104 protein-coding genes, 5 tRNA genes and 3 pseudogenes (1 of these 112 running past the window's edge) are annotated in these 113,699 nt (G+C 63.9%); 64 read left to right on the top strand and 48 right to left on the bottom strand.

The genetic code is table 11. The features are described 5' to 3' along the window. The 9 genes from AC13FW_RS07550 to AC13FW_RS07510 all read left to right on the top strand — a co-directional run. On the top strand, positions 1-444 hold the end of the coding sequence (locus tag AC13FW_RS07550) for a sensor histidine kinase (protein WP_482988703.1). 819 nt of this gene lie to the left of the window's left edge; the window shows 444 of its 1,263 coding nt (coding positions 820-1,263); the start codon falls outside the window, past its left edge; the stop codon is at positions 442-444. Positions 445-592: 148 nt separating this feature from the next. Then, complete coding sequence (locus AC13FW_RS07545) at positions 593-973, top strand: diacylglycerol kinase (RefSeq protein ID WP_282273051.1); 381 nt, start codon at positions 593-595, stop codon at positions 971-973. Between the two features lie 54 nt (positions 974-1,027). Further along, positions 1,028-1,777 carry a TerC family protein gene (locus tag AC13FW_RS07540; protein WP_482988702.1) on the top strand — a complete coding sequence of 250 codons (750 nt, stop codon included), beginning with the start codon at positions 1,028-1,030 and terminating at the stop codon, positions 1,775-1,777. Positions 1,778-2,046: 269 nt separating this feature from the next. Beyond that, positions 2,047-2,679, top strand: coding sequence for a LemA family protein (locus AC13FW_RS07535; RefSeq protein ID WP_482988701.1), 633 nt, complete (start codon positions 2,047-2,049; stop codon positions 2,677-2,679). Positions 2,680-2,689: 10 nt separating this feature from the next. Further along, a complete protein-coding gene (locus tag AC13FW_RS07530; RefSeq protein ID WP_482988700.1) occupies positions 2,690-3,592 on the top strand; it encodes a TPM domain-containing protein in 903 nt (300 codons plus the stop codon). Next, on the top strand, positions 3,592-4,083 hold the full coding sequence (locus tag AC13FW_RS07525; protein ID WP_482988699.1) for a TPM domain-containing protein: 492 nt from the start codon (positions 3,592-3,594) through the stop codon (positions 4,081-4,083). Before AC13FW_RS07530 ends, AC13FW_RS07525 begins: the two co-directional genes overlap by 1 nt. Before the next feature lie 66 nt (positions 4,084-4,149). Beyond that, entirely contained in the window at positions 4,150-5,058 is a 909-nt protein-coding gene (gene lgt, locus AC13FW_RS07520; RefSeq protein ID WP_282270821.1) for a prolipoprotein diacylglyceryl transferase, read from the top strand. Beyond that, the gene (locus AC13FW_RS07515; RefSeq protein WP_482988698.1) at positions 5,055-5,849 is read left to right on the top strand and encodes a thymidylate synthase; all 795 of its coding nucleotides are present in this window, start codon (positions 5,055-5,057) and stop codon (positions 5,847-5,849) included. The genes lgt and AC13FW_RS07515 overlap by 4 nt, the downstream gene beginning before the upstream one ends. After that, a complete protein-coding gene (locus tag AC13FW_RS07510) occupies positions 5,849-6,340 on the top strand; it encodes a dihydrofolate reductase (RefSeq protein WP_296247156.1) in 492 nt (163 codons plus the stop codon). Before AC13FW_RS07515 ends, AC13FW_RS07510 begins: the two co-directional genes overlap by 1 nt. A gap of 42 nt (positions 6,341-6,382) precedes the next feature. Here the strand turns inward: AC13FW_RS07510 and AC13FW_RS07505 are convergent, their stop codons facing one another. The 12 genes from AC13FW_RS07505 to AC13FW_RS07450 form a co-directional block, all read right to left on the bottom strand. Further along, on the bottom strand, positions 6,383-6,991 hold the full coding sequence (locus AC13FW_RS07505; protein ID WP_482988697.1) for a LysE/ArgO family amino acid transporter: 609 nt from the start codon (positions 6,989-6,991) through the stop codon (positions 6,383-6,385). Beyond that, complete coding sequence (locus AC13FW_RS07500) at positions 6,988-7,926, bottom strand: fatty acid desaturase family protein (protein WP_482988696.1); 939 nt, start codon at positions 7,924-7,926, stop codon at positions 6,988-6,990. Before AC13FW_RS07500 ends, AC13FW_RS07505 begins: the two co-directional genes overlap by 4 nt. Positions 7,927-8,314: 388 nt before the next feature. Continuing rightward, entirely contained in the window at positions 8,315-8,956 is a 642-nt protein-coding gene (locus tag AC13FW_RS07495; protein WP_482988695.1) for a DUF1287 domain-containing protein, read from the bottom strand. Beyond that, entirely contained in the window at positions 8,953-9,996 is a 1,044-nt protein-coding gene (locus AC13FW_RS07490) for a symmetrical bis(5'-nucleosyl)-tetraphosphatase (protein WP_482988694.1), read from the bottom strand. Before AC13FW_RS07490 ends, AC13FW_RS07495 begins: the two co-directional genes overlap by 4 nt. Next, positions 9,996-10,379, bottom strand: coding sequence for a Co2+/Mg2+ efflux protein ApaG (gene apaG / locus AC13FW_RS07485; protein WP_282270811.1), 384 nt, complete (start codon positions 10,377-10,379; stop codon positions 9,996-9,998). The genes AC13FW_RS07490 and apaG overlap by 1 nt, the downstream gene beginning before the upstream one ends. A 49-nt stretch (positions 10,380-10,428) precedes the next feature. Continuing rightward, positions 10,429-11,235 (bottom strand): 16S rRNA (adenine(1518)-N(6)/adenine(1519)-N(6))-dimethyltransferase RsmA, encoded by an 807-nt coding sequence (rsmA, locus tag AC13FW_RS07480; RefSeq protein ID WP_482988693.1) that lies wholly within the window; start codon positions 11,233-11,235, stop codon positions 10,429-10,431. After that, entirely contained in the window at positions 11,232-12,212 is a 981-nt protein-coding gene (gene pdxA / locus AC13FW_RS07475; RefSeq protein ID WP_482988692.1) for a 4-hydroxythreonine-4-phosphate dehydrogenase PdxA, read from the bottom strand. The genes rsmA and pdxA overlap by 4 nt, the downstream gene beginning before the upstream one ends. Positions 12,213-12,215: 3 nt before the next feature. Beyond that, on the bottom strand, positions 12,216-13,577 hold the full coding sequence (locus tag AC13FW_RS07470; protein ID WP_482988691.1) for a peptidylprolyl isomerase: 1,362 nt from the start codon (positions 13,575-13,577) through the stop codon (positions 12,216-12,218). Continuing rightward, positions 13,574-16,009, bottom strand: coding sequence for an LPS-assembly protein LptD (gene lptD / locus AC13FW_RS07465; RefSeq protein WP_482988690.1), 2,436 nt, complete (start codon positions 16,007-16,009; stop codon positions 13,574-13,576). The genes AC13FW_RS07470 and lptD overlap by 4 nt, the downstream gene beginning before the upstream one ends. 97 nt (positions 16,010-16,106) lie before the next feature. Then, on the bottom strand, positions 16,107-17,030 hold the full coding sequence (locus AC13FW_RS07460) for a histone deacetylase family protein (protein ID WP_482988689.1): 924 nt from the start codon (positions 17,028-17,030) through the stop codon (positions 16,107-16,109). A gap of 57 nt (positions 17,031-17,087) precedes the next feature. Further along, complete coding sequence (locus AC13FW_RS07455) at positions 17,088-17,642, bottom strand: cob(I)yrinic acid a,c-diamide adenosyltransferase (RefSeq protein WP_282270799.1); 555 nt, start codon at positions 17,640-17,642, stop codon at positions 17,088-17,090. A 14-nt stretch (positions 17,643-17,656) separates the two neighbouring features. Further along, positions 17,657-18,238: a hypothetical protein gene (locus AC13FW_RS07450; RefSeq protein ID WP_481534181.1), complete on the bottom strand. Its 582-nt coding sequence runs from the start codon at positions 18,236-18,238 to the stop codon at positions 17,657-17,659. A gap of 114 nt (positions 18,239-18,352) precedes the next feature. Between AC13FW_RS07450 and ubiH the strand changes: the two genes are divergently transcribed. Together ubiH and AC13FW_RS07440 are read left to right on the top strand one after the other, a co-directional pair. After that, the gene (ubiH, locus tag AC13FW_RS07445; protein WP_482988688.1) at positions 18,353-19,564 is read left to right on the top strand and encodes a 2-octaprenyl-6-methoxyphenyl hydroxylase; all 1,212 of its coding nucleotides are present in this window, start codon (positions 18,353-18,355) and stop codon (positions 19,562-19,564) included. Then, complete coding sequence (locus AC13FW_RS07440; RefSeq protein WP_482988687.1) at positions 19,561-20,739, top strand: UbiH/UbiF family hydroxylase; 1,179 nt, start codon at positions 19,561-19,563, stop codon at positions 20,737-20,739. Before ubiH ends, AC13FW_RS07440 begins: the two co-directional genes overlap by 4 nt. Positions 20,740-20,905: 166 nt before the next feature. Here AC13FW_RS07440 and AC13FW_RS07435 read toward each other — a convergent pair whose 3' ends face one another. The 9 genes from AC13FW_RS07435 to AC13FW_RS07395 all read right to left on the bottom strand — a co-directional run bounded on the left by AC13FW_RS07435 (position 20,906) and on the right by AC13FW_RS07395 (position 31,198). Continuing rightward, complete coding sequence (locus tag AC13FW_RS07435) at positions 20,906-21,307, bottom strand: EF-hand domain-containing protein (RefSeq protein WP_482988686.1); 402 nt, start codon at positions 21,305-21,307, stop codon at positions 20,906-20,908. A gap of 90 nt (positions 21,308-21,397) precedes the next feature. Further along, the gene (locus tag AC13FW_RS07430; protein WP_482988685.1) at positions 21,398-22,120 is read right to left on the bottom strand and encodes a hypothetical protein; all 723 of its coding nucleotides are present in this window, start codon (positions 22,118-22,120) and stop codon (positions 21,398-21,400) included. A gap of 63 nt (positions 22,121-22,183) precedes the next feature. Then, positions 22,184-23,089: an SMP-30/gluconolactonase/LRE family protein gene (locus AC13FW_RS07425; RefSeq protein WP_482988767.1), complete on the bottom strand. Its 906-nt coding sequence runs from the start codon at positions 23,087-23,089 to the stop codon at positions 22,184-22,186. 238 nt (positions 23,090-23,327) lie between these two features. Further along, positions 23,328-24,383, bottom strand: coding sequence for a 23S rRNA (cytidine(2498)-2'-O)-methyltransferase RlmM (rlmM, locus tag AC13FW_RS07420; RefSeq protein WP_482988684.1), 1,056 nt, complete (start codon positions 24,381-24,383; stop codon positions 23,328-23,330). Between the two features lie 159 nt (positions 24,384-24,542). After that, a complete protein-coding gene (locus tag AC13FW_RS07415) occupies positions 24,543-25,103 on the bottom strand; it encodes a nucleoside deaminase (protein WP_482988683.1) in 561 nt (186 codons plus the stop codon). A gap of 267 nt (positions 25,104-25,370) precedes the next feature. After that, a complete protein-coding gene (locus AC13FW_RS07410; RefSeq protein ID WP_482988682.1) occupies positions 25,371-27,647 on the bottom strand; it encodes a TonB-dependent receptor in 2,277 nt (758 codons plus the stop codon). A 232-nt stretch (positions 27,648-27,879) separates the two neighbouring features. Then, positions 27,880-28,620: an acetoacetyl-CoA reductase gene (phbB, locus tag AC13FW_RS07405; protein ID WP_482988681.1), complete on the bottom strand. Its 741-nt coding sequence runs from the start codon at positions 28,618-28,620 to the stop codon at positions 27,880-27,882. Positions 28,621-28,651: 31 nt separating this feature from the next. After that, on the bottom strand, positions 28,652-29,980 hold the full coding sequence (locus tag AC13FW_RS07400) for a CitMHS family transporter (RefSeq protein ID WP_482988766.1): 1,329 nt from the start codon (positions 29,978-29,980) through the stop codon (positions 28,652-28,654). A 42-nt stretch (positions 29,981-30,022) separates the two neighbouring features. Then, positions 30,023-31,198, bottom strand: coding sequence for an OprO/OprP family phosphate-selective porin (locus AC13FW_RS07395; RefSeq protein ID WP_481615506.1), 1,176 nt, complete (start codon positions 31,196-31,198; stop codon positions 30,023-30,025). 186 nt (positions 31,199-31,384) lie between these two features. On the opposite strand from AC13FW_RS07395, the gene AC13FW_RS07390 reads away from it, so the two are divergent. Genes AC13FW_RS07390 through AC13FW_RS07380 form a run of 3 tightly spaced genes read left to right on the top strand, consistent with a single transcriptional unit; the run spans position 31,385 to position 34,495 of the window. After that, positions 31,385-32,074 (top strand): response regulator, encoded by a 690-nt coding sequence (locus AC13FW_RS07390; protein ID WP_482988680.1) that lies wholly within the window; start codon positions 31,385-31,387, stop codon positions 32,072-32,074. After that, positions 32,061-33,446 carry a sensor histidine kinase N-terminal domain-containing protein gene (locus tag AC13FW_RS07385; RefSeq protein WP_482988679.1) on the top strand — a complete coding sequence of 462 codons (1,386 nt, stop codon included), beginning with the start codon at positions 32,061-32,063 and terminating at the stop codon, positions 33,444-33,446. Before AC13FW_RS07390 ends, AC13FW_RS07385 begins: the two co-directional genes overlap by 14 nt. Further along, positions 33,443-34,495, top strand: coding sequence for an ABC transporter substrate-binding protein (locus AC13FW_RS07380; RefSeq protein WP_482988678.1), 1,053 nt, complete (start codon positions 33,443-33,445; stop codon positions 34,493-34,495). Before AC13FW_RS07385 ends, AC13FW_RS07380 begins: the two co-directional genes overlap by 4 nt. A gap of 170 nt (positions 34,496-34,665) precedes the next feature. On the opposite strand, the gene AC13FW_RS07375 is transcribed toward AC13FW_RS07380, so the two are convergent. After that, a complete protein-coding gene (locus AC13FW_RS07375) occupies positions 34,666-35,082 on the bottom strand; it encodes a hypothetical protein (RefSeq protein ID WP_482988677.1) in 417 nt (138 codons plus the stop codon). Between the two features lie 96 nt (positions 35,083-35,178). Further along, a complete protein-coding gene (locus AC13FW_RS07370; protein ID WP_482988676.1) occupies positions 35,179-36,954 on the bottom strand; it encodes a glutamine--tRNA ligase/YqeY domain fusion protein in 1,776 nt (591 codons plus the stop codon). A 103-nt stretch (positions 36,955-37,057) separates the two neighbouring features. On the opposite strand from AC13FW_RS07370, the pseudogene AC13FW_RS07365 reads away from it, so the two are divergent. The 4 genes and pseudogenes from AC13FW_RS07365 to AC13FW_RS07350 all read left to right on the top strand — a co-directional run bounded on the left by AC13FW_RS07365 (position 37,058) and on the right by AC13FW_RS07350 (position 39,199). Continuing rightward, positions 37,058-37,704 (top strand): annotated as a pseudogene (locus AC13FW_RS07365) (glutathione S-transferase family protein). A gap of 34 nt (positions 37,705-37,738) precedes the next feature. Continuing rightward, positions 37,739-38,005, top strand: a complete 267-nt coding sequence (locus AC13FW_RS07360; RefSeq protein WP_296247124.1) for a putative signal transducing protein — start codon at positions 37,739-37,741, stop codon at positions 38,003-38,005. 30 nt (positions 38,006-38,035) lie between these two features. Beyond that, positions 38,036-38,686 (top strand): peptide-methionine (S)-S-oxide reductase MsrA, encoded by a 651-nt coding sequence (gene msrA, locus AC13FW_RS07355; RefSeq protein ID WP_482988765.1) that lies wholly within the window; start codon positions 38,036-38,038, stop codon positions 38,684-38,686. 3 nt (positions 38,687-38,689) lie between these two features. After that, positions 38,690-39,199: a flavodoxin family protein gene (locus AC13FW_RS07350; RefSeq protein ID WP_482988675.1), complete on the top strand. Its 510-nt coding sequence runs from the start codon at positions 38,690-38,692 to the stop codon at positions 39,197-39,199. 152 nt (positions 39,200-39,351) lie between these two features. Here AC13FW_RS07350 and AC13FW_RS07345 read toward each other — a convergent pair whose 3' ends face one another. The 5 genes from AC13FW_RS07345 to ahpC all read right to left on the bottom strand — a co-directional run bounded on the left by AC13FW_RS07345 (position 39,352) and on the right by ahpC (position 44,526). Then, positions 39,352-40,320: a transaldolase gene (locus AC13FW_RS07345; RefSeq protein ID WP_482988674.1), complete on the bottom strand. Its 969-nt coding sequence runs from the start codon at positions 40,318-40,320 to the stop codon at positions 39,352-39,354. Between the two features lie 31 nt (positions 40,321-40,351). Continuing rightward, on the bottom strand, positions 40,352-40,777 hold the full coding sequence (rnk, locus tag AC13FW_RS07340; protein ID WP_282272444.1) for a nucleoside diphosphate kinase regulator: 426 nt from the start codon (positions 40,775-40,777) through the stop codon (positions 40,352-40,354). Positions 40,778-41,059: 282 nt separating this feature from the next. Then, positions 41,060-41,992, bottom strand: a complete 933-nt coding sequence (locus AC13FW_RS07335) for a LysR substrate-binding domain-containing protein (RefSeq protein ID WP_482988673.1) — start codon at positions 41,990-41,992, stop codon at positions 41,060-41,062. A gap of 153 nt (positions 41,993-42,145) precedes the next feature. Further along, entirely contained in the window at positions 42,146-43,738 is a 1,593-nt protein-coding gene (gene ahpF / locus AC13FW_RS07330; RefSeq protein ID WP_482988672.1) for an alkyl hydroperoxide reductase subunit F, read from the bottom strand. A 224-nt stretch (positions 43,739-43,962) separates the two neighbouring features. Beyond that, positions 43,963-44,526, bottom strand: a complete 564-nt coding sequence (ahpC, locus tag AC13FW_RS07325) for an alkyl hydroperoxide reductase subunit C (protein WP_282267071.1) — start codon at positions 44,524-44,526, stop codon at positions 43,963-43,965. 300 nt (positions 44,527-44,826) lie between these two features. Between ahpC and prmC the strand changes: the two genes are divergently transcribed. The 4 genes from prmC (at position 44,827) to pip (ending at position 48,432) form a co-directional block, all read left to right on the top strand. Beyond that, positions 44,827-45,669, top strand: coding sequence for a peptide chain release factor N(5)-glutamine methyltransferase (prmC, locus tag AC13FW_RS07320; protein ID WP_296250825.1), 843 nt, complete (start codon positions 44,827-44,829; stop codon positions 45,667-45,669). Positions 45,670-45,674: 5 nt separating this feature from the next. Next, complete coding sequence (locus AC13FW_RS07315; protein ID WP_482988671.1) at positions 45,675-45,851, top strand: hypothetical protein; 177 nt, start codon at positions 45,675-45,677, stop codon at positions 45,849-45,851. Between the two features lie 305 nt (positions 45,852-46,156). Next, the gene (locus tag AC13FW_RS07310) at positions 46,157-47,413 is read left to right on the top strand and encodes an erythromycin esterase family protein (protein WP_482988670.1); all 1,257 of its coding nucleotides are present in this window, start codon (positions 46,157-46,159) and stop codon (positions 47,411-47,413) included. Positions 47,414-47,487: 74 nt separating this feature from the next. Further along, positions 47,488-48,432 (top strand): prolyl aminopeptidase, encoded by a 945-nt coding sequence (gene pip, locus AC13FW_RS07305; protein WP_296250821.1) that lies wholly within the window; start codon positions 47,488-47,490, stop codon positions 48,430-48,432. Positions 48,433-48,777: 345 nt separating this feature from the next. On the opposite strand, the gene AC13FW_RS07300 is transcribed toward pip, so the two are convergent. Continuing rightward, complete coding sequence (locus tag AC13FW_RS07300; protein ID WP_482988764.1) at positions 48,778-49,665, bottom strand: LysR family transcriptional regulator; 888 nt, start codon at positions 49,663-49,665, stop codon at positions 48,778-48,780. Between the two features lie 105 nt (positions 49,666-49,770). On the opposite strand from AC13FW_RS07300, the gene AC13FW_RS07295 reads away from it, so the two are divergent. Together AC13FW_RS07295 and AC13FW_RS07290 are read left to right on the top strand one after the other, a co-directional pair. Continuing rightward, on the top strand, positions 49,771-51,204 hold the full coding sequence (locus AC13FW_RS07295; protein ID WP_482988669.1) for an MFS transporter: 1,434 nt from the start codon (positions 49,771-49,773) through the stop codon (positions 51,202-51,204). After that, positions 51,201-51,887, top strand: coding sequence for a DUF7716 domain-containing protein (locus AC13FW_RS07290; RefSeq protein ID WP_482988668.1), 687 nt, complete (start codon positions 51,201-51,203; stop codon positions 51,885-51,887). Before AC13FW_RS07295 ends, AC13FW_RS07290 begins: the two co-directional genes overlap by 4 nt. 275 nt (positions 51,888-52,162) lie before the next feature. Here AC13FW_RS07290 and AC13FW_RS07285 read toward each other — a convergent pair whose 3' ends face one another. The 4 genes from AC13FW_RS07285 to AC13FW_RS07270 are packed head-to-tail and all read right to left on the bottom strand — an operon-like array spanning position 52,163 to position 55,032. Continuing rightward, positions 52,163-52,993 carry an N-formylglutamate amidohydrolase gene (locus AC13FW_RS07285; RefSeq protein ID WP_482988667.1) on the bottom strand — a complete coding sequence of 277 codons (831 nt, stop codon included), beginning with the start codon at positions 52,991-52,993 and terminating at the stop codon, positions 52,163-52,165. After that, complete coding sequence (locus AC13FW_RS07280; protein WP_282267082.1) at positions 52,974-53,525, bottom strand: NUDIX hydrolase; 552 nt, start codon at positions 53,523-53,525, stop codon at positions 52,974-52,976. Before AC13FW_RS07280 ends, AC13FW_RS07285 begins: the two co-directional genes overlap by 20 nt. Continuing rightward, positions 53,522-54,469 (bottom strand): 5'-3' exonuclease, encoded by a 948-nt coding sequence (locus tag AC13FW_RS07275; RefSeq protein WP_296250839.1) that lies wholly within the window; start codon positions 54,467-54,469, stop codon positions 53,522-53,524. Before AC13FW_RS07275 ends, AC13FW_RS07280 begins: the two co-directional genes overlap by 4 nt. Continuing rightward, positions 54,457-55,032 carry a nitroreductase family protein gene (locus tag AC13FW_RS07270; protein ID WP_282267084.1) on the bottom strand — a complete coding sequence of 192 codons (576 nt, stop codon included), beginning with the start codon at positions 55,030-55,032 and terminating at the stop codon, positions 54,457-54,459. The genes AC13FW_RS07275 and AC13FW_RS07270 overlap by 13 nt, the downstream gene beginning before the upstream one ends. Positions 55,033-55,343: 311 nt before the next feature. On the opposite strand from AC13FW_RS07270, the gene AC13FW_RS07265 reads away from it, so the two are divergent. After that, on the top strand, positions 55,344-57,653 hold the full coding sequence (locus tag AC13FW_RS07265; protein ID WP_482988666.1) for a DUF1631 domain-containing protein: 2,310 nt from the start codon (positions 55,344-55,346) through the stop codon (positions 57,651-57,653). Positions 57,654-57,740: 87 nt separating this feature from the next. Continuing rightward, a complete protein-coding gene (locus AC13FW_RS07260; RefSeq protein ID WP_482988665.1) occupies positions 57,741-58,844 on the top strand; it encodes an NAD(P) transhydrogenase subunit alpha in 1,104 nt (367 codons plus the stop codon). 214 nt (positions 58,845-59,058) lie between these two features. Here the strand turns inward: AC13FW_RS07260 and AC13FW_RS07255 are convergent, their stop codons facing one another. The 3 genes from AC13FW_RS07255 to AC13FW_RS07245 are packed head-to-tail and all read right to left on the bottom strand — an operon-like array spanning position 59,059 to position 60,394. Then, positions 59,059-59,484: a DUF3106 domain-containing protein gene (locus AC13FW_RS07255; protein WP_296250807.1), complete on the bottom strand. Its 426-nt coding sequence runs from the start codon at positions 59,482-59,484 to the stop codon at positions 59,059-59,061. A gap of 5 nt (positions 59,485-59,489) precedes the next feature. Further along, positions 59,490-59,837, bottom strand: a complete 348-nt coding sequence (locus AC13FW_RS07250) for a hypothetical protein (protein ID WP_482988763.1) — start codon at positions 59,835-59,837, stop codon at positions 59,490-59,492. Between the two features lie 5 nt (positions 59,838-59,842). Then, positions 59,843-60,394 (bottom strand): RNA polymerase sigma factor, encoded by a 552-nt coding sequence (locus AC13FW_RS07245; RefSeq protein ID WP_482988664.1) that lies wholly within the window; start codon positions 60,392-60,394, stop codon positions 59,843-59,845. A gap of 138 nt (positions 60,395-60,532) precedes the next feature. On the opposite strand from AC13FW_RS07245, the gene AC13FW_RS07240 reads away from it, so the two are divergent. The 3 genes from AC13FW_RS07240 to AC13FW_RS07230 are packed head-to-tail and all read left to right on the top strand — an operon-like array spanning position 60,533 to position 62,762. Further along, a complete protein-coding gene (locus AC13FW_RS07240; protein WP_282267096.1) occupies positions 60,533-60,835 on the top strand; it encodes an NAD(P) transhydrogenase subunit alpha part 2 in 303 nt (100 codons plus the stop codon). After that, positions 60,832-61,329 carry a hypothetical protein gene (locus AC13FW_RS07235; protein WP_282267099.1) on the top strand — a complete coding sequence of 166 codons (498 nt, stop codon included), beginning with the start codon at positions 60,832-60,834 and terminating at the stop codon, positions 61,327-61,329. The genes AC13FW_RS07240 and AC13FW_RS07235 overlap by 4 nt, the downstream gene beginning before the upstream one ends. After that, positions 61,326-62,762 (top strand): NAD(P)(+) transhydrogenase (Re/Si-specific) subunit beta, encoded by a 1,437-nt coding sequence (locus AC13FW_RS07230; RefSeq protein ID WP_482988663.1) that lies wholly within the window; start codon positions 61,326-61,328, stop codon positions 62,760-62,762. Before AC13FW_RS07235 ends, AC13FW_RS07230 begins: the two co-directional genes overlap by 4 nt. A 16-nt stretch (positions 62,763-62,778) precedes the next feature. On the opposite strand, the gene AC13FW_RS07225 is transcribed toward AC13FW_RS07230, so the two are convergent. Next, the gene (locus AC13FW_RS07225; RefSeq protein ID WP_482988662.1) at positions 62,779-63,726 is read right to left on the bottom strand and encodes a helix-turn-helix domain-containing protein; all 948 of its coding nucleotides are present in this window, start codon (positions 63,724-63,726) and stop codon (positions 62,779-62,781) included. Between the two features lie 514 nt (positions 63,727-64,240). Then, on the bottom strand, positions 64,241-64,663 hold the full coding sequence (locus tag AC13FW_RS07220) for a hypothetical protein (RefSeq protein ID WP_482988661.1): 423 nt from the start codon (positions 64,661-64,663) through the stop codon (positions 64,241-64,243). 107 nt (positions 64,664-64,770) lie between these two features. Here AC13FW_RS07220 and sufT point away from each other — a divergent pair, with 107 nt between their 5' ends. The 6 genes and pseudogenes from sufT to AC13FW_RS07190 all read left to right on the top strand — a co-directional run bounded on the left by sufT (position 64,771) and on the right by AC13FW_RS07190 (position 71,775). Beyond that, positions 64,771-65,322, top strand: a complete 552-nt coding sequence (gene sufT / locus AC13FW_RS07215; RefSeq protein WP_282267108.1) for a putative Fe-S cluster assembly protein SufT — start codon at positions 64,771-64,773, stop codon at positions 65,320-65,322. A 98-nt stretch (positions 65,323-65,420) separates the two neighbouring features. Then, a complete protein-coding gene (locus AC13FW_RS07210) occupies positions 65,421-66,521 on the top strand; it encodes a branched-chain amino acid aminotransferase (RefSeq protein WP_282267110.1) in 1,101 nt (366 codons plus the stop codon). Between the two features lie 334 nt (positions 66,522-66,855). Beyond that, positions 66,856-68,589, top strand: a pseudogene (locus tag AC13FW_RS07205) (S8 family peptidase); the annotation flags it as partial. A gap of 24 nt (positions 68,590-68,613) precedes the next feature. After that, positions 68,614-68,955 (top strand): proprotein convertase P-domain-containing protein, encoded by a 342-nt coding sequence (locus AC13FW_RS07200; protein WP_296250836.1) that lies wholly within the window; start codon positions 68,614-68,616, stop codon positions 68,953-68,955. Positions 68,956-69,660: 705 nt separating this feature from the next. Then, positions 69,661-71,421, top strand: a pseudogene (locus AC13FW_RS07195) (S8 family peptidase); the annotation flags it as partial. Then, positions 71,401-71,775: a proprotein convertase P-domain-containing protein gene (locus tag AC13FW_RS07190; protein ID WP_482988762.1), complete on the top strand. Its 375-nt coding sequence runs from the start codon at positions 71,401-71,403 to the stop codon at positions 71,773-71,775. The pseudogene AC13FW_RS07195 and the gene AC13FW_RS07190, both read left to right, overlap by 21 nt. 67 nt (positions 71,776-71,842) lie before the next feature. Here AC13FW_RS07190 and ybaK read toward each other — a convergent pair whose 3' ends face one another. From ybaK to wrbA, 4 genes are all read right to left on the bottom strand, one after another. Continuing rightward, positions 71,843-72,319 carry a Cys-tRNA(Pro) deacylase gene (gene ybaK / locus AC13FW_RS07185; RefSeq protein ID WP_482988660.1) on the bottom strand — a complete coding sequence of 159 codons (477 nt, stop codon included), beginning with the start codon at positions 72,317-72,319 and terminating at the stop codon, positions 71,843-71,845. After that, positions 72,320-72,805: an asparaginase domain-containing protein gene (locus AC13FW_RS07180; protein ID WP_282267147.1), complete on the bottom strand. Its 486-nt coding sequence runs from the start codon at positions 72,803-72,805 to the stop codon at positions 72,320-72,322. A gap of 332 nt (positions 72,806-73,137) precedes the next feature. Continuing rightward, positions 73,138-73,482, bottom strand: a complete 345-nt coding sequence (locus tag AC13FW_RS07175; RefSeq protein ID WP_482988659.1) for a DUF2069 domain-containing protein — start codon at positions 73,480-73,482, stop codon at positions 73,138-73,140. Beyond that, positions 73,479-74,072: an NAD(P)H:quinone oxidoreductase gene (wrbA, locus tag AC13FW_RS07170; protein WP_482988658.1), complete on the bottom strand. Its 594-nt coding sequence runs from the start codon at positions 74,070-74,072 to the stop codon at positions 73,479-73,481. Before wrbA ends, AC13FW_RS07175 begins: the two co-directional genes overlap by 4 nt. 78 nt (positions 74,073-74,150) lie before the next feature. Here wrbA and AC13FW_RS07165 point away from each other — a divergent pair, with 78 nt between their 5' ends. Together AC13FW_RS07165 and AC13FW_RS07160 are read left to right on the top strand one after the other, a co-directional pair. Beyond that, the gene (locus AC13FW_RS07165) at positions 74,151-75,425 is read left to right on the top strand and encodes a YihY family inner membrane protein (RefSeq protein ID WP_296250782.1); all 1,275 of its coding nucleotides are present in this window, start codon (positions 74,151-74,153) and stop codon (positions 75,423-75,425) included. Beyond that, a complete protein-coding gene (locus tag AC13FW_RS07160) occupies positions 75,422-75,985 on the top strand; it encodes a TlpA family protein disulfide reductase (RefSeq protein WP_482988657.1) in 564 nt (187 codons plus the stop codon). Before AC13FW_RS07165 ends, AC13FW_RS07160 begins: the two co-directional genes overlap by 4 nt. A gap of 450 nt (positions 75,986-76,435) precedes the next feature. On the opposite strand, the gene ppk2 is transcribed toward AC13FW_RS07160, so the two are convergent. The 4 genes from ppk2 to hemA all read right to left on the bottom strand — a co-directional run bounded on the left by ppk2 (position 76,436) and on the right by hemA (position 81,591). Further along, positions 76,436-77,254 (bottom strand): polyphosphate kinase 2, encoded by an 819-nt coding sequence (gene ppk2 / locus AC13FW_RS07155; protein WP_482986363.1) that lies wholly within the window; start codon positions 77,252-77,254, stop codon positions 76,436-76,438. A gap of 41 nt (positions 77,255-77,295) precedes the next feature. After that, the gene (locus AC13FW_RS07150) at positions 77,296-79,008 is read right to left on the bottom strand and encodes an O-linked N-acetylglucosamine transferase, SPINDLY family protein (protein WP_482988656.1); all 1,713 of its coding nucleotides are present in this window, start codon (positions 79,006-79,008) and stop codon (positions 77,296-77,298) included. Positions 79,009-79,244: 236 nt separating this feature from the next. Then, the gene (gene prfA, locus AC13FW_RS07145) at positions 79,245-80,330 is read right to left on the bottom strand and encodes a peptide chain release factor 1 (RefSeq protein WP_482988655.1); all 1,086 of its coding nucleotides are present in this window, start codon (positions 80,328-80,330) and stop codon (positions 79,245-79,247) included. Further along, positions 80,308-81,591, bottom strand: coding sequence for a glutamyl-tRNA reductase (gene hemA, locus AC13FW_RS07140; protein ID WP_296252472.1), 1,284 nt, complete (start codon positions 81,589-81,591; stop codon positions 80,308-80,310). The genes prfA and hemA overlap by 23 nt, the downstream gene beginning before the upstream one ends. A 67-nt stretch (positions 81,592-81,658) precedes the next feature. Here hemA and AC13FW_RS07135 point away from each other — a divergent pair, with 67 nt between their 5' ends. The 8 genes from AC13FW_RS07135 to ychF all read left to right on the top strand — a co-directional run bounded on the left by AC13FW_RS07135 (position 81,659) and on the right by ychF (position 88,536). Continuing rightward, positions 81,659-83,341, top strand: coding sequence for a tetratricopeptide repeat protein (locus AC13FW_RS07135; protein WP_482988654.1), 1,683 nt, complete (start codon positions 81,659-81,661; stop codon positions 83,339-83,341). Then, complete coding sequence (gene lolB, locus AC13FW_RS07130) at positions 83,338-83,997, top strand: lipoprotein insertase outer membrane protein LolB (RefSeq protein WP_482988653.1); 660 nt, start codon at positions 83,338-83,340, stop codon at positions 83,995-83,997. The genes AC13FW_RS07135 and lolB overlap by 4 nt, the downstream gene beginning before the upstream one ends. After that, positions 83,976-84,872, top strand: coding sequence for a 4-(cytidine 5'-diphospho)-2-C-methyl-D-erythritol kinase (gene ispE, locus AC13FW_RS07125; protein WP_482988652.1), 897 nt, complete (start codon positions 83,976-83,978; stop codon positions 84,870-84,872). Before lolB ends, ispE begins: the two co-directional genes overlap by 22 nt. Positions 84,873-84,875: 3 nt before the next feature. Next, a tRNA-Gln gene (locus AC13FW_RS07120) sits at positions 84,876-84,952 on the top strand. A gap of 108 nt (positions 84,953-85,060) precedes the next feature. Next, positions 85,061-86,020 (top strand): ribose-phosphate diphosphokinase, encoded by a 960-nt coding sequence (locus AC13FW_RS07115; protein WP_282267136.1) that lies wholly within the window; start codon positions 85,061-85,063, stop codon positions 86,018-86,020. A 105-nt stretch (positions 86,021-86,125) separates the two neighbouring features. After that, the gene (locus AC13FW_RS07110) at positions 86,126-86,728 is read left to right on the top strand and encodes a 50S ribosomal protein L25/general stress protein Ctc (RefSeq protein ID WP_282267139.1); all 603 of its coding nucleotides are present in this window, start codon (positions 86,126-86,128) and stop codon (positions 86,726-86,728) included. A 53-nt stretch (positions 86,729-86,781) separates the two neighbouring features. Next, positions 86,782-87,360, top strand: coding sequence for an aminoacyl-tRNA hydrolase (gene pth / locus AC13FW_RS07105; RefSeq protein ID WP_296252462.1), 579 nt, complete (start codon positions 86,782-86,784; stop codon positions 87,358-87,360). Between the two features lie 84 nt (positions 87,361-87,444). Next, the gene (ychF, locus tag AC13FW_RS07100) at positions 87,445-88,536 is read left to right on the top strand and encodes a redox-regulated ATPase YchF (RefSeq protein WP_296252459.1); all 1,092 of its coding nucleotides are present in this window, start codon (positions 87,445-87,447) and stop codon (positions 88,534-88,536) included. A gap of 526 nt (positions 88,537-89,062) precedes the next feature. On the opposite strand, the gene AC13FW_RS07095 is transcribed toward ychF, so the two are convergent. Together AC13FW_RS07095 and AC13FW_RS07090 are read right to left on the bottom strand one after the other, a co-directional pair. Further along, entirely contained in the window at positions 89,063-89,284 is a 222-nt protein-coding gene (locus tag AC13FW_RS07095; protein ID WP_482988651.1) for a hypothetical protein, read from the bottom strand. Between the two features lie 35 nt (positions 89,285-89,319). Beyond that, positions 89,320-92,115 carry a TonB-dependent receptor plug domain-containing protein gene (locus AC13FW_RS07090; RefSeq protein WP_482988650.1) on the bottom strand — a complete coding sequence of 932 codons (2,796 nt, stop codon included), beginning with the start codon at positions 92,113-92,115 and terminating at the stop codon, positions 89,320-89,322. Between the two features lie 162 nt (positions 92,116-92,277). Between AC13FW_RS07090 and AC13FW_RS07085 the strand changes: the two genes are divergently transcribed. The 19 genes from AC13FW_RS07085 to tuf (AC13FW_RS06995) all read left to right on the top strand — a co-directional run. After that, on the top strand, positions 92,278-93,321 hold the full coding sequence (locus AC13FW_RS07085) for a cyanophycinase (RefSeq protein ID WP_482988649.1): 1,044 nt from the start codon (positions 92,278-92,280) through the stop codon (positions 93,319-93,321). A gap of 196 nt (positions 93,322-93,517) precedes the next feature. Next, positions 93,518-94,537 carry an isoaspartyl peptidase/L-asparaginase family protein gene (locus AC13FW_RS07080; protein WP_482988648.1) on the top strand — a complete coding sequence of 340 codons (1,020 nt, stop codon included), beginning with the start codon at positions 93,518-93,520 and terminating at the stop codon, positions 94,535-94,537. A 137-nt stretch (positions 94,538-94,674) separates the two neighbouring features. Continuing rightward, positions 94,675-94,760: transfer RNA gene (locus AC13FW_RS07075), tRNA-Tyr, on the top strand. Between the two features lie 28 nt (positions 94,761-94,788). Beyond that, positions 94,789-94,862 (top strand) — tRNA-Gly (locus tag AC13FW_RS07070). Between the two features lie 38 nt (positions 94,863-94,900). Further along, positions 94,901-94,976, top strand: a tRNA-Thr gene (locus tag AC13FW_RS07065). A 49-nt stretch (positions 94,977-95,025) separates the two neighbouring features. Then, on the top strand, positions 95,026-96,216 hold the full coding sequence (gene tuf / locus AC13FW_RS07060) for an elongation factor Tu (protein WP_481509898.1): 1,191 nt from the start codon (positions 95,026-95,028) through the stop codon (positions 96,214-96,216). 104 nt (positions 96,217-96,320) lie between these two features. Beyond that, positions 96,321-96,396 (top strand) — tRNA-Trp (locus tag AC13FW_RS07055). Positions 96,397-96,446: 50 nt separating this feature from the next. Beyond that, a complete protein-coding gene (gene secE, locus AC13FW_RS07050) occupies positions 96,447-96,857 on the top strand; it encodes a preprotein translocase subunit SecE (protein WP_482988647.1) in 411 nt (136 codons plus the stop codon). A gap of 10 nt (positions 96,858-96,867) precedes the next feature. Further along, on the top strand, positions 96,868-97,428 hold the full coding sequence (gene nusG / locus AC13FW_RS07045; protein WP_057630031.1) for a transcription termination/antitermination protein NusG: 561 nt from the start codon (positions 96,868-96,870) through the stop codon (positions 97,426-97,428). A gap of 193 nt (positions 97,429-97,621) precedes the next feature. Continuing rightward, a complete protein-coding gene (rplK, locus tag AC13FW_RS07040) occupies positions 97,622-98,050 on the top strand; it encodes a 50S ribosomal protein L11 (RefSeq protein ID WP_057630030.1) in 429 nt (142 codons plus the stop codon). Between the two features lie 4 nt (positions 98,051-98,054). Continuing rightward, a complete protein-coding gene (gene rplA / locus AC13FW_RS07035; RefSeq protein WP_481544868.1) occupies positions 98,055-98,753 on the top strand; it encodes a 50S ribosomal protein L1 in 699 nt (232 codons plus the stop codon). Positions 98,754-99,323: 570 nt separating this feature from the next. Continuing rightward, positions 99,324-99,860 (top strand): 50S ribosomal protein L10, encoded by a 537-nt coding sequence (gene rplJ, locus AC13FW_RS07030; protein WP_282270681.1) that lies wholly within the window; start codon positions 99,324-99,326, stop codon positions 99,858-99,860. Between the two features lie 63 nt (positions 99,861-99,923). Then, positions 99,924-100,289 (top strand): 50S ribosomal protein L7/L12, encoded by a 366-nt coding sequence (rplL, locus tag AC13FW_RS07025; protein WP_282270680.1) that lies wholly within the window; start codon positions 99,924-99,926, stop codon positions 100,287-100,289. A gap of 313 nt (positions 100,290-100,602) precedes the next feature. Continuing rightward, entirely contained in the window at positions 100,603-104,793 is a 4,191-nt protein-coding gene (gene rpoB, locus AC13FW_RS07020; RefSeq protein ID WP_482988646.1) for a DNA-directed RNA polymerase subunit beta, read from the top strand. Between the two features lie 89 nt (positions 104,794-104,882). Next, the gene (rpoC, locus tag AC13FW_RS07015; protein WP_481615107.1) at positions 104,883-109,106 is read left to right on the top strand and encodes a DNA-directed RNA polymerase subunit beta'; all 4,224 of its coding nucleotides are present in this window, start codon (positions 104,883-104,885) and stop codon (positions 109,104-109,106) included. A gap of 229 nt (positions 109,107-109,335) precedes the next feature. Then, positions 109,336-109,710 (top strand): 30S ribosomal protein S12, encoded by a 375-nt coding sequence (gene rpsL, locus AC13FW_RS07010; protein ID WP_004145320.1) that lies wholly within the window; start codon positions 109,336-109,338, stop codon positions 109,708-109,710. A gap of 10 nt (positions 109,711-109,720) precedes the next feature. Continuing rightward, positions 109,721-110,188, top strand: coding sequence for a 30S ribosomal protein S7 (rpsG, locus tag AC13FW_RS07005; RefSeq protein WP_057630019.1), 468 nt, complete (start codon positions 109,721-109,723; stop codon positions 110,186-110,188). Between the two features lie 135 nt (positions 110,189-110,323). Next, complete coding sequence (fusA, locus tag AC13FW_RS07000; RefSeq protein WP_482988645.1) at positions 110,324-112,465, top strand: elongation factor G; 2,142 nt, start codon at positions 110,324-110,326, stop codon at positions 112,463-112,465. 50 nt (positions 112,466-112,515) lie between these two features. Beyond that, positions 112,516-113,699, top strand: a 1,184-nt coding sequence (tuf, locus tag AC13FW_RS06995; RefSeq protein WP_482988644.1) for an elongation factor Tu, incomplete at its 3' end; no start/stop codon positions are given.

Here is a 113,699-nt window from a genome sequence, read left to right as displayed (position 1 = left end):
GTGGACGTGGAGCCGCAGTCGGAGCTGTTCGATGTCGGCGAAGTGGTGCGCTACGAGGCCGCCAACGTTGAGGAGCTGTTGCAGGGCAAGCAGGTCCAGCTGCGGGTGCTGGTGGAAGGCAACCAGATGCTGGTGGCGCCGCCACGGGTGATGCACGTGGTGGTGGCCAATCTGCTGCGCAATGCCTGTCTCTACACCGACGTGGGCGAGGTCGAGGTGCGGGTGATGCCGGGCCAGGTGGTTGTCCGCGACACCGGCATCGGCATGAGCAGCGAAGCGCTTGCGCGGGTCTTCGACCCCTTCTTCCGGGCCGACGGCGGCAGCCAGCTGGGTGTAGGGTTGGGCCTGCCGATCGTGCGCCGGCTATGTGAGCGCTGCGGCTGGCAGATCGAGATCGACAGCCGTGAGGGGCAGGGCACCACCGTGACCCTGCTCTATCGCTGAGATGGGGCTTGGCGGCTGCCTCGGTAAGCAAGGGGCAGATGTGGCAAAATTGGCGGCTAATCTCACGCTACCGGTGTCATCCCCATGAGCGGTTGTTCAGCCTTCAAGGTTCTGCCCGGCCGCACTGCGGCAACTGGCAGGGTGTCGCATGGCTGACCAGATCGGGCACCTGCCGCGCGGCCCGGGACGCATCCTCAAGGCCGCCAAGTGGTCCTGGCAGGGGCTTTGCGCTGCCTGGATGCACGAGTCCTCGTTCCGGCTGGAGGTCTGCCTGTTCGTGGTGCTGGCGCCGTTGGCGTTGTGGCTGGGCCAGAGCCCGGTCGAACAGGTGCTGATGATCGGCTCGATGCTGCTGGTGATCGCCATGGAGCTGGCCAACTCGGCCATCGAGGCGGTGATCGAACGCTACGGCCCGGAGTACCACGTGCTGGCGGGCCGCGCCAAGGACATGGGCTCGGCGGCGGTATTCGTGCTGATGATGAACGTGCTGCTGTGCTGGGGCCTCATCCTGCTGCCGCGCGTTTTCTGACAAGTCAGCCGCCGGGCGGCGCTGACGCAATGGTTTTATTGAAGGATTGTTCCCATGTCTCTTGAGTTTCTAGCCGACCCGAACGTATGGGTCACCCTGTTCATGCTCAGCGCACTGGAAATCGTGCTCGGTATCGACAATCTGGTCTTCATCTCCATCGCGGTCGGGCGCCTGCCCGAACACAAGCGCCCGCTGGCGCGCCGCGTGGGTATCGCGGTGGCCTGCATCACCCGCATCCTGCTGCTGATCTCGCTGGCCTATCTGGCACATATGGAGAGCAACCTGTTCAACGTGGCCGGCATGGGTATCTCCATCCGCGACCTGGTGTTGATCGTGGGTGGCCTGTTCCTGCTCTACAAGGGCGGCAAGGAAATCCGTGAGCTGGTCACCGGTGGCGAAGACGAAGACCCGACCACGACAAAGGTGGCATCGTCGTTCGGCATGGTGATCGCGCAGATCGCGGTGATCGACATCGTGTTCTCGCTGGACTCGGTGATCACCGCCGTCGGCATCGCCTCGCACGTCCCGGTGATGGTCTGCGCGGTGCTGTTGTCGGTAGCGGTGATGCTGCTGGCAGCCAACCCGCTGGGCCGTTTCATCGACGCCAACCCGACCGTGAAGCTGCTGGCGCTGGCCTTCATCCTGATGGTGGGTGCGGTGCTGGTGCTGGATGGCCTGGAGGTGCACGTGCCCAAGCCCTACATCTATGCGGCGATGGGTTTCTCGATCCTGGTGGAGTGGCTGAACCTGCTGATGCGGCGCAACGCCAAGGCCCACCACGTCCCGGGTTCGGACAACTGGTAAGTGTTTGATCGGCCGGCATCCCCGGCCGAGAACCTGACCTGAAAGGGCCGGCATTGTCGGCCCTTTCGTTTTTTGTGGGAGCGGCGTCAGCCGCGAAGCCGGTGCAGCTGTAGGTGCGGGGAGCCTGCAATCTGAAGGATGGTCAGCTTCGCGGCTTACGCCGCTCCCACAACAGCCTCGCTCGGGGAGCTTTGGCCGCCCCCGGTCTTTGCAGACCTTGAACAGGCAACGTGGCATGCTCGGCACTCCAGCCATCCAGGGCCCGACCCATGCGCCAGTACCTTCGCCTGATGTTGCTTGTCATCGCGGTGATTTCCGTTTCCGGCTGTGGCTACAACGCCATCCAGCAGAAGGATGAGGCGGTCAAGGCCGGCTGGTCCGAGGTGGTCAACCAGTACAAGCGCCGCGCCGATCTCATCCCCAACCTCGTCAATACCGTGCAGGGCTATGCCCAGCAGGAGCGGCAGGTGCTGACCGAGGTCACCAATGCCCGTTCCAGGGTCGGGCAGATCCAGGTCAATGCCGACGATGCCGATTCGCTCAAGCAGTTCCAGCAGGCCCAGGGCGAGCTGGGCAGCGCGCTGTCGCGGCTGCTGGTGGTCAGCGAGAACTACCCGACGCTGAAGTCGGACCAGAACTTCCGTGACCTGCAGGCACAGCTGGAAGGCACCGAGAACCGCATCACCGTGGCCCGCGGCCGCTACATCCAGCTGGTGCAGGACTACAACACCTACATCCGCTCGTTCCCGCAGGTGATCACCGCCAAGATGTTCGGCTACGCGGCCAAGCCCAACTTCACCGTCGACAACGAGGCGCAGATCGCACAGCCGCCGACCGTGAGCTTCGGCAGCCAGCCGGCAGCGCCGCAGCAGACGCCGCCGCAGCCCGCGCCGGCGCAGTGAGCCGCGCGCGATGAGCGCGTTGCTGCAGCGCTTGGGCTTGCTGCTTTGCCTGCTTGGCCTCGGCTGGGCAGGCCCGGCGCTGGCCCAGCAGCTGGCGCCGATCCCGCCGCTGGATTCGCCGGTGGTAGATACCACCGGCACCCTTGATGCGGCGCAGAAGCAGGCGTTGGAGCAGCAGGCCATTGCCCTGCAGCAGCGCAAGGGCGCGCAGCTGCAGGTGCTGATCGTGCCGACTACCCAGCCCGAGGACATCGCCCAGTACAGCACCCGCGTGTTCGACCAGTGGGCGATCGGTCGCAAGGGCGTGGATGATGGCGTGCTGCTGCTGGTGGCCAAGGATGACCGCAGGGTGCGGATCGAGCCGGGCTACGGTCTGGAAGGTGCCATCCCCGATGCCATCGCCAACCGGGTGATCCAGGAATACCTGGTGCCGCACTTCCGCCAGAACGACTACGCCGGCGGCATCACCGCCGCCAGCGGCGTGCTGGTCAAGATCATCGACGGCGAGGAGCTGCCGGCTCCGGTCAGCAGCAATCGCGATGGCGGCGGTGGCGGCGGTGATTCGATCTTTTTCTTCGCGATCATGATCGGTGTGTTTGCCTCCACCTTCATGCGCATGCTGCTGGCCAAGCTGCCGCGGCCGATCCGTGGCGTGGTCTCGGGCCTGATTGCCGGCGCGGCCGGTTGGCTGCTGCTGTCGGTGCTTGGTGGCGGTATTGCCGCGCTGGTGGCCTTCCTGTTGTCGCTGGGCAAGGGTTCCAGCGGTGGCTTTGCCAGCGGTGGTGGCTGGGGCGGCGGAGGCGGCTTCGGTGGAGGTGGTTTTGGCGGAGGCGGTGGAAGCTTCGGCGGAGGCGGCGGTTGGGGTGGTGGCGGTGGACGTTCGGGAGGCGGTGGCGCCTCGGGGAGCTGGTGATGCGCTGGTTACGACATTTCTTTGCTCCCTCCGCGCATGCCGCATTCCCGGAAACCAGCCTGGACCGGATCGCCCACGCCATTGCCGACGGCGAGCGCCTGCACAGCGGCCAGGTGATGTTCGCGGTCGAGTCCGACCTGCCGCTTGCCCTGCTGTGGAAGAACACCAGCCCCCGCGCCCGTGCCGAGCACGCCTTCGCGCTGCTGCGTACCTGGGACACCGAGGCCAACAACGGCGTGCTGATCTATCTGCTGCTGGCCGACCATGCCATCGAGATCGTCGCCGACCGGGGACTGCGGGCGCGGGTGGATGCGGCGCAATGGCAGTTGATCTGCGACCACCTGCGCGAGCAGCTGAGCGGGAATACACGCGAGGAGGCCGTGCTGGCGGCGGTGGCCGAAGTCTCGCTGCTGCTGTCGCAGCACTTCCCGCCCGACCCGGCAGGGCGCACCCGCAACGAGCTACCTGACCGCCCGCAGGTGTTCGGCTGAAGCATGGGTTGAGTGGCAAGGGCTGCTACCCCGAGAATAGGGGCTGGTTTGCCTGACAGTGCTCGCATGCTCTTTCTCCATGACATAGATCCCATCGCTTTCTCGCTGGGGCCGATCGACGTGCACTGGTACGGCGTCATGTACCTGCTCGGCTTCGCCGCCGCTTGGTGGCTGGGCCGTTCCCGCATCCTCGCCGGTCGCTTGCCGGGCGTGGACATGAACGGTTTCTCCGATCTGCTGTTCTACGCGATGCTCGGCGTGGTGCTGGGCGGACGCATCGGCTACATGCTGTTCTACGCAACCGCCGACTTCCTCGCCAATCCGCTGATCCTGCTGCGGGTCTGGGAAGGTGGCATGAGTTTCCACGGCGGCCTGATCGGCGTGTTGATCGCCGGCTGGTGGTGGACGCGCAAGCACAAGCTGCATTTCTTCGACACCATCGACTTCGTCGCGCCGCTGGTGCCACTGGGCCTGGGTTTTGGTCGACTGGGCAATTTCATTGGTGGCGAGTTGTACGGCAAGTTCACCAATGCCGGCTGGGGCGTGATCTTCCCGCATTCGCCGCTGAAGGATGTTCCGGCCGGATTGCCGGCGATGGAACAGCTGCTGTCGGCTGCGCAGATCCAGCAGGACTATGCTGCCGGCCTGCTCAGCCAGTACGCGCGCCATCCTTCGCAGTTGTACGAAGCATTGCTGGAAGGGCTGGTGATGTTCCTGGTGCTGTGGTTCTACTCGATGAAGCCGCGCCCGCGTTACGCCGTGTCCGGCCTGTTCGCGCTGCTGTATGGGTGCTTCCGCTTCCTGATCGAGTTCGTGCGCATGCCCGACAACGGCGTGTATATCGCGTTTGACTGGTTGACCCGTGGCCAGATCCTGAGCCTGCCGTTGATCGTGCTGGGCTTGGTGTTGCTGGCAATGTCGCGCCGCGCGCCGGTGTTGCAGCCGGTGCTTCCACTGGAAGAGAAGAAGGCATGAAGCAATATCTGGATCTGCTGCAGCATGTGATGGAGCACGGCACCGAGAAGTCCGACCGCACCGGCACCGGCACGCGCAGCGTGTTCGGCTGGCAGATGCGTTTCGACCTCAACCAGGGCTTCCCGCTGGTCACCACCAAGAAGCTGCACCTGCGCTCGATCATCCACGAGCTGCTGTGGTTCCTGAAGGGCGATACCAATATCGGCTACCTGAAGGACAACAAGGTCAATATCTGGGACGAGTGGGCCGATGCCAACGGCGACCTCGGTCCGGTCTACGGCAAGCAGTGGCGCAGCTGGGCCACCGCTGATGGCCGCGAGATCGACCAGATGCAATGGCTGGTGGATGAGATCAAGCGCAATCCGGATTCGCGCCGTTTGGTGGTCAGCGCCTGGAACGTCGGCGAGCTGTCGCAGATGGCGCTGATGCCCTGCCACAACCTGTTCCAGTTCTATGTGGTGGACGGCAAGCTCAGCTGCCAGCTGTACCAGCGCAGCGGCGACATCTTCCTCGGCGTGCCGTTCAACATCGCCAGCTATGCGTTGCTGACGCATATGGTGGCGCAGGCGACCGGACTGGGCGTTGGCGATTTCGTGCACACGCTGGGCGACGCGCACATCTATTCCAACCACTACGAGCAGGCACGCGAGCAGCTGTCGCGCGAACCGCGCGCGCTGCCCAAGCTGTGGTTGAACCCGGACGTGACCGACCTGTTCGGCTTCCAGTTCGAGGACATCCGCATCGACGGCTACGCCCCGCATCCGGCAATCAAGGCGCCGGTGGCGGTGTGATGAAGCTGTCGATGATCGCCGCGCTGGATCGCAACCGTGGCATCGGCCACGACAATGCGATGCCTTGGCATCTGCCGGACGACTTCAAACACTTCAAGGCACTGACCCTCGGCAAACCGATCCTGATGGGGCGCAAGACCGCCGAGTCGCTGGGTCGTGCGCTGCCGGGACGGACCAATCTGGTGCTGACGCGTAGCGGACAGGTGCCGTTTGCTGGCATGCGTGCGGTGGCTTCGTTGGATGAGGCGCGGGCGATTGCGGCAGGCGAGGGAGCTGACGAGTTGTGCGTGATTGGTGGCGGTGAGATCTATCGGCTGTTGCTGGATCAGGCCACCGACCTGCAGCTGACCTTGGTGGATACCGAGGTGAATGCCGATACGCATTTTCCGGACGTCGACCCGGTGCTGTGGCGCGAGGTGGATAGCCAGGCGCATGCAGCGGATGAGCGGCATGCGTTTGCGTTCCGGTTCGTGCACTACGTGCGCGTTTGAAGAACTGCGTGATTGCCCCTTGCTTTGGTGGGCGGACGCCGCCTAGGCGAAAACGCCAAGCAGCAGTTTTACAGCCAACGCACTCATTACCATGCCGATCAGGAGATCCAGTACTCGCCACGCGCGCGGATTGGCAAATACCGGTGCCAACAGGCGCGCGCCGTAGCCCAGGGCGAAAAAGAATACGAACGAGGCCGTTATCGCACCCGCGCCGAAATGGAAGCGCTCAGCGCCGTAGTTGGCTGAAATGGAGCCCAGCAGGACCACGGTGTCGAGATAGACATGCGGATTGAGCCAGGTAAAGGCAAGGCAGGTCAGAAGCGTGGCTTTCAGGCTTGGCGCGATTGTTTTCGCGGGATTGAGCGATGCCTCATGTCGCAGGACAGAGTAGAAGCTTCTGCATGCGTAGAAGGCAAGGAATGCGGCCCCAAACAAGCTCATGACCGTTGCTATCCATGGGGCCTTGCCGATGATGGTGCCGAACCCGACGATGCCAAGGAAGACAAGTGCGGCATCGGACAGCGCACATGCCAGGCTGACCGCAAGCACGTATCTCCTCTGCAAACCCTGCCGCAGGACAAACGCGTTCTGAGCGCCAATCGCCGCGATCAGGCTTAGACCAAGAAAAAAACCGGATAGCAGTGCATTCATGTGGGGCTCTGATCGAAGTCGCGGTCATTCGTTGCTTCCGTTTCGCTGAAAGGTGTTCCTGTGCGTAGGTGATTTGCCCGGTAGTTGCTGTCTTCCATCAATCGGTCGTGGCAGCGGCGGAAGTGCTCCACCCGTACCCCCGGGAAAAGGTGGTGCACCAAGTGGTAGGAGTCATTCCTTGGGAAGAATACGAGCTTGGGCAACAGCGGGACCTTCATGTTTCTTGAGCGCCATATCTCGCCTTTGTTGGTGAGCAGCCCTCCATGGTCGATGCAGTCGGTCCAGTAATTCAGCGCCGGATGAATCCAGGCGAACGGGATGATGACGAAGGCCATGGCCGCTGCGAATGAATCGAACGCGTAGAAGGCCACCGCATAGAGAATCACGGCTTTCATGGCGGCGTAGCGGAAACCGTCATTCAATGACAGATCGAGCTGCAGGTATCTGCGCAGATGCAAACCAAGCAGGGGTGTGATCGCGTGGCGAATGATGGTCTTGGCTGTCACCGGCTCCTCAAGGCGGTATTCCTCTATGTTGCGAAAGTCCAGGTCCTGTTCGTAGTGGCCCAGGTAGGCATGATGTGTGCGATGTTCCAGCCGGTATGTACGGAACGATTTCATCAGGATCGCTGACGCCATACAGCCATAGATGCCGTTCCACTTCTTTGAATGCGTGAATGAGGCGTGGCTACACTCGTGGACGATGTTGTTGATGCCTCTGAGCCGGGTTGCAATGAATACCGACAGTGCGACGACGGTGATGGGGGCAATAGGTGTCGATGCGTGGAGTGAAATGGTTCCCGCGACGATGCTGCCGATGATCAATAACAGGTAGGCGAACAATACGATTCCCGCACGCATTGGGGTTTTCTTTGCGAGTGGGCGGAACTCGGGTGCGTACTTTTTCCTGATTTCCTTGGTCGTGTCGTTGTTCATTTTTCAGCTGCCTTCTTTTGGAGAACCGCGGTTTCCGAAGGTGTGCTTTCCTGCGCCCATGCCATAGCTTGTCGCCCGGAGCACGCAGTTCGGAAAGACGCCCGTTGCCGTGCTTGAGGTGAGGTGTCAGCATCGACGAGGGGGTTCCTATGTGCGAGTCATTGAATGCCGTGCGCGGGAGTAGGCGGGGGACCCTGAAGTCAGGCGGAAATTCCTTACCGTCCTGCCTTGGCAAATGTTCGAAGGAGGTAAGTCGAACTCGCTCGCAAAGGAAGTAGCCGGCTGTTCCCGCGTTGCACGAGAAAGCGGGTGGTCGAATCGTTGGAAGGTGTTGATGGGGCCGGTTGGTGCGGCAATGGCCAGCGCTGTGTGCAGGGCAAGAACTGCTTCAGTTCTGCATCCGGTAGTGCCCGATGATCGTGTGCCGGAACAACAGATCCTGCTCCTGCGTACCTTGGGCGATGTTGTGCAGCACCAGCGGGGTGCCGTCGTCCAGGCGCTGATCTGAAACGATGCCTACGTGCAGCAGGCCGTTGCCATTGAGCTTCCACGCCACGATGTCGCCGGCGGCGTAGTCGTCGGCGACGGTACTTATCGGTAACTCCCAGCCTTGCCGCTGGAACCAGCGCATCTGGTTGGGGACGCGGCGGTGGTCGATGTTCCGATCCGTACGGGAAAGGCCCCACAGCTGCGGGTAGGCAGCGAAATCCCCGCGCATGTCCTCGTGGATGCGCTGCTGCAGGTCAACGCCTTGCATGCGCAGTGCGCGGATCACCACGTCGGTGCAGACACCACGATCAAGCGGCGGATCGCCGTTCGGGTAGGTCAGCGAGAAATAGGCGGGGTCGTAGCGGGTGGTGACACCGATCTGTGCGCGTGCGGCGGCAACCAGCGCAGGTGAAATGACTTGCGGCGCGGCTTCACTGGCCGCCTGCGGCGATGGGCTTGCCTCGTTGCCGTTGATTTGCGGACGGCAGCCCGCAAGCAATGCAATGGCCATCAGCACCAGTGCCGATGGCCAAGCCCTCATGCAGCCGGCCCGTTGTTGTCCGGTGTGGGCGTGCTGTTGTTACCGTTGCCATTGCCATTGCGCCCACGAGGACGATGACGGCGCGGGCGCCGGCGTTGTTCGCCGCTGCGCTCGTTGCGCTGAGCTTCGCCGCGGGGTTCGGGCTTGGACTCGGGCTTGGCGTCCACCTTGGCTTCCACACGCGGTTTGCGCGGCGGGTGCTGGCCCGGCACCGGTGCGGGCACGTCGCGGCCCGGTACCTGCACCACGCGCAGGTCTTCGCTGTCCAACTGCAGTGCGGTGAGCTTGCCACCCCAGACTGCGCCGGTATCGATCGCATGCACGCCCTGGGTGATGGTCAGGCCCAGGGCTGACCAATGGCCGCAGACCATCTTTAGTTCGCGCTCGACCCTGCCAGGCACTTCAAACCACGGGTACATGCCTTGCGGCTGGGTGCCCGGGGTGCCCTTGTCTTCCATGCCGATGCGCCCGCTTGGGGTGCAGTAACGCATGCGGGTGAAGATGTTGATGATCGCGCGCGAGCGGTCGTAGCCGCTCAGACCCGGCGACCATGCCGGCTTGTCGCCATACATGTTGCGGAACAGTTTGCGGTAGCCGTTGCCGTGCAGTTGCAGCTCGACTTCGCGCGCATGCTTTTCGGCCAGTGCCACGGTCCACTTCGGTGCCAGGCCGGCATGGAACATCATCCAGCCCAGCTCACGGTCGACGTGGGCCAGCTTCTGCATGCGCAGCCAGTCCAGCAATACGTCACGGTCCTCGGCCAGCACGATGCGCTGCAGGTCGGGGTTGACTTTGCGCTGCTCCTCTTCGCTGCGGGCGCCGATGGCCAGCAGGGACAGGTCGTGGTTGCCGAGCACGGTGACGCTGTGTTCGCGCAGTGAATGCACAAGCCGCAGTGTTTCCAGCGACTGGCCGCCGCGGTTGACCAGATCGCCGGCGAACCACAGTTTGTCTGCAGCCGGATCGAAGTTGATCTTCTCCAGCAAGCGCTGGGTAACGTCGTAGCAGCCCTGCAGGTCGCCAATTGCCCAGGTCGCCATCAGTGCAGCGTCCTTGGGATGGCGAGCACGAACGGCGCGATCGGTGCGGCGAACTCGGTGCCGTCGTCGGCGATCATGTCGTAGTGGCCTTGCATGGTGCCGTGCTCGGTGCCGAGCATTACCCCGGAGGTATAGCGGAACTCTTCACCGGGGCGCAGCCTTGGCTGCTCGCCGACCACGCCATCGCCATCGACGGTCTCGACCCGGCCTTCGCCGTCGGTGATGCGCCAGTGGCGGCTGATCAGCCGCGCCGGCATGGTGCCGCGGTTGTGGATGCGGATCGTGTAGGCGAACGCAAAGCGGCCGTCTTCAGGGGCCGACTGGTCGTCGATGAAACGAGGCGAGACCTCGATCTCGATCGCGTAGTGGCGGTTGTCTTCCATGGGAGGAGTGTAAGCAAAAGCAGGTGATCGGTTTGCGTGTTTGCAGCGCTTATTCGTGCGGCAGGTTGGCAAGCCTGATGAAATCGGCAACTTCCAGCTGTTCGGCGCGGGCATCGCTGCGTACGCCGGCGGCTTCGAACTGGGCCTGGTCGATGACGCCATTGAGGGCGTTACGCAGGGTTTTGCGGCGCTGGCCGAAGGCGGCGCGGACCACGTCGGCGAAGCGTTTGCGGTCGTTGATGCCGACGCTGGCGGGGTCGCGCGGGATCAACCGGACCACCGCCGAGTCCACCTTCGGCGGCGGCCGGAACGCGCCCGGCGGCACCACGAACAAGGCGCGCACCTCGCAGAACGCCTGCAGCATCACGCTCAGCCGGCCGTAAACCTTGCTGCCGGGGCCGGCGGCCATGCGGTCGACCACCTCCTTCTGCAGCATGAAGGTCATGTCCGAGATCGCGGCGGCATGGTCCAGCGCGTGGAACAGGATCGGCGAGGAGATGTTGTACGGCAGGTTGCCGACCAGACGGATCGTGGAGCCGGCGGCCAGCTCGGTGAAATCCACCCGCAGCACGTCGCTGTGGACGATCGTCAGCTCGCCTAGCGGCGCGGCGGCTTCGGTCAGCGGCGCGATCAGGTCACGATCGAACTCGATGACGGTCAGCCTGGGATGGCGGCGCAGCAGCGGGAAGGTGATGGCGCCCTGGCCCGGGCCGATCTCGACCAGACGGTCGTCGCCCTTCGGGTCGACCGCCATGACGATCTTCTCGACGTAGTACTTGTCCGCCAGGAAGTGCTGGCCGAGCTGCTTCTTGGCCGGGGCGGTGAAGCCCGTGCGCGGGGAATGGTCTGAATTCATGTGCTGATTTTACGTTGTGCAGCCAGCTGCGCGCATAACGCCGTTGCCGCGAACAGGCTGGAGGGGTCGGCCACGCCCTTGCCTGCGAGGTCCAGGGCGGTGCCGTGGTCCACCGCGACGCGCGGGTAGGGCAGGCCCAGGGTGATATTGGTGGCCTGCTCGAAGCCGCTGTATTTGAGCACCGGCAGGCCCTGGTCGTGGTACATCGCCAGCACCGCGTCGAAACCGGCCAGTTTGGCTGGCAGGAAGGCGGTGTCGGCGGGCAGCGGGCCGATCAGGTTCAGGCCTTCGCCACGCATCTGCTCGAGCAGCGGAATGATCAGGTCCAGCTCTTCACGGCCGAGATGGCCATCTTCGCCGGCATGGGGGTTGAGCCCGAGCACGGCAATGCGCGGCTGCGCCAGGCCGAAATCGCGGCGCAGGGCTGCATCGGTGGTGCCGATGACCTTGCGCAGGCTCTCTGCGCTGATGGCGTCGGCGACGTCGCGCAGCGGCAGGTGGGTGGTTGCCAGGGCCACGCGCACGATGGCATTGGCCAGCATCATCACCACTTCGACGCCGGCCTGGTTGGCCAGCAGTTCGGTGGTGCCGCTATAGGCGATGCCGCCCTGGTTGATCACCGCCTTGTGCACCGGTCCGGTGACCACGCCGTCGAGGCTGCCGTCCAGGCAGGCCTGGCCGGCACCGAGCAGGGCATCGATCACCGCGTGCGCATTGCGCGGATCGGCATGGCCGAACTGCGAAGGGGCGGCGTTGCGGACTTCGCGCAGGCGCAGGTCGCCGGGACGGCTGGCTTCGGCGTGTTCGGGGAGTAATTGCAGCGGCAGGTTCAGCGCGCTGGCGGCGGCCCGCAGCGTATCGGGGTCCGCAAACGCCAACAGCCGGCAGTCACTGCGCGGCTGTTGGGCAAGGCGAATGCAGAGTTCCGGGCCGATCCCGGAGGGCTCGCCCGGAACCAGAGCGAGCTGGGCAGCCATGGATCAGGGCTTGGCCGGTTCTGCCGGGGTGGTTGCCGTGTCGGCATTGCCCTCGGCGCGGTCACCGCTGCGGAAGCTGACGTAGGCTTCGCCACGCAGTTCCTGCAGGAAGCGGTTGTACTCGTCGTCCAGCTTGCGGCGGCCGATCTGTTCACGGACCTGGGCGCGCTTGTTGTTGTCGCTCACGTCGGTCTGGCGGGTGGCCACGCGCTGCACGATGTGCCAACCGGCGTCGGTGCGGAACGGGGTGCCGACGCCGTTGTCGCTCAGGCTTTCCACCTGCTTGCCGAAGTCCGGGCCGAAGGCATCGGCCGGGAACCAGCCCAGGTCGCCACCCTGGCCGCGGCTGTTGGTGTCGTCGGAGGACTCCTTGGCCACGGCCTGGAAGTCGGCGCCGCCAGCGATGCGTGCACGCAAGGTCTCGATCTTGGCCTTTGCGGCCGCGTCGTCGACCTGGTCGGTGACGCGCACCAGGATGTGGCGGGCGTGGTACTCGGTGACCTTCTGGCCGCTGTCGCCCGCGCCGCCGGCATCACGGGTCTCGACCAGCTTGAGCAGCTGGAAGCCGCTCGGGCCGCGGATCGGGCCCAGCACATCGCCGGCCTTCATGTTCTTGATCTGGTTGGCGAACGCGCTGGGGATTTCGTCGGCGCTGCGCCAGCCCAGGTCACCACCTTCCAATGCGTTGGGGCTGTCCGAGTAACGGACGGCAGCCGCGGAGAAGTCCAGTTCGCCCTTGTCGAGCAGGCCCTTGACGCCGTCAACCTTGCTCTGGCCGGTGGCGATCTGCTCGGCAGTCGCGCCTTCGGGCAGGGCAATCAGGATGTGCGCCAGGTGGAACTGGGCACCGCCGGCGTTTTCCTGCGCCAGTGCGGCATCCACTTCACCTTCGCTGACGCTGATGCGACTCTGCGCGAAGCTCTGGCGCAGGCGCTGGGTGGTGATTTCCTCGCGCACCGAGTTGCGGAAGTCGGAGAAACCAATGCCGTCCTGGCTCAGGCGCTGGCGCAGGCCATCGACCGTGGTGCCGTTCTGCTGGGCAATGCTGCCGATGGCGTGGTTGAGTTCTTCATCGCTGACGCGGATGCCGCTGCCATCGGCGCGGGCTACCTGGAGTTTCACCAGTACCAGACGCTCCAGTACCTGCCGTTCCAGTACGGATTCGGGTGGCAGCTGAGCCTCACGGCCAGCGTACTGGCCCTTGATGTTGGCGACCGCACGCTGCAGTTCGCTCTGCAGGATGACGTCCTCGTCGACGATGGCGGCAATGCGATCCAGCGGTTGCGTCTGCTGCGCAACAGCCGGGGCGGCAACGCCGGAGAACGCCAGCAAGGTGGCGAGGACTGCAGGAAGGGTCTTGGTCATGGAATCTGGTTGGGATCGTAGTCGTCGTCGTTCGCTTCGATGTTGCTGGGCGGAACGAGGTAGAGGTCGTCTCGGTTGTAGCCGAGAATAGCACGGCGCAAGGTGCGGTCCGTGTTCTGTCCAACCGAGCTCAGGCCCTTGAGCACGAACTCGATCTGGAACGAATTGTTGAGGTCACCTTCGCGGTTCTTGACATAGCGGCGGGCCAGCGCCCGCACCGCCAGGCAGCAGCTGTCCCACTGTACGCCGCCGATGATCTCCAGCGGCTTGCTGTCGACCATCGAGTAGTAATAGCGGCCGACGACGCTCCAGCGTGGGTTGATCGGGTACAGGAAGGAGAAGTCAGCCTGCTTGAGCTGCTCCTGACCGGTGGTCGGGTTACCGCGGTAACGGTAGCTCAGGTTGATCACGCCATCTTCGGGTAGCAGGTAACGCGCACGCACGCTGGCCAGGTCTTCCTTGCGGAACTTGGGATTCCACTGGTAAGTGGTGCCTAGGGTCCAACGGTCGGTCATTGCCCAGTTGACGTCGGCCACCCAGGCGGACTTGCTTTCGCTCACCACCGGGTCGCCGGGGTTCACGGTAACCCGCGAGTCTTCGAAATAGCTGATCTGGCCAATGCTGGCTGACAGCTTTTCGCGACCGTCCGCCTGGCGGATCAGGCGGGTGGTCAACGCCGTGGTCAGCTGGTTGGCATCGTTCTGGCGGTCGGCGCCGGTGAAGCGCGAGTCGCGGAACAGCTGGCCCCAGCTGAAGGTGAAGGCGCGGGTGTCGAGCAGCGGCAGGTCCGACTGGTCGCGGTACGGCGTGTTCAGGTAGAACAGCCGGGGTTCCAGCGTATGCAGGTAGGACTTGCCTTTGAGGGTGGTCTCGCGATCAAAGAACAGGCCCATGTCGATGCTGGCAATGGGCAGGCTGCGGTGGGGCGAGGTGTTGCCGCGCAGTTGGTCGGGGGTAGCCGTGGCTGGGTTGATGCCGGCGGCACGCAATTGCTGGACGCGGATGCTGTCGGCCAGGCCGCGTTCCAGGTCATAGGCGGTGTAGCGCCAGGCCAGGGTCGGGGTGATGTACCAGGCTGCGCCGCCGAGCGGCATGGAGACATAAGGCTTGATGTCCAGCCGCGAGCCGCCAAACATCCGGGTGACTTCACCGGTGCGGACATATTCACCATCTGCATCCACTGTCTTGAGGTGGATGTCATCGTGGGTGAAGCGCACCGCTTCGGCATACACGCCAGCCTCGAACCAGCGGCCGAAGGTCTCCTCCCAAGTGGCGAACAGGCGCGGCTGGCGGCTGTAAGGCAGCGATTCCTCGGTGAGGGTGTAATCGGTCAGCTGCCATTCGTCGGCCATGATGCCGGCGGTCCAGGTGCGGCCGGTGCCGTACAGGCCAGCAGTGCTCTGCATGTTGGAGGCTGTGATGCCGTTCAGTCGGTTGGAAAAATCCTCGACGTAGCGCTCGTCGCTGACCCAGGCCAGGTTGGCGCGGGCCTGCCAGTTCTTGTCGATGTTGTGGTAGCCATTGAACGACAGACTGCCGCGATCACGGTCGCGCAGGGAGTCGTTTGGCAGATATGTCGTTTCCAGCTGGCCGCGGCCACCGGAGTACAGGTAGCGGAATTCATTGTCGAGCATGAGCCCGCGCTTGCTCATGTAGCGCGGGGTCAGGGTGTCGTCGTAGTTCGGCGCCAGATTGAAGTAGATCGGCTGCGCGTAATCAAAGCCATTGCGTCCCGACAGGCTCAGCTTTGGATAAAGCAGGCCGGTCATGCGGCGGTCGTCGATCGGGAACTTGAAATAAGGCATGTACAGCACGGGCAGCTTGCCCACGCGTAGCACGGCATTGCGGGCGGTGCCGAAGCCTTCTTCATTGTCGACGTCGATCTGCGGCGCCACCAGCTTCCACACCGGCTGCGAGGGATCGCAGGTGGTGTAGCTGGAATGGTGCATCTGCCCGGTCGAACCCTGCAGGTCGACCGAGTCGGCCGAGCCGTTGCCGCGGCGGGAAACCAGTTGGTAACGGATGTCGCTGATCTTGTGCGAGTCCGTTTCCTGATTGCCCTCTGCGCGCTCGGCGACCATGCGGATCGACGAATCCGAATAACGGACATTGCCCTCGGCGATGTAGTTGCCGCTTTCGGTATCCAGACGCAGGCTGTCGGCACCCATGAACTGGTCGCCACGCTTGAGCAGGACATTGCCCTGGTATTGCGGGACGGCGCTGGTGCCAGTGAGCTCGTTGCCCTCGATGTCGGTGGGCAGCTGCTCACGGTTGGCCGCTGCAGCGGGATCTGCCGGCGGTGCCTCGTCAAAGGCGGGGAGCGTGTCGGTAGCCGGGCACAGGCCCCAGTTCACCGGCTTATCGTCGGCCCAGGCGGGCAGGCAGATGGCAATGCCCAGGGGCAGGGGGAGCAGGCGGAGAGCTTTGCGCACGCGGTTCGCATTCGGGGGGAAAACGGCCGCTAGCTTGCCGCATCGCCCGCGAGGGGGCAATGAAAGCCTGCCGGACGGGCCGGGTGGGGTTCATCCATCAACGGCTTGCGAGCAGTTCCTGGACGTGGGCGACACTGCATTCGCGCAGGGCCTGCAGGTCGTAGCCGCCTTCCAGCATCGATACCACGCGGCCGCTGCCATGGCGTTCGGCGAGCCTGGCCAGCTCGCTGGTCAGCCAGCCGAAATCCTCGGTTTCGACCATCAGGTCAGCCTGCGGATCGCGCATGTGGGCATCGAAACCGGCCGAAATGAACAGCAACTGTGGCCGGAACGCCTCGATCTGCGGCAGCATCTCGTCGGCCCAGGTGTTGCGGAAGCGGAACCCGCCGCTGCCCGGTGGCAGCAGGATGTTGCAGATATTGCCGACCCCGCGCTCGCGCATGTTGCCCGAATACGGGAACAGGCCCGACTGGTGGCTGCTGTAGTAGGCGATCTTGGGGTCGGTCTCGAAGATGGCCTGGGTGCCATTGCCGTGGTGGACGTCGAAATCGACGATGGCGATGCGCTCCAGGCCGTACTTGTCGCGGGCATAGGCCGCGGCCACGGCGATGTTGTTGAACAGGCAGAAGCCCATCGCGGTATCGGCAGTGGCGTGGTGACCGGGCGGTCGTACCGCGCAGAACACGTGCTTGTTGCCTTCTTCCAGCATCACCGCGTCGACCGCGGCGACGCCGGCACCGGCCGCATGCAGGGCCGCGCTGGCTGAACCAGGCGAGCTGAAGGTGTCCAGGTCGATGCGCCGCAGCGGTGCGGTCTGCACCTGCAGTACCGAATCGATCAGCTCGCGGGTATGCACCCTGGCCAGTTCGCCGAGCTTGGCCGGCGGCGCATTGCGCCATTCCAACTGGTCCGGGAACTCGGCGCGCAGGGCTGAGATGACGGCATGCAGGCGCTCCGGCGACTCGGGGTGATCGATGCCGGGGTCATGTTCAAGGCAGGCAGGGTGGGTGAATACCAGCATGGCCGCACTGTAACCGTCGACGCCGCGCGCTGCGCGGCGTCGTATGGGAGGAGAGGATCAGCCGTGACGGCGTTCGTGGTTCCACAGTACTTCGCCATGGCCACCGGCCCGGGCAAGTACGCGGGACAACACGAACAACAGGTCGGACAGGCGGTTCAGGTAGCGCACCGCCTCGGCTCGGATGTCTTCGACGCGGGCCAAGGCCACGGTTTCACGCTCGGCACGGCGGACGATGGTGCGGGCCAGATGGCAACGTGCCGCGCCCTCACCACCGGCTGGCAGGATGAAATCCTTCAACGGCGGCAGGTCGTCGTTGTAGCGGTCCAGGTGCTGCTCCAGCGCGTCGATGTCGGCGCCGTGGATGGCGGCGTGGCCGGGGATGCAGAGCTCGCCGCCGAGGTCGAACAACTGGTGCTGGATGGTGGTCAGCAGCGTGCGCACGTCCTCGGGCAGGTCTACGGCCAACAGCACACCAATGGCCGAGTTGGCCTCGTCGACGGTGCCGTAGGCGTTGACCCGCAGCGAATCCTTGCCGGTGCGGCTGCCATCACCCAGGCCGGTGCTGCCATCGTCGCCGGTGCGGGTGTAGATCTTGGAAAGGCGGTTACCCATTGCCTGGCGTGCCCTTAGTGGGCAACGCGGCCAGCGGCCGGCTGCTTGCTGACGGCTTCAGCCACAACCTGCACCAGCGCGGCAGCGCCGATGTACATGGCGGCGCTCTGCATGTACGGCAGCAGCCAGTCGCTGTAGTTCTTGGCCCAACCGGCGAAGGTCGGCTCGGCAACCGAGGCGCTGATCCAATAGAAGCTGCCCTGTGCGATCAGGTGGCACAGCGCGACCGAACCGATCACGGTGGCGGCCAGCATGGCCAGCGACTTGAGGTTGGCGCTGCGGTAGTAGCGACGCAGCAGCATGCCGCCGGTCCACATCGCGAAGTAGGCCGGGATCAGCATCCAGTAAGCGGCCGACACACAATAGTGCTGCCAGAAGCTCATGCCCTGGTTGGAGATCACCACCCAGTCAACCACCACCGCCAGGCCCATCAGCAGCGGGAACGCCCAGCGGGTCCAGGTGCGCAGGTAGAAGCCGCCAATGAAGAACACCGCCCACGAGGCGTCCGGAACCGGTGCGAAGTGGTTGAGGCGGGTGCCGGCCATCAGCAGCACGAGCAGGGACAGGATGATGGCGCGTTGGGCGTTGGCGGTCATGGTGGCGGTTTCCGTTAATCAGACGGCCATTCTAGCCGCAGTGGGGGTGAACCGGCGGTTGCGCTGCGGCAAGGGGCGGCGACCGGGCGGGTGAAGCCCCGTTATCATTGGCCCATGAGCAAGAACCATGACGTAGTGATCGTCGGTGGCGGGCTGGTTGGTGCCAGCCTGGCCATCGCATTGGACCGGCTGGGGCTGGATGTAGGGCTGGTCGAGGCGACCCCGGGCGGCGCGCTGCCGGCGGTGTTCGACCAGCGCAACCTCAGCTTTGCCGCCGCCACGATCAATGCGCTGACCGCGCTGGGGGTGATGCAGAAGCTGACCAACCCCGGCGGCCCGATCCGCCGCATCCACGTCAGCCGTGCCGGCGATTTCGGCCGGGTGCTGATGCAGGCGGCCGATTACGGGCGTGAGGCGTTCGGACAGGTGGTGGTGGCGCGCGACTTTGGCGACGCGCTGGAAGCGCGCCTTGGCGAGTTGCAGCAGCTGACCCGCTACCGCCCGGCGAAGTTTGTCGGCCTGGGGGCGTGCACCGATGGCCGCCGCGAGGTGCTCATTGCCGATGACGCTGGCGAACAGCGCCTGCAGGCCCGGCTCGTGGTTGGCGCCGATGGCACCCGCAGCGCGGTTCGGCAGGCGCTGGGGATCGAGGTCAGCGAACACGATTACCAGCAGACCCTGTTCGTGGCGCGGCTGCGCGCGGCCAAGGCACCGGACGGCTGCGCCTATGAGCGCTTCACCGATACCGGCCCGACCGCATTGCTACCGCGTGGCGACCGCCACTACGGCGTGGTCCACGGCGTCGCTCGCGAAGAGGCTGATGCGGTGATGGCACTGGACGACGCGGCGTGGCTGGCGCGGCTGCAGGACGCGGTGGGCTGGCGCGCCGGGCGGTTGCTGGAAAGCGGCCCGCGCAGCGCCTATCCGCTGATCCAGGTATTGGCACAGCAGCTGGTTGGCGAGCGTGCGCTGCTGCTGGGCAATGCCGCGCAGACCATCCACCCGCTGGGTGCGCAGGGTTTCAACCTCGGTCTGCGCGATGCGCTGACCCTGGCCGAGCTGATTGGCGACGCCGCACAGGACCCGGGGAGTGAGGATCTGCTGCAGGCCTATGTGGCGCGACGCGGCCCGGACCGCGAGCAGACGTTGGCGTTCTCCGATGGGCTTGCCCGTTTGACCAGCAATGCCACACCGCTGATACGCCCGTTGCGCAGCCTGGGTTTTGTCGCTGCGGCGCAAGCGCCGGCCGTGCAGTCCTTCCTGGTCGGCGGCGCGATGGGCTTCCGCGGGCAGGTGCCCGAGCTGTGCAGGAGTGAAGCGCGATGAGTCGGCGCGGACAGTGGGATGCGGTAATCGTCGGCGGTGGCGTGGTTGGCGCGGCCTGTGCGCTGGCGCTGGCCGGGGAAGGTCTGCAGGTAGCGATGGTGGAAGGTCGCGAGCCACCGCCGTGGTCGCCACAGAAGCCGGACCTGCGTGTGTTCGCGTTTGCCGCCGATAACGCTGCCTTGCTGGAATCGTTGGGCGTGTGGAAGCAGGTGGATCAGGCCCGTGCCCGCGCGTATCGGCGCATGCGGGTGTGGGATGCCGCTGGTGGTGGCGATCTGACTTTCGATGCCGACACGCTTGGCCGCCGCGAGCTGGGCTGGATTGTCGAGAACGGCCTGCTGGTGGATCGGCTGTGGGCCGCATTGCCGGCTGCCGGGGTGCAGCTGTATTGCCCGGCGCGGGTGGAAGCGATGGAGCAGGACGCACATGGCGTGCGTCTGCGCCTGGATGACGGCCGTCGGGTCGAGGCCTCGATCGCGATTGCCGCCGATGGTGCCGAATCCACCCTGCGCACCTTGGCCGGCCTGGATGTCAGTCGACATGATTACGGCCAGCGCGGGGTGGTCGCCTATGTGGACAGCGCGCTGCCGAACGAAGACACCGCCTGGCAGCGTTTCCTCGATACCGGCCCGTTGGCGGTGCTGCCGTTCGACCGCAACCGCAGCTCCATTGTCTGGACCTTGCCGGATGCCGAAGCCGAGCGGGTGCTGGCGCTGGATGAGGACAGCTTCAATCGTGAGCTGACCAATGCATTTGCCGGGCGCTTGGGCGAGATGCGTTTGGTCTCGGCGCGCGCGGCCTTCCCGCTGCGCCGGCAGTTGGCCACCGCCTATGTGGCGGGGCGCGTACTGACGTTGGGTGATGCCGCGCACGTGGTGCATCCGCTGGCCGGGCAAGGGGTGAACCTGGGCCTGCGTGATGTCGCCGGTCTGCGTGATCTTGTGCGCGAAGCCAGGCAGCGTCGGCAGGACTGGAGCTCACCCCATCGCCTGCAGCGCTGGGCGCGTACCCGGCGCAGCGAGAACACGGTGGCCGCTTACAGCTTCGATGCGATCAACAAGGTGTTCTCCAACGATGAGATGCACCTGACCCTGGCGCGTGGCGCGCTATTGGGCTTGGCGGGCAGGATGCCGCCGTTGATGTCGGTGTTCTGGAAGCGCGCCTCCGGCCTGTAGGCAAGGTAGTGCCGAGCCATGCTCGGCAAGAGGCTTTACCAGCACAACCCAATGTAGTGCCGAGCCATGCTCGGCAGAGGCCTTTCCGGTAACGCTCATGCCGAGCACGGCTCGGCACTACAGGTGAAGCGCATGCCGAGCATGGCTCGGCACTACAGGTGATGCCTTAGCGCAGCCAGCCGGCCAACTGTTCGCGCGACAGCTTGCCGCGCCGCGCCGTATCCAGGGCATTGAATTCGTCAGCCAGGGCCGGATTGGCCTGCGCCTCCTCGCGGCTGATGAAGCCATCGCCATCCACATCCATCGCGTCGAAGTCGATGCGGTAATTGCCGATCACGCTGTCCGGCTGGATCGAACGCACCGTGACCTGGGCCTGATCGGTAGGCATCAGGATCTGTGTGGAATGGGTGACCTTGCCAGTGGACAGCGATTGCTCGCGCACATGCACCGGCGCATCGTTCAACGGCATGCTGACCGCAGGCTCAGGGCGCGGCACGGTCTGGGCGTTGGCGGCAATGGGCAGCAGGATGGAAAACGCCAAAGGCAGGGCAATACGAAACGCGGGCATGGCACGACTCATCGATGGTGGAAGCAGGTTCCGCCACTCAGGTGGCGGCAATGGTGATGGTAGTGCGCTGCAGCTGAACGGGCCAACCGCTCAGCCCGGAATGAACGGGAAGACCAGTTTCAGCAGGCCCTTCAAGCCACCTTCGGCGGTGGAACTGATCGCCTTCGCACCCAGGCTGTTGAGCGCGCGCCGCAGATCGACCCAGCGCAGCTGGGTGACATCCTTCTTCAGCAGGTCGGCGACTTCTTCCGAGGCCGGGGCCAGTTTCTTCAAGGCCTCCAGCGTGGCCTGCGGATCGGGTTGCAGGTAGTTCCAGCGTTCGGCGATGTTGAGCAGGGTGTCGAAGCGCACCGCCACCACTTCGCGGTTGCGTTCGTAAACCGGGATCGCGCCGACATCGAGGATGGCCTGTTCGAAGCGTTGGGCATCGTCGGGATGCTCGATGCGGATGGCGAGGAAGCCTTCCTTGCGGCTGCGCTCGCTGACGTGCTTTGCCCCGGAGCGCAGGTTGGCCTCGGTCAGCACAGCCGCGACGATGCGCTGCAGGGCGCTGTCGCCTTCTTCGGGTACCAGGGCCCGCCAGCGTGCATAGCCATCGCGGCGCAGGCCTTTGACCTTGGCGGGGGTGACCCGCAGCTGCAGGGCGACGGCAGCATTGGAATCGCTGCGATTGATGGCGCCGTCGCGTTCGATCAACACGAAGATCAGCAGTTCAAGGTCGCGCTTGGTCAGCGACTGGAAACCCTGCATCAGGGTCAGCCGCAGAAACTCATTGCCGAAGCCGGCCGGGTCCTTCAGTTCGATGCTGTGCATTGCGGTTCCTCCCGTGGCCTACAGCATGCCTGATATGGATTGCAGCAGCTGAGACTGGCGACCTCAGGGCTTGGCTGATGCCTGCAAGCCGTATTCACGGCCGGGGCGGTCGGCCTGGAAGGTTTCCACCGCACCCCGGTCCTGCAGGGTGACGAAGACCTGGCGGCCATCGCTGCCACCGAAGGCAAGATTGCTGGGCTTGCGGCCCTTGAGCGGCACTTCCCGCAGCAGCTTGCCGTCCGGCGCCACCACCGCAATCACCCCGGCGTCGTAACGGGCGATATAGAGATTGCCGTCGGCGTCGCAGCGCATGCCATCCATGCCGTGGTCATCGAAGCGGATCAGCAGGCGCTTGTTGCCGATGCTGCCGTCGGCGGCACGGTCGTAGACCCAGACATTGCGCTGCACGCTTTCGTTGACGTACAGGCGCTGGCCATCGGGGCTGACCTCGATGCCATTGGTGGTGCCCATGCCGGTTTCGAGCAGGTGCACACTGCCATCGCGGTCGATGCGCCACAGCTGGCCATCATCGGCCCTGGACCAGTTCGGATCGCTGGCGTAGAGCGTGCCGTCGGGGGCGAGGGCGATGTCGTTGGGCTGGTGTGCATCGGGCAGGTGCGCGAACACGCTGACGCTGGTTGAGCCTGGTGCCACGCGCAGGATGTTGTGGCGTGGGTAGTCGGCGATATACATCGTGCCATCACTGCCGAAGCGGATGCCGTTGCCGATGCTGCCTTCGGGCAGGGTGAGGAACAGCGTTGCCTTGCCGGTTTCATCAACGCGGCCGATGGTGCCGTCCTTGCCGAGGTTGACCACATACAACGCGCCATCCGGGCCGGTCGCCGGGCCTTCGATGCCGGTGGTGAAGGTGCCATCGCTGACGTGGTCGCGGGCGATGAAGGTGTCGGTGGCCAGGGCGTTGCTGCTCAGGGCGGTGAGCGCGAAGGCGGCGATGCGGGCGTGGGGGATCTGGCGGGCGATGGTGGCGACTTCCGTGTTGGTGGAAGCGCGAGTGTGCCAGAGGCCTGGGCTGGAGCGTGGGTGTGGTTACGTGGGCAACGACATGTAGTGCCGAACCATGCTCGGCAGAGGCTTTACCGGTAAGGCCGATGCCGAGCATGGCTCGGCACTACAGGGGGCGCTCCAGTTGCAAGCGCAAGCTGCCCTCACCCCAACCCCTCTCCCATAGACGGGAGAGGGGCTTCAATCAAAGGCCCTTGGCTCTTGGGGTCACGAACACCGTGATTTCCTCGCGGTCGTGATACAGCTGCTTGGCGCGGATGGTCAGCGGCTTGCCTGCCTTTTCGGCAAACAGATCCAGGCACAGGCGCGTCTCATCCCAGCGCTTCTTCATCGGCAGCTTCAGGTTGAAGATGGCGTGCTTGCACCAGCCTTCGCGCAACCAGGTAGCCATGCGTTCGGCCACGCGGCGCGGCTGTTCGACCATGTCGCAGACCATCCAGTCCAGGCCGATTTCCGGCTGCCAATGGAAGCCATCGGCGCGCAGGTGTTCGACCAGACCGGTATCCAGCACATGCTGGCGCAGGGGGCCGTTGTCGATGCTGCTCACATGCAGGTGCTGGCGGGTCAGCACCCAGGTCCAACCGCCCGGTGCCGCGCCCAGATCGGCCGAACGCATGCCGGGCACTACCAGCGCTTCGCGCTCTTCAGGCGTGAGCAGGGTCATGAACGCTTCTTCCAGCTTCAAGGCCGAACGCGAGGGGGCGTCCGGCAGCAGCTTCAAGCGCGGAATACCCAACAGCCACGGTGCGCTGTCGCGGGTATCGGAGACGCAGACAAAGGCATGCGTACCATCGACGAACACCACATGCAGGCGTGGCAGCTTGCCGTTGGGCTTGTCGGTGAGCAGGCCGCCTTTGCGCAGCGCCGGGCGCAACGCATTGCCGAAGGCGCGGGCCAGGCCGGCCAGCGGTTTGCCGGCGTCCGAATCGGGATGCTCGACCCACAGATCACCAAACCGTTGCTGGCCTTCCAGCGCGGCAATGATCGGGGTGATGCGGTCCGTGGCATCGAGCTGTGGCAGCTCGGCGAGAATCCGCAGCTTCTGGCGGGCGAAGATCAGCTCGCGCCAGGGCAGACGCTGGTCCAGCGCTTCGGCCTCATCGGTGACGAACACCACGTAGCCATCGTTGCGCTGGGTACGGGCGTAACCGGCAATGCCGGCATGGCCTGCACGGTCGTTCAGTTCGCCGGCCAGTTCCGGTTCAAAGCCTTGGCGGCAGTAGCAGAGCAGGCCGGTCATGGAAATCCTTGGTGTGGAGCGGGTGGGCTTCTCCTTCTCCCGCCGGGAGAAGGTGCCCGTAGGGGCGGATGAGGGTCGGTGAAGCCTTGTGCAGTTCGTATCCTGCGGCCTGCCGGACCCTCACCCCAACCCCTCTCCCGGAGGGAGAGGGGCTTTTGATCAGTAGCGTGCGCCGTCGTTCGTGCCGTAGCTGTGCAGCACGGCGCGGGCGTCGTCGCGGTTGATGCCTTGCACGACCTCGATGCCGCGCTTGTTCAGCTCACCTGCCCAATCGGCCGGCAGCGGGCCTTCGTCGAACGGGGTGAGTTCTTCCACGTCGGCGGCGCAGGCGCCGATCAGCAGGCGGTCGATGCCGGCCCAGACGGTGGCGCCGTAGCACTGGCAGCAGGGCTGCGAGGAGGTGGCCAGGGTGATCGGCGACAGCAGCGCGTTCAGACGCGGGGTGTTGAGTTTCTGCTGGGCCAGCATATAGGCCATGTTCTCGGCATGTGCCAGCGAGGTGGCGTGCGGCACCACGCGGTTCACCGCGGCGGCGATCACCTTGTGGTCGGGGCCGAATACCACCGCACCAAACGGGCCGCCACTGGCGTGTTCAACGTTCAGCCGCGACAGCTCGATGGCCAGCGCTACCTTGTCCGCATCGCTGGTATAGGCGCGGTCGCAGTCGACGGCGTCGTGGATCCAGACGGGGAGGGTGAGGTGAACCTGGGCGTGCAACATGATGATGACCGGCGTTGTGGCAAAAAACGGCGGCCAGTTTAGCGGACTGGGGCGCTGGGGCGGGCTTGCTGGCCTGGGTTGTTCAGGTGTGGGGATCAGCCGCGCGCGAGGAACTGGAGCGGAGCCATGCTCAGCCCCCTCCCTTTCGCGCAGCGAAGGGGAGGGCTGGGGAGGGGTTGGCTTTTGCTTTGGGGTTTGCGGTTGGCGCGAAAAGCACCCCTCCCCAGCCCTCCCCTTGGCCTTTGGCCAAAGGGAGGGGGCAAGCGCTTAAAACTCCGCGCCCACCGTCATGAAGATCTGCCGCGGGGCGCTGGCGTGGATGGAATAGCGGGTGCCGGTGGGGTCGGTCGGAGCGAACGAGCTCAGCTGGCCGGCGTAGCGCTTGTTGGTCAGGTTGGTGACGTTCAAGGACACCTTGACGTTCTGCAGGCCCAGGCCGGGGCCGAAGCTGTAACCGCCGCCGGCGTCGAAGGTGGTCACGCCCGGTACCGACTGGTCGTTGGTATAGGTGTAGTAGCGCTTGCCGGTGTATTTGCCGCGCAGGCTGGCGAACCAGCCGTCGCGGTTCCAGCTCAGCTCGCTGGAGGCCATGCGCTGTGGCGTGTCGACAGTGATCTTGCCGGCCACCGGCACGATCGCACCGCCGGAGATGTAATCGTCCTCGTAGGTGGTCTTGTTCCAGGACAGCGCGTTGTACCACTGCAGGCCCTGCGTCGGCTTGAGGATGAAGGTCAGTTCCGCGCCCTGGCTCTTCACCGAGCCGACGTTGATGAAGCGGGTGATGCACTCCGGTCGCGTGCCGACTTCGATGCTGGTGCAGGGATTGAGCGAGAGCAGGCGGTTGTCGAACATCACGTGGTACGCAGCCAATGAAGCCTGGTACTTGCTGCCGAAGCTGCGGAAGCCGGCCTCGAAGGTCTTGGACTTCTCCGGTTCCAGCCCGGCGCTGGCGGCAAACGACTCCGGCGAAACCTGCAGCGGGCCGCCGCTGCCGCCGCCGACGAAGGCGGCGATGTTCTCGGCATAGGAGGCGAACAGCTCGTTGTTGGCATTGAGCTTGAAGCCGACACCCAGCTGCGGCAGCAGCGATTCCTTGGCAGTCAGCGTGCCCGACGCGAGCTTCTGCTCGGTGCCCGGTTTGGCGGTTGCACGCATGCGCGTGTTCGGGCTCTTGATGCCGATATCCACAGTCAGGCGCTGGTCGAGGAAGCGCATGCGGTCCTGCACGTAGAACTGCCGCGTGCGGATGTCGAAGTCCTGGTCGAACAGACGACGGTCCGGGTTCTTGAGGTAGGTGTCGTCGAGGAACGGGCCATCGATGTAGTAGAAGTTGCGCTCGACGTTGTGGTCGTTCTGCTCGAACCACAGGCCGGCTTCCAGCTCATGGATGCCGACGTTCCACGAAAGCGCAGCGGTCAGGCCCTGGCGATCAATCGTGTAGTTGGTGCTGCGGATCGAGATCGGCAGCATCTTGTCGGTACCGGGATTGGAAGGCTGACCCGGTGCCCACCAATGGCCCTGGCCACGATTGTCGTGATGGTAGGCAAGCAGCTTGAGGTTGAGTTCGTCACCGAGATGCAGGCTGGCATCGAGCGAATACAGATTGTCATCGCGCAACGCGCGGCTCTGGTAGTACGCATCGTCGATGCTGTTGACGCCGCCAGTGAAGGCGCAGCGCGTGACGTCGAAGGTCGCTGGCGCGCAGTATGCAGCGGCGACGGCGCGATCCCAATCCGGCGCGTAGATGTTCCAGTCGTAGCCCAGTCCACGCTGCAGCATGCTCTTGGACAGATAGGCGTAGTTGGCCTGGCTTGCCCGCGAGGTGGCAACGAAGGCGCCGAAACGGTGATCACCCACGTTCCACACCGCCTTGGCGTTGAACTGGCGGGTGGTCTGGTTCTGGTGCGGTGCGGCCCACATGTCGGCGTCCTGGTGCACGCCGGAGACATAGGCCGAGAAGCCATTCAGATCGCCGGTATCCACGCGCAGATAGCCGCGGCGCTGGTTGTCATCGCCAACGGTGACGCTGGCGCGGCCGCCGAATACGGTGGACGGGTCCTGCGAAAAGTACTGGATGGCACCGCCGAGGTTGCTGGTCGAAGCGACGCCCAGCGAGCCGATGCCCTGCGACAACTCGGCGCCGCCGAGGTTCTCGGCGATGATGGCGCGGGCAATGCTCAGGCCGTTGTAGTTGCCATAGCTGTTGTCGCCGAGCGGGATGCCATCGAGCGTGTAGCCCAGGCGGGTCTTGTCGAAGCCGCGCAGGCTGATGGTCTGCGATTCCTCGTTGGCACCGAAGGCGTCGTTCGACTGCACGGAGACACCGGGCAGGCGATCAAGGATCTTCTGGCCGCTGCTGCCCGGCGGCAACACCTGCTTGTCGACTTCACCGATGCGTTGCACCTGGCGGGTCTGGCCCTGGCCGATCACCGAGATGGTGTCCAGCGTCTGCGCGGAGGCGCTGTCGGCGGAGTCTGCTTCGGCGTAGGCGTGGCTGGTACACAGGGCAAGCGTGATGGCGAGACTGAGGCGTTTGGAAATCATGGTCTACCGTTCCGTGGGAGGGCCGGCGCGCGCCGGTAACGGAAGGGTGTCGGTGCTTTGTTAAAGCTCGTTTACGGTGTCATCCAATTGCGTTGTTTTGCACAGTATTGGTGACGTGATTCCCGTTTGATGCTGCTTGGAGCCGATGTTCGCGGTGAACGTGGTTACGGTCCACGCAAAGAAAACGCCGCGTCAATGCGCGGCGTTCGTTGTCGCATCCATGGTCGCAAGATCAACCCATGTACAGGCCACCGTTGACCGGATAGTCAGCGCCGGTCACATACGCCGCATCATCGCTGGCAAGCCATGCGCACAGAGAGGCCACTTCCTCGGGCTTGCCGAGGCGGCGGATCGGCACCGAAGCCGCCAAGCGGTCCAGTACGTCCGGCGGAAAGCTGCTGATCGCCTGGCTGGCGATATAGCCCGGCGAAATGGTGTTGACGGTGACGCCGCGCGCTGCGACTTCCGCGGCCAGCGCACGACTGAAGCCGTGCATCGCGGCCTTGGCGGTTGCGTAGTTGACCTGGCCGATCTGGCCTTTCTGTGCACTGACCGAGCCGATGTTGATGATGCGGCCCCAGTTCTGGTTGGTCATGCCATCAACCACCTGCTTGCTCAGGTTGAACAAGGTGTTGAGGTTGGAGGTAATCACTGCGTTCCAGTCTTCGGTGCTCATTTGCCGGAACAGCATGTCGCGGCTGCCGCCGGAGTTGTTGACCAGTACATCTACTTCACCCACTTCCGCACGCACCTTGGCGAATGCGGCGGCGGTGGAATCCCAATCGGCGGCATTGCCTTCGGACACGATGAAGTCGAAGCCGAGTTCGCGCTGCTCGCGGATCCAGTTGGCCTTGCGCGGTGAGTCCGGCGCGCAGCCCGCCACTACGGTGTGGCCAGCGCGAGCCAGGGTCTGGCAGATGGCAGTGCCTACACTGCCCATGCCACTGGTGACGTAAGCGATACGTAGCGTCATGGTGCTCTCCAATGCGTCATGTAGGTGCCGCTTACGCGGCCAGTGGATACAGGGCGAACAGCAGGCTGCCGGCCATCAGGATCAGCGAGATCAGCACGGCCCACTTCAGGGTGAACTTCTGGTGGTCGGCGAAATCCACCTTGGCCAGTCCAACCAGCAGATAGGTCGAGGGCACCAGCGGGCTGAGCAGATGCACCGGCTGACCGGCCAGCGAAGCGCGTGCCATTTCCACCGGGGTGATGCCGTAGTGACCCGCCGCTTCGGACAGGATCGGCAGCACGCCGAAATAGAAGGCGTCGTTGGACATGAAGAAGGTGAAGGGCATCGATGCCACCGCGGTGATCACCGCCAGGTAGGGTCCCCAGGCTTCCGGAATCACCGACAGGAAGCCGCGCGACATCGCCTCGACCATGCCGGTGTTGGACAGGATGCCGGTGAAGATGCCTGCGGCGAAGATCAGTGACACCACCGACAACACATTGCCGGCATGGTTGACCACGCGGCGGCGCTGCTCGGCCAAGTTCGGGTAGTTGATCACCAGCGCAATAGCGAAACCGACCATGAACAGCACCGGCATCGGCAGCAGGCCGATCACCAGTGCCGCCATCAATGCCAGGGTCAGGGCGAAGTTGACCCACAGCAGCTTCGGCCGCTTGGTGTCTTCGGCGTCTTCCACCGTCGGCAGTGCATCGCTGTCATCGGAGACGCTGGCGTCCATCCACGAGCCGCCGTGCGGCAGGGCGACCACGCCAAGACGACGGCGTTCCTTCATGCCCAGGTACCAGGCCAGTGCGAGGATGCCGGCGCAGGCCAGTACCATCGCTGGAATCAGCGGCACGAAGACATCGGCTGGATCCACATGCAGCGCAGTGGCCGCACGTGCGGTCGGGCCGCCCCATGGGGTGAGGTTCATCACGCCACCGGCGAGGATGGTCACGCAGGTCATACTCAGCGCGTTCATGCCCAGCCGGCGGTACAGTGGCAGCATCGCCGACACGGTGATCATGTAGGTGGTGGAGCCATCGCCATCGAGCGAGATCAGCATCGCCAGCACCGCGGTGCCCATCACGATCTTCAGCGGATCGCCCTTGACGATGCGCAGGATGATGCGCACCAGCGGGTCGAACAGGCCGGCGTCGATCATCACCCCGAAGTAGAGGATGGCGAACATCAGCATCACGCCGGTCGGCGCGATCTTCTTGATGCCGTCGAGCATCATTTCATCAAGGCCGGCACCGAAGCCGCCGATCAGGGCGAACACGATGGGTACGGTAATCAGGGCGACCAGCGGCGACAGTCGTTTGCTCATGATGAGATACATGAACGTCAGGACCATGCCGAAGCCGAGGATGGTCAGCATCATCTGCAGACTCCTTGAAGGGACAGGACGGGGAAGAGGTGTTTAGAAATCGAACTGCAGGCGGCCGGTGACCGCGCGGGTGTGGTCCACGGTGGTATCGGTCAGGCGATTGCGGTTGCGGCTTTCAATCAGGTTGAGCATGAAACGCAGGTTGTCGCGCAGGTACCAGTTGCCGGCCAGCGTCCAGGCTTCGGTGCTGCCGTTGCGCAGGTCGGGCTGGCCATCAAGGTGCTGGTTGCCGCGCATCTGGTCATAGCGCAGCGCGACTTCGAACGCACCGGGCTTGTGGCGGATGTCCTTGATGCGGGCGAAGCGGCCGGTCTTGCGGTCGTAGCTGCGCGACTCGCCGGTGACGAACCAGCTGAGCATGCCGTAGGCCGCCATCACTTCACCGCGCTGCGCGCCATCGTCGAAGGTGGCGCCGCTGAATTCGCCCTGCCATGACAGCGGGCCGCGCACCTGCGCGTATTCCAGCGACCACTTGTTGACGTCGGTATCGCGACCGGCCGAGAAGTCGACCAGGGTCAGTCGGCTTTCATCGGACAGATGGCCGGCCGGGCGCGGGCGGATGCGCAGTGCGGGCACGCCATTCACACCGGGGGTGTCATAGGCCTCGCGGGCCAGCGACAAGCCCAGGTGCAGCACGTCGCCAGCGGCCGGGCTCGGTGCCCAGGTGACACGACCACCGGCGGCGCGGCCCTTTACCTGCCACGCATCGATGCTTTCCAGGCTGTAGACGCTGGCCGCCCAGGTCATGTCGCCCGGGTTGGCCTGCCAGGACGCGCCAAGGCGGTACAACGGAGCAAGGCTGGTGCCGGCGTTGCCGCGCTCCAGGAAGCTGCCGTAGTTGGAGCCGGTGCGGTCGTCCAGCGAGTAGTACTGCTTGAACTGGCCGACGGTCAGGCGGCCGGCATCGCCGAAGCTGCGGCTGACGTAGACGTCCTTGGCCTCGGGGCGGTCGCCGGAGAAGTCAGCTTCCAGCTTGTAGTCGACGACGAAGAACTTGCCGGATACATCCAGCCAGGCGCGACGGATCTCGGTGTCGTCCTTGTTCGGGGTGCCGCGATGGTCGTTGTCGAAGCTGGCGAAATCCAGATGCAGGCGGCCGCCGATGGTGGCAGTCACCGGACCTTCGTCTTCTGCGGCCAGCGCTGGAGCGCACAGGCTCAGCAGGACAGCGGCAGCGAGGCTGCGCTTTTGGAAAACACTCAGTTCCACAAACCCTCCCAGGTGCGCGCCAGGCGCGCGGCAAACATGGGCACCTGCTGGTGCGTGGACGCAGTCTGGAGGGGACTAGCTGTCATCCGCCTGTCAGGGGTTTGTGCGGCGCAGCAATGTGCACCGGGACTGCGTCTTCGCGGCTTCCGCGTTAGCATTCGCGCCTTCCCGATACTTTCCCCCGCGATGCGCCTGCTGCTGGTTGAAGACAATGCGGACCTGGCCGATGCCATCATCCGTCGCATGCGCCGCAATGGCCACGCGGTGGATTGGCAGGCCGACGGCATGGGCGCAGCCAGCGTGCTGCGCTACCAGAGCTTTGATCTGGTGGTGCTGGATATTGGTCTTCCCAAGCTCGATGGCCTGCGCGTGCTGGCGGGCATGCGCGAACGCGGCGACAGCACGCCGGTGCTGATGCTGACCGCCCGCGATGGCATCGAGGATCGCGTGCAGGCGCTGGACGTGGGCGCCGATGACTATCTGGGCAAGCCGTTCGACTTCCGCGAATTCGAGGCCCGCTGCCGGGTGTTGCTGCGTCGCGGCCGTGGCCAGGCCAGTGAGGTGATGCAGATCGGCAGCTTCCAGTTCGACAATGCCGCGCATCGGGTCAGCCTGGATGGCGAGGTGATCGAACTGCCGAACCGCGAATTCCGCCTGCTGGAGATCCTGGTCGGTCGGCTCGGGCAGGTCGTCGGCAAGGACGAGATCGGCAAGGGATTGTTCGGCTTCGACGACGAAGCCGGGCCGAATGCCATCGAGCTGTATATCGGACGGCTGCGCAAGAAACTGGCGGCCGCACCAGTGCGCATCACCACCGTGCGTGGCGTGGGCTACATGCTGGAAGCCAGCGACGGCGGTACCGATGGCGACGGCTGAGGTCCGTACTTCCGGTTCATTGCGGCGCACCTTGATGCTGTACCTGGGTGCGTTGCTGGCGGTGTTCGCGGTGGCCTTGCTGTTCGCCGCGCGCGACTACGGGCAGCGTGCGGCGAATCGCTCCTACGACCATCTGCTGGTGTCCTCAGCACTGTCCATCGCCGATTCGGTGGCGTTGGTGGATGGGCAATGGCAGGTGGATCTGCCATATGCGGCCCTGGACCTGCTGTCGATGGCGGAAGAAGACCGCGTGTTCTACCGCGTGGCTGATAGCCGTGGCCGCACCATCACCGGCTACGAGGATCTTCCCCAGGCACCGCGCAGGAGTGGCAACCAGCCGCAGTTGTTCGATGCCGACTACAGCGGTGAGAAGGTGCGCTTCGTGGTGGTCAAGCGCAGCTTTGCCGCCGCCTCCGCGCAGGGTGAAGTGCAGGTGCAGGTCGGCCAGACCCGTCGCGCACGCGCCGAGCTGGCGCAGGAAATGGTCAACCGCGCGCTGATCGCCATCGGCGTGTTGTCGGCCTTGTTGCTGGCACTGGTGGCCTTCGGTGTGCATCGCGCGTTCCGTCCGTTGGTGCGTCTGGAGCGCGAGCTGTCGCGGCGCGAACCCTCCGACCTGAAGCCGCTGGACTCGCATGTGCCGCGCGAGATGAACCAGATGGTCGCTGCCTTGAACCGCTTCATGGAACGCCTGTCCAGCAGCAACGAAACCCTGCGTGCGTTCATGGCTGAAGCTGCGCACCAGATGCGCACACCGCTGGCGGCATTGCGTGCGCAGGCACAGCTGGCCTTGGACGAAGAAGAACCCGAGGACATGCAGCGCAGCCTGCGTGCGATCGAGCGCAATGCCACCCATATGAGTCGCCTGCTCAACCAGCTGCTCAGCGATGCCAGCGTGATCCACCGCTCCAACCTGCAGCGCTTCGCGCCGCTGGATCTTGTTGAAACCGTGCATCAGGCTTTGCATGAAGCCTTGCCGCAGGCAGGCCCGGCACCACGCGTGCAGTTGGCGATCACCACCGGCGCGGTGCAGGTCAACGGCGACGCCCTGCTGCTGCGTGAGGCGATCAAGAACCTGATCGACAACGCGATGAAATACGGCGGCGATGGCCCGCTGCAGATCGCCTTGACCGTGCAGGACACGCAGGCGGTATTGACCATCGCCGACCATGGTCCCGGGATCAGCGCCGCCGATGCCGAACGCGTGTTCGAGCGCTTCGGGCGCGGTGAGAACGCGCCTGCCGGTGGTGCAGGCCTGGGGCTGGCCATCGTCAAGCGCGTGGTTGAAAGCCATGGTGGCAGCATTGACCTGAGCAACCGGCCCGAAGGCGGTCTTGTCGCCACCATCCATCTGCCAAGGCATGCCGCATGAGCCGCTTGTTGATCCTGTTGCTGGGCGTGCTGCTGGCGCCATCTCTGATCGCCGCACCGGGCGATGTTCAGCGTTTTCCTGCGCAGGGCGTTGCGACCGAACAGCTGCGCATCCACGGCACCACCGATATCGAAGTGTTCGCGGTGGTGATCGCCGACTACCAGCGCCTGCACCCGGGCACCGAAGTTGTTTATGAAGACATCATCACCCAGGACCTGTACGCGCGTTTCCTGCGCGACCGCAACACCGCGAGCACGCCCGATCTGCTGATTTCCAGCGGCATGGACCTGCAGACCAAGCTGGTCAACGATGGCCACGCATTGCCGCATCGTTCGCCGCAGACCGAAGCCGTGCCTTCCTGGGCGAAGTGGCGCAATGAAGCCTTCGGCATCAGCTACGAACCGGTGGCGATGGTCTACAACACGCGTGCATTGCCCGCGGCAAACGTGCCGCACACGCGCCGCCAGCTGCTTGACCTGCTACGTGCCGAAGGCACACCGCTGCATGGCAAGGTCGGCACCTACGATATCGAACGCAGCAGTGTCGGCTATCTGCTGGCGACCCAGGACGCGCAGCGCGGCAGCATCGCTGGCGCCTTGCTCGGCGCATTGGGTGACAACGGCGTGGTGCGTGAGGAGCGTACCGGCGTGCTGTTGGACCAGGTCAGCAGCGGCAAGCTGTCGCTGGTCTACAACGTGTTGGGTTCCTACGCGCAGGCGCGAATCGATGCCGGTGCGCCCTTGGGCATTGTCGAACCCGAGGACTACACGCTGGTGGTGCTGCGCACGGCGGTGATTCCGCGCAACAGCCCGCACCCTGCCGAAGCCAAGCGCTTCCTCGACTACCTGTTGTCGGCGCGCGGCCAGCAGGTGCTGTCGCGCGAGGCGCGGCTGATGCCGATCATCCGCAACGGTGGCGGTGACAGCGATCCCGGCCAGAACCGGCGGCCGATCCAGCTTGGGCCCGGCTTGCTGGTGTATCTGGATGCGCTCAAGCGGCGCCAGTTCCTGGATGCCTGGCGCAGCAGCGTCGAGCCCAAGCCGCGCTGAATGTGACTCAGCGTGGCGGGATGGGGTGTTCGCTGGTTGGCGCAGCACCGCAGCCCGGGTAAGCGGTGCGCACCCGCGACAAGGGGATCCAGTTGTCTTCCAGATGATCGGTCACCGATCCCGGGTGCGCTGCGCTTACCCGGGCTACGTTCGGAGCGCATTGCGCTTGCTCAGCGCTCCGCAGCGGGATTCTCTGTCATTGGCTGGCGCAGTGGATCGCTGCTGCCGGCTGACGCGCACTGGCCGTTGACGCAACGACAGCCCTGGATCTCGGCGAATCCACAGACACTCATCATGCCCTTGGCCTGGCAGCTGGCCTGCACGCCGGCCGGATCGGTGGGGCTGTTGACGTTGACGCAGGCCGGGTAATAGCCGCAGCAGTTGCCGACGTTCTTCACGGTGCAATCGGCGTCGACCTTGCAGCTGCTGTCGATCACGACGGGCGTGGCAGCAGATTTGGCAGGGGGGGATTGCTCGCTGGCCGGGACCGGCGCGGGCGTTTGCGAGGTGACCGGCGCAGTGGCAGCCGGTGAGCTGCAGGCGGTGACGGCGAGCAGCAGGCAGAGCAGCAGTGACAGACGGAACATGGGTGGAATCCTGTTCTGGGTACGCGGCCATGGTAGCCGCGGCCCATGTGAGCAGGGGGTTACCGGGCTGTCAGCCGGCAACCCCGCCCAGCCTGATCAGGCCGACCAGGTATCGCGCAGGGTCACGCTGCGGTTGAACACCGGCTTGGCCGGGGTGTGGTCGCGGCGGTCGGCGACGAAGTAGCCGGTGCGCTCGAACTGGTAGCTCTGTTCCGGTGCGGCCAGGGCGGCGGCCGGTTCGACGTAGCCGGTGACGACCTTGCGCGATTCCGGGTTCAGGTAATCGCGGTAGGTCTTGCCGTCGGATTCATCGTCCGGGTTGGCCACCGAGAACAGGCGGTCGTACAGGCGCACTTCGGCTTCCACTGCGTGCTGGGCGCTGACCCAGTGGATGGTGCCCTTGATCTTGCGGTTGGCGCCTTCCATGCCCGGACGCGATTCCGGGTCCAGCCAGCCGCGCAGCTCGACGATCTCGCCGGCATCGTTCTTGATCACTTCATCGACGCGGGCGATGCCGGCGCCACGCAGGCGCACTTCGCCGCCCGGGACCAGGCGCTTCCAACCCTTCGGCGGCACTTCGGCGAAGTCTTCGCGCTCGATCCACAGCTCGCGCGAGAACGGCACGTCGCGGCTGCCGAAGCTTTCGTCCTTCGGGTGGTTGCTGAAGGTGAGGGCTTCTTCGTGGCCTTCCGGCAGATTGGTCAGCACCAGCTTGAGCGGGTCGATGACCGCCATGCGGCGTGCGGCGGCGCTGTCCAGGTCTTCGCGCAGGGCGCCTTCCAACACGCTGAAATCGATCAGCGAGTTCTGCTTGGAAATACCCACGCGCTCGGCGAACAGGCGCATCGCGGCCGGGGTGTAACCACGACGACGCAGGCCCTGCAGGGTCGGCATGCGCGGGTCTTCCCAGCCATCGACCAGATTTTCGGTGACCAGCGCCATCAGCTTGCGCTTGCTCATCACCGTGTAGTTGATGTTCAGGCGCGAGAACTCGATCTGGCGCGGCTTGGCGGCTTCACGCGGCAGGCCCTTGTCGACCAGCGGCTGGGTCAAGGCGTTGTCGTGGGCGTAGTCGACGTTGTCCACGCACCAGTCGTACAGCGGCCGGTGGTCTTCGAATTCCAGCGTGCACAGCGAGTGGGTGATGCCTTCCAGCGAATCGCCCAGTGCATGCGCGAAGTCGTACATCGGGTAGATCGGCCAGGCATTGCCGGTGTTCTGGTGCTCGACGTGCTTGATGCGGTAGATCGCCGGGTCGCGCAGGTTGATGTTGCCGCTGGCCATGTCGATCTTGGCGCGTACGGTGCGGGCGCCATCGGCGAACTCACCGGCACGCATGCGCGCGAACAGGTCCAGGTTCTCCTCGACGCTGCGCTCGCGGTACGGCGAGGGACGGCCTGGCTCGGTCAGCGAGCCGCGGTAGGCGCGCACTTCCTCGGCCGACAGGTCGCAGACATAGGCCTTGCCGTCGCGGATCAGCTTCTGCGCGGCCAGGTAATAGGCATCGAAGTAGTCCGAGGCGTGGCGTAGCTCGTTCCACTCGAAGCCCAGCCAGCGGACGTCGTCCTGGATGGCCTGCACGTATTCCGGGTCTTCCTTGGCCGGGTTGGTGTCGTCGAAGCGCAGGTTGCAGACGCCGCCGAACTCGCCGGCGATGCCGAAGTTCAGGCAGATCGACTTGGCATGGCCGATGTGCAGGTAGCCATTGGGTTCGGGCGGGAAGCGGGTCTTGATGGCCGTGTGCTTGCCGCTGGACAGGTCCTCACGGACGATCTGACGGATGAAGTCCCTTTTTTCTGATGCCAAGGCATCAGTGGCGCGCTTTTCGGGGGCGTTTTCCGGCGTGGCAGCGGCAGGCGTGTTCTCGGACATGGGGGACGCAGCGTATTGAAGTAAACCGCAAGTTTAGCCGAGCCGGGCTGTGGTTGCCGGGCCGGGGCTATGCTGGGCCATCCCACCGTATGGATTCGTACTGATGGACCGCCCCCTTCTGGTGATAGGCAACAAGAACTACTCGTCCTGGTCGCTGCGCCCGTGGCTGCTGCTGCGCCATTTCGGGGTGGAGTTCGACGAGGTGCGGTTGGCCCTGGATACGCCCGGTTTTGCCAGCGAAGTGCTGCAGCATTCGCCGACCGGCAAGGTGCCAGCGCTGCGTGATGGCGCGCTGCAGGTATGGGATTCGCTGGCCATCTGCGAGTACGCCAACGAGCGCTGGCTGGGCGGACGCGGCTGGCCGGCCGATCTGGCCCAGCGCGCCGTGGCCCGGGCCGCCGCGGCGGAAATGCATTCAGGTTTCACCGCGCTGCGCAGCCAGCTGCCGATGAACAGCCGTCGCCAGCCCGATGGCTACCGCTGGGACGCCGCCGCCCAAGCCGACATCAACCGCATCCGCGCGCTGTGGAGCGAGCTGCGCCGGCAGTACGGCGCGGGCGGCGAGTTCCTGTTTGGCCAGTTCGGCATCGTCGATGCGATGTTCGCGCCGGTGGCGGTACGCTTCGACGGCTATGGCGTGGCTGCGGAAGGTGTTGCCGGCGAGTACCTGCAGGCGCTGTTGGCGCTGCCGGCGCTGCGCGAGTGGCGGCAGGCCGGTGCAGCGGAAAGCGAGCACGTCGCGGCCACTGATGACCTGCGCCAGCCGGTTTGAACGGAGAATCCCATGCAGCTGATCTACCAGAGCAACAACCTGTTCGATGCGCATCTGGTCAAGCATGCGCTGGAGGACGCGGGCATCCCGGCCTTCGTGTTCGGTGAGTCCTTGCTGGGCGCGGGCGGCGAGCTGCCCTTGTTTGGCCTGCTGCGGGTCTGCGTGCCGGATTCGGCCAAGCCCGAGGCCGAGGATATCGTCGCCACGCTGGGCTTGGACGATGGCCCCGCCGACCCCATCTTGGACGACGATGAAGCGCCGGGATTCCTCCCGGCCTGAGGAGCTGACATGTTGGGAATCGGCCAGGGAATACTGGGTATCGGCGCATTCAAGCAGCGCCTGCCGCGCCCGGAAGAAGCACTGCCGGGGCGGGACACGCCGCTGCCGCTGCACAACCAGCATTTCGTCAACGGCCAGCCCTTGCAGGCTGATTTCGACGGATTGCAGGTGCTGGACGTGGGCCTGGGCTGTTTCTGGGGCGCCGAGCGCAAGTTCTGGCAGCTGCCGGGCGTGGTGACCACGGCGGTGGGCTACCAGGGCGGCGTCACCCCGAACCCGACCTATGAAGAAGCCTGTTCCGGGCTTACCGGCCACACCGAGGTGGTGCGGGTGGTGTTTGATCCGGCGCAGGTGACGCTGGAGACGGTGCTGCGCACCTTCTGGGAGAACCACAATCCCACCCAGGGCATGCGCCAGGGCAACGACACCGGCACCCAGTACCGCTCGGCGATCTACTGCCACACGCAGGAACAGTACGACGCGGCGCTTGCCAGCCGTGCTGCCTACCAGCAGCAGCTGACTGCTTCTGGTTTCGGCGAGATCACCACCGAGATCCTGTTCCCGGCACCGTCGTTCTATTACGCCGAGGATTACCACCAGCAGTATCTGGCGAAGAATCCGAATGGTTACTGCGGCATCGGCGGAACCGGCGTGAGCTGCCCGATCGGGCTGGATGTCTGAGTGGTGAGTGCTGCACCGCGCCGTCTGCTGGTGGTGTGGCACAGCTTCACCGGCGCTACTGCGGCGATGGTGGATGCGTTGCTGCAGGGTGCCCGCGAGAGCACGGGTGATGCGGTGCAGGTGATTGCCCTGCGCGCTGCGGATGCGAGTGCCGATGATGCGCTTGCCGCCGATGCGGTGGTGTTCGCCACGCCGGAGACATTGGCCTCGATGAGCGGGGCGATGAAGGATTTCTTTGATCGCAGCTATTACCCACTGTTGGGGCGCTGCGAGGGCAAGCCGTATGCGCTGCTGGTATGTGCTGGATCGGATGGTCAGCCGACGATTGCGCAGTTGCGCAGGGTGGCTTTGGGCTTGCGTTTGAAAGAAGTGGCCGAGCCGGTGCTGGTATGTACGCAGGCACAGACGGCTGAGGCGATTGTTGCTGGGAAGAAGTTGCCTGAGTCGCAGCTGGCGTGGGGCCGTGAGTTGGGCGCGCTGCTCGCAGCAGGGCTGGAGCTGGGCGTTTTTTAAAGCCCCTCTCCCAGTGGGAGAGGGGTTGGGGTGAGGGTACGGGGCGAAGCCGCCTGGAGCCAATTATCTCCAGGCTTCGCTCTTACCCTCATCCGCCCTTCGGGCACCTTCTCCCGGCGGGAGAAGGGAGTAATCGGGCATTGCTTTGGCTGTCAGCCGCCCAACTCATCCAAAATCCGCTGACGCAAAGTCTGCAGATCCTTCGCAAACGCCTCAATACCGGTAGCCAGCTTCTCGGTAGCCATCGGATCGGCCGCCATATCCGCATCGAACTTCGCTTCATCAATCGCAGCGACGTTCACCGCTTCAGCAGCACCGGCCACCAGCTTGCGCGGCAGCTCGCCGAAGTCAGCATCCAGCTTCTCCAGCAGGTCCGGCGAGATCGTCAGGCGATCACAGCCAGCCAGCGCTTCAATCTGCGCGGTCGAACGGAACGAGGCACCCATCACCACCGTGCTGGAACCGCGACGCTTGAACTCGGCGAACACACCACGCACGAACACCACGCCCGGGTCTTCGTCGATGTTGGCCGGGGTCTGGCCGTTGGCCACGTACCAATCGAGGATGCGGCCGACGAATGGCGAGATCAGGAAGGATCCGGCTTCCGAGCAGGCCAGGGCCTGGGTCGGGTTGAAGATCAGGGTCAGGTTGCAGTCGATGCCCTCGGCCTGCAGCACGCGTGCGGCTTCGACGCCGGCCCAGGTCGCGGCGATCTTGATCAGCACCTTGCTGCGCGGCACGCCGGCCGCTTCGTACATGGCGATGAACTCGCGCGCCTTGGCAATCGTGGCCTCGGTGTTGTGCGCCTGGTCGGCATCCACCTCGGTGGACACGCGGCCTGGCACCAGCTCGGCCAACATGGTGCCGACGCCGACCGTCAGGCGATCGACCACGGCATTGGCGACGGCCTGCTTGTCACCGGATTGGGCGCGGCCCCACTGCAGCTCGCGCTCGATCAGGCCGGCATAGACCGGCAGGTCGAGGGCTTTCTTCACCAGCGTCGGGTTGGTGGTGCAGTCGACCGGGCGCAGGCGCTTGATGGCGTCGTAATCGCCGGTATCGGCGACGACGACGGACAGTTCGCGCAGCTGGGCGAGCTTGGAGGGGGCCTGGGACATCATGGGTTCCTGTTGCAGGTGCGGCGCAGTGCGCTCAGCGGTGGAAATCGCCAGCCGCTTCGGGCTGGTAGTGAACGGCGGTGACGCGCAGGCGCAGCTTGCGGCCGCCGGGTGCGGTCCAGTCGATGGTCTGGCCAACCGACAAGCCCAGCAGGGCACTGCCGACCGGTGCCAGCACGGACACGCGGCCCTTGTCGAAGTCCGCTTCGTGCGGATAGACCAGGGTCAGGGAATGTTTTTCGTTGTGCAGTTCGTCTTCGCAGTCCACACGGGAGTGCATGGTGACGATGCCTTCGGGGATTTCTTCCGGCGGCAGCACCTGCGCGCGCTCGAGTTCCTGCGCAAGGGCAACAGCGGCCGGGTGCCGGCTCAGCGCCGGGGAGTCCAGCAGGGCCTCAAGACGGGCCATGTCACGGGTGGAAACAACGATGGATGGTGGCAGACCGCTGTGGCTGGTCATGGGAATTCCTTATCTGATTGAAGAGCAAGCAAAAGGCGACGCTTTATCGGCGCCGCCCGGGTTTCTGTTGTGCTGGTGAAACGGGCCATCGGCGGCCCTGTGAAGATCATGGGGCCGGTGCGGCCCGGATGCAATGTGGGGGAGGGTGGTATTCAGGTTTCGGGGGGCTGCGAAGAACACCCCTCCCCAACCCTCCCCTCCGCCTGCGGCGCAAGGGAGGGAGCCAAGCCTTGCCCCCTCCCTTGCGCGCAGCGTAGGGGAGGGCCAGAGAGGGGTAAGCTTTTAAGCTTGAACCCGCGCCGATTCAGCCGGCGCCTCCAACAACCCCGCTGGCAGTTGCTTGAACAGCTGCGAGAATTGTTCCAGGAACGCGCCCATCGCCGAGCTGCGGCGCCAGACCATGCCGATCCTGCGGTTCGGTTGCGGATTGCCCGCAAACGGAATCAACCGCACGTTCTCCGAACGCGCCACCGGCGGCTTCACCGCCAGCATCGGCAGCAGGGTGACGCCGACGTTCGCCGCCACCATCTGCCGCAGGGTTTCCAGGCTGGTGGCCTGGAATTCGGATTTCTCCAGCGCGCCGGCCATATGGCAGACATCCAGCGCCTGATCGCGCAGGCAATGGCCATCCTGCAGCAGCAGCAGGCGTTGGTCGGACAGGTCATCCAGCGTCAGCGAGGGATGGTTGGTCAGCGGATGGCCTTCCGGTGCGGCCAGCACGAAGGGTTCCTCGAACAGGAACTCGGTGTGCAGCTGCTCGTCGGCGATTGGCAGGGCCAGTAGTGCGGCATCGAGCTGGCCGTTGCGCAGTTGCGCCAGCAACACATCGCTCTTTTCCTCGACCAGCAGCATCTCCAGCTGCGGGAAGCGCTGGCGGATCGCAGGTACCACGTGCGGCAGCAGATACGGGCCCAAGGTCGGGAAGATTCCCAGCCGCACGGTGCCGGCTTCCGGGTCACGGGCGCGGCGTGCGGCTTCCTTCATCTGTTCCACTTCGGCCACGATGCTGCGCGCCCGCGCGGCGGCCTCGCGGCCGGCCGGGGTCAGCATCACCTTGCGCGGCGCGCGCTCCACCAGCGGCACGCCCAGCTCTTCTTCCAGCTTCTTGATCTGGGTGGACAGGGTGGGCTGGCTGACGAAGCTGGCCGCAGCGGCACGGCCGAAGTGTTTGTGCTCGGCCAGCGCCACCAGGTATTTCAGGTCACGAAGGTTCATGTTGGGCTCCCGGCTATCACCTTCTCCCTGCGGGAGAAGGTGCCCCGAAGGGGCGGATGAGGGTTGGCGAAGTCCACGGATTTCGTGGGAGCAATGGGTTTCACCCTTACCCTCACCCCAACCCCTCTCCCGGTGGGAGAGGGGCTTTCAGCTTCAGGCGGTTGCTGCTTCTGTCGCTGCAGGCTGCAGCACCGGTGTACGGATCAGATGATCGAAGGCGCTGAGTGCAGCGGTCGAACCGGCGCCCATCGCGATGATGATCTGCTTGTACGGCACCGTGGTGCAGTCGCCGGCCGCAAACACGCCCGGCACATTGGTCTGGCCGCGATCATCGATGATGATCTCGCCGCGACCGCTGAGCTCCACCGTGCCACGCAGCCACTCGGTATTCGGCAGCAGGCCGATCTGTACGAAGATGCCTTCGAGCTCGACCCGGTGCGAATCGCCACCGACGCGGTCGGTGTAGACCAGGCCGTTGACCTTCTGGCCGTCGCCCAGCACTTCGGTGGTCTGTGCGTTGAGCACCACCTTCACGTTGGGCAGGCTGTTGAGCTTGGCCTGCAGTACCTGGTCGGCGCGCAGCTTGCTGTCGAACTCGAACACGGTGACGTGGCTGACGATGCCGGCCAGGTCGATGGCCGCTTCCACGCCGGAGTTGCCACCGCCGATCACCGCCACACGCTTGCCCTTGAACAGCGGGCCGTCACAGTGCGGGCAGTACGCCACGCCCTTGTTGCGGTACTCGTCTTCACCCGGCACGTTCATCTGCCGCCAGCGCGCGCCGGTGGACAGGATCACCGTCTTGGACTTCAACGAAGCACCGTTCTCCAGCTGCACTTCGACCAGGCCATCGGCACCGGCCGGCACCAGCTTGGCCGCGCGCTGCAGGTTCATGATGTCCACCTCGTACTCACGTACGTGGGATTCAAGCGCGGCAGCCAGCTTCGGGCCTTCGGTGTGCTGCACCGAGATGAAGTTCTCGATCGCCATGGTGTCCAGCACTTGGCCGCCGAAGCGCTCGGCGGCAACACCGGTGCGGATGCCCTTGCGTGCGGCATAGATCGCCGCCGCCGCACCGGCCGGGCCACCGCCCACCACCAGTACGTCGAATGCATCCTTGGCCTTGATCTTCTCGGCCTCGCGGGCAACGGCGCCGGTGTCGAGCTTGGCGACGATCTGCTCCAGGCTCATGCGGCCGGAGTCGAACATCTCGCCACCCTGGAACACCATCGGCACCGCCATTACCTGGCGCTGTTCCACTTCCTGCTGGAACATACCGCCCTCGATCACCGTGGTGCTGATCTTCGGGTTCAGGATCGCCATCAGCGCCAGCGCCTGCACCACGTCCGGGCAGTTGTGGCAGGTCAGCGACATGTAGACGTCGAAGCTGTACTCGCCGTCGATCGCGATGATGCTGTCGATGACTTCTTGGGCAACCTTCGGCGGATGGCCGCCGGTCCACAGCAGGGCCAGCACCAGCGATTCGAATTCGTGGCCTAGCGGCAGGCCGGCGAACCGCACGCCATGGTCCTGGCCTTCGCGAGCGACCACGAACGAGGGCTTGCGCGCATCGTCGCCGGCGGTGTCCAGCGAGATCTTGCCGCCGCCGGCCGCGACGATATCGTCAAGCAGGCCGCGCATGTCCTGGCTGGCGCTGCTGTCGTCGAGCGAGGCGATCAGGCGCAGTGGCTGGCGCAGCAGGCCCATGTACTGCTGCAGCTGGGTCTTGAGGCTGTCGTCGAGCACGGTCAACTCCTTCGTTGAGGCAAAGCGGGGGAGTGACGCCCCTGCGTCAAGCGGGGCGCCAGTAGAAAGTAGGGGTGAACCGCAGCGAGCTGCGTGGCGTGCGGGCGTGGTGCTGGCTGGCATCAACACGCTGCGGTTCACCCCCACGCCCGCCGCGAAGGCGGGGTGGGAGTGCCATGACGATGAACCTTGTATCTGGTTCATCACCACCGGCTGACTGGGACTTAGATCTTGCCGACCAGGTCCAGCGACGGGGTCAGGGTCTTTTCGCCTTCCTTCCACTTGGCCGGGCACACTTCGTTCGGGTGTGCGGCGGTGAACTGGGCAGCCTTCAGCTTGCGCAGGGTTTCGGACACGTCACGGGCGATCTCGTTGGAGTGGATCTCCGAGGTCTTGATCACGCCTTCCGGGTTGATCACGAAGGTGCCACGCAGGGCCAGGCCTTCTTCCGCAATGTGCACGCCGAAGGCGTTGGTCAGCTGATGGGTCGGGTCGCCGACCAGCGGGAACTTGGCCTTGCCCACGGCCGGCGAGGTTTCGTGCCACACCTTGTGCGAGAAGTGGGTATCGGTGGTCACGATGTAGACCTCGGCACCAGCCTTCTGGAACTCGGCATAGTTGTCAGCGGCGTCTTCGATCTCGGTCGGGCAGTTGAAGGTGAAGGCTGCCGGCATGAAGATCAGGACCGACCACTTGCCCTTCAGCGATTCGTCGGTGACTTCAATGAACTTGCCGTTGTGGAACGCATTGACCTTGAACGGCTGGACCTGGGTGTTGATAAGGGACATGAAGTTTCCTCTTGGGTGTAGGGCGGGGTGAATCGTTGGAGCAAAGACTAATAGGCAGAAACTAATAAAACAAATGAATTGGATGCATCGTATCAATAGATAAAGCCTATCAATTGATGCTCCGGAACTGCCTCAAGGCCTGATATCGGGCGCTTTGCGGGCTTTCCAAGCCATCCAGGGCCAAGCTGAACGGCGCGGCATAGACAGGATTAATCCCAAGGCAAGGATCATGGCGGTAGGCAGGGACGGGTGCGCTGACTATCCTCGCCCTCCTGAACGAACCCGCGAAGAGGTAAAGCAGTGTCCACGTTGAAGGTTGCCGAGCTGTTGCGGGAGGCTGCTGCACGCCTGCCGGGTGAAGATGCCCGCCATGAGGCCGAGCAGTTGCTGATCCACGTGCTGGGCGTGGAGCGGGCCTGGTTGTTCTCGCATGCCACCGACGAGGTGGATGCCGAGGCGGTGGAGCGTTTCGAGGTGCTGCTGGCGCGTCGTGCCGAGGGCCATCCGCTGGCCTATCTGACCGGCCGTCGCGGCTTCTGGACCCTGGACCTGCAGGTCAACACGGCGACCCTCATTCCGCGTCCGGAAACCGAGCTGCTGGTCGAGCAGGCGCTGGCGCGGCTGCCGGCCGATGACATGGTGCGGGTGGCCGACATGGGCACCGGCAGTGGCGCAGTCGCCTTGTCGATCGCCAGCGAGCGACCTTTGGCCACGGTGATGGCGACCGATGTGCTGGGCCCGACCCTGGCGATGGCGGTGAAGAACGCACAGGCGCACGGTCTGGAAAACGTGTGGTTCCGGCGTGGGCACTGGTATACGGCGCTGGGCGCGGATCGCTTCGACATGATCGTCAGCAACCCACCGTACATCGCGGCAGGTGATCCACATCTGGTGCAGGGAGACCTGCGTTTCGAGCCGCCGCCGGCCCTGGCCTCGGGTCCGGATGGTCTGGATGCGATCCGCGAGATCATTGCCGGCGCGCATGAGCATCTGGTGCCCGGTGGTTGGCTGCTGCTGGAGCATGGCTGGGATCAGGGCGAGGCGATCCGCGCGCTGCTGGAACAAGCCGGGTTTGCGGAGGCGCAGACGGTGCAGGACCTGGAGCAGCGTGATCGGGTGACTTTGGGTCGTTGGCCTGGTTGAGGTTGTTGCTGTTGCTGTTGCGGCTTCTGTTGCTTCTGTTGCTGCTGCTGTTGCTGCTGTTGCTGCTGTTGCTGCTCTTGCTCTGGCCGTTGCTGCCGCTGTCGGCTCTCGCTTCTGCTTTGGCTCGTCATTCCCGCGAAGGCGGGAATCGCTCTGGTCTTTGCTTTTGCTTCCGCATTTGATTTGGGAGCAAGAGCAAGAGCAAGAGCCCAGAGCCAGAGCCCAGAGCCAGAGCCAGAGCGATTCCCGCCTTCGCGGGAATGACGACTTTCAAAGCCAGAGCCAAAGCTAGAGCCGGAGCCGGAGCCGGAGCCAGAGCTAGAGCGATTCCCGCTTTCGCGGGAATGACAATATCCAAAGCGAAGGCAGAGCCAGAGCCAAGGCGAGGTCAAAAATCTCATTTCACCGCGTCAATCAGGTCATTCCTTGTCCGCATGACGCACCCCGAAACCTCACGTAGCATCGCCATTCCAAGCCGGGGATGCCGATGATCCGTACCGCGTTCGCTGCCGTATTACTCGCCACATCACTGGGCTGCGCCGCAACGCCGGCTGCCAGCAAACGCGCGCCCATCCATCCCTTGCGCGAGGGCTCGCCGATGCAGGATGACTTCGCCGATCTGGCGCCCCTTGGCGAGGCCATTGGCGACAAGCGCATCGTCATGCTCGATGAGCTCACCCATGGCGAAGGCAATATCTACGAAAGCAAGGTGCGCACCGTGCGCTACCTGCATGCGCGCAAGGGCTTTGACCTGCTGGTGTTGGAAAGCGGCTTGTTCGACGTCAGCCGCCTATGGCAATCGCGGCTGCCACTGCGTGCCAACGCGCCAGGCAACATCTTCTACATGTACGCCAACAGCGCCGAGGTGTGGCCGCTGTATGACTATCTGGACGCACAACGTGATACGCCGGATGCGATGCAGCTGGCAGGCTTCGATGGTCGCTTGAGTGGCGGACTCTCACGTCGCCAGCTGGTGCCGCAGCTGCGCGAGAGATTGCTACGGCAGCCACTGGATGAAATGGCACGGCAACGCCTGCAGCTGCATCTGCAACAGGTACAGCAATTGCTCGATGGCAAGCTGGCAATGGCCGACGCCCGCGCACGCCAACGCTTCCTCGATGATTCGCAATGGTTGCTGCAACTGTTGCCAGCGCCGGACGCCGAGCACGGCGACGATGTGTTTGACAGCGATGGTTTCTGGCGGCGCATCAACGCCAGCCTGCAACGCATGGCCGAGGTGAGCTGGCAACTGCGGCCTTTCGATGAGCACGATCCGGTCATGGCCGGCAACCTGCAGTGGCTGCTGGAACAGGCCTACCCGGGGCGCAAGGCGATCATCTGGGGGCACTACGCGCATCTGAACAGACTCGGTGGCTATCGCGAGGGTCATCCGCGCGGCTTCCCGCCGGTGGACAACGTGACCCGTGCCTTGCCTAGGGCGCTGCAGACGCAGGCCTATGTGCTGCATTATGCCGGCGCGCAGGGTAGCTACCGCGATTACATCGATCAGCAACTGCGCAAGGTGGGCGCGCGGCCGTCACAGTTGGAGTCGCGCCTGACCGCCAATGCAGCTGCGGTGTTCGTGGACCTGCATGCAGGCAGCTTGCCTGGCGAGGACAATGCGGCCAGCCGACTATGGAGCATGGACTATGCCGACGGCTTGCCCCTGGCCGAAGCCCGCCAGCGCTTCGATGGCCTGTGGCTGCTGGACCGCATCACTCCGGCGAGCAATGCAACGCCTTGATGGGACGCTGCAACGCAGACAAGACCGCAACATCGCTGCGTTAGACTAGCCGGCCTGTTCCCAGCGAGGCTGCCATGCGCACGCTCTACCCCGCCATCGAGCCCTACGACACCGGCACGCTCAAGGTCGACGACCGCCATACGCTGTATTTCGAACAATGCGGCAATCCCAACGGCAAGCCGGTGGTGATGTTGCATGGCGGCCCCGGTGGCGGCTGCAGCGACAAGATGCGCCAGTTCCACGACCCGTCCAAGTACCGCATCATCCTGTTTGACCAGCGTGGCTCGGGCCGTTCCACCCCGCATGCCGACCTGGTCGACAACACCACCTGGGATCTGGTCGCCGATATCGAGAAGCTGCGCGAGAAGCTCGGCGTCGACAGTTGGCAGGTATTCGGTGGCAGCTGGGGTTCGACGCTGGCGTTGGCCTATGCGGAAACCCATCCGCAGCGGGTGACCGAGCTGGTGCTGCGCGGCATCTTCATGCTGCGTCGCTGGGAGCTGGAGTGGTTCTACCAGGAAGGCGCCAACCGTTTGTTCCCGGATGCCTGGGAGCATTACCTCAAGCCGATCCCGCTGGTTGAACGCCATGACCTGATCTCGGCCTTCCACCGCCGCCTGACCAGTGACGACGAGGCCACGCGCTTGGCTGCCGCCAAGGCATGGAGCGTGTGGGAAGGTGCCACCAGCTTCCTGCATGTGGACGACGATTTCGTCAACAGCCACGAAGACCCGCAGTTCGCACTGGCCTTCGCCCGCATCGAGAACCACTACTTCGTCAACGGTGGCTTCTTCGAGGTGGAAGACCAGCTGCTGCGCGATGCGCACAAGATCGCCCACATCCCGGGTGTGATCGTGCACGGCCGTTACGACGTGGTCTGCCCGCTGGCCAATGCCTGGGAACTGCACAAGGCCTGGCCGAAGGCGACGCTGCAGATCAGCCCGGCGTCCGGCCACTCTGCATTTGAAGCCGAGAACGTCGACGCACTGGTACGCGCCACCGACAGCTTCGCCGGCTGATAAGCCGACCCCTGTAGTGCCGAGCCATGCTCGGCAGGGGCTTTACCGATAAACCCATTTGTAGGAGCGGCGTCAGCCGCGAAGCTCGTAGATGTCCAGATGGCAGAAATGCCCAACGGGTCATTGCCGCGAGCTTCGCGGCTGACGCCGCTCCCACATCTGATGGATTGCTGGCAAGGCCCCTGCCGAGCATGGCTCGGCACTACACGTGAGGTCTGGCTAAAAATTCACCGGTGCTTGCGAGGGCTTGGTACACAAGGGCTGCGGGTTCTTATCCACAGCTTGTGTATATGCCGGGGCACAGCCTGTGTGGACAACGCGAGCTGGAACCGACGCTGTTGGGCTTCACCAATCGCCGGCCAGCAAGGCTTCTGCCAGAACCTTCAGCTTGGGCGATACCTGCCGCGAAGGTGGATAGACCAGCGACAGCGCGCGGGTTCGTCCTTCGTTGGCCTGCAACACGCGCTGCAAACGTCCATCGGCCAGCGCGTCGGCGACGGCGAAGTCCATCACCTGCACGATCCCAACACCGGCCAGCGCGGCTTCCACCAGCGGATCGCCGCTGTCGAACACCATCCGCGTCGGCGGGGTGAAGTCGTGCATCTGCCCATCCAGCGCCCGGAACTGCCAATCCACCAGGCGGCCACTGCGCAGATTGCGTACCGCCAGGCAGGTGTGTTCCTGCAGCGCTTCCACGGTTGTAGGTTGGCCGTGGCGGGCGAGGTAGTCCGGTGCGGCAACCGTTACCCAGCGCAGCGGCCGCAAGGGCCTGGCCACCATCCGTACATCGCTGATCGGGCCGGTGCGCAGGGCCGCGTCAAAACCCTCTTCAGCCAGATCGACAAGGCGGTCATTGAGCACCAGTTCAAACTGCAGCTGTGGATGCGCGGCGATCAGTTTTCCGGCCAAGGGCACCAGCACCTTGCGGCCAAACATCGAAGGCGCGGTCAGCTTCAATACGCCTGAGGGAACACACGGGCGATCGCCCAACTGGCGCTGTGCATCTTCCAGTCCATTGAGCAGCGGCTGGCAGTGCTCGACGAACAGGCGCCCGTCCGGCGTCAGGCTGACGTTGCGGGTATTGCGGTGGAGCAGACGCACGCCCAATGACTGCTCCAGTCTGCTGATCGCCCGCGACAGGCCGGATTGGCTGAGCCCAAGCTGCCCAGCGGCTACGGTGAAGCTGCGCGCGTCGGCGACCTGCACCAGCATGCGTACTGCGTTGAGGTCCATGGCATCCATTGATGCAAATCCGCATTACAAATATGCATGTATCCTGATTTATCTGCGCTGTGTCATCAATAAGACTGTGCGCCCCCGTGTTTCTGGATTCAGGCAATGCAGGTTTCATCGTCACCACTCTCTGCCACACCGCGGCTGGCGCTTGCGCTGCTGGCCACGGCACAGCTGATCATCGCCCTGGACGCCACCATCATCTTCGTCGCCCTGCATGACATGGGGCGCGCGCTGCAGATCAATGCGCAGCAGCTGCAATGGGTGGTCAGCGCCTACACCGTGGCCTTTGGTGGTTGCCTGTTGCTGGGTGGCCGCGCGGCCGATCTGCTCGGCAAGCGGCGTTTCTATCGAATTGGCATGGCCGTGTTCGCGTTGGCTTCGCTGGTTGGTGGTTTCAGCAGCAGCGCGTGGCTGCTGGTGGCGGCGCGCGCGGTGCAGGGTATTGGTGCGGCCTTGCTGTTCCCGGCCACCCTGGCCCTGATCAATACGCTGTATGCCGAAGGCGCGCCGCGCAACCGCGCGCTGGCGATCTGGAGCATGGCCAGTGCCGGTGGCCTTGCGTTGGGGACGCTGCTAGGAGGCGTGCTCACCCAGCAGTTCGGCTGGGCATCGGTGCTGCTGGTGATCGTGCCGATTGCCGGGGCCTGTGCAGTGCTGGGTGGCTTCTGGTTGCCGTTGGACGGCCCGCGTGCACGTGGTCGGTCGTTCGATCTCGCCGGCTGCGTCAGCGTGACCGTCGGCGGCAGCCTGCTGGTCACCACTCTGGTACAGGGGCCGGAATGGGGCTGGGCTGCGCCGATAACGCTGGCCTGCCTGCTGCTGTCTTTGCTGTTGTTGGCAGCCTTCGTGCTGATCGAGAAACGCAGTGCCGATCCGCTGATGCACTTCGCCTTGCTGCGGGGGCCCGGGCTGCGTACCGCGATGTGGCTGACCATGTTGTTCATGAGCAGCTTCGGCGTGCAGTACTACTTCCTGGCCCTGTACTACCAGGACGGCTATGGCTGGAGCCCGTTGCAGGCGGGTATGGCGTTCCTGCCGCCGACGCTGGTGTGCACCGTCGGCATCCGCATCGCCGAGCGCATGTTGGCGGTACGTTCGCCACGGCAGGTGCTGGCGTGGGGCTTGGCGGCGGGGGCATTGGGAATTGCCGGCGTTGCCTTTGCATTGCCGCACGGTGCTGGTTACTGGCCGCTGCTACCGGGCATCGTGCTGCTCAGCCTGGGTCAGGGCATGACCTGGACGGCAATGTGGATCGTGGCCGGGCAGGGCGTTCCTGCCGCGCAGCAAGGCGTGGCTTCCGGGATGGCGGCCACTGCACAGCAGATCGGCGGTGCCCTGGGCCTGGCGGTGCTGGTGATGCTGGCCAATGCGGCACGTGCAACCGCACCGGCTGACAGCGCACAGGCGCTGCAGGGATTGGTCCATGCGCAATATGGTGCTGCGCTGTTCGCCGCACTCGGCGTGGTGGTTGCATTGCGCCTGCGGCCGGCGCCGCTAGACTGCAGCTCCGCCGACTGCCTGCCAAGCGACGCATGATCGAACTGTTGGATCTCCGCCAGACCCTGGACAGCTTCGCCAGCTGCAACGACGACGATGAGGTGTGGGCGCGCTACGGCTGGGTCCACGCCAGCGAAGGCGGCGCCTTGAATGCTTCGTTCTGGCTGCCGGCCAGCGAGGCCGAAGCCTTCGATGATGACGAGCTGCCGACGGCGGCTCGTGCCTTGGGTCTTTCGAGTTTCCTGGAACCGGCGACCTTTGCCGATGTGCTCGATGTGCAGAAGCGCCAGCGTCCGCTGTCGACGTTGGAGGAGTATGCGGCGGCACTTGATTACTACGCCGAGTACGACGCGTTCCTGCAGGTGCCGGGTATCGATGAGGCCTTGGGCGAGGCCGCGGAGGCCGAGCAGGAAGCCGCACGGGCGTTGGATGTCGGGCCCGGCATCTACGCCAGCTTCGATGTGGTGCTGGCGGAATGTCCCGCGCAGCATGTGAAGGATGCAGCGCGGCAGGTGGCGGCGTTGTTGGCTGTATCGATTGGCGAGGCTTTGGCTGCTTGCCGCGATCTGCCGGTGTGTCTGGGCGAACAGCTGGACCGGAAGCGCTGCGCCGGAATTGTCGCGGCCTTCGATGCCTTGGGCGTGCCGTTGCAGGTGCGAGGCTACAAACCCTTCCCGTGGTCAGCAGTGCCGACGCCGACGGTTGTTGTAGGAGCGGCGTAAGCCGCGAAGCTGGCAATGCATGATGCGAGGCATTGCAGTTGCCGGAAGCTGCACCGGCTTCGCGGCTTACGCCGCTCCCACAAAAGCGTCAGCACCTGTAGTGCCGAGCCATGCTCGGCAGGGGCTCTACAAACGCAACGTCCGAGACGCCATCAGCTTCGCGGCTTACGCCGCTCCTACAAAAGCGTCAGCGCCTGTAGTGCCGAGCCATGCTCGGCAGGGGCTCTACAAACCCAACGTCCGAGACGCCATCAGCTTCGCGGCTTACGCCGCTCCTACAGCACGGCGGTGCGCGGCTCCTGCAGGGCGAGCAACATCGGTTGCAGATTGCGGAATATCCGCTCCAGTCGCTCTGCCCAGGCCTGCTGTCCTGCCACATCCGCGATCAGGTCCTGGCGGATCTCCAGTTCCACATGCACCAGACCGCGGCCTTCGCCATGCACTGGCACCGCATAGTCGCTGCTGCTGTTCACCGAGTAAGGCTGGTTGTCGCCGACCACGAGGTCGCCTTCCTTGCGCAAGGCCTGCAGCAGCGCATGCGCGAAGCGCGTGTCCTGGTGATACAGCACGCCTGCATGCCATGGACGTTCCACGCCGGCCATCGCCGGGGTGAAGCTGTGCATCATCACCAGCAGCGTCGGCACAGCCACATCGCGGCGACGGTCCAGCTCGGCGTCGATGCGTGCATGGTAGGGCGCGTGGATCGCATCGATGCGCTGCTGGCGTTGCTGCGGATCAAGACCGCGATTGCCGGGAACAGCGGTGCCATCGCTGACTTCAGGAATCAGCGTCGGCGACACCAGCGGCCGGTTGCAGTCGATCAACAGCCGCGAATAGGTCTGTTCGATGGCCCAGGCATCCAGGCGCTCGGCCAGGGCGCGGGTGGTGCCGGCGATGCCGATGTCCCAGCCGATGTGGCGGTCCAGTTCGGCCTGCGGCAAGCCCAGGTCCTGCAGCGCCTGCGGCACGCGCTGGCCGGCATGATCGGCCAGCAGCAGGAACGGGGACACGCCGTTCGGGTTGTGCACGGTGTAAACCGCTGGATCATCGGCGCCGAGCAGTGGGGCGACGCCTTGCAAGCCTGAGTCAGCCACGCGGACGCCCATCCAGATGGTGTTCGATCATCCACAGGCCGGCCCACAACTTCGCGTCCAGCTCGTAGCCTTCACCCATTTTTTCCACCAGCCAGGCTGCAGCGCGTTGGCGCGGGATGCTGTGCACGGTGATGTCTTCACTGGCATCGCCGCCGCCGTCGCCGACCTTGCGCAGGCCGGTGGCACGCACGAAGGCGATCTTCTCGCTGCTGGCGCCCGAGGACGTGGGGCCGATCATCAGCACTTCGGCCTGGTCGGCGGTCCAGCCGGTTTCCTCTTCCAGCTCGCGCACGGCCGAAACCTCGATGGATTCACCGGCATCGATATCGCCAACCAGCCCGGCCGGCATCTCGATGGTGCGCGCCTGCAGCGGCACGCGGAATTGCTCGACGAACAGCACTTCATCATCGGGGGTGACTGCGATGATGATCGCAGCCAGCCCGCCGGCATGGGTGCGCTCGCTGTACTCCCAGGTGCCGCGCACCAGCATGCGCTGGTATTTGCCTTCGTAGACGACGCGGGGTTCAGCAGTGTTCTGGCTCATGCGAACTCGTTGGCTGGAGTGGAAGGGGATTGCAGGCCGGCCGCCGTCATCAGCCGGCGCCGGGTCATCGGGCCAAACCGAAGCGCCTCGCACAGCCCGCCGAGCATGTCGCCGTCGCCATTGGCGCGCACGAAGCCGCCAGCGGCGTTGTGCAGCGGTGCGTTCAAGGCAACCGTGGTCAGCTGGCGGAACAGGAGTGCCTGCTCGCGTTGCTCACGCAACCGCACCGCCATGGTGGCGGCACCGCGCAGGCGCAGGAACGGCACTTCGTCGATGCGTTCGAGCAGGGCATCCATCGTGCCGAAATGGGCCAGCAGCACCGCCGCCGATTTGGCGCCGATGCCGGAGACGCCGGGGATGTTGTCCACTGCATCGCCGCTCAACGCAAGGTAGTCGGCGACCTGGTGGGCGTGCACGCCTTGCCGTGCCTTCACCCCGTCCGCGCCCCAGCGCTGGTTGCGGGCGTAGTCCCATTGCTCGTCGTGTTCCAGCAGCAGCTGCGACAAGTCCTTGTCGGCCGAGACGATGACCCCGCGCAGGCGGCCGCGGCTGGCATGCAGGGCGCTGCCGATCAGGTCGTCAGCCTCGTATTCGCGGTCGGCCAGTACTTCCAGGCCCAAGGCGGCGCACAGCGCCTTGCAATGGGCGAACTGGCGGCGCAGTTCCTCGGGGGCCGGATCACGGTTGGCCTTGTAGGCCGGATACAGCGCGTGGCGGAAACAGCTGTCCAGCGCTTCGTCGAAAGCCACCGCGATGTGCTGCGGGCGCTCGCGCTCCAGCAGGTCGAGCAGGAAGCGGGCAAAACCGTGAACTGCGTTCACCGGCCATCCCTGTGCATCCTGGAACTCGTCGGGGATCGAGTGCCAGGCGCGGAACACATACAAACTGGCGTCGATCAGGTAAAGCGGCTGCAGCGGGGTATTGGCAGCCGTCACGGCTGCCAGTCCTGCAGCAGCGCGGCCGGATCGGGGCGCTCGCGGTCGGGGACGGCGATCTTCGGGGTGCCGATATGGATGAAGCCGACGATCTGTTCGTTGCTGGCCAGGCCCAGGTGGCGGGCGACTTCGGGGTCGCTGCTCATCCACGCGGTCAGCCACTGCGCGCCGAAGCCCACGCCCTGTGCGGCCTGCAGCAGCGCGAAGCAGGCGCAGCCGGCGGTGAGCAGTTGTTCCTGCATGGGCACCTTGGGGTTGTCCTGCAGGCGGGCGATCACGGTGATGATCAGCGGCGCATGCGAGAAGCGTTTGCGGTCCTTCTCGACCGCCGCGTCAGATGCATTGGGGTCGCGTTGGCGGCTGCGCTGGGCCAGGAACTCACCCAGGGCGTGGCGGGCGTCGCCCTGCAGGCGCAGGAAGCGGAACGGCACCATCTTGCCGTGATCCGGTACCCGGACGGCCGATTGCAGCATGCGCAGCTGCGTGGCGTGGTCCGGCGCTGGCTCGCCCAGTTGCAGGGAGGGCACCGAATGGCGCTGATCCAGCGCTTGCAGGAAGCAGTTGTCGGACATGGTTCACAGGGGCTGAGGTGGCCACTGATTATAGACGCCGCCCATGTACCGGCCGTTTAGCGTAGATCAGGGTCGGTTTTGTGCGCTGTGTCGTGTGCCCTGAACGAGCTACGGGTCGCTAATAATCGCCGACACGCTTAGCATTGCTGGTAATGCGGCGAAGGGCTCATGAGGTAGGAAGTGCGTACTGCATCACTGACCCTGTTCATCTTCTCCGCCTACCATGCGCGTGCGGATTCAGGGGCCGCGTCTGCATTTCCTCAACCGTTTACAAGAAGATCAGCGCCTGTATGGGTGTGGAGCCTTTGCGCATGATGTCCAGTCCGCATCCCGCCGGTCAGCCCGGTCGTAACCAGAACCTGCTTGGCGTGGCCCGCGAGGCTGCCCTGCCTGTGCTGTCACAGGCTTTCGCCAAGGTGCTGGCGGGGTTTGACGATGCCTTGTTCGACCGTGCGGAGACGGCGGGCCCGTCGCAGCTGGCATTCCTGGACGGCATGCGCGAGCTGCGCCGCCGTCGCGATGAGATCTCGCGCCGCTTCGACTCGCACCTGCAGCAGGCCTGGGCCGCGCTGGAAGCGGGCACACCGCAGTCGGCGGAAACCGTACTGGCCGGGCAGAGTGACGGTGGCCTGAGCCTGGTGCCCGAACACATTCTTGAGTCACGCCTGGCAGTGCGCAATTTTGCGACCGTGCTGCTGCGCGACTGGAAGCAGGTATTGCTGCGCATCGATCACCGCCTGGCCTGGGTGGCCGGGGTGGCCGCTCTGGATGCCGATACCAACCCGATTGGGCCGGAACACATTGGTGTTGCCGTGCACGAGGCGTTCTATACCTGTGACCTGGCCGCAGAAGTGCGGCTGGTGCTGTTCAAACTGTGCGAGCGCGAGTTTGCGGCCGGTATCGGCAAGCTCTACCAGGCAGTAGACGAGCGACTGGCTCAGGCCGGTGCGGCTCCCGAGATCGCTGCACCACGTCGCTCCGCACCGCAGCGCACGCCTGCCGAACAGATGGAGCAGGCTGCACAGGAAGAAGAGGAAGGGTTTGACCCGGGTCACGCGCCGATGTGGGCGCGGCGCTTTTCCGAGCGTTGGAGCCAGCGCCGTGGCAGCATGGCCGGTCAGGCTGCCGCGCAGGCAGCGGCGGGCTTCGAGGCCGAACAGGCCTTTGGCAATCCACAGAACATGGTGCTGGAAGCCCTGCACGAGCTGCTGGCACAAAGCCGGCAGACCCGTGAAGGCACCTCGGCATCTTCGGCGGACGCGGGGCAGGCCGGGGCAGGCCATCAGCGCTCCCTGAACCAGCGCGAGATGATGTCGGTGTTGTCGCTGCTGCAGGCCACGCCCAGCGCAACCCTGCGTGCGGCGGTGGGCGAGGATGGCGAATCGCTGGCGCAGCGGCTCAAGAGTGAAGTGCTGTCCGGCGCCACCCGCCTCGGTGTGGACCCGCAGCAGGCGCATCTGGACCCGCAGGACGAGGATGCGATCGACCTGGTCGGCATGCTGTTTGACGTGATGCTGGACGAGCGGGACCTAGAGGGCCGCTCGCGCGAGTTGATCGGCCGGCTGGTGGTGCCCTTCGTCAAGGTCGCCATGCTCGACCGGCGCATGTTCGTGCAGAAGACCCATCCGGCACGCAAGCTGCTCAATTCGCTGGCCGAGGCCTGCGAGGGCAATGCCGGTGAAAGCCAGGCTGAGCGCGCGCTGATGGGCAAGGTCGAAGAAATCATTGAGCGGCTGACCGCCGAGTTCAACGAGAACCTGGCGATCTTCCTGACGTTGGAAGAAGAGTTCCGCGAGTTCCTCGCCCAGCATCGGCGCCGGGTTGAGATCACCGAACGGCGTGCCGCGGAAACCCAGCGCGGGCAGGAAAAGCTCGAGGTTGCACGCAATCGTGCCAGCGCCGAACTGGACAAGCGTGTTGCCGATACCGCGCTGCCCAAGGCCATCGAAGACTTCCTTCGCCAGCCTTGGAACCACCATCTCACCCTCACCCTGCTGCGCGAAGGCGAGGAAGGCGAGGGTGTGGGCGAGGCGCTCAAACTGGCAGACGACGTGCTGGAGGAAGTGGCCGAGGCGCGCCGTCATATCGTTGGCAAACCGTGGCTGCAGTCCTGCCAGCCGGGTCTGCGCAAGGTCTTTGCCAGTGTTGGCTTGCACGGCGACGGCGGCACCACGGCCATCGATGCCTTGCATGACACCTTGCAGTCCGTCGCCGAGCTGCGCCCGGAGCTCGAACGTGCGTTGCCGGAGCTGCCACCGGTTGCCCTGCCCACGCCACCAGCGCCGGAAACGCCGGCCATCGAGTTTGGCAGTGCGACCAAGGCCGAAGATTTTGACGACACCGATGCCGAGCGTTTCCGGCGGATGGAGATTGGCACCTGGCTGGATTTCATCGACAAGGACGGCAAGATGCAGGCCGGCAAATTGTCGTGGGTGAGCCCGATCTCCTCGCGGCTGTTGTTCGTCAACCGTCGCGGCATCCGCTTCTGCGTGGCCTCGCCGGAAGAGCTGGCGGTGATGGTGCGCCTGGAACGGCTGCGTCCGCATGTGGATGACGGCGCCTTCGACAGCGCCATGCAAGGCGTGATCGACCGCCTTGAGCCGCAGGGCGCGGCGCACTGACCGCAAACCGGCAGGCCAGGGCCTGCCGCACAGGGCATCGGCTTTGCTACGATCCGGCGGTTGATCCGCTGCGCATCGAGGACTGGAATGGCCGTAGATGTCTTGGTATTGAAGGAAACCGCTGAGGGCGAGCGACGCGTTGCCGCCACGCCGGAAACGGTGAAGAAGCTTGTTTCAGCCGGCGTGCAGGTACACCTGCAGGCCGGCGCCGGTACGGCCGCGGGCTTCCCCGACCAGGCCTATGTGGATGCAGGAGCACAGCTGGGTGACGCGTTGGAAGGCGCGGACCTGGTGTTGTGTGTACAGGCGCCATCCTTGTCCAGCATTGCCCGCTTGAAGACGGGTGCGGTGCTGGTGGGCGGCGTGCAGCCTGAAGCCGATCCCGCGCGTGCGGCCGCACTGCAGGCACGACAGCTGCAGACCTTTCCGCTGGAACGATTGCCGCGTACAACCCGTGCGCAGGCAATGGATGTGCTCAGCTCGCAGGCCGGCATGGCCGGTTACAAGGCGACCCTGATCGCCGCGCAGCTGGCGCCGCGCTTCTTCCCGATGCTGACCACCGCCGCGGGCACCATCCGCCCGTCCAAGGTATTGATCGTTGGCGCCGGTGTTGCAGGCCTGCAGGCGGTTGCCACGGCCAAGCGCCTGGGTGCAGCGGTCGAGGGCTTCGATGTGCGTCCGGAAACCCGTGAGCAGATTGAGTCGCTGGGCGGCAAATTCCTGGATCTGGGCGTCAGTGCGGCCGGTGAAGGCGGTTACGCGCGGCAGCTGACCGATGACGAGCGCGCTGAACAGCAGCGACGCTTGGCCGAGCATCTGAAAGGCGTGGACGTGGTGGTGTGCACCGCGGCCGTGCCGGGGCGCCCGGCGCCGAAGATCGTCACCGCAGCGATGGTGGCGGGCATGCGCCCGGGCAGCGTGATCGTCGATCTGGCGGCGGAAACCGGTGGCAACTGTGAAGCCACCCAGCCGGGCCAGACCATCGAGGTTGGTGGCGTGATGATCGCCGGTCCGCTCAACCTGGCCAGCATGGGCGCGGTGCACGCAAGCGAGATGTTCGCGCGCAACGTCTACAACTTCGTGGCCTTGTTCCTGAAGGACGGCAAGTTGTCGTTCGACTGGAACGATGAGCTGCTGGCCAAGACGGTATGGCCGCAACGCCCCGCTGGCGGCGAGATTCCGCCGGTCTGACCGTCATCGGTAGAGCCGAACCATGCTCGGCTGGGGCTCTACCCGCAAGCCATCTTGTGGGAGCGGCGTAAGCCGCGAAGCCGATCATCCATCGGGATGCAGGCTCCTGCGTTTATTTCATTGAAGTCAGCTGCGCGGCTTACCCCGCTCCCACAAGGGCGCAGGTATTGCTTGGAAAGCCCCTGCCGAGCATGGCTCGGCACTACCGACGGGATCAGCGCGGGGAGCGAGCCGCTGGCGGGTTGGCCTGCACCCATTGCCGGCGCTGTTCCGGGCTCATCCTGTTCCACTGCTCGCGCAGCTGCTGGCGCTGGTCCTTGTCCATGCCGCGCATCTTGTCGAACAGCGCCTGCGCGTCGCGGCGCTGGTCGGGCGACATGTTCTCGAAACGGTGCATGCCGCGCCGGGCCTGCTCGCGCTGTGCCGGGGTCATCTGCTGCCAGCTGCGGGCATGCTCATAGTTGCGCTGGCGGCGATCGGGGGAGGAGCTGTTCCAGCGATCCCGCACCGGTGCGATCAGGGTCTCGCGCTGGGCAGGGGTCAGCTGGTCCCATTCGGGCAACTGCTGCTGGGCGACAGCAGGGACGCTGGCACAGATCAGCAGCAACGGCAGTAGCAGGTAGGGCAGCAAGGTCTTCATCGTCGTCATTCCATCGCCAGATTGTCGGAGCCCAGCCACAGGTACAGCTCCGGGCTTTCGTCGAACAGCAAGCTGTCGTCAGCGTCGGCGTCAACGTTCTGGCTGGCGATCAGGGGCGCGGCAGGTGGCTGCGCGCTGTGATTGAACTGCATTGCCACCGGCACGGCCAGCAGTGCCGAGCAGGCGGTCGCCAGCCACCAGCGATGGCGACGCCATACCGATGGTGTGCTCGTCGTGCTGGCGTGCTGACGGGCCTGCCGCAGCCGCGCCAGGGTGGCAGGAGACAGCGCGGCATCGGCCTGCCGCTGCAGCTGCCGGGCCTGATGGTCGAATGCTTCGGGATGTGTGGGCAGGCGGTTCACCGCGTGGCCTCCAGTTGTTTCTGCAATGCGTCGCGCGCGCGCGACAGGTGGGTTTTTACCGAGCCTTCAGAACAGCCCATGGCCTTGGCGGTGGTGGCTACGTCCAGTTCCTGCAGCACGCGCAGGCTGAAGGCTTCGCGCTGCCGGGCTGGCAGCTGCCGCAGGGCCTGCACCAACTGCGTGTACTCGCGCTGTTGTTCATGCGTCTGTGCCGGACCGGGGGCTTCGTCGGCCCAATCGATGGTGCTGTCCTGGTCGTGGTCTTCCTGGGGCGCCCAGAACTTCAAGCGGAAGCTGCGGCGGCGCTGCAGGTCGATGATGCGCCGGCGCAGGATGCTCCAGAACAAGGCTGTCCATTCCTCCGCAGGCCGCTCGCGGTAGCCCAGCATGCGCTCCATGGCGTCCTGTACCGCGTCCAAGGCATCGTCGCGCTGGCGCAGGCCGGCCTCGGCGAAACGGAACGCGCGCGGCCCGATGCCCGCCAGGAACGCGTCCAGCGAGGCGGGTACAGCAACAGGCGGCATCAAGGGTGGGCTGGTCACCAGCACAGGGTAGCGTCCCGGTCGTGGTCTCTGGGAGTGATAACGCACGGGTGCGGAATCGGTTGACAACGCAACGGTCGCGCCGGCTTCGGCCAGATGGTTATGATGCCGGACAGGCGCTTCCAGCCTCGGAGAGACCAAGCAATGAGCGACGGGTTCGTAGCGTTGTACATCTTCATGCTGGCAGCGATTGCCGGCCACGTGATCATCTCGCGGGTGCCGGTGATCCTGCACACACCGTTGATGTCCGGTTCCAACTTCATCCACGGCATCGTGTTGATCGGTGCGATGGTGGTGCTCGGCCATGCCGATACCACGCTGGAGAAGGTCATCGGCTTCATCGCCGTGGCCCTGGGCGCAGGCAATGCGGCCGGCGGTTATGTGGTGACCGAGCGCATGCTGGACATGTTCAAGAGCTCGAAGAAGCCGGAAGGGAAGGACAAGTGAGTTCATCCACTGGTATTGCGGGCGGTTCCTCCATCGGCGCGCGGCAGGTTTTCCAGTGGCTCAGCTACCTGCAGTATCCGGCGTTGCTGGTCGCTTTCGCCTATGCGGCACGGCCGCTGTTCAATGGCATGGAGGGCGCGCTTGATGCCTACAACAGCGCACTGCTGTATGCGGGTGTGGGCGTGGGCATGTCCTCGCTGCAGGACCCGTCCAAGACCCAGAACAACATGTCGAAGAAAGTCTGGCAGGACCCGCGCAAGGGCGGCCTGATGCTGTGGCTGCTCAGCGCGCAGGCACTGCTGCCGATCGTGCTGGGATTGCTGGGCGCCGCGCTGGCGCCGACCACGGCCTTGTCGCAACTGGCGCTGGGCATGGTGGCATTTGGGCTGGGCATGATCGGCCTGCTCAAGACCGCCATTGAAATGCGCGAGCACCATCGCCTCGACAAGCAGGCTGCTTGCCACTCCGACACGGCTCTGGAGGCCGATGCATGAGCATATCGATCCTGGTCAATACGAGTTACCTGGTTGCCGCGACGCTGTTCCTGCTCGGCCTGCAGCGCATGGCTTCGCCCAAGACCGCGCGCAGCGGCATTCAATGGGCTGGCGCGGGCATGTTGATCGCGACTGCAGCGACGTTCTTCCTGCCTGGCCTGCATAACCTCGCGCTGATCGCGGTTGCCCTGGTGCTGGGTACCGGCTTGGCCTGGGTATCGGCGAAGAAAGTGGCCATCACCGACATGCCGCAGATGGTCGCGCTTTACAACGGCATGGGCGGCGGTTCGGCAGCGGCGATTGGTGCGGTGGAACTGCTGCGCTTCTCCGAGCTGGCCAACCGCGACACCAGCCACTGGAGTGCGCAGGCCATCGCCGATCTGTCGGCGCGGTTGCCTTCGAATACGGTGCTGGCGCTGGCGGTGATTGGTTCGGCGATCGGCGCGGTATCGCTGTCCGGGTCGATCATTGCCTGGGCAAAGCTTGATGGTCGCTTGGACAAGCGCGTCACCTTCCCGGGGCAGCAGGTTTTCAATCTGCTGGTCGCTGTCGCGATGGTGATGCTGGGTGCATGGGCGGCAATCAGCCTGCAGCCGCTGGCGATCATCAGTTTCTTCGTGGTGGCGCTGGCGCTGGGCGTGCTGATGACGCTGCCGATTGGCGGTGCCGACATGCCGGTGGTGATCTCGCTGTACAACGCGTTCACCGGCCTTGCAGTGGCGTTTGAAGGTTACGTGCTCGGCAACGAGGCCTTGATCATCGCCGGCATGATGGTTGGTGCGGCCGGCATCCTGCTGACCCGCTTGATGGCCAAGGCGATGAACCGTCCGATCAGCGGCGTGTTGTTCTCCAACTTCGGTGGCGGTGGCCAGGGCGCGGAAATCAGCGGTACGCAGAAGCCCATCGAGGCGGCCGATGTCGCGGCGATGATGGCGTTCGCCGAGCGCGTGGTGATCGTGCCCGGTTACGGCATGGCGGTGGCGCAGGCCCAGCACAAGATCTGGGAGCTGGCGCAGCGCTTGATAGAGCGCGGAGTCAAGGTGAAGTTCGCGATCCACCCGGTGGCCGGGCGCATGCCCGGTCATATGAACGTGCTGCTGGCCGAGGCCGGCGTGCCGTATGACCTGATCGCCGACATGGACGACATCAATCCGGAGTTTGCCAACACCGACGTGTCATTGGTGATCGGTGCCAACGACGTGGTCAACCCGGTCGCCAAGACCGACCCGACCAGTCCGATCTACGGCATGCCGATCCTGGATGTGGTCAATTCCAGGAACACCATCGTCATCAAGCGCGGCAAAGGTACTGGTTTTGCCGGGATCGAGAACGCGCTGTTCTACGCGGACAACACCCGCATGTTGTACGGCGATGGTGCCGAAGCGGCCAGCGCCCTGGTCAGTGAACTCAAGGCGCTGGACGGCGGGCACTGATGCCGCAGGGTGGTGGTCAGGAGGCCACCGCCCATTGCTGCATGGGCGGTGCAACCACGGTATTGCGCGGAGGCTGCAGGTTGGGTGCGATCAGTGCGCTCGCTTCCACCTGCTGGCCACGCCTGGCGGCGGTGGTGGTGCAGCCGAAGGCGTGCTTGAACGCGCGGCAAAACGCGCTTTCACTTTCAAATCCCAATGACTCGGCGATCTCGCAGACCGACAGGTCAGTGTTGCACACCATGTCCAGCGCACGCTTGTTGCGCAGTCTTGCGGCGTACTCGCTGGGTGTTTCACCAAAGACCTCGCGGTAGATGCGGATCAGGTGGGTAGGCGAGTAATTCGCTACCGCCGCCAGGCTGATCAGGTCGAGGCGGGTCTCGATGGTGCAGCGGATCAGGTGTTGCACGCGTAGCAGCCGCAGCAGCGTCTGGTGGCGACGCAATATGGTGCGACCACTGCAGCGTTCCAGCTGGGTTTGCATCGGCTGTTGGCGCTCGATCAACGCGTCGCGCAGCAGGCCCAGTTTGTAGGTAGCGTCATTGATTGCGGAATTGGGCTTGAACCAGCGGGGCCGGCACAGGTGCACCACTGCGCGTGCGAGCCCGTTGTCGCAGGTTGTTTCGCGGGGAATCAGGCAGTTGAATATGGAAGCAGTGGATTTTGGTTGCTTCTGCCACAGTGCTGAAGGGGCGGCGATGCACAGCCACCAGGCTTGTTCACGGCTGGTTTGGCGCAGGCTGCCGTCGACCCATAGTTGAAGTTGCCGGGCCTGGAGCTGCCAGGGCAGATCGCCATTGCCCAGTTCCAGTGAACCACGCAGCACCAGGGTGACGCTGATCCAGCCTGCAGGAATGATCAGTCGTCCACCTTTGCCTTTGCCGATGATGGCGTGGACGCAGTCCAGACGCTGAATGGATAGATCGAGCGGCTGTGAACCCTGAACCAGATGATGTTTGATGCCCATCGCGCTTCCCCATGGTTTCTGCGTGAACGGACGGCGGGCGCGAAGTCGCGTTGTTAACCGGAATCACTCCGGTCGCCGTTTGAGCTTTTTGTGGAGCTCTGCTCATTTCAGACGCAGGCGATGGCCGAATCCCTCACCTGTACCAATCAGGAAGAACGTTGGGCTGTGCTCAGGGTTTGCCGAATCGGGAATGTCAAGGCGGCGGACGCCGCATATTCATGCGAATTCCAATGAGGTCGCTGTCGGCATATTGGATGCGGTGAGAGTGGCGCAATCGGCTTGGCGAAGCGGTGTCGCCGTTGTTGACGGATCGCTGGCCGGACCTCCGCGCACGCGGGTTCAGCCGGAATCAGCCTCCGGACGGGGCATTTGATTGGCCAATGGATCAGCGCTGTTGCCGGTGCAGCGCGGCGAATCCTGCTGCAGGGTTGGAGCAGTCGATTGCGTGGAAATCTATCTTCGCTGCGGAACCGATGTCGACCGACTTGGGTGAGCTACGATGCTTGGGCAGCGTTCAACGGCCGACACGCCACGCAACCAGCAGCGCGATACCCAGCCAGATCAACTCACCCAGGCCGTTGGCCAGCGAGAGCAGGGTCCAGGCGAAATGCGGACCCATGCGCAGGGCTGACTCCCAAGGGCTAAGACCCATCGGGCCGCCGACATAGGCTGCTGCAATCAGCCAGTTGGCGGTCACTGCGATCAGGATGGTTGCAAGAATGGTTACAGCAGCCCGCGCCGGGCCCGGCCTGAATGTGCCCAGACGCAGCATCCACGCCGCTTCCAGCGCAGCCAGCACAGCCATCCAGCCAGCCTGGGTGCCGGTGGCCAGGGCGGCAAACATCCAGGCAAGCGTCAGGGTGAGGCTTCCGAGCAACAACAAAACAGGCCAGAGCCAGTGGCGGCTACGGCTGGCCGAGGTGGACACAGGCGACATGGGCATTCCCGAACAGATTCCGCAGCATAGCGTTTCAGCGGCGATGACGCCCAGTCGGATAAAATGGGGCCATTGCGGGTAGCCACCGCGTCCCCATATCCATCTACATGTATTCCCGTAGCAGTGAACCTGTCCATTTTGAGCGTGATTGCCCGGCCGTGATGGTGCCGCAGGGCGATAGCGTGACCTTGCCGGCCGGCAGTTATGGCTATATCACCCAGGCACTGGGTGGCAGCTATACGGTGTTTGTCGAAGGCAATCTCTTCCGTATCGCCGGCAAGGACGGCGATGCCATCGGCAAGGAGCCGCCGCCGGGGCTGGAACTGCCCGATGACGCAGGCGACGAAGAGGTCGAGAAACTGGTGTGGCAGCAGCTGCGCACCTGCTTCGATCCAGAAATTCCGTTCAACATCGTCGATCTTGGGCTTATCTACGAAGTGGATATCAAGCACCTGGATGACGGCCAGCGCGAGGTGGACGTCAAGATGACCTTGACCGCGCCGGGCTGCGGCATGGGCGAGATCCTGGTCGATGACGTGCGCAGCAAGCTGGAGATGATCCCGACGGTGGCCCAGGCCGACGTCGACCTGGTGTTCGACCCGCCGTGGGGGCGCCACATGATGTCCGAGGCGGCGCGCCTGGAAACTGGCATGCTGTAAGGCCGCACCGGCGGCTGCCGGTGACGGTTTGTGCTGCACCCCCGTTGCCGCTGTGGCGTCGGGGCTGTCCCATCCCGCAATCTGGAAGGAATTATCCGGTGTCCCAGTCTTCGTTGAGCTTCGATGTCACCCGTTCGGACCATCCGCGTAGCGCCGAGGAGCGCGCCAAAATCCTGGAAAAGCCGGGCTTTGGTCTGCACTTCACCGACCACATGGTGGCCGTACGCTGGGACAAGGACACCGGCTGGCACAATGCAGCGGTAACGCCATACGGTCCGATCTCGCTGGATCCGGCCGCCGCCGTGCTGCATTACGGCCAGGAAATCTTCGAAGGCATCAAGGCCTACCGTCACGCCGACGGCTCGGTCTGGACCTTCCGTCCGCAGGCCAATGCCGCGCGCCTGCAGCGCTCGGCGCGTCGTCTGGTGCTGCCGGAACTGCCGGCGGATATCTTCGTCGAGTCGCTCAAGCAGCTGGTCGCGCTGGACAAGGACTGGGTGTCCGATGCTGACGAAGCCAGCCTGTACTTCCGCCCGTTCATGATCGGCGACGAAGCCTTCCTCGGCGTGCGCGGTGCGCACAAGGCCACTTATTACGTGATCGCCAGCCCGGCCGGCCCGTACTTCGCCAAGGGCGTTGCGCCGGTGGCGATCTGGTTGTCCACCGACTACGCGCGCGCTGCCAAGGGCGGCACCGGTGCGGCCAAGTGCGGCGGCAACTACGCGGCTTCGCTGCTGCCGCAGCAGCAGGCGCAGGCGCAGGGCTGCTCGCAGGTACTGTTCCTCGACCCGGTCGAGGGCAAGTACCTGGAAGAACTGGGCGGCATGAACGTGTTCCTTGTCTACGGCAAGGAAAACAAGCTGGTGACCCCGGCACTGTCGGGCAGCATCCTGGAAGGCATCACCCGCGAATCGCTGCTGCAGCTGGCCCGCGACCGCGGCATGAACGTGGAAGAGCGCCAGGTCACCATCGACGAGTGGAAGCAGGGCGTGAGCTCGGGCGAAATCACCGAGGTGTTCGCCTGCGGTACCGCTGCGGTGATCACTCCGATCGGCCAGCTCAAGGGCGAAGATTTCTCGGTGGGCGATATCAACGCGCCGGCCGGCGAGGTCACCATGTCGCTGCGCAAGGAGCTGACCGACATCCAGTACGGCCGTCAGCCGGACCGTCACGGTTGGCTGGTGCGCCTGGACGCCTGAGCGTCCGGCCCGGGTAAATGAATAGCCCGCTGCGGCCTGTCCGCAGCGGGTTTTTCTTTGTCCGGACACCCAGCCGTGCAAGCCAGCAGTACCAACGGATGCGTAAATTCTCTTTACGAATCAATCACTTGGGTAAACGTGACGGAGCAACAGTTTCTGTTGTAACCCTCTTGTCATCGATTCAGCCGCCATTTACTGTCCGCCAACGGATCGGTAACAGGGGACTGGTTCGGGTAGTTCTACCCGGGCAGCACAACCTCTTCGAATCTGGCAGGTCCCCCGGTAGGACGCATGCCGCGCAAGCGGTTTCCTCTCACTGTGGAAGGGCTCATCAATGTCATCCAAATCGCGCCGTACGCTTGTTCGTGGGTTGGTGGTTGTTGGCACTGCTTCGTTGTCGTCCCTGCTTCTGTGTGCGCCGGCCTGGGCCGGTGATGTGCATCTGGCCGGTCTGGATTCCGCGCCGACGCATCAGCGCTTCATCGTCAAATACCGCCAGGACAGCCGTCAGGCTGCAGGCGACGCGGCCCTGCAGAAGACCCTGGTCTCCGCTGCCCGCGCGCTGCCGACCCGCGCTGGCAAGAGCGTCGGCGTGCAGCACATGCGGCGACTGGCGGTAGGTGCGGATGTGGTCCGCGCCGATGCCAAGCTGGACCGGGTCGAAGCCGAAACCCTGATGCGCAAGCTGGCTGCCGATCCGAACGTCGAGTACGTCGAGGTCGATCGCCTCAACACCATTCGCCTGACCCCGAACGACACCCGCTACGGCGAGCAGTGGGGCTATTCCGGCATCTATGGCATCAAGGCCAACCAGGCCTGGGATGTCACCAATGGCGCCGGTTCGGTGGTGGCGGTGCTGGATACCGGCATCACCGCCCACAGCGACCTGGCCGCCAACCTGCTACCGGGCTATGACTTCATCAACGACACCACGGTGTCCAACGATGGCAATGGCCGCGACAACGATCCCAGCGATCCGGGTGATTGGGTAAGCGCCAACCAGTGTGGCGGCACGCATGCCGCGCAGAGCTCCAGCTGGCATGGCACGCATGTGGCCGGAACGATTGCTGCGGTCACCAACAATGCCAAGGGTGTTGCCGGCGTGGCGTATGGCGCCAAGATCGTGCCGGTGCGGGTACTTGGTACCTGCGGTGGCTACGACTCGGATATTGCCGACGCCATCATCTGGGCTTCCGGTGGCACGGTATCCGGTGTGCCGGCCAATGCGAATCCGGCCGAGGTGATCAATCTCAGCCTGGGTGGCTCAGGTGCCTGTGGCAGCACCACGCAGGCGGCGATCAATGGCGCGGTCAGTCGCGGCACCACGCTGGTGATTGCTGCGGGCAACGACAATACCAATGTCTCCAACGCTTCGCCCGCCAACTGCAACAACGTGATCGCGGTGGCCTCGACGACCAGCACCGGCGCACGTTCGAGCTTCTCCAACTACGGCGCACTGATCGACATCGCGGCTCCGGGTTCCAACATCCTGTCCACGCTCAACAGCGGCACTACCACGCCGGGCGCGGAAAGCTATGCCGCGTACAACGGAACTTCGATGGCGACCCCGCACGTGGCTGGTGTTGTTGCATTGCTGCAGGCGGTCTCAACCACGCCGAAAACACCGGCTCAGGTCGAGGCCTTGATCAAGGCCAACGTCACTCCGTTCCCGTCCACGCCGTCGCAGAGCATCGGCCCTGGCATCCTCAATGCGAAGGCAGTGGTGGATGCGGCCAACGGCGGTGGCAATCCAAACCCGGGCGGCACGGTGCTGAACAATGGTGTGCCGATTACCAGTCTTTCCGGCGCTGCCAGCAGCACGCAGTACTTCACCGTGCAGGTGCCGGCGGGCGCGAGCAATCTGGTGATCGCCAGTTCCGGCGGCAGCGGTGACGCGGACATGTATGTGCGTGCCGGCAGCCAGCCGACCACGTCCACCTATGACTGCCGGCCGTACAAGACTGGCAATGCGGAGAGCTGCAGCTTCGCAACACCAGTGGCAGGTACCTACCACGTGATGTTGTCCGCGTACTCGGCGTTCTCGGGGGTCAGCCTGCAGGCCAGTTGGAGTACCGGTGGCGGCAGTGGCGGCGTGCAGACCTATAGCAACGCAACCGCTGTCACCATCGTTGACAACGCCACGGTGGAGAGCGCCATCGCCGTCTCCGGGCGCACTGGCAACGCGCCTGCATCCACGCCGGTGACAGTCGATATCAGCCACACCTGGAAGGGCGATCTGAAGGTGGATCTGGTCGCGCCCGATGGCAGCGTCTACGTGCTGAGCAATTATGCCGGAGGCAGCGCGGACGATATCAAGCAGACCTTCAACGTGAACCTGTCCAGCGAAGCGCTCAATGGCAGCTGGAAGCTGCGCGTCAACGACAAGGCCAGTGGCGATACCGGCCGAATCAACAGTTGGTCGATCAGGTTCTGAGGTGCTTGTAGTTCAGGCGGCAGTTGATGGCTGATCGCGGATGCTGTCCTTCAGCTGCGATGTGATCCGGCCCCGGCGGTTTCGCCGGGGCCTTTTGCTTGTTGCTTTATGGACTCCAGTGCACGCGTTTCCCATGGCGTTCTGATTGGCAGGATGCCTCGTTCGCCGCAGTCCTGTAGCCCGGGTAAGCGCAGCGCACCCGGGAGCAATGCCCCGGCGAACTTTCAGGCTCTCCGTCAACAGCCCCGGGTGCGCTGCGCTTACCCGGGCTACAGGCCGCGCGCTGCCTGCACGGGACTTCCGCGTTTCCGTTTGAAGCGGCGTGCTGGCCAGGAAGCTCTTGCCGATGTATTGCCGACACGGAATACGGGTGTGAACGCAGCGCTTCGGTGGTGAGCCGGTGGCTTTAGCTCAGGCATGTGGTGAGTAAAGGTTGTCAGTATCGATGATGGCAAAGATGCGTTGAAGCACGCGTTGCACGCTTCCCTGACTGATTGATCGGGGAGTTATGACGGCGACGGGGACAGTGGTTTCAGTAGTACGCCGATGGGAGCGCGCAATCCGCCTGCCTACTGTCTGCAGGCGGATTGGCGAAGGGGCCGGTCCGGAGTGTTCTGCCCGGGTATTGGCGTGCTGAGCACGCTGGGCACACCGGGCAGGACCGGCGCCGCGCATGCGGCAACTTCCATGCAGAAGGATTCAACAATGTCATCCATTTCGCGCCGTATGCTTCGCCGTGGGTTCGTGGCAGTTGGCACCGCTTCGCTGTTTCCCCTGCTGCTGTGCAAGCCGGCCTTGGCCGGTGAAGTGCAACTGGCAGGGCTGGACTCTGCGCCTGCGCATCAACGCTTCATCGTCAAGCTCCGCCAGGACGTAGCTCAGATTGAAGGCAAGGTCGCGCTGGGCAACGCCTTGACCTCTGCCGCACGTGCGCTGCCGGTGCGCGCAGGCAAAACAGCCACGCTGCAGCACCTGCGCAGGCTCGCGGTAGGTGCGGACGTGGTGCAGGTGGACACCCCGCTGGATCGCATCGAGGCGCAAGCACTGATGCATCGTTTGGCTGCCGATCGCAATGTCGACCATGTCGAAGTTGATCGACGCCACACCATCGCTGCCGTACCGGATGACACGCATTTCAATCTGCAATGGGGGTTGTTCGACAGCTATGGCATCAATGCAACGCAGGCGTGGGACAACGCGACAGGTTCCGGCGTGGTGGTAGCTGTGCTGGATACTGGCATTACCCAGCACAGCGAACTGAGCGCGAATGTTCTACCCGGTTATGACTTCATTGATGACACGGCGGTGTCCAATGACGGGGATGGTCGTGACGGCGATGCCAGTGATCCCGGCGACTGGGTGGCTGCCAATCAATGTGGGGGCCTTCATGGCCCGGAGGAGTCCAGTTGGCATGGTACGCATGTGGCAGGCACCATCGCGGCGGTGACCAACAACGGCAAGGGAGTTGCGGGCGTTGCGCCTGACGCCAGGATCCTGCCGGTGCGCGTGCTGGGGCAGTGTGGCGGATACCTGTCGGATATCGCAGATGCCATCGTCTGGGCAGCGGGCGACGAGGTGCAGGGTGTGCCGGAGAATGCGAACCCAGCCGAAGTCATCAATCTCAGTTTGAGCGCGGATGGGGGCTGCAGTGCCACCATGCAGAATGCGATCAACAGGGCGGTAGCAAAGGGTTCGACATTGGTCATCGCTGCCGGTAATGGCAACGCCAACGTAGCCAATGCTTCGCCCGCGAATTGCGCGAACGTCATCGCAGTCGCGGCCAGCGACAGTGATGGAAAACGTTCGGTGTGGGGCCGCAGCCAGCAATCGAACCATGGCCCATTGGTGGATATTGCTGGGCCGGGCAGCCTCATCCTCTCCACGCTGAACAGTGGCAGCACGCAGCCGAGGGAGGAGGACTACGCCTTCCGTGGCGGCACCTCGATGGCGGCACCGCATGTGTCCGGCGTGGTGGCACTGATACAGCAGGTATCCAATCCAGCACGGACTCCGGCGCAGATTGAGTCCCTGATCAAGGCAACGGCAACGCCTTTCCCGGCAGCACCGGACCGGGAGATCGGTGCAGGCATTGTCAACGCGGCGGCGGCAGTTGCAGTGGCGATCGGTGGCACATTGCCGCCAGACCCCGAACCCGAGCCGGTGATTGAGCTGGTCAACGCGGTGGCGTTGACCGACCTGGCTGCCAGCAAGGGCAGCAACCGCTATTACAGCGTGCAATTGCCTGCCGGAGCATCGAACCTGCTGGTAAGCATCACAGGCGGGAGTGGCGATGCGGACCTGTATGTGCGTGCGGGAAACCGACCTACCAGCTCGAGCTACGACTGCCGCCCGTTCCGCGCAGGCAATGGCGAAAGCTGCAGCATTCCTGCGCCTGCTGCAGGTACTCATTACGTCATGTTGACGGGTTACAGGGCTTATTCAGGCGTGAGCCTGAAGGCAAGCTGGGGCTTGGTTCCAGCGCAGACCTATCGTACCAGCGAGGGGCTGGACATCCTCGACAACGGCACGGTGGAGAGTGCGATCAACGTATCCGGTCGTACTGCCAACGCACCGGCAGCCACCCCGGTAACGGTGGATATCAGCCATAGCTGGCGGGGCGACCTGAAGGTGGAGCTGCTCGCGCCTGGCGGCCGCGCCTATTTGCTGAGCAACTACGAAGGAGGCAGTGCCGATGACATCAAGCAGACCTTCGAGGTCGATCTTTCCAAGGAGGCCTTGAATGGCACCTGGAAGCTGCGGGTCAACGACAAGGCCAGTGGTGATACCGGGCGTCTGAACGGCTGGTCGATCACCTTCTAGTGCAAGGCAACGCCCGTCAGCGTGGGCGGGGCCGGTGCTGTCGCCGGACGCATGCCGGTGAGGGCACTCAGTCCTCGCAGATATCGGCGCAACTGGCCTGCAGAACCTGCAAGGCGTCGGCCGGGGCGATATCCAGCAGCAGGCCGCGTTGGCCCGCGTTGATGTACAGCGTGTCGTGCTGCGCGGCGCTGGCGGCGAACACCACCTTGGCCGGCCGCTGCTGTGCAAAAGGACTGATGCCACCGACCTTGTAGCCGCTGCGCTTTTCGGCTTCGGGGATTTCCATCATCTGCGCGTGCTTGCCGCCGCAATGGGCGGCAAGCTTCTTCAGTGACAGGCGCTGATCGGAGGGAATCACCGCGATCAGCGGTTGCTTGTCCACCCACGCCATCAGCGTCTTGAACATGCGCTGCGGGGCAATGTCCAGCGCCTGCGCTGCCGCCAGCCCCTTGCTGTCGACATCGGCGGAGTAGTCATAGGCATGCACGCCATGGGCGATGCCTGCCTTGTCCAATGCGGCGGTGGCGCGGGTGCTTTTTGCCACTTACAGCGATTCGAAGCGGTTGGCGTCGACGTTCTTGCGGACCTTCTCCGGATTCCAGATGCGGCCGTTCATGGCGATGTAGACGCCTTCCGGCAGCGACTGCACCGCGCCGATCGCGCAGCCGATGTTGAACTCGGCATCGGAACCGCGGAAACGCGCCGGGCTGAGCGCGCCGGTCATCACGATGGTCTTGCCGGGGATGGTGGCCAGCACCTTGCCGGTGGCGACCATCGAGTCGGTGCCGTGGGTGACCAGTACGTGGCGGGTTGGCTGCGCGGCGATGGTGGCGCGGATCAGTTCGCGGTCGTCGTCGCTGATGTGCAGCGAGTCCTTGCGCAGGATCGGGATCACATTGAAACGGAAGGTCACGCCCAGCTCGCGCAGGATCATGCCGATCTGCGGATCACCGATCTGGTAATCGGACTTGTCGTCGAAGTAGATCTTGTCGATCGTGCCACCGGTGGTGACGATCAGGAGTTCTTCCATCATTGCGGTAAATCCTTGCGGTGACTGCCAGCGGCACGGGCCGCGATGCTGCGAATGATAATGCCGCAGGCTGCGCCGGGCCACGTCAGGTCACATAGGTAGAGCCGAGCCATGCTCGGCTGGGGCTTGCCCGGGGCCTGATCAGCTGTGGTTGTGGGAGCGGCGTCAGCCGCGAAGCCGGTGGCCCATCGGATCACCAGCTTGCCTGCAGTTTCGGTGATGTCAGCTTCGCGGCTGACGCCGCTCCCACAAACTGTGGATTGTCGGTAACGCCCCAGCCGAGCATGGCTCGGCTCTACAGGGGGGGCGGTAACGCCCCAACCGGGCTGGGGCTACCGGGCTTTCTTGGCGGCAAAACGGGCGCGCATGCCGGGAACGCTGACCAGGGCCACGATCAGCAGCGCCAACAGGATCTCAACCCACGCGTAGAGTGCGGTCTCGCGGTGGCTCCAGGCGCTCATCACGCCGTGGCTGAACCAGAACAGCGCCAATACCCCTGCCCAGAAGCGCGCGACCGCGCGCTGTGCCAGTACGCCCAGCAGCAACAGTACCGGCGGCGCCACGAACACCAAGGCTACCGCCAGCAGGTGGCGGTCGGCGCGGAACCACCACGCATACAGGCCGGCCAACAGCGCCAGTGCCAAGGCCAGGATCAGGTCGCGGCTGCGGCTGCTCATTGCGTCAGGCGCCGGGCGATATCGGCCACCCGTCGGCCCAATGCCCGCGCCAGCACCGCTTCATCGTCGGTGGGTTGCGGATCATCCTGGCTGCCGGCGACATGGCTGGCGCCATACGGCGTGCCGCCGCTGCTGGTGTGACTCAGTGTCGGCTCGGTGAAGGGGATGCCGACGATCAGGCAGCCGTGGTGCAGCAGCGGCAGGTGCATCGACAACAAGGTCGATTCCTGGCCGCCATGCATCGAGGCAGTGGAAGTGAATACCGCCGCCGGCTTGCCGGCCAACGTGCCGTTCACCCATTCCGCGCCCAGGCCGTCGAGGAAGTGCTTGACCGGCGCGGCCATGTTGCCGAAGCGGGTAGGGCTGCCGAGCACGATGCCATCGCATTCGGCCAGATCGGCGATGTCCACATAGGGGGCGCCGTCCTCTGGTACTGGCGGGGCACTGGTCTGGGTGACGGCGGCGACCGGTGGCACCGTGCGCAGGCGGGCGCTCATGCCCGGCACCTCGCCGATACCGCGGGCGATCTGCCGCGCCAGCCGGGCCACCGAACCGCCACGGCTGTAGTAAAGCACCAGGATTTCCGCCATCGCAGCATTCGCTCACTCTTACAGGAACCGGCAGTATCAACGATGCGGGCCGCGCTTTGCATCGGGTACCCTTGCCCAATGGAACCTTTGGATTCACTCAACCTATGGATGGAGCGCCTTCGTGACCGGGCGCGCAACGTCAGCTTCGGCCGCTTCCTGTGGAAGCGCTTCCTCGACGACCGCCTGTTCCAGGCCGCCGGTTCGCTGGCCTACACCACGGTGTTCGCACTGGTGCCGTTGGCTATTGTCGTGTTCGGGGTGCTGTCGGCGTTCCCGATGTTCGATCGTTGGAGCGAGGCGCTCAGCGACTATGTGTTTTCCAATTTCGTGCCCTCGGCAGCACGTGCGGCCGAAGGCTATCTGAAGCAGTTCTCGGCCAGCGCCGGGCAGCTGACCGCTGCCGGTTTCCTGGCCCTGGTGGTGTCGTTGCTGATCACCCTCAACAGCGTCGAGCAGACCTTCAACCGGATCTGGCGGGTAGCATCGGCGCGGCCGCAGCTGACCCGCTTCCTGGTCTATTGGACGGTGTTGACCCTGGGCGCCTTGCTGGCCGCTGCCTCGCTGGCGATCTCGGCCAAAGTGTTGTCGCTGCCCTTGTTCGGCACCACCGAGGGCCGCTGGCTGGCCGATCTTGGCCTGCGCCTGACACCGGTACTGATCGAATTTGTCTGCGTGGTGCTGATCTACCGGGTAGTGCCACACCACACGGTGAAGTGGCGCCACGCCATTCCCGGCGCGCTGCTGGCGGTGCTGATGCTGGAGCTGGTGAAGTGGGGCATGGGCCTGTACCTGGGCAGCTTCCAGTCCTATCAGAAGCTCTATGGCACGGTGGCCTTCGTGCCGATCCTGTTGCTGTGGATCTACCTGAGCTGGGTGTCGGTACTGCTGGGCGCGTCACTGGCCTCGTCGATCGCCGCCTTCCGCTATCAACCAGCGGCAATGCGGCTGCCACAGGGCTGCGAGCTTTACGGCCTTCTACGTCTGTTGGGACGCTTCCGCGAGGCGCGGCAGCAAGGGCGGGGGCTGGACGAAGACCAGCTGTTGCTGCTGGAGCCCATGCTCACCGACTCCTTGCTGCAGCAGTTGCTGGAGCAGATGGAAGCTATTGGCGTGCTGCGCCGTGACGAGCGTGGGGAATGGTTGCTGGCGCGTGACCTGGACGGCATCAGCCTGCATGAACTGTACGAAAGCGCGCAGCTGCGTATTCCCGCCGCCGAGGAATACCTGCCGATGCGCGAGGACAGCCTCGGGCAAGCGGCCTGCGATGCCCTGGATCAACTACGTCTGCCGTTGCGCGAACTGCTCAAGCGCCGTGTGGATGACATCTATGTAGAGCGCGGAGAGAGTCGATGATCAAGAAGTTTGTTCCCGTCGCGCTGCTGGCGCTGGCTCTGGCAGCGTGCAAGCCCGAGCAGGCGCCTGTCGCCGCACCGGCTGCTGCACCCGAGACACCGGCCACGCCCGGGGCGACCCAGCCCGGCGTGGTCCAGCAGACGGTGGAAGTGCCGCAGCTGCAGGTGCCAACCGTGGATGGCAAGACCTATGACCTGGCCAGTCACCGTGGGCAGTGGGTGGTGGTGAACTTTTGGGCCACTTGGTGCGCGCCCTGCCTGCAGGAAATGCCGGAGTTGTCGGCGCTGCATGCCATGCGCAGCAATGTGGAAGTGGTTGGCCTGGCCTATGAGGACATCGAGCTGGACGAGATGCAGGCGTTCCTGAAGGAGCATCCGGTGGCCTATCCAATCGCCATCATCGATACCTTCAGCCCGCCCAAGGATTTCGCGACGCCGCGTGGCTTGCCGATGACCTACCTGATCGGGCCGGACGGCAAGGTCGTCAGGCAGTTCCTGGGGCCGGTGAATGCGCAGGAGATCGAGCAGGCGATTGTGGCTGCCGGGGGTAAGGCAGTTTAAAGGGATGGTGGTTTTTGGCGGGACGTAGCTTCCAGGCGACAGCAACAAGCTTTGAAGCCAAGAGCACCCCTCCCCAACCCTCCCCTTCGCTGCGCGAAAGGGAGGGGGCTGTTCTCGGCATCTGTCAGATGGCTGCGGTGCCGCTGCTACTCCCTCCCCTTCGCTGCGCGAAAGGGAGGGGGCTGTTCTCGGCATCTGTCAGATGGCCGCGGTGCCACTGCTACTCCCTCCCTTTCGCGCAGCGAAGGGGAGGGTTGGGGAGGGGTAGCTTTTCAGCTCTTCGCGCAATCCCGGCTTCGCGGCTTACGCCGCTCCTGCAGCATCGCTGGGAATGCCCTTGCCGAGCATGGCTCGGCACTACAAGCCCCTCTCCCGTTTACGGGAGAGGGGGTGGGGTGAGGGCAGCCTTTCGGGCATTGCTGGAATGCTCCTGCCGAGCATGGCTCGGCACTACATGGCGCTGGACGTGCGCTTTGGCTTGGCGGCTTCTTCATCCACAACGAACGGGGTAATCGGCTTTACCACGCCGTACCTCTCCTTCTTGGGCTTGCCTGGCAGCGGTGGCAGTTCGACCACCGGTTCGTCGATGTGGGTATCCGGCAGGCGATCCAGCAGGTCGCGTATCAGGGTCAGGCGGCCGCGCTTCTGGTCATTGAAGTCCACCAGCGTCCACGGCGCCTGTGTGGTGTGGGTGGCTTCCAGCATGGCTTCGCGGGCCTGCGTGTAGGCGTTGTATTCCTGCCGCGATTTCAGATCGATCGGCGACAGTTTCCAGCCCTTGAGCGGGTCATCGCGGCGCTCGGCAAAGCGCTTTTCCTGCTGTTCCTGGTCCACGCACAGCCAGTACTTGAACAGCAGGATGCCATCGTCGATCAGCAGTTTCTCGAACGCGGGAGCCTGCTTGAGGAAGTCTTTGTACTGTGCATCGGTGCAGTAGCCCATCACCTTTTCAACGCCAGCACGGTTGTACCAGCTGCGGTCCATCAGCACGATCTCGCCGGCGGCGGGCAGGTGTGCGATATGGCGCTGGAAATACCACTGGCTGTCTTCACGTTCGCTGGGCTTGGGCAAGGCCACCACCCGGCACTGGCGCGGATTGACGTGCTTGGCGATGTCCTGGATGACACCACCCTTGCCGGCGGTATCGCGGCCTTCGAACAGCACCAGCACGCGCTGCCCGCAGTGCTGGGCCCAGCGGGCCATGTTGGCCAGTTCCAGCTGCATCGGTTCCAGCAACGCTTCGTACTGTTTGCGCTTGAGCTTGCCCATGGTCACTCCTTGTGGAGTGCCGAGCCTAACCCAATCGCATGTCAGTCAATGTCAGCGCCACACCAGCCGTGGCTGCCGGCCAGCTGTTGCAGCAACTGGGTCAGGTCGCTGGCGAAGCCGGGCATGTCGAACAGGCTGCTACGCTCGCGGGCTTCGGCCAGCCGCTGGCGCGTGGCCTGCAGGGCGGCAGTATTGTTGGCCAGTGCAATTGCCTTGGCGATGAAGGTCTGGTCATCGGCGACATTCATGTCATCCATGCCGAGGTGATGGTTGAGGCTGCCCGCCACCCGCGCGGCAAACGTGTTTCCGGGCGCAGTCAACACCGGGCAGCCAGCCCATAGCGCGTCGGAGGCGGTGGTGTGGGCGTTGTAGGGGTGTGTATCCAGGAACAGATCGGCATGCTGGTAGCGGGCCAGATACTGCGGATGCGGCAATTTGCGCATGAACACCAGGCGGGCTGGATCCACGCCGCGCTGACGGGCGACGTCCTGCAGGCGCTGATCCGCCTTGCCTGGGCCGGACAGCAGCCACAGCACGCTGCCGGGCACGCCCAGCAGCACCTGCAGCAGGCGTTCGACGCTGCGCGGGTTGAGCTTGTAACTGTTGTTGAAGCAACAGAACACCACGCCGGCTTCCGGCAGGCCACAGTCGCCGCGCGACGGTGGCGACTGAACAATGCGGGTGTTGTCCGAGGGCTGGAAGGCGCGCGGCAGGCGCAGCACCCTTTCGCTGAAGCCTGATTCCAGCGCCGATGGCAGCACGAATCCATCGGCGACGACGTAGTCGATCCACGGCGCGCCGGACGTGCCGGGGTAGGCCAGCCAGTTCAACTGCAGCGGAGCAGGGCGCATGGCCAGTACTTCGGGTGTGCCGCCGCCACCCCAACCGCGCAGGTCGAACAATAGATCGATGCCGGTGTTGCGTACGCGCTGGGCTATCGCCGCATGCGGCAGGCCGCTGACGTCGTGCAGTTGCTCCGCAGCGGCCTGCAGGCGTTGGCGGATGCTGCTGCCATCGTCGCGGTTGAGTGCAAACAGGTGGACCTGCAATTGCGGCTGCGCGTGCAGCTGCTCGAACAGGGCGACCGTCAGCAGTCCGGTCGGGTGCGCACCGAAGCCGTTGGAAAGAAAGCCGACGCGCAGCGCGCCGTGTGCACGCACCTGCGTTGCAGGCAGGCGCGGAATGGCTTGAGCAAGCACGCCGGCACGTTGCCGCGCACAGGCCAGTTGTTCGGCGGCGCTGGCATCCTCGCTGAGGAAGGCGAAGGGCTCCACGGCGGGATTGCCTTGCGCTACCGCGCGCCGCACTTGTTGCGAGAGCGCATCGATATCGCGCCAGTCGCAGAGCCGGCGCTGCCAGTTCAGGCGCTGTGCGGCCATATAGGCCTCGTCCGGTGCCAGCGCATGCGCGCGTCGATAGGCGTCGGCGGCGGCTTCGGGCTGGTTGGCATCTTCCAATACGTGCCCCAGCCACAAGGCCATGCCGGGGTGCTGCGGAGCGAGCTGGCAGGCCTGCAGCAGCAGTGCGGCGGCTTCGTCATGCCTGCCTTGCATCCAACGGGCGCGGCCGAGCCGGGCGAGGGCTTCGGGGTGTTGTGGACGCAGCTGCAGTGCTCTGGATGCAGCTGCTTCACCTGCGCGCACATCGCCGATGCCAAGTTCTGCATCGGCCAGCATCACCCAGGCGATGAAGTCACCGGGCTGGCGGGTGACGGCATTGCGGAGCTGGTCGCGTTCGTTGAGGGCGTTGGTCATTGTGCTTGCTTTGCTCCCTCCCTTGCGCGTAGCGCAGGGGAGGGTTGGGGAGGGGTAGCTGTTGATTTTGCTCTGGGCTGGCGACTAAGGCCAAATCCAGAGGCAGCTGCCAAAGCCAGAGCCAAAGCCAAAGCCAAAGCCAAAGCCAAAGCCAAAGCCAAAGCTACCCCTCCCCAGCCCTCCCCTATGCTTCGCATAAGGGAGGGAGCAAAGCAGGTGCTGCGTGCTGGAGGGGGTTACGTCCCTTCAGCCAGGCGCGCCAGCTCATCCACCTGGTGTTCGTGCTGCAGCCGTGCGATCAGGTCGTCGAGGCCGCCTTCGATGATGTTGGGCAGGTCATACAAGGTAAGGCCTTCGACGCGGTGGTCGGTGATGCGGCCCTGCGGGAAGCTGTAGGTGCGGATGCGCTGGCTGCGATCGCCACTGCCTACCTGCAGGCGGCGCGACTCGGCCTGGGCTGCGGCCTGCTTGCTGCGCTCGGCATCCAGCAGCTGCGCCTTCAGTCGCTTCATCGCCTTGTCGCGATTGGCGTGCTGGCTGCGCTCGGTCTGGCATTCCACCACCACGCCGGTGGGGACGTGGGTGATGCGGATCGCCGACTCGGTCTTGTTGACGTGCTGACCGCCGGCGCCGGAGGAACGGAACGTGTCCACCTTCAGATCCGCAGGGTTGATCACCACGTCTTCGACATCGTCGGCTTCGGGGATGATCGCCACCGTCGCTGCCGAGGTGTGGATGCGGCCCTGCGATTCGGTGGCCGGCACGCGCTGCACACGGTGCGTGCCGGATTCGAACTTCAGCTTGGAGTAGGCGCCGCGGCCAACCACGCGTGCCACGATCTCCTTGTAGCCGCCGTGTTCGCCGGGGTTGTCGGATTCGATTTCCACCTTCCAGCCCTGGCGCTCGGCATAGCGGGCGTACATGCGGAACAGGTCGCCGGCAAAAATCGCCGCCTCGTCGCCGCCGGTGCCGGCGCGCACTTCCAGGAACAGGTTGCCTTCATCGCGCGGGTCGCGTGGCACCAACAGCAGCGCCAGTTCCTTGTCCAATACCTGCAGGCGGGCCTGGGCAGCGCTGATTTCTTCCTCGGCCAGCTCGCGCAGTTCCGGGTCATTGCGCATGGCTTCGGCCGAGGCCAGGTCTTCCAGCGCACGGGTTTCGTTCGCCAATGCAGTGGCGATGGGTTCCAGTTGCGAGAACTCACGGGAAAAATTGCGGAAACGCTCGTTGTCGGCGACCACATCAGGGTCGGAAAGCAGGCGTTCCAGTTCTTCTCGGCGCTCGGCCAGTGCCAGCAGCTTACGGCGCAGGGTCGGCGTCATCATTCCTCGCAGCGGGGTGGTGATACCCGGGGGTGGCCGGGAACAGGCGCTCGGCGGCGCGGGTGAGATCGGTATCGCCATCCTGCGCGGCTTGGCGCAGGGCGGCGGTGGGTGGATGCAGCAGGCGGTTGGTCAGGCCGTGCGCCAACTGCTCCAGTACTTCGTCGGGGAGTTTGCCATGCGCCAGCTGTTGCCGGGCCTTGGCCAGCAATTCGGCGCGGGTGGCCTCGCCGAACGCGCGCAGTTGCCGGATCGGCGCCTGCAGGCGAGTGGCGCGCAGGTTCTCCAGGTAACGGGTGACCTGCAGGTCGATGATGGATTCGGCCTCGGCGGCGGCCTCGCGGCGGCCGCGGCGGTTTTCTTCCACGGCCCGTTCCAGGTCATCCACGGTGTACAGGTAGGCGTCGGCCAGCGTGCCAACCTCGGCGTCGATATCGCGAGGCACGGCCAGGTCGAACAGCAGCATCGGCTTGTGCCGGCGCAGGCGCAACGCGTTGGCGACCTGGCGGTGCAGGATCACCGGCTCGCGCGCGGCGGTGGCCGAGAACACCACATCGGCTTCGCCCAGATGGCGCTCCAGCTCGGTCAAGGGCAACGCCACGCCGCCGTGCCGGCTGGCCAGGTCCTGGGCATTGGCCAGGGTGCGATTGGCGATGAGCAGGCGCTTCACCTTGGCATCGCTCAGATGCTTGGCGACCAGCTCCATGGTTTCGCCGGCACCGACCAGCAGCACGGTGGATTCATCCATTCGTGCAAACGAGTCCTGCGCCAGCCGCACCGCGGTGGAAGCCACCGAGATTGGATTGGCGCCGACGCGGGTGTCGGTGCGGGCACGCTTGGCCACGGAGAAGGTCTGCTGGAACAACCGGTCCAATTGTTGCCCGATTGCGCCGCTGTCGTGGGCCAGCGCCCAGGCATCTTTCACCTGGCCCAGGATCTGCGGCTCGCCCAGCACCATCGAGTCCAGGCCGGTGGCGACCCGGAACAGGTGGCGCACGGCCTCAGCGTCGCTGTGCTGGTAGAGGTAGCCCTGCAGGCTGCCGGCGTGGTGCTCCAGCCAGTGGCTCAAGGCCTTGCTGTCCTCGGCAACGGCATACAGCTCGGTGCGGTTGCAGGTGGACAGCAGCACCGCCTCGGCCAGTTGCGGGGTCTGCCGCAATGAATCCATCGCGCGCGGCAGGGCGTCTCCGCCAAAGGCAGCGCGTTCGCGCAGTTCTACCGGCGCAGTCTGGTGATTCAGTCCGAGCACCCACAGGGTCATCTGTTCAGTTGCTTGCGATAAGCTGCTGGCTGTTGAAGGCCGCCATTTTACGGCCCGGTTGCGTCAGATGCCCGTATTCAATCGCATATGCACCGTTCTGTTGCTTTCCCTGCCGGTTTTTCCGGTGCTGGCGGCCCCGGTTGCGCCAGTCCAAGCGCCATTGGCGGCCGAAGGCCTGCCGCTGACCCCGGTGCTGGCCGGCGAATTCTCGCTGCAGGCCGGCAAGTTGCCCGATGCCGCCCGCTGGTACCTGCAGGCCGCCCAGGAAGCCAAGGGCGACGTGGGCCTGGCTGAACGTGCCACCCGCATCGCCATGCTGGCCGATGATGCCGACCGCGCCGAACAGGCGCTGGCGCTTTGGGCGCAGCGTGACCCTGGTTCGGTCGCAGTGCGCGGCACCCGTGGTGCGCTGGCCATGCGCAATGGCGATGCCAAGCTGGCCCGCAAGGAGTTGTTGGCGGTGCTGCGCTCTCCTGAGCCGCGCGCCTGGCGCTATGCGCTGCTGGCGCTGGCTACTGGTGGCCGCGACCCGGCGGTGCCGGCACAGGTGCTGGGCATGCTGGTGGACGCCAATGCGATCCCCAATGATCTGGAGGCCTGGCAGGAGTTCGGCCGGCTGGCCCTGCGCATGGAGCGACCGGAGTTGTCGCGGCGCATGGTCGGCGAGGTGGTCCGGCGCTTCCCGGACGAGCCGCGGGTGGCGCTGTTGCATGCCTCCCAACTCAACCAAGCCGGCAAGAAGGACGAGGCGCTGACCCTGCTCAAGGGCATCGAGCCCAGGGCCGAGAAGGACGAAGAGCTGCGTGGTGCGTTGGCCATCGCCTATGACACGCTGGGTGAAACCGCCGCAGCCGAGCATGTCCTGTCGATAGGTGAGCAGAACCTGCAGAGCTGGGGCATGCGTGCCTCGCTGCTGGCCAAGCAGAAGGACGATGTGGCGCTGCTGGCGCTGTATCAGGACATCGCGGCCAAGGCCAGCAAGCCTGATCCCGACCAGCGCCTGCTGCTGGGCAAGATCGCCGAGTACCTGAAGCGCTACCAGGAAGCCGTGGATTGGTATCACGGCGTGCCCGGTGGCGAGCATCGCGGTGAGGCCCAGCTGCGTGCGGTCAACGCGCTGCACCTGATGGGCGACAAGGCGCGCGCTGCCAAGGAAGTGCAATCGATCCAGGCCGATGCCTCGCTGGACGACGATGTGCGCCGTGACGCCTATCTGCTCGAATCCGAGCTGCAACTGCGTGATGGCGATACCAAGGCCGAGTTCGATGTGCTGGCCCGTGGCCTGGCTGCGTTCCCGGATGACAGTGCCTTGCTGTACGCCCGCGCGCTGGCCTGGGAGCGCAACGACAATGTGCCGCGCGCCGAGGCTGACCTGCGCAAGGTGCTGGTGGCCGAGCCGGAGAACGTGGCGGCGCTGAACGCGCTGGGCTATACCTTGGCCGACCGCACCCAGCGCTACCAGGAGGCATTGGAGCTGATCGACCGTGCGCGCGTCGCCGAGCCGGACAATGCGGCCATCGTCGACAGCTATGGCTGGGTGCTGTATCGGCTGGGTCGCAACGACGAGGCGCTGGTGCATCTGCGCCGCGCCTGGGGCTTGAACAAGGACCCGGAAATCGCCGCGCATGTGGGCGAGGTGCTGTGGGTGCTGGGGCAGAAAGACGAAGCCCGGCGCTACTTCGACGAGGCCCGCAAGCTGGATCCGGACAACCGTGCGCTGCAGCGTGCGATCGAAAAGTTGGGTGTATGAACGTAATGATGTGGCGGGCGCCGTTGGCGCTGCTGGTGGTAGGTACGCTCGCAGCCTGTGGTTCGGTGCCCAAGCGCCAAACGGCGCCGGTAGCGGCTGAAGTGGCGCAGGTGTCCGCGCAGGCACAGGCGGCGGAGCAGCAGCGGCAAACCGCCTTGCGGGCGCAGCCGGACTGGTCGTTCCAGGGCCGGGTGGCGATCAGCAAGGGGCGCAACGGTGGCAACGGCCGGATCGACTGGCTGCAGCAGGGGCCTGCCTATCAGGTCAGCCTGGCTGCACCAGTGACTCGCCAGAGCTGGCAACTCAGTGGTGGTGAGCCCGGCCAGGCGGTGCGTCTGGAGGGACTTGATGGCGGGCCGCGCACGGCCGATGACGCCGGCCAGTTGCTGTTGCAGGCCACTGGCTGGGAAATCCCGGTCGCCCAGCTGGCGGAGTGGGTGCGCGGTCTTCCCAGCGCCGGTGCCAGTCCCGAACACCTGGGCTTCGACGCCGAAGGGCGGCCACGGGTACTGCGCCAGCAGGGTTGGCAGGTGGATTACCTGGACTGGTACCCGGCCGAGGCCGGGCGTCCGTCGTTGCCGCGCCGGATCGAGGCGGTCAATGGCGATGCCAAGGTCCGCCTGATCGTGGATGAATGGGGTGCGGACGCGCCATGACTGCCGTTGTTGTCGAAGCGGGCTGGTCGTACTGGCCGGCCCCGGCCAAGTTGAACCTGTTTCTGCATATCACCGGCCGTCGCGCGGATGGCTACCACGTGTTGCAGACCGTATTCCGGCTGCTGGATTGGGGTGATCGCATCGGGCTGCGCCTGCGTGAAGATGGTCAGGTGCATCGGGACGGGCCATCGGTGGCCGGTGTAGCCGAGGCTGATGATCTGGTGGTTCGTGCGGCCATCGCGCTGAAAAATGCCACCAATTGCGGTAAAGGTGTCGATATCCGGGTCGAAAAGCGGATCCCTGCCGGCGGCGGCTTTGGCGGTGGCTCATCCGATGCGGCAACCGTGCTGGTGGCGCTGAATGCGCTATGGGGCACTGGTCTGGACGAGGACGCGCTGGCCGCACTTGGTGTCGGTCTAGGCGCCGATGTACCGGTATTCGTGCGCGGGCGCAGCGCCTGGGCCGAAGGTGTGGGCGAATTGCTGACGCCGATGGAATTGCCGGAAGCATGGTATTTGCTGGTGGATCCGGGCGTTCACGTGCCCACGGCTGAACTTTTCCGTTCACAGCATTTGACGCGGGATGCCAAGCCCGTGAAAATAGCGGACTTCGCTTCCGGGACCGTCCTCGGAAATGCGTTCGAGCCGGTACTACGGCGCCAGGAACCTGCCATCGAGGCGACGTTCCAGGCCTTGTCAGGTATTGGTCGGGCACGACTCACGGGGTCGGGAAGCGGTTGTTTCGTCGAGTTCGCCACGCGCGCTGCTGCAGAGCAGGCCTTGGCGGAGTTGCCGCCGCAACTGCGAGCATGGGTAGCTGCGGGTGTTGATCGCTCGCCACTGCTGGATGCGCTGGATACGACGGGAATTGTTTGATGCAGGGGCGTCGCCAAGAGGCCCAAGGCACCAGGTTTTGATCCTGGCATTCGTAGGTTCGAATCCTACCGCCCCTGCCACACACTCCCAACGCTGTAAGCGCAATGGATGTGCGCCAGTCACACCTGCGCCACCACTGCAGTACTCACGTTTCCATTTGCTACTCGCCCCCGCCCGAGAGAGCTGTCATGCAAGATTCCCCGAACCTGCTGGTCTTTTCCGGCAATGCCAATAAACCTCTTGCACAGAGCATCTGCAAGGAACTCGGGGTAAGGCCGGGCAAGGCGCTGGTTTCCAAGTTCTCCGACGGTGAAGTACAGGTCGAGATCCAGGAAAACGTGCGCAAGCAGGATGTTTTCGTCGTTCAGCCGACCGGTGCTCCCAGTGCCGAGAACCTGATGGAACTGCTGGTGATCATCGACGCGCTCAAGCGCGCGAGCGCCGCATCCGTCACCGCGGTGGTGCCGTACTTCGGCTACGCCCGCCAGGATCGCCGCATGCGCTCCTCGCGCGTGCCGATCACCGCGAAGGTTGCTGCAAAGATGTTCTCGGCCGTGCATACCGACCAGATCCTCACGGTCGACCTGCACGCCGATCAGATCCAGGGTTTCTTCGACATGCCGGTCGATAACGTCTATGCGTCGCCGCTGCTGCTGGCCGACATCTGGCGTGTCTACGGCACCGACAACCTGATCGTGGTCAGCCCGGACGTAGGCGGCGTGGTACGCGCCCGCGCCGTGGCAAAGCGCCTGGATGATGCCGACTTGGCCATCATCGACAAGCGCCGTCCGCGTGCCAACGTCGCCACCGTGATGAACATCATTGGTGACGTCGAGGGCAAGACCTGCGTGATGGTCGACGACATCGTCGACACCGCCGGCACCCTGTGTGCTGCCGCTGCCGCCCTCAAGGCGCGCGGTGCACTGAAGGTCGCCGCGTACTGCACCCACGCCGTGCTCTCGGGCCCGGCGGTGGACAACCTGAACAACTCCCAGCTCGACGAGCTGGTGGTGACCGACACGATTCCGCTTTCCGAAGTGGCCCGCGTCTGTCCCAAGATCCGCCAGATCAGCGTGGCCGAAATGCTGGCCGAGACGATGCGTCGCATCGCCTTCGGTGAGTCGGTCAGCTCGATGTACGTGGATTGATGCATCCGGTCCCCGGCTTGCCGGGGATCATCACGGGCTCTTCTGGTCGCGGAAGAGTCTTTACGCAACGCCGCGAGGCGATGCAACAACCTAGAGTAGTCAACAATGGCAAATTCCCACGAAATCAAAGTCGCCCGTCGTGACGTGCAAGGTCAGGGTGCGAGCCGCCGCCTGCGTCACGAAGGCGTGGTCCCGGGTATCGTTTACGGTGGTGACAAGGAGCCGGTGAAGGTCCAGTTCAACCACAACGAAATCTGGCTGGCCCAGTTCAACGATTGGTTCTACTCGTCGATCATCGACCTGAACCTCGACGGCACCATCCACAAGGTGCTGCTGCGTGACATGCAGCGTCACCCGTACAAGCAGCTGGTCATGCACCTGGATTTCCAGCGCGTGAACGAAAATGAAGTGCTGCACGCTTCGGTGCCGCTGACCTTCATCAACGAAGACACCTCGCCGGCTGGCAAGGCTGCCGACGTGCTGGTCACCCACGAACTGAAGGAAGTGTCGATCGCTTGCTTGCCGAAGGACCTGCCGGAGTCGATCGAAGTCGACCTGGGCGAGCTGAAGGCTGGCGACATCATCTACCTGTCGGGCCTGAAGCTGCCGGCTGGCGTGGAAATTCCGGCCCTGAAGCTGGGCAAGGGCCATGACGACGCTGTTGTCATCGCCAAGACCGCCGCTGCAGAAGAAGCAGCAGCCGAGTAATCGGCCATGCTGCGCCCGCTCTTCGGAGCGGGCGCAGCAGGTGTATCTGACAGATGACTGGCTTGCGATTGATCGTTGGTCTGGGCAACCCCGGACCCGAACACGCCCGGACCCGGCACAATGCCGGGTTTCATTTCGTTGAGGCCCTGGCAGAGCGGCAGGGCGCGCGCTGGGCGCTGGAAAGCAAACTGTTTGGCGAAGTCGCCAAGGTCGAGATTGCCGGGCAGCCGGTGTGGCTGTTGAAGCCGGCGACCTACATGAACCTGTCTGGCAAATCGGTCACCGCCGCACAGCGGTTCTGGAAGATCGAGCCGGAACAGACCCTGCTTGCACACGACGAACTGGACATGCCGCCCGGCGTGGCCCGGCTCAAGTTCGACGGTGGTCATGGCGGCCAGAACGGCCTGCGTGACACCATCCGTCTGCTCGGTCATGGCAAGTTCCATCGCCTGCGTCTTGGCATCGGCCATCCCGGTCACAAGGACCGCGTGGTGGGTTGGGTATTGGGCCGTCCGTCGCCGGACGACGCCGTGCTGATGGCACAGGCCATCGATGCGGCCATCGACGTGATGCCGTTGGCGGTAGCCGGTGATTACAGCGAAGCGATGAAGCGTCTGCACACCACCAAGTGAGCGAAAAATGGGGAATGGGGAATGGAACGGCACTAGGCCCTTCCGGTTCTCCATTCCCGATTTTCCATTCACGGGAGTTCAAGCATGGGTATCAAATGCGGCATCGTCGGTCTGCCCAATGTCGGCAAGTCGACCCTGTTCAATGCGCTGACCAAGGCGGGTATCGCTGCGGCCAACTTCCCGTTCTGCACGATCGAGCCGAACACCGGCGTGGTGCCGGTGCCGGATCCGCGCCTTGATGCGCTGGCAGCCATCGTCAAGCCGGAACGGGTGATCCCGACCACGATGGAGTTCGTCGACATCGCCGGTCTGGTCGCTGGTGCGTCCAAGGGTGAAGGCCTGGGCAACAAGTTCCTGGCCCACATCCGCGAGACCGACGCCATCGCCCACGTCGTGCGCTGCTTCGAAGACGGCAACGTCATCCACGTGGCCAACAAGGTCGACCCGATCGCTGATATCGAAACCATCGATACCGAGCTGGCGCTGGCCGACCTGGAATCGGTGCTGAAGGCGCTGGATCGCGCCACCCGCGCGGCCAAGGCCAACGACAAGGAAGCGCTGGCCCGCAAGCCGGTGCTGGAAAAGCTGGCTTCGGCGCTGGACCAGGGCAAGTCGGCGCGTGCCGCCGGCCTCGATGCCGATGAGAAGGCGCTGATCCGTGACATGTTCCTGATCACGCTGAAGCCGCTGATGTACATCGCCAACGTTGCCGAAGACGGCTTCGAGAACAATCCGCTGCTGGATGTCGTGCGCGCCCGCGCCGCGGCCGAAGGTGCCGAAGTGGTGCCGGTGTGTGCGGCCATCGAAGAAGAAATGGCGCAGCTGGACGACGCCGACCGCGACGAGTTCCTCAAGGATCTCGGTCTGGAAGAGCCCGGCCTGAACCGCGTGATCCGTGCCGGCTACAAGCTGCTTGGCCTGCAGACCTACTTCACCGCAGGTGTGAAGGAAGTCCGCGCATGGCAGCTGCGCGCCGGTTCGACCGCACCGCAGGCAGCAGGCGTGATCCATACCGACTTCGAGCGTGGCTTCATCCGTGCCGAAACCATCAGCTACGAGGACTTCATCAACCTCAAGGGTGAGCAGGGCGCCAAGGAAGCCGGCCGCCTGCGCCTGGAAGGCAAGGACTACATCGTCAAGGAAGGCGACGTGCTGCATTTCCGCTTCAACGTCTGATTCCAGCGACGTTGCTGCAGCAACAAGGCCCCGCAATGCGGGGCCGTGTTGTATGTGTGGTTTGTTGTGTGATTAAAATTTGATCACCATTTTGAAAGCCTTGCAGCGCAAGGCCTGCGCGCAATTGTCCACAGTCTTCTCCATCCATTGCACACAGCGGCTGTGGAGAAATCCCTGGGCAGACGGATGCTTGTGGGAGCGGCGTGAGCCGCGAAGCTGGCATTCCTGCAACGCCGGGAGACTGCGCCACCTGATGATGTGCGTGCTTCGCGGCTTACGCCGCTCCTACAAAAAAGCCGCACGCCGTTGTTGTAGTGCATTGGCGAAAAATTCACCGCCATTCTGAAAGCCTTGCAGCGCAAGGCCTGCACGCGGTTGTCCACAACCTTCTCCAGCCATTGCGCACAGCGCTTGTGGAGAACCCGATAAGCCGGATGACTGCTTGTAGGAGCGGCGTCAGCCACGAAGCTGGTATTCCTGCAGTCCCGGGAGGCTGGGGCATCTGATGATGTGCGTGCTTCGTGGCTTACGCCGCTCCCACAAAAAGCCGCATGCCTTCGTTGTAGTGCAGTGGCGAAAAAAACACCGCCATTTTGAAAGCCTTGCAGCGCAAGGCCTGCACGCGGTTGTCCACAGCCTTCTCCAGCCATTGCACACAGCGGCTGTGGAGAAGAATTGTCATGGTGTTGTCCAGGCAGTGCTGGCTGGTGGTGCCGCCAAGGCCCGCACAAACAACAAGGCCCGCCAATGGCGGGCCTTGTTGGCACTAGGTGCAGACTGGCCTTACAGCGCCTTGCCGCCCAACTTCCAGGTGAGCTGCAGGTAGTAGCTGCGGCCCATGCTGTCGAACCACGAAGTGTCGTAGTACGGGTAATTCGACCAGGTCGGGTCCTTCGGCGGCATCTTGTCGAACAGGTTGTTGACCGACAGCGACACCCGCAGGTGATCAGTGATGTCGTAGCGGGCGCCGGCGTTGAAGCGCCAGGTTGCTTTGGTCCATGCGTCGTTGTCGTAGTTGGCGACCTTGCCCAGGTAGTTGCCGAACAGGCTGGCGCCCCAGGCACCCTTGTCCCAGCTCACGCCCAGGTTCGACTTCACCCGCGGCAGCGTGGTGGCGCTGAAGCTGACATCGAGCATGTCTTCCTTCGGGTCGCCGGGGAACTGCTGGCGGGTGTGGCGATGGGTCCAGTTGTACTGGCCGGTGAAGCTGAAATCGCCTGCGTTCGCTGTCTGCAGACGGTAGTTGGCGGCCACGTCGATGCCCGAGGTTTCCTCGTTGGCGATGTTGATCGGGCCGAACAGCACGCTGGTGATGTTGCCGTCTGCATCGCGGACTACGCGGGCCAGGGCATCCACGCAGGTCGGTGAGTTGATGTCCACGGCGGCACCTGTATCGGTTCTGCCGAGGCGACAGTCCGCTTCCTGGATGCGCAACAGTTCGCGGTCCTGCGTCTGCACCTGATTCTCGATCCGGATCTTGTAGTAGTCCACCGCCAGATCGAAGTTGGTCACGGGTGACCACACGAAACCGGCCGAGAACGACTTGCTCGTCTCCTCATCCAGATTCATGTTGCCGCTGTAGACATCGAACGTGCTGACGTCGTAGTTGCCAAAGTCGCGGTCGTAGCATTCGCCGTCGGTTGCACCGGCATTGTCCGAACGACAGGCCAGGTAATCGGTGGCGAAGCGGGTGCGGTAGTAGTCGTTGCCGGCAAACAGGTAGTGCATGTCCGGCGCACGGAAGCCGGTGCCATAAGAACTGCGCAGCAACAGCGTATCCAGCGGACGCCATTCAAGACCGGCGCTGTAGGTGAACTTGCCCGGGCTCTTGTTGCCGTAGCTGTAACGGTCATAGCGGCCGGCAACGCTGGCCTGCAGGGTGGAAGCGATTGGCAAGCGCAATTCGCCGGCAGCACTCCAATGATCACGGTCGCCGCTGCCATCACCATAGCGCGGCCCGTAGTATGCGTCTTCGGTAAGTGCGAGTGGATCGGGATTGATCTTGTAGGACTGTTCACCGTATTCCACTGCACCTGCGAAGCCGACGTCACCTGCAGGCAGCGAGAACAGCGACGCGGTATCGACGGTGAAGCTGAGGTTGTCGTTCTTGGCTTCCGGGCGGAAGGTGGACATCGCCGCGATCGAGGCAAACTCGGCGGTGGTCAGTGGTGTGAACAGGCGCGTCGGATCCGGGGTGTAGATCGCGATGCCGTCATCGTCGTAACCCTGCAGTTCGCCCAGGAACAGGCGGTTGGCTGCAGCTGCCTTGATGCGCGGCATCTTGACGTCAGCCTTGTACTGGGAGTGGTTGTAGGCCGCTTCCCAGTTCCACTCCTCGGCGAACATGCCCTTCAGGCCGGTGGTTACCGCAAACGTCTTCTGGGTGGTGGTGTTCATGCGGTTGCGCAGGCCGCCAACCTCCTCCGGGGTGAACTGACGCGCCCAGTTCTCATAACGCCCGGTGGTGGCGTTGTAGAAGATCTTGTTGCGGTAGTTGCCTTCCGAGTTCGGGTCATGGAACTCCCAGCCCATGTGGTCGCTGGCGACATCATTGCCATTGGTGCCGGTCAGCAGTTTGACCTTCTGCTGGCCAAGCTGGACATCGGCAAACCACGACAGCGCATCATTGAAGCGGTACTCGAACGAACCATAGGCATTGAAGCCTTTGCGCTCGTTTTGGATGGTGCGATAGGCAATGGCGCGTTCGCTGCCGCAATACGGGCCGAGGTCGTTCTCGGCGAGCACGGTGGTGCCGCCGTTGAGGCCGGCCATCGCCGCGCAATTGTCGGCCGGGGCGATGTTTTCGTCATCGTCCCAGTTCTGCAGCTGCGCGATGAGGCGCGGCAGCTGGCGTTCTGCAGCAGGCGAATCCAGCGTCGAATCCTGCACGCTGCGGTCGGTGCCCCACAACGGGCGCTTGTTGATCAGTTCAACGCCGACGATGCCGCTGAACTTGTCCTGCTCAAAGCCGGTGGTGATCGTCAAATTCTGCGATGAGCCACCGCCCCGGCTGGTGTCGCCAAAGCGGTAGTCGAAGGTGGTGCCATCGGTGGACTTCTTGAGGATGAAGTTGATGACGCCGGCCATTGCGTCCGAGCCGTACACCGCCGAGGCGCTGCCGGTCAGCACTTCAATCCGGTCGATCATGCCCAGCGGGATGTTGCCGACATCGGTGAAGTTGCTGCGGCCATTGAGCGGCAGCGGGAAGTCGGCGATGCGTCGGCCATTGACCAGTACAAGGGTATGGTTGGGCCCAAGGCCGCGCAGATCGACTGCCTGTGCGCCAGGCGTGGACTGGGCGCCGGTGGTGTTCTGCTGTCCCTGCGTGCTGCCGCTGTTCTGGCTGAGCGAGCGCAGTACGTCGGGTACCGAGGTGAAGCCGGCGGATTTGATCTGCTCAGCCGTCACCACGGTGACCGGTGCCGGGCCTTCCACCTGGGCGCGCGGGATGCGCGAGCCGGTGACCTGCACCGTGTCGAGTTGTTGCGGTTGGCCCTGGGTGGCGGTCTGCGCCAGGGCGGGGGCGGCCATCGACAGCAGGGCCAGTTGGATTGAACACACCATTGCGTGCTTACGCATGAATCAGCTCTCTGATGAAAAGTGTCCGGATTTGTCCTGTCGGCATGTAGGGGAATGCCGGCCAACCCTGTCTGTAATGTGAATGGGGTCACTGCATCTAACACCTTTTTTACACGCTTGACCACTGCCAGAAAGTCTGGCATTACAGCTGTAAGCGATTACATGGATCGGGTAGAGGGCGCTATGAAACGTAAGAGTTCCTGGCTGGGGCGAGTGGTCCTGGCTATCGCGGCTATTGCTGCGGGGGGCGTGGCCCACGCCGAGGATTCGCGCGGCATCAGTGCTGCCGGCTATCGCTACTACGAAGTAGGTGACCTGGATGTGCCGCGCCCGGGCAAGACCGAGGCGGCCATGATGTTGATGGGCGGCGGCGACTGGGTGCCGGAAGCCTTCCACTGGTGGGTTGAGCGGGCAGGGCACGGCCGCGTGGTGATCCTGCGCGCCTCTGGCGACGACAACATGCAGAAGGAGCTGTACTACGACATCGGCGGCGTCACCGCAGTGCAGACGCTGGTGTTCGACAGCCGCAAGGCGGCCGACGATCCGGCCGTGCTGCGGGTGGTGCGTGGTGCCGATGCGATTTTCATCGCTGGCGGTGACCAGTCGCGCTACATCCGTTTCTGGAAGGGCACCGAGCTCAATACCCTGCTCAATGAGCATGTCCGCGCGGGCAAGCCGATTGGTGGCACCAGTGCGGGCTTGGCCATCCTTGGTGGTTATTCCTATGGCGCGCTGGATGGCGGCAGTGTCAATTCGCCGACTGCGTTGAGCGACCCGATGGGCAGCGAGGTGACCATGGACCGGGATTTCCTGACCATGCCCTACCTGTCGAACGTGGTGACCGATACGCACTTTGCCAAGCGTGACCGTTTGGGACGGCTGATTGTCTTCGTCGCCCGCGCTGCCCAGGACAAGGGCCAGGACGACATCGTCGGTATCGGCGTGGATGAGGACACCGCGCTGTGCGTGGAGGCCGATGGGCGTGGCCGGGTGTACTCGCTGGTCGATGGCTATGCATGGTTGGTGATGCCGCGCCGCACGGCTGATCGCCTGAGCAATGGTGAGCCGTTGGAATTCAGTTCGATTCCGGTCACGGGCGTGGGCTCGGGTAGTCGCCTGCATCTGGATGGCTTCAAGGTCGACAATGCCGCCTTCACCGCGATGGCCAGTGTCGTCGACGGCGAGTTGGAGCTGCATCCCAACTGAGTGCGTGCGTTCAACAGATAAAAAGGGGCTTCGGCCCCTTTTTTTGTTGTCCTTTGGCGCGCGGCGCGGCTGTTGGGGGCGGAGGCGGCCGCGTGGGTGTGGCTGGCGATGGAAAGGCGGTGCCTGCGACCGTGGTGACTGTTCAGAGTGGCAGGCACCTGCCTAGAATCGGGCTTCCATTCGGGAGTGAAGAAACATGAAGCTGACTTCTGCAGTACTGCTGGGCCTGGCGTCGCTGTCCTCGGGAGCTGCTGCGGCAGCCGAGGTTTCTCCCCTGCTGGTCATCCATGGCGGGGCGGGGGTGGAGCGCAAGGATTTCAGCGCTGCAGAAGAGCGCGCCGCACGTGCGGCGCTGACCGAGGCATTGCGTCAAGGTCATCAGGCACTGGCCGCTGGCAAGCCGGCACTGGATGCGGTGACTGCCGCGATAACTGTGTTGGAGAACGATCCGACCTTCAATGCAGGTCGCGGTGCGGTGTTTACCCATGACGGCAAGAATGAGCTGGACGCCTCGCTGATGGATGGCGCCACGCTGCGTGCTGGTGCCGTCGCTGGCGTGCATACGGTCAAGAACCCGATCCTGCTGTCGCGCGCCGTGATGGAGCATTCGCCGCACGTGATGATGGTGGGGCAGGGCGCGGAGATGTTTGCCGCCGAACAGAAGATCGAACTGGTGGATCCGTCCTACTTCCGTACCGAGAAACGCTGGGAGCAGTTGCAGCGTGCATTGAAGGAAGAGGCGACGGGGCAGGCACATGCCGACCTGGAGACCGCCAAGCATTTCGGCACCGTCGGTGCGGTTGCGCTGGACAACCAGGGCAAGCTCGCCGCGGGTACGTCCACTGGCGGCATGACCAACAAACGCTATGGACGGGTTGGTGATTCGCCGATCATCGGCGCTGGCACCTATGCCAATGATCAGTGTGCGGTTTCAGGCACGGGCTGGGGTGAGTACTACATCCGCCTGTCCGTCGCGCATGAGATCTGTGCACGCATGAAGTACCTGAAGGAAACACCGGCACAGGCCGGCGATGAAGTGATCGTCAAGCGCGTGCCAGAGCTCGGCGGCGATGGCGGCGGTATCGTTCTGTCTGCGGATGGCAAGGCGGCGATGCCGTTCAATACCGAAGGCATGTATCGCGGTTGGATTGGTGCCGATGGCGTGCCGCACGTGGCGATTTTTGCCGACGAAAAGATTAAAATGCCCGGCGAGTGATCGGCACCGCCGATGCCGAAAAAGAAATTTCACCGAATGTGAAGATTTCTGTTGACAGCATCGGCGCTGATCACCAAAATAGCGAGCTCACCCACCCCTGACCGGCAAGGCCGCGGTCCTCGACAAGGGAGTGGAATGGAGGGATACCCAAGCGGCCAACGGGGGCAGACTGTAAATCTGCTGGCTTACGCCTTCGGTGGTTCGAATCCACCTCCCTCCACCAGTTTTATGTTGTGACGTGTTTTCCCGGTGCGGGAGTAGTTCAACGGTAGAACCTTAGCCTTCCAAGCTAATGGTGCGGGTTCGATTCCCGTCTCCCGCTCCATTGAACGAAACGAAAAAACACGGCATAATAGACAACTCGCTCACGTAGCTCAGTCGGTAGAGCACCTCCTTGGTAAGGAGGAGGTCGAAGGTTCGATTCCTTTCGTGAGCACCATCTTTCGCAGATAGTGCACAACTAACCCTGTTACCGAGAAGAAGCAGCCATGTCCAAGAGCAAGTTCGAGCGTACCAAGCCGCACGTTAACGTCGGTACTATCGGCCACGTCGATCATGGCAAGACCACGCTGACTGCCGCACTGACCAAGATCGGTGCAGAGCGCTTCGGTGGCGAGTTCAAGGATTACTCCTCGATCGACGCTGCGCCGGAAGAAAAGGCACGTGGCATCACGATCTCGACCGCACACGTTGAGTACGAATCCGCTACCCGTCACTACGCCCACGTGGATTGCCCGGGCCATGCTGACTACGTCAAGAACATGATCACCGGTGCTGCCCAGATGGACGGCGCGATCCTGGTCTGTTCGGCTGCTGACGGCCCGATGCCGCAGACCCGCGAGCACATCCTGCTGTCGCGTCAGGTCGGCGTGCCGTACATCGTCGTGTTCCTGAACAAGGCCGACATGGTTGACGATGCCGAGCTGCTGGAACTGGTCGAAATGGAAGTCCGCGAGCTGCTGAGCAAGTACGACTTCCCGGGCGACGACACCCCGATCGTGCACGGTTCGGCTCGTATGGCGCTGGAAGGCGACCAGAGCGACATCGGCGTGCCGGCCATCCTGAAGCTGGTCGATGCACTGGACAGCTGGATCCCGACCCCGGAGCGTGACGTCGACAAGCCGTTCCTGATGCCGGTGGAAGACGTGTTCTCGATCTCGGGCCGCGGCACCGTGGTGACCGGTCGTATCGAGCGCGGCGTGATCAAGGTCGGCGAAGAAATCGAAATCGTCGGTATCCGTCCGGTCCAGAAGACCACCGTCACCGGCGTGGAAATGTTCCGCAAGCTGCTGGACCAGGGTCAGGCAGGTGACAACGCTGGTCTGCTGCTGCGCGGCACCAAGCGTGACGACGTCGAGCGTGGCCAGGTTCTGGCCAAGCCGGGTTCGATCAAGCCGCACACCCAGTTCGAAGCCGAAGTGTACGTTCTGTCGAAGGACGAGGGCGGCCGTCACACCCCGTTCTTCAAGGGCTACCGTCCGCAGTTCTACTTCCGTACCACCGACATCACCGGTGCGGTTGAGCTGCCGGAAGGCGTCGAGATGGTGATGCCGGGCGACAACGTGAAGATGGTTGTCACCCTGATCAACCCGGTGGCAATGGACGAAGGTCTGCGCTTCGCAATCCGCGAAGGTGGCCGTACCGTCGGCGCCGGCGTGGTCGCAAAGATCGTCGCTTAATAAGCCTGGAGCGCCAGCAGTAACTGCTGTTGGCGGCGCGGATGGCGGGCCGGGTACCTCGGTCCGCCTTCGCCGTCTAAGGTGATATGTAATAGCCAAGTTTTACGCCAGTAGCTCAATTGGCAGAGCAGCGGTCTCCAAAACCGCAGGTTGGGGGTTCGAGTCCCTCCTGGCGTGCCATTTGCAACTCTCTATCCAGTGACCTTGGTCGCACCAGCTACAAGAGTCGGATGAACAGCAAGATCGAACATTCCAAGCCCGCCGCGTCTTCTGGTGGCGATATCGTCAAGTACGTCGGCGCTGCGCTGTTGGTGCTGGCTGGTTTGTTTGTCTGGTTCTGGTTTGCCGATCAGCCGCGTGCTGCCCAGCTGGGCGCATGGGCCGGTCAGTGGCGTGCGCTGGCAGTGGTTTTGGGTCTGGTGGCCGGTGGTGCAGTGTTCGTGCTGACCACGAAGGGCCGTCAGGCAATCGAATTCCTTTCTGAATCCCGTTTCGAGCTGCGCAAGGTCGTGTGGCCGACCCGCCAGGAAGCTATCCGCATGACGTGGGTGGTGGTTGTGGTGGTGATCGTGTTGAGCCTGCTGTTGGGTGGCTTCGACTTCGTGATCCAGAAGCTGACCCAGTGGTTCCTGGGTCGTTAAGGAGATATCTGTGAAGCGTTGGTACGTCGTTCACGCCTATTCAGGTTTTGAGAAGTCGGTTGCGCAGGCACTGCGTGATCGCATTGCGCGTGACGAGATGCAGGAGCTTTTTGGCGACGTGCTGGTCCCCACGGAAGAAGTGGTGGAAATGCGCGCTGGCCAGAAGCGCCGCTCCGAGCGCAAGTTCTTCCCGGGTTACGTGCTGGTACAGATCGAGACCCACGAAGAAGCCGGTATCCCGCGTATCGACAACGAAAGCTGGCATCTGGTCAAGGAAACCCCGAAGGTCATGGGTTTCATTGGTGGCACTGCTGACCGTCCTTTGCCGATCCAGGACAGCGAAGCTGCTGCCATCCTGAATCGCGTCCAGGAGGGTGTCGAGAAGCCGCGTCCGAAGGTGCTGTTCGAGCCGGGCCAGATGGTCCGTGTCACCGAAGGCCCGTTCAATGACTTCAATGGCGTTGTCGAAGAAGTCAATTACGAAAAGAGCCGTCTGCGCGTCTCGGTGCTGATCTTTGGTCGCGCCACGCCGGTCGAGCTTGAATTCGGCCAGGTCGAGAAAGCGATCTGATGGCTGCGCGCCGCCTGTTCAGGTGGCGACGAAAAAAGCTGCTACAATTTTCGGCTCCCCAATGAGGGAGCAAATCAAGGGCTGCCGCGAGGTGGCCTTTGGTGCGATTTCACAACGCGATGCCGGGACGCGTGATTCCCGGTCCGATGGGGAGCCTGTTGTCGCAAGGCGCTAGCACCCGGAGAGCACTCTAATGGCAAAGAAAGTTGTCGGTTATATCAAGCTGCAGGTAAAGGCCGGTCAGGCCAATCCCTCGCCGCCGGTCGGTCCTGCGCTGGGTCAGCGTGGCCTGAACATCATGGAATTCTGCAAGGCGTTCAACGCTGCCACGCAGAAGCTGGAACCGGGTCTGCCGGTGCCGGTGATCATCACGGCCTACTCGGACCGTACGTTCACCTTCATCACCAAGAGCACCCCGGCGACCACGCTGCTGAAGAAGGCCGCTGGCATTTCTTCGGGTTCGAAGAAGCCGAACACCGACAAGGTGGGCAAGGTTACTCGCGCGCAGCTGGAAGAAATCTGCAAGGCAAAGGAGCCGGATCTGACGGCTGCCAGCCTTGACGCCGCCGTGCGTACGATCGCGGGTTCTGCCCGTTCCATGGGCCTGGTGGTAGAGGGTTAATCTGATGGCACAGACCAAGCGTGAGAAGGCCATCAAGGCCGCTATCGTCCCGGGCAAGGCATACGCCTTCGAGGACGCAATCAACATCCTGAAGACCGCCACCAAGGCCAAGTTCGTCGAGTCCATCGACGTGGCCGTGCGTCTGGGCGTGGATGCCAAGAAGTCCGACCAGCAGGTTCGCGGTTCCACCGTGCTGCCGGCCGGTACCGGCAAGTCGGTCCGCGTTGCCGTGTTCGCTCCGGCCGGTGCCAAGGCTGACGAAGCCCTGGCCGCTGGCGCCGAAGCCGTCGGCATGGACGACCTGGCTGAGAAGATGCAGGCCGGCGATCTGAACTATGACGTCGTCATTGCTACCCCGGACGCGATGCGCGTTGTCGGTAAGCTGGGCACCCTGCTGGGCCCGCGTGGCTTGATGCCGAACCCGAAGGTCGGCACCGTTTCGGCCAACCCGGGCGAAGCCGTCAAGAATGCCAAGTCGGGTCAGGTGCGTTACCGCACCGACAAGGCCGGCATCATCCACTGCACCATCGGCAAGGCCAGCTTCGAAAACGGCGCGCTGCAGTCGAACCTGCAGGCACTGCTGGTTGACCTGATCAAGGCCAAGCCGGCCACCTCGAAGGGCCTGTACCTGCAGAAGGTGTCGGTCAGCTCGACGATGGGCCCGGGCGTGACTGTCGACCAGTCCTCGCTGTCCCTGAAGTGACGTACCGGCCCGTGCGCGCATAGCGCGCACGGCTTTGCCGGCACGTCATCCCCGCGAAGGCGGGGATCGCTCTGATGCTCTTGGGCTTCAGAGCAACAAGAAACACCAGCGTCACCGGTAACGGTGATGCTGACTTTTGAAGGCGTCGCGCAGGGTGACCTGCGTGGAGCCGTCAAAGACCGCAGGCGCGGTCAGCGCATACCGGCGACGGGCATGGAGGCTCGATTTGGCAAGGAGTCGCCGCCGGCATAGCGAGATCGCTTAATCGATTCGTTCTCGGATCACCCTGCGTAGATGGTGCCGCCCTTCTGGATTTTTCTGGTTCACGTACGTCCGGGTTTGCCCGGGTTTGCACTCCAGCTCTAGAACGGCCACCACCGGAACATCACCCGATGTTCCCGGCGTCCAGGACGGATGCCGCCCAGGACCGCACACGGCTAGGAGCCGTAAGCGGAATATGTTTGAAGCAGGGTGTTGAGGTTCGGCCAGGGAGGCCTGCAGCAGTGGCATTGCCGCTCTTGCCAATCCCGGATCCCGAATTCCCAGTCCCAGCTTAAACGGAGGAGTGCAATGGCTCTCAATCTGTCCCAGAAGCAAGAAGTAGTCGCCGAGCTGGCAGACGTCGCCGCCAAGGCCCACTCCTTGATCGCAGCCGAATACGCTGGCACCACGGTCGCTCAGATGACCGCGATGCGTAAGCAGGCCCGCGAAACCGGTGTTTTCTTGAAGGTTGTCAAGAACACGCTGGCCTCGCGCGCCGTTGAAGGCACCGATTTCGCAGTTGCAAAAGACCAGATGGTTGGTCCGCTGCTGTATGCGTTTTCGCTTGAGGAGCCCGGCGCAGCCGGTCGCCTGATCAAGGAAGCCGCCAAGGGTAACGACAAGCTGAAGGCGAAGGTCGTGGCAATCGGCGGGGAAGTTTTCCCGGCCAGCCACGTCGACGTGCTGGCATCGTTGCCGACCCGTGATCAGGCCCTGGCCATGCTGGCCCGCGTCCTGACCGAGCCGGTCACCATGTTCGCCCGCGCCGTCAAGGCTATCGGTGAGAAGCAGGAAGGTGGCGCAGCGGAAGCTGCAGCGCCGGCCGCTGAAGCTGAAGCCGTCTAAGTTCGACGTCTCCGTGGTTCCGCACGGAACCTCAATCCAGAATATTTTCAAAAGGTAATCAAAATGTCCCTTACCAACGATCAGATCGTCGACGCAATCGCCGAAAAGTCCCTGATGGAAGTGATGGAGCTGGTCAAGGCCATCGAAGAGAAGTTCGGCGTGTCGGCTGCTGCCCCGGTTGCAGTTGCTGCTGCTGGCCCGGTTGCTGCTGTTGAAGAGCAGACCGAATTCAACGTCATCCTGAAGGATGCCGGCGCGAAGAAGGTCGAAGTGATTAAGGCCGTCCGCGCCATCACCGGCCTGGGCCTGAAGGAAGCGAAGGACCTGGCTGAAGCCGGTGGCGTCGTGAAGGAAGGCGCTTCGAAGGAAGACGCCGACAAGTTCAAGAAGGAACTGGAAGCCGCCGGCGCGACCGTCGAGCTGAAGTAATCAGTTCTTGCATCGTCATCGATTCACGGCGATGCAGCCAAGGCTGGGGGCGTAAAGCCCCCGGCCTTTGGTCGTTTCAAACCGTTGTAATGCCGGGCGTGCCTGGCAGGCAATAGAAAGACCAACGTGGCAAGTGTCAGGCGCTGCGCTCCAGACGATGGGGTGACCCGCAGCCGATACAAGCGAGTTGGCAGTTGGAAGTAGCAATAGAAGGCGTGCTGGTGCCGGCAATACCAGCGACTTCCAACTGACAATTTCAAGATTTCCCTACGGGTCGTGGACGCACGGCTCGCACAACAAGGTGGAAGACCTCATGACGTCCTATTCGTACACCGAAAAAAAGCGCATCCGCAAAGATTTCGGCAAGCAGCGCTCGATCCTCGAGGTGCCGTTCCTGCTCGCGATCCAGGTTGATTCGTACCGCGAATTCCTGCAGGAAAACATCGATCCGGCCAAGCGCTCCGACCACGGCCTGCATGCTGCGCTGAAGTCGGTGTTCCCGATTTCCAGCTACAGCGGCAATGCTGCCCTGGAATACGTCGGCTACAAGCTGGGCGATCCGGTGTTTGACGAGCGCGAGTGCCGCCAGCGTGGCATGAGCTACGGCGCGCCGCTGCGCGTCACCGTGCGTCTGGTCATCTACGACCGCGAATCGTCCACCAAGGCGATCAAGTACGTGAAGGAGCAGGAGGTCTATCTGGGCGAAATCCCGTTGATGACCGACAACGGCACCTTCATCGTCAACGGTACCGAGCGCGTCATCGTGTCGCAGCTGCACCGTTCGCCGGGCGTGTTCTTCGATCACGACCGTGGCAAGACCCACAGCTCGGGCAAGCTGCTGTACAGCGCCCGCATCATTCCTTACCGCGGTTCCTGGCTGGACTTCGAGTTCGACCCGAAGGACGCGCTGTTCACCCGTATCGATCGTCGCCGCAAGCTGCCGGTGTCGGTGCTGCTGCGTGCGCTGGGCTACAACAACGAAGAGATGCTGGCCGAGTTCTTCGAGGTCAACACCTTCCACATCAACCCGGACGAAGGCGTGCAGCTGGAGCTGGTGCCGGAGCGTCTGCGTGGCGAAACGCTGAACTTCGACCTGGCTGACGGCGACAAGGTCATCGTGGAAGCCGGCAAGCGCATCACCGCGCGCCACATCAAGCAGCTGCAGGCCTCGGGCATTGCCGCCCTGGCCGTGCCGGACGACTACATCGTCGGCCGCATCCTGTCGCACGACGTCGTTGATGCCAACACCGGTGAACTGCTGGCCCAGGCCAACGACGAAATCAGCGACGAGCAGCTGCAGAACTTCCGCAAGGCGGGCGTTGATGCAGTGGGCACGCTGTGGGTGAACGATCTGGATCGTGGCCCGTACCTGTCCAATACCCTGCGCATCGATGGCACCAAGACCCAGCTCGAAGCGCTGGTCGAAATCTATCGCATGATGCGTCCGGGCGAGCCGCCGACCAAGGACGCCGCGCAGAACCTGTTCCACAACCTGTTCTTCACCTTCGAGCGCTACGACCTGTCCACGGTTGGCCGCATGAAGTTCAACCGTCGTGTCGGCCGCAAGGAAGTCACCGGTGAGTCGGTGCTGTACGACCGCAAGTACTTCGGCGAGCGCAACGACGAGGAATCCAAGCGCCTGGTCGCCGCACACGGCGAAGGTTCGGACATCCTGGACGTGATCAAGGTGCTGACCGAGATCCGCAACGGCCGCGGCGTGGTCGATGACATCGATCACCTGGGCAACCGTCGCGTGCGTTCGGTCGGTGAAATGGCTGAGAACGTGTTCCGCGTGGGCCTGGTCCGCGTCGAGCGCGCGGTCAAGGAGCGCCTGTCGATGGCCGAGTCGGAAGGCTTGACCCCGCAAGAACTGATCAACGCCAAGCCGGTGGCTGCCGCGATCAAGGAATTCTTCGGTTCCTCGCAGCTGTCGCAGTTCATGGACCAGAACAACCCGCTGTCGGAAGTGACGCACAAGCGTCGCGTCTCGGCGCTCGGCCCGGGCGGCCTGACCCGCGAGCGCGCTGGCTTCGAAGTCCGCGACGTGCACCCGACCCATTACGGCCGCGTCTGCACCATCGAAACGCCGGAAGGCCCGAACATCGGCCTGATCAACTCGCTGGCCGTGTTCGCACGCACCAACAAGTACGGCTTCCTGGAAACCCCGTACCGCAAGGTGCATGACGGCAAGGTCTCCGACGAAGTCGAGTTCCTGTCGGCCATCGAAGAGAACGAGTACGTCATCGCCCAGGCCAACGCCCTGACCGATGCCAAGAACATGCTCACCGAGCAGTTCGTACCGTGCCGCTTCCAGGGTGAGTCGCTGCTCAAGCCGCCGGCGGAAGTCCACTTCATGGACGTCTCGCCGATGCAGACCGTGTCGGTCGCTGCGGCACTGGTTCCGTTCCTGGAGCACGATGACGCAAACCGTGCACTGATGGGCGCCAACATGCAGCGTCAGGCCGTGCCGACCCTGCGTGCACAGAAGCCGCTGGTGGGTACCGGTATCGAACGCGCCGTGGCGCGTGACTCGGGTGTGACCGTGAACGCCCTGCGTGGTGGCCAGATCGTGCAGATCGACGCCGGCCGCATCGTGGTCAAGGCCAACGAGAACGAGATCACCGATCCGGCAGATGCCGGCGTGGATATCTACAACCTGATCAAGTACACCCGTTCGAACCAGAACACCTGCATCAACCAGCGTCCGCTGGTGAACGTGGGTGACGTGATCGCGCGCGGCGACGTGCTGGCCGATGGCCCGTCCACCGATATCGGTGAACTGGCGCTGGGTCAGAACATGCTGATCGCCTTCATGCCGTGGAACGGCTACAACTTCGAAGACTCCATCCTGCTGTCCGAGCGTGTGGTCGAAGAAGATCGTTACACCACGATCCACATCGAAGAACTGACCTGCGTTGCGCGTGATACCAAGTTGGGGCCGGAGGAAATTTCCGCCGACATCCCGAACGTGTCCGAGCAGGCGCTGAACCGTCTGGACGAATCCGGCGTGGTGTACATCGGTGCGGAAGTGCGCGCCGGCGACATCATGGTTGGCAAGGTCACGCCGAAGGGCGAGAGCCAGCTGACCCCGGAAGAGAAGCTGCTGCGCGCCATCTTCGGCGAGAAGGCTTCGGACGTTAAGGACAGCTCGCTGCGCGTCCCGCCGGGCATGGACGGCACCGTCATCGACGTGCAGGTCTTCACCCGCGACGGCATCGAGAAGGACAAGCGCGCACGCCAGATCGAGGAAAACGAGATCAAGCGCGTCAAGAAGGACTTCGACGACCAGTTCCGCATCCTGGAAGGCGCCATCTACGCACGTCTGCGTTCGCAGCTCGTGGGCAAGGTTGCCAACGGCGGCGCCAGCCTGAAGAAGGGTGACGTGATCACCGATGCGTTCCTGGATGGCCTGAAGAAGTCCGACTGGTTCACCCTGCGCATGAAGGACGATGACGCGTCCGACGCCATCGAACGTGCCCAGATGCAGATCCAGGCACACGAGAAGGAATTCGAGCGTCGCTTCGCCGACAAGCGCGGCAAGATCACCCAGGGCGACGATCTGGCACCGGGCGTGCTGAAGATGGTCAAGGTGTTCCTGGCCGTGAAGCGTCGCATCCAGCCGGGTGACAAGATGGCAGGCCGCCACGGTAACAAGGGTGTGGTCTCCAACGTGGTGCCGGTCGAAGACATGCCGTACATGGCTGACGGCAACACCGTGGACATCTGCTTGAACCCGTTGGGCGTGCCGTCGCGTATGAACATCGGCCAGATTCTGGAAGTGCACCTGGGCTGGGCCGCAAAGGGCCTGGGCAAGCGCATCCAGGGCATGCTGGAACAGCAGCGTGCGGTCAGCGAACTGCGTGAGTTCCTGGGCAAGATCTACAACCATGACTCGGCCATTTCCGAGCAGCGCGTGGACCTGTCCCAGTTCAGCGACGAAGAACTGCTGAACCTGGCCAAGAACCTGACCGACGGTGTGCCGATGGCAACCCCGGTGTTCGACGGCGCGGCGGAAGACGAAATCCGCGAGATGCTGAACCTGGCCTACCCGGATGAAGCACCGGAAACCGCTCGCCTCGGCTTCAACGCCAGCAAGACGCAGATGCAGCTGTATGACGGCCGCACCGGCGAAGCCTTCGACCGCAAGACCACGGTTGGCTACATGCATTACCTGAAGTTGAACCACTTGGTTGACGACAAGATGCATGCCCGTTCGACCGGTCCGTACTCGCTCGTTACCCAGCAGCCGCTGGGCGGCAAGGCGCAGTTCGGTGGTCAGCGCTTCGGTGAAATGGAAGTCTGGGCACTGGAAGCCTACGGCGCGGCCTACACCCTGCAGGAAATGCTGACGGTGAAGTCCGATGACGTACAGGGCCGTAACCAGATGTACAAGAACATCGTCGACGGTGAGCACGAGATGGTTGCGGGCATGCCGGAATCCTTCAACGTTTTGGTGAAGGAAATCCGCTCGCTGGCCATCAACATGGAACTGGAAGGCGGTTGATTGCGCAGGCGCTGCTGCAGTGATGCAGCAGCGCCGCCAGCACTGACTGACAGCCCATCGACACAGATTTCCTCCTTTCGGAGAACACCATGAAAGACCTGCTCAACCTCTTCAACCAGCAGCGCCAGACGCTGGACTTCGACGCGATCAAGATCGCGCTGGCCTCGCCGGACCTGATCCGTTCGTGGTCCTTCGGCGAAGTGAAGAAGCCGGAAACCATCAACTACCGTACCTTCAAGCCGGAACGTGACGGCTTGTTCTGCGCCGCCATCTTCGGACCGGTCAAGGACTACGAGTGCCTGTGCGGCAAGTACAAGCGCATGAAGCACCGCGGCGTCGTCTGCGAAAAGTGCGGCACCGAAGTCACCCTGGCCAAGGTGCGCCGCGAGCGCATGGGCCACATCGACCTGGCATCGCCGGTCGCGCACATCTGGTTCCTCAAGTCGCTGCCGTCGCGCATCGGCCTGATGCTGGACATGACCCTGCGTGACATCGAGCGCGTGCTGTACTTCGAAGCCTACGTGGTGACCGAGCCGGGCCTGACCGCCCTGGAGCGCCGCCAGCTGCTGACCGAAGAGCAGTACCTGCAGGCCCGCCAGGAGCACGGCGACGACTTCGACGCCGCCATGGGCGCCGAGGCCGTGTACGAACTGCTGCGCACCATCGACCTGCAGGCCGAAATGGTCCGCCTGCGCGAGGAAATCGCCTCGACCGGTTCGGAAACCAAGCTCAAGCGTCTGACCAAGCGCATCAAGCTGGTCGAAGCCTTCCTCGAGTCGGGCAACCGCCCGGAGTGGATGGTGATGACCGTGCTGCCGGTGCTGCCGCCGGACCTGCGTCCGCTGGTTCCGCTGGACGGTGGCCGCTTCGCGACCTCGGATCTGAACGATCTGTACCGCCGCGTCATCAACCGTAACAACCGTCTGCGCCGCCTGCTGGAGCTCAACGCTCCGGACATCATCGTGCGCAACGAAAAGCGCATGCTGCAGGAGTCGGTTGACGCCCTGCTGGACAACGGCCGTCGCGGCCGTGCCATCACCGGCACCAACAAGCGCCCGCTCAAGTCGCTGGCCGACATGATCAAGGGCAAGCAGGGTCGCTTCCGTCAGAACCTGCTGGGCAAGCGCGTCGATTACTCGGGCCGTTCGGTGATCACCGTGGGTCCGTACCTGAAGCTGCACCAGTGCGGCCTGCCGAAGAAGATGGCGCTTGAGCTGTTCAAGCCGTTCGTGTTCGCCAAGCTGCAGCGTCGTGGCCTGGCCACCACCATCAAGGCCGCCAAGAAGCTGGTCGAGCGCGAAGAGGGCGAAGTCTGGGACGTCCTGGAAGAAGTCATCCGCGAGCATCCGGTGCTGCTGAACCGTGCGCCGACCCTGCACCGTCTGGGCATCCAGGCGTTCGAACCGCTGTTGATCGAAGGCAAGGCCATCCAGCTGCATCCGCTGGTCTGTACCGCATTCAACGCCGACTTCGACGGTGACCAGATGGCCGTCCACGTGCCGCTCTCGCTGGAAGCCCAGCTGGAAGCGCGTGCGCTGATGATGTCCACCAACAACATCCTGTCGCCGGCCAACGGCGAGCCGATCATCGTGCCGTCGCAGGACGTCGTGTTGGGCCTGTACTACATGGCGCGCTCGCTGGTGAACAAGCAGGGCGAGGGTATGGTGTTCGCGAACACCGACGAAGTGAAGCGTGCCTACGACAACCGTCTGGTTGAGCTGCACGCCCGCGTCAAGGTGCGCATCGTGCAGGTCGAGCGTGACGAAGACGGCAACAAGGTCAAGAAGACCTCGATCGTCGACACCACCGTCGGCCGTGCGCTGCTGAGCGAGATCATGCCGGAAGGCCTGCCGTTCGAGCTGTGCAACACCGAGATGACCAAGAAGAACATCTCGCGCCTGATCAACCAGAGCTACCGTCTGCTGGGTCTGAAGGACACCGTGGTGTTCGCCGACAAGCTGATGTACACCGGCTATGCCTACGCAACCCGCGCTGGCGTGTCGATCGGCATCGACGACATGCTGATCCCGGACGAGAAGAAGGGCATCCTCGGCGAAGCCGAAGCCGAAGTGCTGGAAATCCAGGAGCAGTACCAGTCCGGTCTGGTCACCGCTGGCGAGCGCTACAACAAGGTGGTCGACATCTGGTCGCGCACCAATGAGCGCATCGCCAAGGCGATGATGGAAACCATCGGTACCGAGAAGGTCGTGGGCAGCGACGGTGAGATGGTCGACCAGAAGTCGATGAACTCGCTGTACATCATGGCCGACTCCGGCGCCCGTGGTAGCCAGGCGCAGATCCGTCAGCTGGCCGGTATGCGTGGCCTGATGGCGCGTCCGGACGGCTCGATCATCGAGACGCCCATCAAGGCGAACTTCCGTGAAGGCCTGAACGTGCAGGAGTACTTCAACTCCACCCACGGTGCCCGTAAGGGTCTGGCCGATACCGCGTTGAAGACGGCGAACTCGGGTTACCTGACCCGTCGTCTGGTCGACGTGGCGCAGGACGTGGTGATCACCGAGGTCGATTGCGGCACCACCGAAGGCCTGACCATGATTCCGATCGTGGAAGGCGGCGACGTGGTTGAGCCGTTGAAGGATCGCGTGCTGGGCCGCGTCGTGGCCGAGGACGTGTTCCTGCCGGGCAACGACGAAGATCCGATCGTGACCCGCAACACCGTGCTCGACGAGCAGTGGGTGAACAAGCTGGAAGAAGCCGGCGTGCAGACCATCAAGGTCCGCTCGACCATCACCTGCGCCTCGTCCTTCGGTGTCTGCAGCCTGTGCTACGGCCGCGATCTGGCCCGTGGCCACATCGTCAACATCGGTGAAGCGGTCGGCGTCATCGCCGCACAGTCGATCGGTGAGCCGGGTACCCAGCTCACCATGCGTACGTTCCACATCGGTGGTGCGGCATCGCGTGCGGCGGCGGTCGACAACATCACCGTCAAGACCACCGGTTCGGTGAAGTTCTCCAACCTGAAGCACGTCGAGCAGACCAGCGGTTCGCTGGTTGCGGTCTCGCGTTCGGGTGAAATCTCCGTGCTCGACCCGCATGGCCGTGAGCGTGAGCGCTACAAGCTGCCGTACGGTGCCAGCATCGGCGTCAAGGACGGTGCTGAGATCAAGGCTGGCCAGACCGTGGCCAACTGGGATCCGCATAACCACCCGATCGTGTCGGAAGTGGCTGGTTTCGTGCGCTTCATCGACTTCATCGATGGCGTGACCGTGATCGAGAAGACCGACGAACTGACCGGTCTGGCCTCGCGCGAAATCACCGATCCGAAGCGTCGTGGCTCGCAGGCCAAGGATCTGCGTCCGCTGGTCCGTATCGTCGATGGCAAGGGCAATGACCTGACCATCCCGGGCACCGACCTGCCGGCACAGTACCTGCTGCCGCCGCGCTCGATCGTCAACCTGCAGGATGGCGCGCCGGTAGGCGTGGGCGACGTGGTTGCCAAGATCCCGCAGGAAGCCTCGAAGACCCGCGACATCACCGGTGGTCTGCCGCGCGTTGCCGACTTGTTCGAAGCCCGCAAGCCGAAGGACCCGGCGATCCTGGCCGAGCGTTCGGGTATCATCAGCTTCGGCAAGGACACCAAGGGCAAGCAGCGCCTGATCATCAAGGACACTGATGGTTCGGAGCACGAAGAGCTGATTCCGAAGTACCGCCAGATCATCGTGTTCGAAGGTGAACACGTGACCCGTGGTGAAACCGTGGTGGACGGCGAGCCGAGCCCGCAGGACATCCTGCGCCTGAAGGGCGTGGAAGAACTGGCCCGTTACCTGGTCAAGGAAATCCAGGACGTTTACCGCCTGCAGGGCGTGAAGATCAACGACAAGCACATTGAAGTGATCTCGCGCCAGATGCTGCGCAAGGTGGAAATCGTTGACCAGGGCAGCAGCAAGTTCCTCAATGGCGAGCAGGCCGAGCGCCAGCGCGTGATCGAGGAGAATGCCAAGCTGATCGCCCGCAACGAGCTGCCGGCACGTTTCGAGCCGGTGCTGCTGGGTATCACCAAGGCATCGCTGGCCACCGAGTCGTTCATCTCGGCGGCTTCGTTCCAGGAAACCACCCGCGTGCTGACCGAGGCTGCCGTGCGCGGTACCTCCGATGGCCTGCGCGGTCTGAAGGAAAACGTGATCGTCGGCCGCCTGATTCCGGCGGGTACCGGCCTTGCGTATCACGCCCAGCGCCGTCGTAACGCGTCGGGTCTGACCGATTCGGAAATCGCAACCCTGGCCGGTCCGGCCGTGGTCGCTGAACCGGCGGTTGTGGCACCGGAAGCTGAACCGGCGACTGGTGAAGAGTAAGTAGTTTGATCGGCCGGTCCGTTCGCGGACCGGCAGTTCGACCTGAACGGGGAATATGGAGATACCCCTGTAACGGCTCTGGATCAGGGCTGGCTTGGCATGGGCCTGTTTGACTGGGCTCTTGACAAGTTGCTACAATCGTCTGTCTCAGCAGGCCAAAATTTTGGCCTGCTTTACAATTTCCGCATCCTGGCCGTTTTTTGGCGGCCCCAATCAGAAGAACCTACTGATGGCGACGATCAACCAGCTGGTACGCAAGCCGCGTCAAGCTACCACCTACAAGAGTGCCTCGCCGGCGCTCGACAAGTGCCCGCAGCGCCGTGGCGTCTGCACGCGCGTGTACACCACCACTCCGAAGAAGCCGAACTCGGCTCTGCGCAAGGTTGCAAAGGTTCGCCTGACCAACCAGGAAGAAGTGATTTCCTACATCGGTGGTGAAGGCCACAACCTGCAGGAGCACTCCGTGGTCCTGATCCGCGGCGGTCGCGTCAAGGATCTGCCGGGTGTGCGTTACCACACCGTCCGTGGCTCGCTCGATGCCGCCGGCGTCGCCAAGCGTCGTCAGGCGCGTTCGAAGTACGGCGCAAAGCGTCCGAAGGCCTGAGGAATAAGACATGTCACGTAAAGGTAATACTCCCCAGCGTTCGGTCCTGCCGGATCCGAAGCACAAGAGCGAAACCATTGCCCGCTTCATCAACATGGTCATGTTGAGCGGCAAGAAGTCCGTTGCTGAAAAGATCGTCTATGGCGCCATGGACGTGATCAGCGAAAAGAACCCGAACGCAATCGAGCTGGTGCAGAAGGCACTGGACAACGTTGCTCCGGGCGTGGAAGTGAAGTCGCGTCGCGTCGGTGGTGCCACCTATCAGGTGCCGGTCGAAGTGCGCGCTTCGCGCAAGATGGCCCTGGCCATGCGTTGGCTGATCGACTCGGCGCGTAAGCGCGGCGAGAACACCATGCCGCGCAAGCTGGCTGCTGAACTGCTGGACGCTTCGGAAAACCGTGGCGGCGCCATCAAGAAGCGCGAAGAAACCCACCGTATGGCGGAAGCGAACAAGGCCTTCGCTCACTACCGCTGGTGAGTTGTAGGGGCCTTGGAAACAGGGCCCCTGGCACCCATGTGGTGCTACTTGTAGCGCTTTGAGCGCTGCTTAAATCCGAAGGCCGCCGCAAGGCGGCGTTCGGCCATCCGAATTCCAAGAAATTGAGAGGCTCCCGTGGCCCGCACCACTCCTATCGAGCGTTACCGTAACTTCGGCATCATGGCCCACATCGATGCCGGCAAGACCACCACGTCCGAGCGCATCCTGTTCTACACCGGCAAGAGCCACAAGCTCGGTGAAGTGCATGATGGCGCCGCCACCATGGACTGGATGGAGCAGGAGCAGGAACGTGGCATCACGATCCAGTCCGCTGCTACCACCGCGTTCTGGAAGGGCATGGACAAGTCCCTGCCGGAGCACCGTTTCAACATCATCGACACCCCCGGGCACGTTGACTTCACCATCGAAGTCGAACGCTCCCTGCGCGTGCTCGACGGTGCGGTGTTCGTGCTGTGTGCCGTTGGTGGCGTGCAGCCGCAGTCCGAGACCGTGTGGCGCCAGGCCAACAAGTACCAGGTCCCGCGCATCGCGTTCGTCAACAAGATGGACCGTACCGGTGCCAACTTCCTGAAGGTCCGTGACCAGCTGAAGGCCAAGCTCGGCGCCGTCGCCGTGCCGATGCAGTTGCCGATCGGTGCCGAAGAAGGCTTCAAGGGCGTGGTCGATCTGCTCAAGATGAAGGCCATCCATTGGGATGAGGCTTCGCAGGGCATGAAGTTCGAGTACGGCGAAATCCCGGCTGATCTGCAGGCGGCGGCTGAAGAAGCCCGCACCTTCATGATCGAAACCGCGGCTGAAGCCAGCGAAGAGCTGATGGAAAAGTACCTGGGCGGCGAAGAGCTGGACGAGGCCGAGATCATCAACGCGCTGCGTACCCGTACGCTGGCCGTTGAAATCGTGCCGATGTTCTGCGGTTCGGCGTTCAAGAACAAGGGCGTGCAGGCCATGCTGGACGGCGTGATCCAGCTGCTGCCGTCGCCGGTGGACGTGCCTGACGTGAAGGGCACCGACGTTGACGATGACACTGTCGAGATGACCCGCAAGTCGGACGACAAGGCTCCGTTCTCGTCGCTGGCGTTCAAGATCATCACCGATCCGTTCGTTGGCGCGCTGACCTTCTTCCGTGTCTACTCGGGCACCCTGAACGGTGGCGACACCGTGCTGAACTCGGTGAAGAACAAGAAGGAGCGTATCGGCCGCATCCTGCAGATGCACTCGAACAACCGCGAGGAAATCAAGGAAGTTCTGGCTGGTGACATCGCTGCTGCCGTGGGCCTGAAGGACACCACCACCGGTGACACGCTGTGCTCGCTCGAAGCACCGATCGTGCTTGAGCGCATGGTGTTCCCGGAGCCGGTGATCTCGATGGCCGTCGAGCCGAAGACCAAGTCGGACCAGGAAAAGATGGGTCTGGCGCTGGGCCGTCTGGCACAGGAAGATCCGTCGTTCCGCGTCAAGACCGACGAAGAATCCGGCCAGACCATCATCTCCGGCATGGGCGAGCTGCACCTGGACATCATCGTTGACCGCCTCAAGCGCGAGTTCAACGTTGAAGCCAACGTCGGCAAGCCGCAGGTGGCCTACCGCGAAACCATCCAGCTGGCTGACGTCAAGTCGGATTACAAGCACGCCAAGCAGTCCGGTGGTAAGGGTCAGTACGGTCACGTCGTGATCGAGCTGTCGCCGATCACCGCTGAAGACCGCGCCGATCCGAAGCTGGCTGGCGCCATCAAGGATGACTTCCTGTTCATCAACGACATCACCGGCGGCGTGATCCCGAAGGAATTCATTCCTTCCGTGGAAAAGGGCCTGCGCGAAACCATCACCAGCGGCCCGCTGGCTGGCTTCCCGGTGGTGGACGTCAAGGTCAAGCTGGTGTTCGGCTCGTACCATGACGTTGACTCCTCGGAAATGGCGTTCAAGCTCGCCTCGTCGATGGCCTTCAAGCAGGGCTTCGCCAAGGCCAAGCCGGTTCTGCTGGAGCCGATCATGAAGGTCGAGATCGTGACCCCGGAAGACTACCAGGGTGACGTGATGGGCGACGTAAGCCGCCGTCGTGGCGTTCTGCAGGGTTCGGGCACCACCGGTGACGGCTCGGCCAGCATCATCAATGCGATGATCCCGCTGGGCGAAATGTTCGGTTACGCCACCGCGCTGCGTTCGCAGACCCAGGGTCGCGCAACCTTCACGATGGAATTCGACCATTACGAGCCGGCGCCGAACAACATCGCCGAAACCGTTATCAAGAAGGGCTGAGTCTCTGACTCAGCCTCTCCTTCCAAGTTATAGATAATCAAGGAACAACAATGTCCAAGAGCAAGTTCGAGCGCACCAAGCCGCACGTCAACGTCGGCACCATCGGCCACGTCGACCATGGCAAGACCACCCTGACCGCAGCACTGACCAAGATCGGTGCAGAGCGCTTCGGTGGCGAGTTCAAGGATTACTCCTCGATCGACGCCGCGCCGGAAGAAAAGGCACGTGGCATCACGATCTCGACCGCACACGTTGAGTACGAATCCGCTACCCGTCACTACGCCCACGTGGATTGCCCGGGCCATGCTGACTACGTCAAGAACATGATCACCGGTGCTGCCCAGATGGACGGCGCGATCCTGGTCTGTTCGGCTGCTGACGGCCCGATGCCGCAGACCCGCGAGCACATCCTGCTGTCGCGTCAGGTCGGCGTGCCGTACATCGTCGTGTTCCTGAACAAGGCCGACATGGTTGACGATGCCGAGCTGCTGGAACTGGTCGAAATGGAAGTCCGCGAGCTGCTGAGCAAGTACGACTTCCCGGGCGACGACACCCCGATCGTGCACGGTTCGGCTCGTATGGCGCTGGAAGGCGACCAGAGCGACATCGGCGTGCCGGCCATCCTGAAGCTGGTCGATGCACTGGACAGCTGGATCCCGACCCCGGAGCGTGACGTCGACAAGCCGTTCCTGATGCCGGTGGAAGACGTGTTCTCGATCTCGGGCCGCGGCACCGTGGTGACCGGTCGTATCGAGCGCGGCGTGATCAAGGTCGGCGAAGAAATCGAAATCGTCGGTATCCGTCCGGTCCAGAAGACCACCGTCACCGGCGTGGAAATGTTCCGCAAGCTGCTGGACCAGGGTCAGGCAGGTGACAACGCTGGTCTGCTGCTGCGCGGCACCAAGCGTGACGACGTCGAGCGTGGCCAGGTTCTGGCCAAGCCGGGTTCGATCAAGCCGCACACCCAGTTCGAAGCCGAAGTGTACGTTCTGTCGAAGGACGAGGGCGGCCGTCACACCCCGTTCTTCAAGGGCTACCGTCCGCAGTTCTACTTCCGTACCACCGACATCACCGGTGCGGTTGAGCTGCCGGAAGGCGTCGAGATGGTGATGCCGGGCGACAACGTGAAGATGGTTGTCACCCTGATCAACCCGGTGGCAATGGACGAAGGTCTGCGCTTCGCAATCCGCGAAGGTGGCCGTACCGTCGGCGCCGGCGTGGTCGCAAAGATCGT

The organism is Stenotrophomonas sp. 21LCFQ19 (assembly GCF_056861425.1).
The sequence above is the reverse complement of the archived record's forward strand: the minus strand, read 5'-3'. Positions and strand labels throughout refer to the sequence as shown.

Excerpts from the sequence above, each read along its gene's own strand:
- AC13FW_RS07545 (WP_282273051.1), top strand. The coding sequence starts at position 593 with ATGGCTGACCAGATCGGGCACCTGCCGCGCGGCCCGGGACGCATCCTC.
- AC13FW_RS07540 (WP_482988702.1), top strand. The coding sequence starts at position 1,028 with ATGTCTCTTGAGTTTCTAGCCGACCCGAACGTATGGGTCACCCTGTTC.
- AC13FW_RS07535 (WP_482988701.1), top strand. The coding sequence starts at position 2,047 with ATGCGCCAGTACCTTCGCCTGATGTTGCTTGTCATCGCGGTGATTTCC.
- AC13FW_RS07530 (WP_482988700.1), top strand. The coding sequence starts at position 2,690 with ATGAGCGCGTTGCTGCAGCGCTTGGGCTTGCTGCTTTGCCTGCTTGGC.
- AC13FW_RS07525 (WP_482988699.1), top strand. The coding sequence starts at position 3,592 with ATGCGCTGGTTACGACATTTCTTTGCTCCCTCCGCGCATGCCGCATTC.
- lgt (WP_282270821.1), top strand. The coding sequence starts at position 4,150 with ATGCTCTTTCTCCATGACATAGATCCCATCGCTTTCTCGCTGGGGCCG.
- AC13FW_RS07515 (WP_482988698.1), top strand. The coding sequence starts at position 5,055 with ATGAAGCAATATCTGGATCTGCTGCAGCATGTGATGGAGCACGGCACC.
- AC13FW_RS07510 (WP_296247156.1), top strand. The coding sequence starts at position 5,849 with ATGAAGCTGTCGATGATCGCCGCGCTGGATCGCAACCGTGGCATCGGC.
- AC13FW_RS07505 (WP_482988697.1), bottom strand. The coding sequence starts at position 6,991 with ATGAATGCACTGCTATCCGGTTTTTTTCTTGGTCTAAGCCTGATCGCG.
- AC13FW_RS07500 (WP_482988696.1), bottom strand. The coding sequence starts at position 7,926 with ATGAACAACGACACGACCAAGGAAATCAGGAAAAAGTACGCACCCGAG.
- AC13FW_RS07495 (WP_482988695.1), bottom strand. The coding sequence starts at position 8,956 with ATGAGGGCTTGGCCATCGGCACTGGTGCTGATGGCCATTGCATTGCTT.
- AC13FW_RS07490 (WP_482988694.1), bottom strand. The coding sequence starts at position 9,996 with ATGGCGACCTGGGCAATTGGCGACCTGCAGGGCTGCTACGACGTTACC.
- apaG (WP_282270811.1), bottom strand. The coding sequence starts at position 10,379 with ATGGAAGACAACCGCCACTACGCGATCGAGATCGAGGTCTCGCCTCGT.
- rsmA (WP_482988693.1), bottom strand. The coding sequence starts at position 11,235 with ATGAATTCAGACCATTCCCCGCGCACGGGCTTCACCGCCCCGGCCAAG.
- pdxA (WP_482988692.1), bottom strand. The coding sequence starts at position 12,212 with ATGGCTGCCCAGCTCGCTCTGGTTCCGGGCGAGCCCTCCGGGATCGGC.
- AC13FW_RS07470 (WP_482988691.1), bottom strand. The coding sequence starts at position 13,577 with ATGACCAAGACCCTTCCTGCAGTCCTCGCCACCTTGCTGGCGTTCTCC.
- AC13FW_RS07460 (WP_482988689.1), bottom strand. The coding sequence starts at position 17,030 with ATGCTGGTATTCACCCACCCTGCCTGCCTTGAACATGACCCCGGCATC.
- AC13FW_RS07455 (WP_282270799.1), bottom strand. The coding sequence starts at position 17,642 with ATGGGTAACCGCCTTTCCAAGATCTACACCCGCACCGGCGACGATGGC.
- AC13FW_RS07450 (WP_481534181.1), bottom strand. The coding sequence starts at position 18,238 with ATGACCGCCAACGCCCAACGCGCCATCATCCTGTCCCTGCTCGTGCTG.
- ubiH (WP_482988688.1), top strand. The coding sequence starts at position 18,353 with ATGAGCAAGAACCATGACGTAGTGATCGTCGGTGGCGGGCTGGTTGGT.
- AC13FW_RS07440 (WP_482988687.1), top strand. The coding sequence starts at position 19,561 with ATGAGTCGGCGCGGACAGTGGGATGCGGTAATCGTCGGCGGTGGCGTG.
- AC13FW_RS07435 (WP_482988686.1), bottom strand. The coding sequence starts at position 21,307 with ATGCCCGCGTTTCGTATTGCCCTGCCTTTGGCGTTTTCCATCCTGCTG.
- AC13FW_RS07430 (WP_482988685.1), bottom strand. The coding sequence starts at position 22,120 with ATGCACAGCATCGAACTGAAGGACCCGGCCGGCTTCGGCAATGAGTTT.
- rlmM (WP_482988684.1), bottom strand. The coding sequence starts at position 24,383 with ATGACCGGCCTGCTCTGCTACTGCCGCCAAGGCTTTGAACCGGAACTG.
- AC13FW_RS07415 (WP_482988683.1), bottom strand. The coding sequence starts at position 25,103 with ATGTTGCACGCCCAGGTTCACCTCACCCTCCCCGTCTGGATCCACGAC.
- AC13FW_RS07410 (WP_482988682.1), bottom strand. The coding sequence starts at position 27,647 with ATGATTTCCAAACGCCTCAGTCTCGCCATCACGCTTGCCCTGTGTACC.
- phbB (WP_482988681.1), bottom strand. The coding sequence starts at position 28,620 with ATGACGCTACGTATCGCTTACGTCACCAGTGGCATGGGCAGTGTAGGC.
- AC13FW_RS07400 (WP_482988766.1), bottom strand. The coding sequence starts at position 29,980 with ATGCTGACCATCCTCGGCTTCGGCATGGTCCTGACGTTCATGTATCTC.
- AC13FW_RS07390 (WP_482988680.1), top strand. The coding sequence starts at position 31,385 with ATGCGCCTGCTGCTGGTTGAAGACAATGCGGACCTGGCCGATGCCATC.
- AC13FW_RS07385 (WP_482988679.1), top strand. The coding sequence starts at position 32,061 with ATGGCGACGGCTGAGGTCCGTACTTCCGGTTCATTGCGGCGCACCTTG.
- AC13FW_RS07380 (WP_482988678.1), top strand. The coding sequence starts at position 33,443 with ATGAGCCGCTTGTTGATCCTGTTGCTGGGCGTGCTGCTGGCGCCATCT.
- AC13FW_RS07375 (WP_482988677.1), bottom strand. The coding sequence starts at position 35,082 with ATGTTCCGTCTGTCACTGCTGCTCTGCCTGCTGCTCGCCGTCACCGCC.
- AC13FW_RS07370 (WP_482988676.1), bottom strand. The coding sequence starts at position 36,954 with ATGTCCGAGAACACGCCTGCCGCTGCCACGCCGGAAAACGCCCCCGAA.
- AC13FW_RS07360 (WP_296247124.1), top strand. The coding sequence starts at position 37,739 with ATGCAGCTGATCTACCAGAGCAACAACCTGTTCGATGCGCATCTGGTC.
- AC13FW_RS07345 (WP_482988674.1), bottom strand. The coding sequence starts at position 40,320 with ATGATGTCCCAGGCCCCCTCCAAGCTCGCCCAGCTGCGCGAACTGTCC.
- rnk (WP_282272444.1), bottom strand. The coding sequence starts at position 40,777 with ATGACCAGCCACAGCGGTCTGCCACCATCCATCGTTGTTTCCACCCGT.
- AC13FW_RS07335 (WP_482988673.1), bottom strand. The coding sequence starts at position 41,992 with ATGAACCTTCGTGACCTGAAATACCTGGTGGCGCTGGCCGAGCACAAA.
- ahpC (WP_282267071.1), bottom strand. The coding sequence starts at position 44,526 with ATGTCCCTTATCAACACCCAGGTCCAGCCGTTCAAGGTCAATGCGTTC.
- AC13FW_RS07310 (WP_482988670.1), top strand. The coding sequence starts at position 46,157 with ATGATCCGTACCGCGTTCGCTGCCGTATTACTCGCCACATCACTGGGC.
- pip (WP_296250821.1), top strand. The coding sequence starts at position 47,488 with ATGCGCACGCTCTACCCCGCCATCGAGCCCTACGACACCGGCACGCTC.
- AC13FW_RS07300 (WP_482988764.1), bottom strand. The coding sequence starts at position 49,665 with ATGGACCTCAACGCAGTACGCATGCTGGTGCAGGTCGCCGACGCGCGC.
- AC13FW_RS07295 (WP_482988669.1), top strand. The coding sequence starts at position 49,771 with ATGCAGGTTTCATCGTCACCACTCTCTGCCACACCGCGGCTGGCGCTT.
- AC13FW_RS07290 (WP_482988668.1), top strand. The coding sequence starts at position 51,201 with ATGATCGAACTGTTGGATCTCCGCCAGACCCTGGACAGCTTCGCCAGC.
- AC13FW_RS07285 (WP_482988667.1), bottom strand. The coding sequence starts at position 52,993 with ATGGGCGTCCGCGTGGCTGACTCAGGCTTGCAAGGCGTCGCCCCACTG.
- AC13FW_RS07280 (WP_282267082.1), bottom strand. The coding sequence starts at position 53,525 with ATGAGCCAGAACACTGCTGAACCCCGCGTCGTCTACGAAGGCAAATAC.
- AC13FW_RS07270 (WP_282267084.1), bottom strand. The coding sequence starts at position 55,032 with ATGTCCGACAACTGCTTCCTGCAAGCGCTGGATCAGCGCCATTCGGTG.
- AC13FW_RS07265 (WP_482988666.1), top strand. The coding sequence starts at position 55,344 with ATGATGTCCAGTCCGCATCCCGCCGGTCAGCCCGGTCGTAACCAGAAC.
- AC13FW_RS07260 (WP_482988665.1), top strand. The coding sequence starts at position 57,741 with ATGGCCGTAGATGTCTTGGTATTGAAGGAAACCGCTGAGGGCGAGCGA.
- AC13FW_RS07255 (WP_296250807.1), bottom strand. The coding sequence starts at position 59,484 with ATGAAGACCTTGCTGCCCTACCTGCTACTGCCGTTGCTGCTGATCTGT.
- AC13FW_RS07240 (WP_282267096.1), top strand. The coding sequence starts at position 60,533 with ATGAGCGACGGGTTCGTAGCGTTGTACATCTTCATGCTGGCAGCGATT.
- AC13FW_RS07230 (WP_482988663.1), top strand. The coding sequence starts at position 61,326 with ATGAGCATATCGATCCTGGTCAATACGAGTTACCTGGTTGCCGCGACG.
- AC13FW_RS07225 (WP_482988662.1), bottom strand. The coding sequence starts at position 63,726 with ATGGGCATCAAACATCATCTGGTTCAGGGTTCACAGCCGCTCGATCTA.
- AC13FW_RS07220 (WP_482988661.1), bottom strand. The coding sequence starts at position 64,663 with ATGTCGCCTGTGTCCACCTCGGCCAGCCGTAGCCGCCACTGGCTCTGG.
- sufT (WP_282267108.1), top strand. The coding sequence starts at position 64,771 with ATGTATTCCCGTAGCAGTGAACCTGTCCATTTTGAGCGTGATTGCCCG.
- AC13FW_RS07180 (WP_282267147.1), bottom strand. The coding sequence starts at position 72,805 with ATGGAAGAACTCCTGATCGTCACCACCGGTGGCACGATCGACAAGATC.
- AC13FW_RS07175 (WP_482988659.1), bottom strand. The coding sequence starts at position 73,482 with ATGAGCAGCCGCAGCCGCGACCTGATCCTGGCCTTGGCACTGGCGCTG.
- wrbA (WP_482988658.1), bottom strand. The coding sequence starts at position 74,072 with ATGGCGGAAATCCTGGTGCTTTACTACAGCCGTGGCGGTTCGGTGGCC.
- AC13FW_RS07165 (WP_296250782.1), top strand. The coding sequence starts at position 74,151 with ATGGAACCTTTGGATTCACTCAACCTATGGATGGAGCGCCTTCGTGAC.
- AC13FW_RS07160 (WP_482988657.1), top strand. The coding sequence starts at position 75,422 with ATGATCAAGAAGTTTGTTCCCGTCGCGCTGCTGGCGCTGGCTCTGGCA.
- ppk2 (WP_482986363.1), bottom strand. The coding sequence starts at position 77,254 with ATGGGCAAGCTCAAGCGCAAACAGTACGAAGCGTTGCTGGAACCGATG.
- AC13FW_RS07150 (WP_482988656.1), bottom strand. The coding sequence starts at position 79,008 with ATGACCAACGCCCTCAACGAACGCGACCAGCTCCGCAATGCCGTCACC.
- prfA (WP_482988655.1), bottom strand. The coding sequence starts at position 80,330 with ATGACGCCGACCCTGCGCCGTAAGCTGCTGGCACTGGCCGAGCGCCGA.
- hemA (WP_296252472.1), bottom strand. The coding sequence starts at position 81,591 with ATGACCCTGTGGGTGCTCGGACTGAATCACCAGACTGCGCCGGTAGAA.
- AC13FW_RS07135 (WP_482988654.1), top strand. The coding sequence starts at position 81,659 with ATGCCCGTATTCAATCGCATATGCACCGTTCTGTTGCTTTCCCTGCCG.
- lolB (WP_482988653.1), top strand. The coding sequence starts at position 83,338 with ATGAACGTAATGATGTGGCGGGCGCCGTTGGCGCTGCTGGTGGTAGGT.
- ispE (WP_482988652.1), top strand. The coding sequence starts at position 83,976 with ATGGGGTGCGGACGCGCCATGACTGCCGTTGTTGTCGAAGCGGGCTGG.
- AC13FW_RS07115 (WP_282267136.1), top strand. The coding sequence starts at position 85,061 with ATGCAAGATTCCCCGAACCTGCTGGTCTTTTCCGGCAATGCCAATAAA.
- AC13FW_RS07110 (WP_282267139.1), top strand. The coding sequence starts at position 86,126 with ATGGCAAATTCCCACGAAATCAAAGTCGCCCGTCGTGACGTGCAAGGT.
- pth (WP_296252462.1), top strand. The coding sequence starts at position 86,782 with ATGACTGGCTTGCGATTGATCGTTGGTCTGGGCAACCCCGGACCCGAA.
- ychF (WP_296252459.1), top strand. The coding sequence starts at position 87,445 with ATGGGTATCAAATGCGGCATCGTCGGTCTGCCCAATGTCGGCAAGTCG.
- AC13FW_RS07090 (WP_482988650.1), bottom strand. The coding sequence starts at position 92,115 with ATGCGTAAGCACGCAATGGTGTGTTCAATCCAACTGGCCCTGCTGTCG.
- AC13FW_RS07085 (WP_482988649.1), top strand. The coding sequence starts at position 92,278 with ATGGATCGGGTAGAGGGCGCTATGAAACGTAAGAGTTCCTGGCTGGGG.
- AC13FW_RS07080 (WP_482988648.1), top strand. The coding sequence starts at position 93,518 with ATGAAGCTGACTTCTGCAGTACTGCTGGGCCTGGCGTCGCTGTCCTCG.
- tuf (WP_481509898.1), top strand. The coding sequence starts at position 95,026 with ATGTCCAAGAGCAAGTTCGAGCGTACCAAGCCGCACGTTAACGTCGGT.
- secE (WP_482988647.1), top strand. The coding sequence starts at position 96,447 with ATGAACAGCAAGATCGAACATTCCAAGCCCGCCGCGTCTTCTGGTGGC.
- rplK (WP_057630030.1), top strand. The coding sequence starts at position 97,622 with ATGGCAAAGAAAGTTGTCGGTTATATCAAGCTGCAGGTAAAGGCCGGT.
- rplA (WP_481544868.1), top strand. The coding sequence starts at position 98,055 with ATGGCACAGACCAAGCGTGAGAAGGCCATCAAGGCCGCTATCGTCCCG.
- rplJ (WP_282270681.1), top strand. The coding sequence starts at position 99,324 with ATGGCTCTCAATCTGTCCCAGAAGCAAGAAGTAGTCGCCGAGCTGGCA.
- rplL (WP_282270680.1), top strand. The coding sequence starts at position 99,924 with ATGTCCCTTACCAACGATCAGATCGTCGACGCAATCGCCGAAAAGTCC.
- rpoB (WP_482988646.1), top strand. The coding sequence starts at position 100,603 with ATGACGTCCTATTCGTACACCGAAAAAAAGCGCATCCGCAAAGATTTC.
- rpoC (WP_481615107.1), top strand. The coding sequence starts at position 104,883 with ATGAAAGACCTGCTCAACCTCTTCAACCAGCAGCGCCAGACGCTGGAC.
- rpsL (WP_004145320.1), top strand. The coding sequence starts at position 109,336 with ATGGCGACGATCAACCAGCTGGTACGCAAGCCGCGTCAAGCTACCACC.
- rpsG (WP_057630019.1), top strand. The coding sequence starts at position 109,721 with ATGTCACGTAAAGGTAATACTCCCCAGCGTTCGGTCCTGCCGGATCCG.